The 112660-nt window shown below is 57.0% G+C and carries 115 protein-coding genes, 2 tRNA genes and 1 riboswitch (1 of these 118 cut by a window edge); of the genes, 61 read left to right on the top strand and 56 right to left on the bottom strand.

The window, feature by feature from the left end; all coding sequences use genetic code 11:
• Together AC2FEB_RS07130 and AC2FEB_RS07125 are read right to left on the bottom strand one after the other, a co-directional pair.
• Positions 1-864, bottom strand: the 5' portion of a protein-coding gene (locus AC2FEB_RS07130) for a polysaccharide biosynthesis/export family protein (protein WP_117869413.1). It extends 270 nt beyond the left edge of the window; the window shows 864 of its 1134 coding nt (coding positions 1-864); the start codon lies at positions 862-864; its stop codon lies beyond the left edge, outside the window.
• A gap of 80 nt (positions 865-944) precedes the next feature.
• Positions 945-2243: a capsule polysaccharide biogenesis protein gene (locus tag AC2FEB_RS07125; protein WP_496674970.1), complete on the bottom strand. Its 1299-nt coding sequence runs from the start codon at positions 2241-2243 to the stop codon at positions 945-947.
• A gap of 140 nt (positions 2244-2383) precedes the next feature.
• Here AC2FEB_RS07125 and AC2FEB_RS07120 point away from each other — a divergent pair, with 140 nt between their 5' ends.
• The 5 genes from AC2FEB_RS07120 to AC2FEB_RS07100 all read left to right on the top strand — a co-directional run bounded on the left by AC2FEB_RS07120 (position 2384) and on the right by AC2FEB_RS07100 (position 5590).
• Positions 2384-2971, top strand: a complete 588-nt coding sequence (locus AC2FEB_RS07120) for a riboflavin synthase (RefSeq protein WP_496674972.1) — start codon at positions 2384-2386, stop codon at positions 2969-2971.
• 99 nt (positions 2972-3070) lie between these two features.
• The gene (ribB, locus tag AC2FEB_RS07115) at positions 3071-4192 is read left to right on the top strand and encodes a 3,4-dihydroxy-2-butanone-4-phosphate synthase (RefSeq protein WP_117869410.1); all 1122 of its coding nucleotides are present in this window, start codon (positions 3071-3073) and stop codon (positions 4190-4192) included.
• A 2-nt stretch (positions 4193-4194) separates the two neighbouring features.
• Positions 4195-4746 carry a 6,7-dimethyl-8-ribityllumazine synthase gene (locus tag AC2FEB_RS07110; protein WP_299636648.1) on the top strand — a complete coding sequence of 184 codons (552 nt, stop codon included), beginning with the start codon at positions 4195-4197 and terminating at the stop codon, positions 4744-4746.
• Positions 4743-5225 carry a transcription antitermination factor NusB gene (nusB, locus tag AC2FEB_RS07105; protein WP_117869408.1) on the top strand — a complete coding sequence of 161 codons (483 nt, stop codon included), beginning with the start codon at positions 4743-4745 and terminating at the stop codon, positions 5223-5225. Before AC2FEB_RS07110 ends, nusB begins: the two co-directional genes overlap by 4 nt.
• 59 nt (positions 5226-5284) lie before the next feature.
• Positions 5285-5590 (top strand): hypothetical protein, encoded by a 306-nt coding sequence (locus tag AC2FEB_RS07100; protein ID WP_496674975.1) that lies wholly within the window; start codon positions 5285-5287, stop codon positions 5588-5590.
• A 214-nt stretch (positions 5591-5804) separates the two neighbouring features.
• Here AC2FEB_RS07100 and AC2FEB_RS07095 read toward each other — a convergent pair whose 3' ends face one another.
• Positions 5805-6230 carry an SRPBCC family protein gene (locus AC2FEB_RS07095; protein WP_496674977.1) on the bottom strand — a complete coding sequence of 142 codons (426 nt, stop codon included), beginning with the start codon at positions 6228-6230 and terminating at the stop codon, positions 5805-5807.
• Entirely contained in the window at positions 6223-6546 is a 324-nt protein-coding gene (locus tag AC2FEB_RS07090) for an ArsR/SmtB family transcription factor (protein ID WP_117869405.1), read from the bottom strand. Before AC2FEB_RS07090 ends, AC2FEB_RS07095 begins: the two co-directional genes overlap by 8 nt.
• A gap of 114 nt (positions 6547-6660) precedes the next feature.
• Here AC2FEB_RS07090 and AC2FEB_RS07085 point away from each other — a divergent pair, with 114 nt between their 5' ends.
• On the top strand, positions 6661-7092 hold the full coding sequence (locus AC2FEB_RS07085) for an MmcB family DNA repair protein (RefSeq protein ID WP_496674979.1): 432 nt from the start codon (positions 6661-6663) through the stop codon (positions 7090-7092).
• Positions 7093-7094: 2 nt separating this feature from the next.
• On the opposite strand, the gene AC2FEB_RS07080 is transcribed toward AC2FEB_RS07085, so the two are convergent.
• A complete protein-coding gene (locus tag AC2FEB_RS07080) occupies positions 7095-7283 on the bottom strand; it encodes a DUF6324 family protein (protein ID WP_117869403.1) in 189 nt (62 codons plus the stop codon).
• Positions 7284-7360: 77 nt separating this feature from the next.
• Here AC2FEB_RS07080 and AC2FEB_RS07075 point away from each other — a divergent pair, with 77 nt between their 5' ends.
• Positions 7361-7843: a GNAT family N-acetyltransferase gene (locus AC2FEB_RS07075; protein WP_496674981.1), complete on the top strand. Its 483-nt coding sequence runs from the start codon at positions 7361-7363 to the stop codon at positions 7841-7843.
• 47 nt (positions 7844-7890) lie between these two features.
• Positions 7891-7967: transfer RNA gene (locus AC2FEB_RS07070), tRNA-His, on the top strand.
• Positions 7968-8060: 93 nt separating this feature from the next.
• On the opposite strand, the gene AC2FEB_RS07065 is transcribed toward AC2FEB_RS07070, so the two are convergent.
• From AC2FEB_RS07065 to secG, 12 genes are all read right to left on the bottom strand, one after another.
• A complete protein-coding gene (locus AC2FEB_RS07065) occupies positions 8061-8867 on the bottom strand; it encodes an ABC transporter permease (protein WP_496674983.1) in 807 nt (268 codons plus the stop codon).
• The gene (locus AC2FEB_RS07060; protein WP_496674985.1) at positions 8864-9751 is read right to left on the bottom strand and encodes an ABC transporter permease; all 888 of its coding nucleotides are present in this window, start codon (positions 9749-9751) and stop codon (positions 8864-8866) included. The genes AC2FEB_RS07065 and AC2FEB_RS07060 overlap by 4 nt, the downstream gene beginning before the upstream one ends.
• Before the next feature lie 82 nt (positions 9752-9833).
• Positions 9834-10583 (bottom strand): transporter substrate-binding domain-containing protein, encoded by a 750-nt coding sequence (locus AC2FEB_RS07055; RefSeq protein ID WP_496674987.1) that lies wholly within the window; start codon positions 10581-10583, stop codon positions 9834-9836.
• Between the two features lie 32 nt (positions 10584-10615).
• Complete coding sequence (locus tag AC2FEB_RS07050) at positions 10616-11392, bottom strand: ABC transporter ATP-binding protein (RefSeq protein ID WP_117869398.1); 777 nt, start codon at positions 11390-11392, stop codon at positions 10616-10618.
• A 109-nt stretch (positions 11393-11501) separates the two neighbouring features.
• A complete protein-coding gene (locus tag AC2FEB_RS07045) occupies positions 11502-12260 on the bottom strand; it encodes a phosphate/phosphite/phosphonate ABC transporter substrate-binding protein (RefSeq protein WP_496675107.1) in 759 nt (252 codons plus the stop codon).
• A 5-nt stretch (positions 12261-12265) separates the two neighbouring features.
• Positions 12266-12703 (bottom strand): tellurite resistance TerB family protein, encoded by a 438-nt coding sequence (locus AC2FEB_RS07040; protein ID WP_117869396.1) that lies wholly within the window; start codon positions 12701-12703, stop codon positions 12266-12268.
• 20 nt (positions 12704-12723) lie between these two features.
• Positions 12724-13173, bottom strand: a complete 450-nt coding sequence (locus AC2FEB_RS07035) for a tellurite resistance TerB family protein (protein WP_117869395.1) — start codon at positions 13171-13173, stop codon at positions 12724-12726.
• Between the two features lie 42 nt (positions 13174-13215).
• Positions 13216-13509, bottom strand: coding sequence for a DUF1330 domain-containing protein (locus AC2FEB_RS07030; RefSeq protein WP_496675109.1), 294 nt, complete (start codon positions 13507-13509; stop codon positions 13216-13218).
• A gap of 78 nt (positions 13510-13587) precedes the next feature.
• Positions 13588-14364 carry an isocitrate lyase/PEP mutase family protein gene (locus tag AC2FEB_RS07025; RefSeq protein ID WP_496674990.1) on the bottom strand — a complete coding sequence of 259 codons (777 nt, stop codon included), beginning with the start codon at positions 14362-14364 and terminating at the stop codon, positions 13588-13590.
• Between the two features lie 167 nt (positions 14365-14531).
• A complete protein-coding gene (locus tag AC2FEB_RS07020; protein ID WP_117869392.1) occupies positions 14532-15014 on the bottom strand; it encodes a bacterioferritin in 483 nt (160 codons plus the stop codon).
• 122 nt (positions 15015-15136) lie between these two features.
• A complete protein-coding gene (gene pyrG, locus AC2FEB_RS07015; protein WP_299895979.1) occupies positions 15137-16780 on the bottom strand; it encodes a CTP synthase in 1644 nt (547 codons plus the stop codon).
• Between the two features lie 160 nt (positions 16781-16940).
• Positions 16941-17306 (bottom strand): preprotein translocase subunit SecG, encoded by a 366-nt coding sequence (gene secG, locus AC2FEB_RS07010; protein ID WP_117869391.1) that lies wholly within the window; start codon positions 17304-17306, stop codon positions 16941-16943.
• 151 nt (positions 17307-17457) lie between these two features.
• Here secG and nthA point away from each other — a divergent pair, with 151 nt between their 5' ends.
• From nthA to AC2FEB_RS06985, 5 genes are all read left to right on the top strand, one after another.
• The gene (gene nthA / locus AC2FEB_RS07005) at positions 17458-18072 is read left to right on the top strand and encodes a nitrile hydratase subunit alpha (protein WP_117869390.1); all 615 of its coding nucleotides are present in this window, start codon (positions 17458-17460) and stop codon (positions 18070-18072) included.
• Complete coding sequence (nthB, locus tag AC2FEB_RS07000) at positions 18069-18746, top strand: nitrile hydratase subunit beta (RefSeq protein ID WP_496674992.1); 678 nt, start codon at positions 18069-18071, stop codon at positions 18744-18746. Before nthA ends, nthB begins: the two co-directional genes overlap by 4 nt.
• Positions 18743-19072 (top strand): nitrile hydratase accessory protein, encoded by a 330-nt coding sequence (locus AC2FEB_RS06995; RefSeq protein WP_496674994.1) that lies wholly within the window; start codon positions 18743-18745, stop codon positions 19070-19072. Before nthB ends, AC2FEB_RS06995 begins: the two co-directional genes overlap by 4 nt.
• A 223-nt stretch (positions 19073-19295) precedes the next feature.
• Positions 19296-20591 (top strand): adenylosuccinate synthase, encoded by a 1296-nt coding sequence (locus tag AC2FEB_RS06990; protein ID WP_117869387.1) that lies wholly within the window; start codon positions 19296-19298, stop codon positions 20589-20591.
• Positions 20591-20827 carry a DUF2842 domain-containing protein gene (locus AC2FEB_RS06985; RefSeq protein WP_299895997.1) on the top strand — a complete coding sequence of 79 codons (237 nt, stop codon included), beginning with the start codon at positions 20591-20593 and terminating at the stop codon, positions 20825-20827. The genes AC2FEB_RS06990 and AC2FEB_RS06985 overlap by 1 nt, the downstream gene beginning before the upstream one ends.
• Here AC2FEB_RS06985 and AC2FEB_RS06980 read toward each other — a convergent pair.
• Positions 20818-21390 (bottom strand): GNAT family N-acetyltransferase, encoded by a 573-nt coding sequence (locus AC2FEB_RS06980; RefSeq protein ID WP_496883926.1) that lies wholly within the window; start codon positions 21388-21390, stop codon positions 20818-20820. The genes AC2FEB_RS06985 and AC2FEB_RS06980 overlap by 10 nt on opposite strands.
• A 190-nt stretch (positions 21391-21580) precedes the next feature.
• Entirely contained in the window at positions 21581-23293 is a 1713-nt protein-coding gene (locus tag AC2FEB_RS06975) for a hypothetical protein (RefSeq protein ID WP_496674998.1), read from the bottom strand.
• 123 nt (positions 23294-23416) lie between these two features.
• Between AC2FEB_RS06975 and AC2FEB_RS06970 the strand changes: the two genes are divergently transcribed.
• Positions 23417-24124 carry a thiamine diphosphokinase gene (locus AC2FEB_RS06970; protein WP_496675000.1) on the top strand — a complete coding sequence of 236 codons (708 nt, stop codon included), beginning with the start codon at positions 23417-23419 and terminating at the stop codon, positions 24122-24124.
• Here the strand turns inward: AC2FEB_RS06970 and AC2FEB_RS06965 are convergent.
• The 4 genes from AC2FEB_RS06965 to AC2FEB_RS06950 are packed head-to-tail and all read right to left on the bottom strand — an operon-like array spanning position 24069 to position 27545.
• A complete protein-coding gene (locus AC2FEB_RS06965; RefSeq protein ID WP_496675001.1) occupies positions 24069-24983 on the bottom strand; it encodes a DMT family transporter in 915 nt (304 codons plus the stop codon). The genes AC2FEB_RS06970 and AC2FEB_RS06965 overlap by 56 nt on opposite strands.
• A gap of 45 nt (positions 24984-25028) precedes the next feature.
• Entirely contained in the window at positions 25029-25445 is a 417-nt protein-coding gene (locus tag AC2FEB_RS06960) for a GFA family protein (RefSeq protein ID WP_496675002.1), read from the bottom strand.
• Between the two features lie 23 nt (positions 25446-25468).
• Positions 25469-26842 (bottom strand): L-serine ammonia-lyase, encoded by a 1374-nt coding sequence (locus tag AC2FEB_RS06955; protein WP_496675003.1) that lies wholly within the window; start codon positions 26840-26842, stop codon positions 25469-25471.
• Position 26843: 1 nt separating this feature from the next.
• Positions 26844-27545, bottom strand: a complete 702-nt coding sequence (locus tag AC2FEB_RS06950) for a glutathione S-transferase family protein (RefSeq protein WP_496675005.1) — start codon at positions 27543-27545, stop codon at positions 26844-26846.
• 167 nt (positions 27546-27712) lie between these two features.
• Here AC2FEB_RS06950 and rpiA point away from each other — a divergent pair, with 167 nt between their 5' ends.
• The 6 genes from rpiA (at position 27713) to AC2FEB_RS06920 (ending at position 33915) form a co-directional block, all read left to right on the top strand.
• Positions 27713-28501 carry a ribose-5-phosphate isomerase RpiA gene (gene rpiA / locus AC2FEB_RS06945; protein WP_496675007.1) on the top strand — a complete coding sequence of 263 codons (789 nt, stop codon included), beginning with the start codon at positions 27713-27715 and terminating at the stop codon, positions 28499-28501.
• 125 nt (positions 28502-28626) lie between these two features.
• Positions 28627-29985 carry a glutathione-disulfide reductase gene (gene gor, locus AC2FEB_RS06940; RefSeq protein WP_496675009.1) on the top strand — a complete coding sequence of 453 codons (1359 nt, stop codon included), beginning with the start codon at positions 28627-28629 and terminating at the stop codon, positions 29983-29985.
• Positions 29986-30057: 72 nt separating this feature from the next.
• Positions 30058-31200, top strand: a complete 1143-nt coding sequence (hflK, locus tag AC2FEB_RS06935; RefSeq protein WP_117869376.1) for an FtsH protease activity modulator HflK — start codon at positions 30058-30060, stop codon at positions 31198-31200.
• Positions 31200-32096 carry a protease modulator HflC gene (hflC, locus tag AC2FEB_RS06930; RefSeq protein WP_117869375.1) on the top strand — a complete coding sequence of 299 codons (897 nt, stop codon included), beginning with the start codon at positions 31200-31202 and terminating at the stop codon, positions 32094-32096. Before hflK ends, hflC begins: the two co-directional genes overlap by 1 nt.
• On the top strand, positions 32096-32290 hold the full coding sequence (locus AC2FEB_RS06925; protein WP_117869374.1) for a DUF2065 domain-containing protein: 195 nt from the start codon (positions 32096-32098) through the stop codon (positions 32288-32290). Before hflC ends, AC2FEB_RS06925 begins: the two co-directional genes overlap by 1 nt.
• A gap of 110 nt (positions 32291-32400) precedes the next feature.
• Positions 32401-33915: a Do family serine endopeptidase gene (locus AC2FEB_RS06920; protein ID WP_117869373.1), complete on the top strand. Its 1515-nt coding sequence runs from the start codon at positions 32401-32403 to the stop codon at positions 33913-33915.
• 225 nt (positions 33916-34140) lie between these two features.
• Here the strand turns inward: AC2FEB_RS06920 and AC2FEB_RS06915 are convergent, their stop codons facing one another.
• The 5 genes from AC2FEB_RS06915 to AC2FEB_RS06895 all read right to left on the bottom strand — a co-directional run bounded on the left by AC2FEB_RS06915 (position 34141) and on the right by AC2FEB_RS06895 (position 38376).
• On the bottom strand, positions 34141-34809 hold the full coding sequence (locus tag AC2FEB_RS06915; RefSeq protein WP_117872793.1) for a Crp/Fnr family transcriptional regulator: 669 nt from the start codon (positions 34807-34809) through the stop codon (positions 34141-34143).
• Between the two features lie 115 nt (positions 34810-34924).
• Positions 34925-35530 carry an inner membrane-spanning protein YciB gene (locus AC2FEB_RS06910; protein ID WP_496675014.1) on the bottom strand — a complete coding sequence of 202 codons (606 nt, stop codon included), beginning with the start codon at positions 35528-35530 and terminating at the stop codon, positions 34925-34927.
• Between the two features lie 16 nt (positions 35531-35546).
• Positions 35547-36449: an EamA family transporter gene (locus AC2FEB_RS06905; RefSeq protein ID WP_496720284.1), complete on the bottom strand. Its 903-nt coding sequence runs from the start codon at positions 36447-36449 to the stop codon at positions 35547-35549.
• Positions 36450-36539: 90 nt separating this feature from the next.
• Entirely contained in the window at positions 36540-37679 is a 1140-nt protein-coding gene (gene ftsY / locus AC2FEB_RS06900; protein WP_299896020.1) for a signal recognition particle-docking protein FtsY, read from the bottom strand.
• Between the two features lie 58 nt (positions 37680-37737).
• Complete coding sequence (locus AC2FEB_RS06895; RefSeq protein WP_496675018.1) at positions 37738-38376, bottom strand: lysoplasmalogenase; 639 nt, start codon at positions 38374-38376, stop codon at positions 37738-37740.
• Between the two features lie 155 nt (positions 38377-38531).
• On the opposite strand from AC2FEB_RS06895, the gene AC2FEB_RS06890 reads away from it, so the two are divergent.
• Positions 38532-38912 carry a hypothetical protein gene (locus tag AC2FEB_RS06890; RefSeq protein WP_117872792.1) on the top strand — a complete coding sequence of 127 codons (381 nt, stop codon included), beginning with the start codon at positions 38532-38534 and terminating at the stop codon, positions 38910-38912.
• Positions 38913-38974: 62 nt separating this feature from the next.
• On the opposite strand, the gene AC2FEB_RS06885 is transcribed toward AC2FEB_RS06890, so the two are convergent.
• From AC2FEB_RS06885 to xseA, 3 genes are read right to left on the bottom strand one after another with little or no spacing between them, the layout of a single operon-like run.
• Positions 38975-39271 carry a glutathione binding-like protein gene (locus AC2FEB_RS06885; RefSeq protein ID WP_496675020.1) on the bottom strand — a complete coding sequence of 99 codons (297 nt, stop codon included), beginning with the start codon at positions 39269-39271 and terminating at the stop codon, positions 38975-38977.
• 40 nt (positions 39272-39311) lie between these two features.
• Positions 39312-39548, bottom strand: a complete 237-nt coding sequence (locus AC2FEB_RS06880) for a thioredoxin domain-containing protein (protein ID WP_496675022.1) — start codon at positions 39546-39548, stop codon at positions 39312-39314.
• Between the two features lie 3 nt (positions 39549-39551).
• On the bottom strand, positions 39552-41036 hold the full coding sequence (gene xseA / locus AC2FEB_RS06875; protein WP_496675024.1) for an exodeoxyribonuclease VII large subunit: 1485 nt from the start codon (positions 41034-41036) through the stop codon (positions 39552-39554).
• Between the two features lie 75 nt (positions 41037-41111).
• On the opposite strand from xseA, the gene purD reads away from it, so the two are divergent.
• On the top strand, positions 41112-42380 hold the full coding sequence (gene purD / locus AC2FEB_RS06870; RefSeq protein ID WP_496675026.1) for a phosphoribosylamine--glycine ligase: 1269 nt from the start codon (positions 41112-41114) through the stop codon (positions 42378-42380).
• Positions 42381-42486: 106 nt separating this feature from the next.
• Here purD and AC2FEB_RS06865 read toward each other — a convergent pair whose 3' ends face one another.
• Positions 42487-43527: a LacI family DNA-binding transcriptional regulator gene (locus AC2FEB_RS06865; RefSeq protein ID WP_496675028.1), complete on the bottom strand. Its 1041-nt coding sequence runs from the start codon at positions 43525-43527 to the stop codon at positions 42487-42489.
• A gap of 97 nt (positions 43528-43624) precedes the next feature.
• Between AC2FEB_RS06865 and AC2FEB_RS06860 the strand changes: the two genes are divergently transcribed.
• The 8 genes from AC2FEB_RS06860 (at position 43625) to AC2FEB_RS06825 (ending at position 56171) form a co-directional block, all read left to right on the top strand.
• Entirely contained in the window at positions 43625-45136 is a 1512-nt protein-coding gene (locus AC2FEB_RS06860; RefSeq protein WP_496883925.1) for a tripartite tricarboxylate transporter permease, read from the top strand.
• A complete protein-coding gene (locus tag AC2FEB_RS06855) occupies positions 45133-45603 on the top strand; it encodes a tripartite tricarboxylate transporter TctB family protein (protein WP_117869364.1) in 471 nt (156 codons plus the stop codon). The genes AC2FEB_RS06860 and AC2FEB_RS06855 overlap by 4 nt, the downstream gene beginning before the upstream one ends.
• Positions 45604-45650: 47 nt before the next feature.
• Positions 45651-46613: a tripartite tricarboxylate transporter substrate binding protein gene (locus tag AC2FEB_RS06850; RefSeq protein ID WP_117869363.1), complete on the top strand. Its 963-nt coding sequence runs from the start codon at positions 45651-45653 to the stop codon at positions 46611-46613.
• 61 nt (positions 46614-46674) lie between these two features.
• Positions 46675-48078, top strand: a complete 1404-nt coding sequence (sauS, locus tag AC2FEB_RS06845; RefSeq protein WP_496675033.1) for an acylating sulfoacetaldehyde dehydrogenase — start codon at positions 46675-46677, stop codon at positions 48076-48078.
• Positions 48075-49574, top strand: coding sequence for an AMP-binding protein (locus AC2FEB_RS06840; RefSeq protein WP_496675035.1), 1500 nt, complete (start codon positions 48075-48077; stop codon positions 49572-49574). The genes sauS and AC2FEB_RS06840 overlap by 4 nt, the downstream gene beginning before the upstream one ends.
• A 510-nt stretch (positions 49575-50084) precedes the next feature.
• Complete coding sequence (locus AC2FEB_RS06835; protein ID WP_496675037.1) at positions 50085-52019, top strand: DUF3604 domain-containing protein; 1935 nt, start codon at positions 50085-50087, stop codon at positions 52017-52019.
• 464 nt (positions 52020-52483) lie between these two features.
• Positions 52484-54223, top strand: a complete 1740-nt coding sequence (locus AC2FEB_RS06830) for a sigma-54-dependent Fis family transcriptional regulator (RefSeq protein ID WP_371415298.1) — start codon at positions 52484-52486, stop codon at positions 54221-54223.
• 148 nt (positions 54224-54371) lie between these two features.
• Positions 54372-56171 (top strand): NAD(P)-binding domain-containing protein, encoded by a 1800-nt coding sequence (locus tag AC2FEB_RS06825; protein ID WP_496675039.1) that lies wholly within the window; start codon positions 54372-54374, stop codon positions 56169-56171.
• Between the two features lie 204 nt (positions 56172-56375).
• Here AC2FEB_RS06825 and AC2FEB_RS06820 read toward each other — a convergent pair whose 3' ends face one another.
• Both AC2FEB_RS06820 and AC2FEB_RS06815 read right to left on the bottom strand, forming a co-directional pair.
• Complete coding sequence (locus AC2FEB_RS06820; RefSeq protein ID WP_496675041.1) at positions 56376-56717, bottom strand: hypothetical protein; 342 nt, start codon at positions 56715-56717, stop codon at positions 56376-56378.
• Between the two features lie 144 nt (positions 56718-56861).
• Entirely contained in the window at positions 56862-57734 is an 873-nt protein-coding gene (locus tag AC2FEB_RS06815) for a plasmid recombination protein (RefSeq protein ID WP_496675043.1), read from the bottom strand.
• A gap of 23 nt (positions 57735-57757) precedes the next feature.
• On the opposite strand from AC2FEB_RS06815, the gene AC2FEB_RS06810 reads away from it, so the two are divergent.
• Complete coding sequence (locus tag AC2FEB_RS06810; RefSeq protein WP_496675045.1) at positions 57758-58087, top strand: hypothetical protein; 330 nt, start codon at positions 57758-57760, stop codon at positions 58085-58087.
• Positions 58088-58384: 297 nt separating this feature from the next.
• Positions 58385-59302 carry a recombinase family protein gene (locus AC2FEB_RS06805; protein ID WP_496675047.1) on the top strand — a complete coding sequence of 306 codons (918 nt, stop codon included), beginning with the start codon at positions 58385-58387 and terminating at the stop codon, positions 59300-59302.
• Positions 59303-59442: 140 nt separating this feature from the next.
• Here AC2FEB_RS06805 and AC2FEB_RS06800 read toward each other — a convergent pair whose 3' ends face one another.
• Positions 59443-60156 (bottom strand): GntR family transcriptional regulator, encoded by a 714-nt coding sequence (locus tag AC2FEB_RS06800; protein WP_496675048.1) that lies wholly within the window; start codon positions 60154-60156, stop codon positions 59443-59445.
• Between the two features lie 230 nt (positions 60157-60386).
• Here AC2FEB_RS06800 and AC2FEB_RS06795 point away from each other — a divergent pair, with 230 nt between their 5' ends.
• The 6 genes from AC2FEB_RS06795 to AC2FEB_RS06770 all read left to right on the top strand — a co-directional run bounded on the left by AC2FEB_RS06795 (position 60387) and on the right by AC2FEB_RS06770 (position 65719).
• Entirely contained in the window at positions 60387-61574 is a 1188-nt protein-coding gene (locus AC2FEB_RS06795; protein WP_205511943.1) for an ABC transporter substrate-binding protein, read from the top strand.
• 94 nt (positions 61575-61668) lie between these two features.
• Positions 61669-62538 (top strand): branched-chain amino acid ABC transporter permease, encoded by an 870-nt coding sequence (locus tag AC2FEB_RS06790; protein WP_299896066.1) that lies wholly within the window; start codon positions 61669-61671, stop codon positions 62536-62538.
• A gap of 19 nt (positions 62539-62557) precedes the next feature.
• Complete coding sequence (locus AC2FEB_RS06785; RefSeq protein WP_496883991.1) at positions 62558-63529, top strand: branched-chain amino acid ABC transporter permease; 972 nt, start codon at positions 62558-62560, stop codon at positions 63527-63529.
• The gene (locus AC2FEB_RS06780; RefSeq protein ID WP_496675051.1) at positions 63526-64308 is read left to right on the top strand and encodes an ABC transporter ATP-binding protein; all 783 of its coding nucleotides are present in this window, start codon (positions 63526-63528) and stop codon (positions 64306-64308) included. Before AC2FEB_RS06785 ends, AC2FEB_RS06780 begins: the two co-directional genes overlap by 4 nt.
• Positions 64309-64311: 3 nt before the next feature.
• Positions 64312-65034 carry an ABC transporter ATP-binding protein gene (locus AC2FEB_RS06775; RefSeq protein WP_117869351.1) on the top strand — a complete coding sequence of 241 codons (723 nt, stop codon included), beginning with the start codon at positions 64312-64314 and terminating at the stop codon, positions 65032-65034.
• Positions 65035-65041: 7 nt separating this feature from the next.
• Positions 65042-65719: an aspartate/glutamate racemase family protein gene (locus tag AC2FEB_RS06770; protein ID WP_496675053.1), complete on the top strand. Its 678-nt coding sequence runs from the start codon at positions 65042-65044 to the stop codon at positions 65717-65719.
• A 763-nt stretch (positions 65720-66482) separates the two neighbouring features.
• Here AC2FEB_RS06770 and AC2FEB_RS06765 read toward each other — a convergent pair.
• Positions 66483-67061: an FG-GAP repeat domain-containing protein gene (locus tag AC2FEB_RS06765; protein ID WP_496883924.1), complete on the bottom strand. Its 579-nt coding sequence runs from the start codon at positions 67059-67061 to the stop codon at positions 66483-66485.
• 164 nt (positions 67062-67225) lie between these two features.
• Positions 67226-67549: a 2Fe-2S iron-sulfur cluster-binding protein gene (locus AC2FEB_RS06760; protein WP_117869348.1), complete on the bottom strand. Its 324-nt coding sequence runs from the start codon at positions 67547-67549 to the stop codon at positions 67226-67228.
• 127 nt (positions 67550-67676) lie between these two features.
• Here AC2FEB_RS06760 and AC2FEB_RS06755 point away from each other — a divergent pair, with 127 nt between their 5' ends.
• Positions 67677-68048: an OB-fold nucleic acid binding domain-containing protein gene (locus AC2FEB_RS06755; RefSeq protein WP_496675057.1), complete on the top strand. Its 372-nt coding sequence runs from the start codon at positions 67677-67679 to the stop codon at positions 68046-68048.
• An 804-nt stretch (positions 68049-68852) separates the two neighbouring features.
• Here AC2FEB_RS06755 and AC2FEB_RS06750 read toward each other — a convergent pair.
• Positions 68853-69551 carry a glutathione S-transferase N-terminal domain-containing protein gene (locus AC2FEB_RS06750; protein ID WP_496883923.1) on the bottom strand — a complete coding sequence of 233 codons (699 nt, stop codon included), beginning with the start codon at positions 69549-69551 and terminating at the stop codon, positions 68853-68855.
• Positions 69552-69672: 121 nt separating this feature from the next.
• Positions 69673-69750, top strand: a riboswitch (SAM riboswitch).
• Positions 69751-69811: 61 nt separating this feature from the next.
• On the opposite strand from AC2FEB_RS06750, the gene metZ reads away from it, so the two are divergent.
• Positions 69812-71017, top strand: coding sequence for an O-succinylhomoserine sulfhydrylase (gene metZ, locus AC2FEB_RS06745; RefSeq protein WP_496675059.1), 1206 nt, complete (start codon positions 69812-69814; stop codon positions 71015-71017).
• A gap of 231 nt (positions 71018-71248) precedes the next feature.
• On the top strand, positions 71249-72352 hold the full coding sequence (gene folE2 / locus AC2FEB_RS06740) for a GTP cyclohydrolase FolE2 (protein WP_496675061.1): 1104 nt from the start codon (positions 71249-71251) through the stop codon (positions 72350-72352).
• A 340-nt stretch (positions 72353-72692) separates the two neighbouring features.
• On the opposite strand, the gene AC2FEB_RS06735 is transcribed toward folE2, so the two are convergent.
• Positions 72693-73448, bottom strand: coding sequence for a hypothetical protein (locus AC2FEB_RS06735; RefSeq protein ID WP_496675063.1), 756 nt, complete (start codon positions 73446-73448; stop codon positions 72693-72695).
• An 11-nt stretch (positions 73449-73459) separates the two neighbouring features.
• On the opposite strand from AC2FEB_RS06735, the gene AC2FEB_RS06730 reads away from it, so the two are divergent.
• Together AC2FEB_RS06730 and AC2FEB_RS06725 are read left to right on the top strand one after the other, a co-directional pair.
• Positions 73460-74908 carry a TrkH family potassium uptake protein gene (locus AC2FEB_RS06730; RefSeq protein ID WP_299644524.1) on the top strand — a complete coding sequence of 483 codons (1449 nt, stop codon included), beginning with the start codon at positions 73460-73462 and terminating at the stop codon, positions 74906-74908.
• Positions 74908-76482 (top strand): 5-guanidino-2-oxopentanoate decarboxylase, encoded by a 1575-nt coding sequence (locus AC2FEB_RS06725; protein WP_496675066.1) that lies wholly within the window; start codon positions 74908-74910, stop codon positions 76480-76482. Before AC2FEB_RS06730 ends, AC2FEB_RS06725 begins: the two co-directional genes overlap by 1 nt.
• Before the next feature lie 51 nt (positions 76483-76533).
• Here AC2FEB_RS06725 and AC2FEB_RS06720 read toward each other — a convergent pair whose 3' ends face one another.
• The gene (locus AC2FEB_RS06720; protein WP_496883922.1) at positions 76534-78273 is read right to left on the bottom strand and encodes a serine protease; all 1740 of its coding nucleotides are present in this window, start codon (positions 78271-78273) and stop codon (positions 76534-76536) included.
• A 206-nt stretch (positions 78274-78479) separates the two neighbouring features.
• Between AC2FEB_RS06720 and AC2FEB_RS06715 the strand changes: the two genes are divergently transcribed.
• A complete protein-coding gene (locus AC2FEB_RS06715; RefSeq protein WP_117869338.1) occupies positions 78480-79409 on the top strand; it encodes a glycine--tRNA ligase subunit alpha in 930 nt (309 codons plus the stop codon).
• An 8-nt stretch (positions 79410-79417) separates the two neighbouring features.
• Here AC2FEB_RS06715 and AC2FEB_RS06710 read toward each other — a convergent pair whose 3' ends face one another.
• Positions 79418-80050, bottom strand: a complete 633-nt coding sequence (locus tag AC2FEB_RS06710; RefSeq protein ID WP_496675070.1) for a MarC family protein — start codon at positions 80048-80050, stop codon at positions 79418-79420.
• Between the two features lie 78 nt (positions 80051-80128).
• Here AC2FEB_RS06710 and AC2FEB_RS06705 point away from each other — a divergent pair, with 78 nt between their 5' ends.
• From AC2FEB_RS06705 to glmM, 9 genes are all read left to right on the top strand, one after another.
• Positions 80129-80650 carry a DUF6446 family protein gene (locus AC2FEB_RS06705; protein ID WP_299896108.1) on the top strand — a complete coding sequence of 174 codons (522 nt, stop codon included), beginning with the start codon at positions 80129-80131 and terminating at the stop codon, positions 80648-80650.
• 8 nt (positions 80651-80658) lie between these two features.
• A complete protein-coding gene (gene gltS, locus AC2FEB_RS06700) occupies positions 80659-81867 on the top strand; it encodes a sodium/glutamate symporter (RefSeq protein ID WP_496883921.1) in 1209 nt (402 codons plus the stop codon).
• 9 nt (positions 81868-81876) lie between these two features.
• Entirely contained in the window at positions 81877-84096 is a 2220-nt protein-coding gene (glyS, locus tag AC2FEB_RS06695; protein ID WP_496675074.1) for a glycine--tRNA ligase subunit beta, read from the top strand.
• A gap of 89 nt (positions 84097-84185) precedes the next feature.
• Positions 84186-86726, top strand: a complete 2541-nt coding sequence (locus AC2FEB_RS06690) for a putative PEP-binding protein (protein WP_496883920.1) — start codon at positions 84186-84188, stop codon at positions 86724-86726.
• Between the two features lie 154 nt (positions 86727-86880).
• Entirely contained in the window at positions 86881-87555 is a 675-nt protein-coding gene (locus AC2FEB_RS06685) for a cell wall hydrolase (protein ID WP_299896120.1), read from the top strand.
• 74 nt (positions 87556-87629) lie between these two features.
• Positions 87630-89003, top strand: a complete 1374-nt coding sequence (locus AC2FEB_RS06680; RefSeq protein ID WP_496883919.1) for a multicopper oxidase family protein — start codon at positions 87630-87632, stop codon at positions 89001-89003.
• A gap of 101 nt (positions 89004-89104) precedes the next feature.
• Positions 89105-90025, top strand: coding sequence for a dihydroneopterin aldolase (locus AC2FEB_RS06675; protein WP_299638497.1), 921 nt, complete (start codon positions 89105-89107; stop codon positions 90023-90025).
• On the top strand, positions 90022-91020 hold the full coding sequence (gene folP / locus AC2FEB_RS06670; RefSeq protein WP_496675079.1) for a dihydropteroate synthase: 999 nt from the start codon (positions 90022-90024) through the stop codon (positions 91018-91020). The genes AC2FEB_RS06675 and folP overlap by 4 nt, the downstream gene beginning before the upstream one ends.
• A 33-nt stretch (positions 91021-91053) precedes the next feature.
• Entirely contained in the window at positions 91054-92397 is a 1344-nt protein-coding gene (gene glmM / locus AC2FEB_RS06665) for a phosphoglucosamine mutase (RefSeq protein ID WP_117869329.1), read from the top strand.
• Here glmM and AC2FEB_RS06660 read toward each other — a convergent pair.
• Positions 92394-93296 (bottom strand): DMT family transporter, encoded by a 903-nt coding sequence (locus AC2FEB_RS06660; protein ID WP_299896131.1) that lies wholly within the window; start codon positions 93294-93296, stop codon positions 92394-92396. The two genes, glmM and AC2FEB_RS06660, sit on opposite strands and share 4 nt — an antisense overlap.
• Before the next feature lie 134 nt (positions 93297-93430).
• Entirely contained in the window at positions 93431-94453 is a 1023-nt protein-coding gene (gene ilvC, locus AC2FEB_RS06655; protein ID WP_117869327.1) for a ketol-acid reductoisomerase, read from the bottom strand.
• A gap of 131 nt (positions 94454-94584) precedes the next feature.
• Between ilvC and AC2FEB_RS06650 the strand changes: the two genes are divergently transcribed.
• Positions 94585-95040: an Lrp/AsnC family transcriptional regulator gene (locus AC2FEB_RS06650; protein WP_117869326.1), complete on the top strand. Its 456-nt coding sequence runs from the start codon at positions 94585-94587 to the stop codon at positions 95038-95040.
• The gene (locus AC2FEB_RS06645; protein ID WP_117869325.1) at positions 95037-95495 is read left to right on the top strand and encodes an Lrp/AsnC family transcriptional regulator; all 459 of its coding nucleotides are present in this window, start codon (positions 95037-95039) and stop codon (positions 95493-95495) included. The genes AC2FEB_RS06650 and AC2FEB_RS06645 overlap by 4 nt, the downstream gene beginning before the upstream one ends.
• 6 nt (positions 95496-95501) lie before the next feature.
• Here the strand turns inward: AC2FEB_RS06645 and hutC are convergent, their stop codons facing one another.
• Complete coding sequence (hutC, locus tag AC2FEB_RS06640) at positions 95502-96203, bottom strand: histidine utilization transcriptional repressor HutC (protein ID WP_254683811.1); 702 nt, start codon at positions 96201-96203, stop codon at positions 95502-95504.
• A gap of 231 nt (positions 96204-96434) precedes the next feature.
• Between hutC and AC2FEB_RS06635 the strand changes: the two genes are divergently transcribed.
• Positions 96435-97562, top strand: coding sequence for an aminotransferase class V-fold PLP-dependent enzyme (locus AC2FEB_RS06635; RefSeq protein WP_496675083.1), 1128 nt, complete (start codon positions 96435-96437; stop codon positions 97560-97562).
• A 12-nt stretch (positions 97563-97574) separates the two neighbouring features.
• Here AC2FEB_RS06635 and AC2FEB_RS06630 read toward each other — a convergent pair whose 3' ends face one another.
• From AC2FEB_RS06630 to AC2FEB_RS06620, 3 genes are all read right to left on the bottom strand, one after another.
• A complete protein-coding gene (locus AC2FEB_RS06630; RefSeq protein WP_496675084.1) occupies positions 97575-98771 on the bottom strand; it encodes a UbiH/UbiF family hydroxylase in 1197 nt (398 codons plus the stop codon).
• Positions 98772-98845: 74 nt separating this feature from the next.
• On the bottom strand, positions 98846-99094 hold the full coding sequence (locus tag AC2FEB_RS06625) for a hypothetical protein (protein WP_117869322.1): 249 nt from the start codon (positions 99092-99094) through the stop codon (positions 98846-98848).
• An 85-nt stretch (positions 99095-99179) separates the two neighbouring features.
• Positions 99180-99824 carry a pyrimidine 5'-nucleotidase gene (locus AC2FEB_RS06620; protein WP_496675086.1) on the bottom strand — a complete coding sequence of 215 codons (645 nt, stop codon included), beginning with the start codon at positions 99822-99824 and terminating at the stop codon, positions 99180-99182.
• A 100-nt stretch (positions 99825-99924) separates the two neighbouring features.
• Between AC2FEB_RS06620 and AC2FEB_RS06615 the strand changes: the two genes are divergently transcribed.
• A complete protein-coding gene (locus AC2FEB_RS06615) occupies positions 99925-100572 on the top strand; it encodes a GntR family transcriptional regulator (RefSeq protein ID WP_117869320.1) in 648 nt (215 codons plus the stop codon).
• Between the two features lie 3 nt (positions 100573-100575).
• On the opposite strand, the gene AC2FEB_RS06610 is transcribed toward AC2FEB_RS06615, so the two are convergent.
• Positions 100576-102453 carry a glycosyltransferase gene (locus AC2FEB_RS06610; RefSeq protein WP_496675088.1) on the bottom strand — a complete coding sequence of 626 codons (1878 nt, stop codon included), beginning with the start codon at positions 102451-102453 and terminating at the stop codon, positions 100576-100578.
• An 81-nt stretch (positions 102454-102534) separates the two neighbouring features.
• Positions 102535-103701: a glutamine-hydrolyzing carbamoyl-phosphate synthase small subunit gene (gene carA, locus AC2FEB_RS06605; protein WP_496675090.1), complete on the bottom strand. Its 1167-nt coding sequence runs from the start codon at positions 103699-103701 to the stop codon at positions 102535-102537.
• A 183-nt stretch (positions 103702-103884) separates the two neighbouring features.
• On the opposite strand from carA, the gene AC2FEB_RS06600 reads away from it, so the two are divergent.
• Positions 103885-104370 (top strand): GatB/YqeY domain-containing protein, encoded by a 486-nt coding sequence (locus tag AC2FEB_RS06600; protein WP_117869317.1) that lies wholly within the window; start codon positions 103885-103887, stop codon positions 104368-104370.
• 21 nt (positions 104371-104391) lie between these two features.
• Here the strand turns inward: AC2FEB_RS06600 and AC2FEB_RS06595 are convergent, their stop codons facing one another.
• The 3 genes from AC2FEB_RS06595 to ctaD all read right to left on the bottom strand — a co-directional run bounded on the left by AC2FEB_RS06595 (position 104392) and on the right by ctaD (position 107308).
• Positions 104392-104883 (bottom strand): DUF2244 domain-containing protein, encoded by a 492-nt coding sequence (locus AC2FEB_RS06595; RefSeq protein WP_496675092.1) that lies wholly within the window; start codon positions 104881-104883, stop codon positions 104392-104394.
• Between the two features lie 44 nt (positions 104884-104927).
• Positions 104928-105527 (bottom strand): 2-hydroxychromene-2-carboxylate isomerase, encoded by a 600-nt coding sequence (locus AC2FEB_RS06590; RefSeq protein ID WP_117869315.1) that lies wholly within the window; start codon positions 105525-105527, stop codon positions 104928-104930.
• A 122-nt stretch (positions 105528-105649) separates the two neighbouring features.
• Positions 105650-107308, bottom strand: coding sequence for a cytochrome c oxidase subunit I (gene ctaD / locus AC2FEB_RS06585; protein WP_117869314.1), 1659 nt, complete (start codon positions 107306-107308; stop codon positions 105650-105652).
• Between the two features lie 305 nt (positions 107309-107613).
• Here ctaD and AC2FEB_RS06580 point away from each other — a divergent pair, with 305 nt between their 5' ends.
• Positions 107614-108033: an HIT family protein gene (locus tag AC2FEB_RS06580; protein WP_496675096.1), complete on the top strand. Its 420-nt coding sequence runs from the start codon at positions 107614-107616 to the stop codon at positions 108031-108033.
• Here the strand turns inward: AC2FEB_RS06580 and AC2FEB_RS06575 are convergent, their stop codons facing one another.
• Entirely contained in the window at positions 108034-108456 is a 423-nt protein-coding gene (locus AC2FEB_RS06575; RefSeq protein WP_496675098.1) for a MerR family transcriptional regulator, read from the bottom strand.
• An 82-nt stretch (positions 108457-108538) separates the two neighbouring features.
• On the opposite strand from AC2FEB_RS06575, the gene AC2FEB_RS06570 reads away from it, so the two are divergent.
• Positions 108539-109480 (top strand): cation diffusion facilitator family transporter, encoded by a 942-nt coding sequence (locus tag AC2FEB_RS06570; protein WP_496675099.1) that lies wholly within the window; start codon positions 108539-108541, stop codon positions 109478-109480.
• 315 nt (positions 109481-109795) lie between these two features.
• Here AC2FEB_RS06570 and lipB read toward each other — a convergent pair whose 3' ends face one another.
• Positions 109796-110452, bottom strand: coding sequence for a lipoyl(octanoyl) transferase LipB (lipB, locus tag AC2FEB_RS06565; protein WP_496675101.1), 657 nt, complete (start codon positions 110450-110452; stop codon positions 109796-109798).
• 39 nt (positions 110453-110491) lie between these two features.
• Entirely contained in the window at positions 110492-111151 is a 660-nt protein-coding gene (locus tag AC2FEB_RS06560) for a DsbA family oxidoreductase (RefSeq protein ID WP_496675103.1), read from the bottom strand.
• Between the two features lie 141 nt (positions 111152-111292).
• On the opposite strand from AC2FEB_RS06560, the gene AC2FEB_RS06555 reads away from it, so the two are divergent.
• Positions 111293-111379, top strand: a tRNA-Leu gene (locus AC2FEB_RS06555).
• A gap of 359 nt (positions 111380-111738) precedes the next feature.
• On the opposite strand, the gene AC2FEB_RS06550 is transcribed toward AC2FEB_RS06555, so the two are convergent.
• Entirely contained in the window at positions 111739-112491 is a 753-nt protein-coding gene (locus tag AC2FEB_RS06550; protein ID WP_496675105.1) for a TylF/MycF/NovP-related O-methyltransferase, read from the bottom strand.
• Positions 112492-112660: the final 169 nt, after the last annotated feature.

Here is a 112660-nt window from a genome sequence, read left to right as displayed (position 1 = left end):
ATCAGAGGACAGCGTCAGTAAACCACCGACCTGGGCCAATGCTTCAAGCGCAGAAAGATCCTGGCTTTCAAAGGCGACGCGCGATTGGCCACCTGTGGCACCTAGAGCGATGTATGATCTGCTATCTTCTTCCACCAAAATGCGGTCTCCGCCACGCAATGCGACGTCCAGTTTTGGATTGCGGAACAGGTCTTCGTACCAGACGGTGCCCTTTTGACCCCCTCGGATCAGAGTCACCAGCGCGATATCTGACGCTACAGAAACCCCGCCCGCCTGAGACAGCATGCCAAGCAGCGAACGGGTTGGGCGTTCGATCGGATAGATGCCGGGAGATGCGACAGTTCCCGTCAGCGAGACGGTGGATCCGTCACCAGCAACACGCCGCACTTCGATCTGTGGGTCGGGTGTCTGTTCACGCAGCTTGTTCGTGATCAAAACGCGAAGCTGTTCCGGCGTGTTCCCTGCGGCCCGAATCCGACCTGCATAAGGGACAAAAATAAAACCGTCGCTGTCGACCTGAACTTCATCCAGGGCGGTTGCCGTACCGGTTTCGCCGGACAGCAAACCGTCGTCCACGTTTTCCCATATGGTCAGGCCCAGCACGTCTCCGGGCCGTACAGTGTCGGCGGTCAAGGCCTGGGCGCTGCTGAACGAGGAAGAAAAGCCAAACTGAGGCACGGCGGATGTGAGGCGTGTCACGCGATCATCGACTTCGACGACAAACGCGTTGCCGCCATTCTGAACTGCGCCAGCCAGAATTTCGGTCTTGTTTGGCCCGGATTTCGGAAGTTGGCAGGCCGCCAGCAAGCCGATTGTGGCCACAAGGGAAACCCCCCGCATCCATCGCTTAGGAGAGAATTGCACTGCCGGATATCCTCAGTCTTTTGTTGTTGCCGGAAGATTACCCGGTAAATCGCTCAACTTCCAGTCACAGAGCATCCGGTCTACTCGACGATTTTCAACTGTGGCGTCTGCGCCTCGTTCTTGTTCAGAATGGCCTGATAGGGGTCGCTGCTGCTTAGCATCATGTCCACGGCGCGGCGCAACAATTGCCGACGTCCGCGCCGGGAATAAAAGCCGCCCGGAACCTGGCTGGTTTCCAGCAGGAATTGCCGATAGCTGCGATATGCTTCGACATCAGGCGCGTCAGGGTCAGCAAAAAACGCGGCGATCGACTGCTGCGATACGAAGTCGGTCTTGTCATAAACCGAACGCCCGAAAGTCCGCAGCGGAATACCCCGCCACAAGACCTGCTGCCCCGCAGTGGAGTTCACGGTGACGGCCGAATTTGCCTCATCCAGCAAACTTGCCAGTTTGCCGCCGGGGACATAGTGAACACGGTTATGTACTCCGTGTTTCCTGGCTATCTCCATGGCACGCAGGTGCAATGGTTCACGGTGGTTTTCCAGAGGGTGCTCTTTCACGATCAGTCTGTGGTGCGTCGGTGCGCCTTGCGCGAATCCGGCAATGACCAGCTCCAGAAAATCGGACATACAGGAGAAACGGGAATGGGCCTGAACCGAACTGTCATGCCCGAGTTGCAGCAGCACGAGGTGATATGGGAAGCCCCCCCATCTGACACGCGCCGTCGCAACGCTGCGTTGCAGGCGATGAACAGGCATCAACATCAGACGTTTGAAATACAATCTGAACTCCTGCGAAACCGACAGATCACGATGGCGCCTGAAATTGCGGTATCTCCTGTTCAGAAACATCACGAACCAATGATAGAGGGCGCCGTAGAAAATATGTTGCCGCATATCCCCCCAATGTGACGGAGGCGGAGGTACCTTGCTGTCCGACTGGGCCAGAGCCTGCCGCATCTGGTCCACATCCAATGACATGAGACGCGAGTGCCCGTTTGATCCATCCCGCTCGTACGTGACCCACCAAGGCCGCAGATAACCTTCTTCGAAAACGTGAATGGTAAGCCCGTGCGACTTGGCGATCTCAACCGCCCGGGCATGGACAGGTCTTGTGTCGCCATAAAGAACGATATCCGTGACGGCCTTGTCGGCAATCAATCTGTTCAGTGTTTTGGGCCAATCGCCGGGCTGGTTCTGAAATGCGATGAAACATGCCTTGTCAAACCAGAAGGCCTGATCGCCCGCATTGAACCCAACCCGCCAGACTTGCGCCCCCGTGGCGCGTAACATCTGCCCGAGCGCCGAGAAAAACGGTCCATGAGGCCCCTGAAGGAACAGGAAGACCCGATCATCTGAGCCTGAAGGCGTTTGCGGCATCTGGACTGCTCTTTTGGTTTTGTTGCTGAAACTATGCCTGTTTGGGCCTTGTACGGCAAGGTGGGGCTTGCCCGGGACGCCCATTGGGCTTACCTCGACGGTGAAAGTCAGACACAGGGTAGGAACTGAGGGTTAACGGAATGTTCACAGGGATCGTCACCGACATCGGAACTGTCACCGAGCTGGAACAGCAAGGAGATCTGCGCGCCCGGATCAGGACAGCCTATGACACGGCCAGTATCGATATCGGTGCCTCGATCGCCAGTGATGGCGTGTGCCTGACAGTGATCGCGCTGGGCGACGATTGGTATGATGTTCAGATCAGCGCCGAGACGGTTTCGAAGACCAACCTTGATACATGGGCCGTCGGCAAGCGTGTCAATCTGGAGCGAGCGCTGAAAGTGGGTGATGAACTGGGCGGTCACATTGTTTCGGGCCATGTGGATGGCGTGGCCAAAGTGGTCGCGGTCGAGGATGAAGGCGACAGCACACGTGTCACCTTGCGCGCACCGAAGGAACTGACCCGGTTCATAGCGCCCAAAGGGTCGGTTGCGCTGAACGGGACATCGCTGACGGTCAATGACGTGAGTGAATGCGAGTTTGGCATCAATTTCATCCCTCACACCAAAGAAGTCACAACCTGGGGCGATGTCGGCGTGGGCGATCACGTCAATCTTGAGATCGATACGCTGGCCCGGTACGTCGCGCGTCTGGCCGAGATGTCCTGATACGTCGCGTCGGAAAGCACCTGCGCCGTTTGTGGACTGGTCTTCGCGCCCTCAGTGGTCTATTCCGCCGAGCAAACCTGCCATGTGAAAGGCTGCCCCATGAGCTTTGAAACCCCCGGACCGGTCGAGGCCCAGTTGCGCGACGCGATCAGCCCGATCGAAGATATCATCGAAGAGGCGCGTGCAGGCCGGATGTACATTCTGGTCGATCATGAAGATCGTGAGAACGAGGGCGATCTGGTGATCCCCGCCGAGTTTGCAGATGCCGAGGCGATCAACTTCATGGCTACCCACGGGCGCGGTCTGATCTGTTTGCCGATGACGGCGGAACGGATAGATGCGCTGGGACTGCCGATGATGGCCGTGAACAACTCGTCCCGGCACGAGACCGCCTTTACGGTATCGATTGAGGCGCGCGAAGGTGTCAGCACCGGGATTTCAGCCGCCGACCGGGCGCTGACCGTGGCGACCGCAATCAACGAACAGAACACGATGGCGCATATCGCCACCCCGGGGCATGTCTTCCCGTTGCGGGCAAAGCGGGGCGGGGTGCTGGTGCGCGCTGGCCATACTGAGGCAGCCGTGGATATCTCGCGCCTTGCCGGTCTTAACCCGTCAGGAGTGATCTGCGAGATCATGAATGCAGACGGAACCATGGCGCGCCTGCCGGATCTGGTCGAGATCGCCAAAGAGCACAATATGAAAATCGGCACGATCAGCGATCTGATCAGCTACCGGTCGCGCAACGACAATCTGGTTGTCGAGACCTCGCGTGAAACAGTCACCTCGGAATACGGTGGTGAGTGGGAAATGCGGATTTTCACCGATCAGACCCACGGCATTGAACATGTTGTCATGATCAAGGGTGACATCACCACGCCAGAGCCAGTTCTGACGCGTACACACGCCCTGCACGAAGCACCTGACATCCTGGGTCTTGGTCCGAAGTCTTCCCGCGAGTTGCCGCGCGCGATGGAAAAAATCGCCGAGGAGGGACGTGGTGTGGTCTGCCTGTTTCGCCAGCCGCGCAATTCACTGTATGCGGTCGAGGATGAAGGCCCGCGCACCATAAAGCAAACCGGTCTCGGGGCGCAGATCCTGTCCAAGATGGGTATTCAGGAACTGGTGCTTCTGACCGACTCTCCTGAAACGGTGTATCTGGGGCTCGACGCGTTTGGCTTGTCCATCGTCGGCACCCGCTCGATTCTGAAGGAAGACTGAACATGGCTGAACAAGACAAACACGGGATTCTGCCGACACCCAGTTTCGACAAACCGGTGAAACTATTGATCGTGGCGGCCCCGTTCTACCGCTCGATTGCCGACAACCTGATCGCGGGAGCCACGGCTGAAATCGAAGCGGCTGGCGGGACCTGTGAAGTGGTCGAAGTTCCCGGCGCGCTGGAAATTCCCACAGCCATCGCCATGGCCGACCGACAGTGTAATTTTGACGGCTATGTCGCGTTGGGCTGCGTCATTCGCGGTGAGACCACGCATTACGAAACCGTCTGCAACGATTCCAGCCGGGCCATTCAATTGATGGGCCTGCAGGGGTTGTGCATCGGCAATGGCATATTGACTGTCGAGAATGACGAACAGGCCGAAGTGCGCGCCAACCCCGAAAAGATGAATAAAGGGGGCGGCGCGGCCGCTGCGGCCTTGCATCTGATTGCGCTCAGCCGTAAGTGGGGCTCTTCCAAAAAGGGCGTCGGCTTCAAGCCGCCGTCCGAGTCCATCCTAGTGGCGGGCGACAACAACGGACCCACGACAGCATGACCAAGACAGACGCGCCTAAACCGGCCAACCAGAAACGCCTTAAGAAATCCGCCGCCCGGCTTTATGCCGTGCAGGCGCTGTTCCAGATGGAGCAGTCCGGGCAGACGACTGAAGCCGTCGTAAACGAGTTTCTGGATCATCGGTTTGGCGCGGTCTACGAGGGCGACGAGATGCTTGAGGGCGACAGCGCGCTGTTCCGCAAGCTGGTGGATGACGCCGTGAACTATCAGGCCCCAATCGACCAGATGACCGACCGTGCGCTGGTGGCCAAGTGGCCGATTTCGCGCATCGACCCGACCCTGCGCGCGCTGTTCCGCGCGGCGGGTGCGGAACTGACCCAAAGCGACACACCGCCCAAGGTGGTGATCACCGAGTTTGTCGATGTGGCGCGTGCCTTTTTCCCTGAAGGTAAAGAACCTAAATTCGTCAATGCCGTGCTGGATCACATGGCACGCGAGGCTCAGCCCGAGGCGTTCTGACACGTTTACCTGAACCAGACATGCGCTAAAATGAATGTCACAGCGCAAGGAGGTTCGCCATGCCCAAACTGATCCGCCTGTATATCACGCAAGTCGCTTGGGGTTTTGTCATTTCTGCCGTGTTTGTCGGGGCGCTATTGGCGCTGAACGTCGCGAACCTTCGGCATCTGATCACCGGTTCGGAAATCGGCCTGATTGCGCTGGTACTGATCTGGTTCATGAACGGTATCGTTTTTGCGGGTGTTCAGTTCGCTTACAAGATCATGAGCATGGCCGAAAAGCCGCAGGGGCCACGTCGGGGAACGCCGGTCGTGCACAGCTTTGAACCTGCAGCGGTCAAGCAGGAAGTTCGCGCAGGGCGCTGATAAATCGGGTAAAGTGCGGCGGGACCACCAATCAACCGTGCGGTTTGATTCCCGAGGACCTGTATGTACAGGTGGGCGCCAGGTAATCAGGCCAGGACCTGAACAGAGCCAGCCCCCTCGGAATTGCTTAAGGCCACCAGAATGCTACCTGTCACAAGAAGGGCAGAACCCGCCAAGCGCTTAAGTAGGGCGTCTGACGGGTTCACACAAGGGGTCATGCATCAACAGTTTCGTGCAATGCAACACGCATCTTGCCGAAATGTTCATCCCAGCCTTTATCCAGGGCTAGGATCAGGCCAAATGCGTCGGCACCTTGTGGCAGACCTTCATGCAGCAGATCCAGGCGTGTTCCACCTGCCACAGGTTCCAAAGTCCACTTCACCGTGCTTATGGCGTCGCCCATGGGTTTCACTGTGAAAGTGTATTCCAAATACCTGGGAGGATTGGCGACACGGACCTCTCCCCAGATCAACAAGTCGCCGCTTGTTGTGCCGAACATCTCAAGCTTCTGACTTTCCGTCAGCGTTTTTTCAGGTTTGTGGAACCATTCTGCAAGGTGGTCAGGTTCCGTCAGATAAGCCCAAACGGTTTCCGGTTCCGCCCTCAGGAAAATCGATTTCTTCAGTACGGCATCAGTCATTTTGTTTCCTTTCAATAGCTTCTTTTAGTGAGTTCAGGCGATCGTCCCAGAACCGGTCGAAGTATCTGAGCCAGTCGAGCACGGGGGCCATCCCCTGTGGTTCAAGTCGATTGATGCGTTCCCGCCCGCGCACTTCGACAGTGATCAGTCCGCCGTCGGACAACACGGTGAGGTGCTTTTTGACTGCAGCCCGGGTCATATCGAACCGATCGGTCAACTGCCCGATCGTCATGTCCCGAGACGAAAGCAGTTGTATGATGTCCCGGCGGGTGGGGTCGGCCAGGGCACGAAACGCGTTTTGAGTTTGGTTTTCCATTAGCAACCTCGCAAGGGATACCATTTGGTATTACATTATTGCGATACCGAAAGGTATCATGTCAAGGAGCAATGTCACTTTACTTTTGTTCACTTATTGTTCACATTTTCATACATGACTTTGGATCTGCAACCTGGACAGAAACTGGCGCGCGGTGTCGCGCGGCATCTTGCGGCGCATGGGTTTGTTTCCGTGGAGGAATTTGTCCCGACACGTGGCCTGCGCGTCGATGTGATGGGGTTGGGTCCCAAGGGTGAGCTGTGGCTGATCGAGTGCAAATCCAGCCGTGCCGATTATCAGTCGGATGCGAAATGGCAGGGCTATTTGGAATGGTGTGACCGATTCTTCTGGGCCGTCGACACAGAGTTTCCAACCGATCTGTTGCCTGACGAAACAGGCCTGATCATCGCTGACGCGTATGATGCGGAAATCGTACGTATGGCGCCCGAGGACAAAGTTGCCCCGGCGCGGCGCAAGAAGATGATCCAGAAGTTTGCAACGGATGCCGCGCGACGCCTGCATGCGCTACGGGATCCCAGACTGTAAGATCAGCCTTTGACGGCGAGGGCGGCTTGTATCGCGGCGCGAATTTCGTCGGCGATTTCTTCTGCTTCTTCCGGGTCAAAATCCATCGGTATTTCGATGCCGTCAGCTTCGATGAACAGGCGGACCATACCCTGATCGGTCGGACCGATTTGCAGGTTTGCCTGAATGTCGCGTTCGGTATTGATGCCCATCTGTGCCTCCGAGACTGAGCGTTCCTGCTAGCGCGCACGGGGTTGAGAATCAAGTCACCTTTGCGGTCAGATGAGACATGGAAGCCGCCGTTCTCAGATCCTTTCGCCCCGATGACGCCGCGTGGCTGGTTGAACAGCACGGTCTGCTTTATGCCCGGGACGAAGGGTTTGATGACAGCTTTGCCCCCTTGGTGGCCAGCATCCTTGATGATTTCATCGAAAATAGTGACCCTGAGCTTGAAAGAGGCTGGATCGCGGAACGGGAAGGGCAGCGTCTGGGAAGTGTTTTCTGCGTTGCTGTTGACCGAAGTATCGCCAAGCTGCGCTTGTTCCTACTTGTCCCGGAAGCACGAGGGCTAGGACTGGGAAAGCGGCTCTTACATACGTGTACTGCTTTCGCACGCGAGGCAGGATACCGGGAAATGGTCCTGTGGACACACGAAAGCCATACCGCCGCATGCGCTCTTTACAAGGCGTCTGGCTGGGAGTTGATGGACAGCAAAGCGGTGCATTCCTTTGGTGTCGATCTTGTCGAACAAAGCTGGAAATTTCGGTTTTAATCCTCTTGCATTCCGCGGGCGTGTTCGGTACATCGCCCCTCACGAGTGCCGCCTTAGCTCAGTTGGTTAGAGCGCTGGATTGTGGATCCAGAGGTCCCCTGTTCAAGCCAGGGAGGCGGTACCACTTCCCTCCTGAATGTGCTGAAAAAAGCGTGCGGGTGCGCGTTGACTGTCGTTGATTTGGCTTTGCTTCCGGACGTGGTCGGCGCGCCGGGAATTAGCGCGCCAGATTCAGTTTGAACCGCATCTTGGCCTGCCTTGCGACCGGCAGGTGCCGGTTCAAGCGCTTGTTGATCAGGCCAAAGACCCCGACGATCACCAGTGTCAGCAGGATGAAATAGAACGCCAGAATCGGGTATGGGATGAACGGGTTGAACGTCTTGTCGGCAAAATAACTGGCGTAGTACAAGGCGTCTCCACGTTGCTGCCAAGCTGGGAAAGCTGAAAAGAAGACCAGCGTTGTTGCGTGGAAGAGAAAGATTGCTTCGTTTGTGTAAGCAGGCCATGCAAGCCGCAACATGGTGGGCCAGACGATCCGGCGGAAACGCGCCCAACCGGACATGCCATAGGCATCCGCAGCTTCAATATCGCCTTTGGGAATGGATCGCAGCGCGCCATAGAAAATCTCGCCCGTATAAGCCGCGGTGTTCAGGAACAGAACGATCAGCGCGCCCAGCCAGGCCGCGGTAAAGGCGTCGAACATCGGGTTAGATTTCTTCAGCGACAGGAACAGGAAATAGGCGAAAAAAAACTGGATAAACAAAGGCGAACCGCGGAACAGGAAGATAAACCATTCCGAAGGTTTGCGGAGCCATTTGTTGCTGGATGCCTTACCTACTGCGAGGGCGGTGGCCAGGAAGAACCCGGTCGCCAGAGCCATGATCCCGAAATAGACATTCCAGATCATGCCCGACCCGATCAGTGTGAATTGCTCACACAGGGTGAAGTCAGTCTTGGGCAGCAGACGCTCGCCAATACCGAGGGACCGCAGGCCATAATCTTGGATTGTCTGCAAGCAGCTCATGCCGTGGTCTCCTTGCGCAGAAGCTCGCCGCCTGATGTGGCCTGTCCGTGGGACAGCCTCCGCATCAGCTTCTCCAGCCCAAGTTCAGACACACGTGTCATGCCGAGGTAGAAGACAAGCAGGAACAGGAAGTACCACATGCGCCAGTCGCCATGCGGATACTGGGTAAATTTGGAGGTCTTGGTGCCACCTAGCTCGCGGGCCCAATAGACGATGTCTTCAATACCCAGCAGGAACAGCAGCGGTGTGGCTTTGATAAGGACCATCCAAAGGTTCGACAAGCCAGGCAGGGCGTAGACCCACATCTGCGGCACAAGGATGCGCCAGAACGTCTGGCGACGGGACATGCCATAGGCCTCGGCGGTTTCAAGCTGTGCGTGGGGAACCGCGCGCATTCCACCAAAAAGAACGTTTGCGGCAAACGCACCGAAAACGATTGAGAAAGTAATAACAGCCAGGAAAAAACCATAGGTTTCATGCATCCATTCCGGTGCGGTCCCCAATGGCAGCTTGGCCGCCTGACAGACGATAAAATCATTTCCCTGACGGATGGGGTCGGTCCATTCAGGGCACAGGATCTTATGCCGCGTCCATTCGAACGCCTGGTCCAAGGCTATCACGAAAAACAGGAAGAAGGCGATATCCGGAACACCGCGCACAATGGCAATATATCCATTACCCAGCCAGCTCAAGGGTAGGAAATGTGATCGGGCGGCCATTGCGCCCATAAAGCCAAACGCCAACGCGACCGGCGCGGTCACCGCCAGCAATCCCAGGACCTTTAGGAATGACAGGTAGAAGGACCAGTGAACACCGTTGGTCAGGTAGCAAGAGAACCAACGGAATGTTCCGAGCGTGTCAGGGTCAGCGCAATAGGAAAACATGAAGCGTCTTTCGAACGTCGTACCCGGTTATTCCACCAGGCAGGGTTCGGCGCGATGGACGCGCCGAACCGCTTGATACGGATTAGTTTGTAACGACCGAACCGTCAGCGTTGTAGGTCGGAACGCCTTCGCCGAACCACTTGGTGATCAGTTCGTTCAACGACCCGTCCGCTTTCATCGAAGTGATCGCCTCGTCGAACTTACCGCGCAGTTCGCCATCCGATTCACGGATGCCCAGTCCGATGCCACCGCCCAGCGGGACGTCATCGCCAACGAAGACCAGCTCTCCGGCGGATTCTTCTACGATCGGCACCAGGAAATCCTTGTCGGCAAACACGGCATCGGCTTCGCCGTTACGGACGGCAGCGATGGTTTCTTCCGGAGTTGCAAACTCGACCAGAGTCGCGCCCGATTCAGCCACGTGGCCAGCCTGAATGGTCGCAGTCTGTGCGGCAACGACGCCGGTGGTGACATCAACACCGTCCGATGCACCGACATAGGCCGAAGCCGCAGGTGGGAAATAGTTCTGGGTGAAGTCGATGACTTCGTCACGCTCGTCGGTGATCGACATGCCCGCGATGATGGTGTCGTAGTTGCCCGAGACCAGGTTCGGAATGATCGAATCCCAGTCGTTCTTGACCCACTCGCATTCCAGGTTCGCGCGCTTGCACAGTTCGTCGCCGACTTCACGCTCGAAACCGTCGATTTCGCCGGCATCGTTGATGAAGTTGTACGGAGGGTAGGCGCCCTCGGTCCCCATGCGGACCGTGTCGGCCATGGTGATACCGGCGGTCAGTGCCAGTGCGGCAGTGGACAGAATCAGGTTTTTCATTGGTTACTCCCCAGTTTGGTTCTGTTTTGAAGTTAAGCCGCCTGAGTGGCGGAGAGAAAGCCCCGAAGCCTTTCGGATTCGGGTGACGTAAAGATATCTTCCGGCGTGCCTTCTTCTTCGATCAGGCCTTGGTGCAGGAACACCACGTGGCTTGAGATGTCGGCGGCCATTTTCATGTCATGTGTCACGATGATCATGGTGCGCCCTTCAGCAGCCAAGTCTTTGATTACCTTAATGACTTCCTGTTCCAGCTCGGGATCCAGTGCCGATGTGGGCTCATCGAACAACAGGGCCTCGGGTTCCATGCACAGGCCGCGGGCGATGGCGGCACGTTGTTGTTGTCCGCCGGATAGCTGAGCGGGGTAGACATCGCATTTGTCGCCGATGCCTACTTTCTCAAGGTATTTGCGGGCGCTGTCTTCAACCTCGGCCTTGTCACGCCCCAGAACAGTGACCGGAGCTTCCATCACATTTTGGAGAATGGTTAAATGAGCCCAAAGGTTGAACTGCTGGAACACCATTGACAGGTTCGTGCGGATACGCAGAACCTGCTTGGGATCTGCTGGGCGGCGCCCATGGCTTTGCCCGGTCCACTTGACCGGCTCACCCTTGAAAAGGATTTCGCCCTGTTGGCTGTCTTCCAGAAGGTTGCAGCACCGCAGAAGTGTCGACTTCCCCGAGCCGGACGACCCGATCAGCGAAACCACGTCACCGCGATGTGCCGTGATATCCACCCCCTTCAACACCTCTAGATTTCCGAAGCTTTTGTGAAGGTCTTTGATTTCGATGACGGGATCAGTTTCTGTCACGGGCAGTCCAGTGGTTGGTGGTGTTGGTCCGGTACTAGGGCCGAAAAAAAAGGTCAATGCAATGCGCAAATGACAGAATCAAGCGGAGAAACACCCAAATTGGTCAAAATCAGTCAACAATTTGGGCAGTCGTTGATCTGCCATCTTTGGGGGAAGGCGGAGTGGGAACAGCAAGATAGTGGGCTGCGGGAATGTCGATCAACCCGCGAATATGCAGCAATCGTTGATCATCGTCACAAAGCTGGTCAATTGCGGCCCGAACAGCGCCTGCAATGACCCGCGGATTCCGACCCATCGATGTGATGTAGGGAAGAGTCGGAGTCGGTGACGTCCTTGCCAGTTCGCGCAGTTTGGTCCCCAGATTGGTGTGCTGTTGCAGCATCAGCCACGTCAGTATGTCCAGCGCGGCAAAGTCGGCTTTGCCGTCTTCGACGGCTTGGGCGGACAGTGCATGCCCACCGGTTTCCAAAAGTTCGGCGGGGCTCAGGTTTGCATGGGACATGTGTGTAATCGGGGCCGCCCAGCCGGATTGGGACAAGCCTTCATTATACGCGAACACGCCGGTGCTCAGACCCGCCAGATCCCGGGCGTCGTCATGCCGGGCCACAAAGACCGAGCAATAGTATCCGGGGGGACACCCGGGCAGGCCATAATCCGGGGTGCCAACCAGTTGGACATCGCCATGCAATTGGGTTCGGTACGGCATGCCACAGGTTTGGGCCAGAACCAGGTTCGGGTCTCGCCAGACCTCCCACACATCTTTGTCGCGGGTAAGGTGTTCGGGGCCTGATTCCAGTTGGGCGCGAATCATTCCCCAGAACCGGTCATTGGCTGCTTGCAGCGCGGGCATGTCATACATGCCCAGCATTGCACTCACGACTTAGCAGCCTTTTGACGTGCCAAAGCGGAGTCCACATCACTGACGCCCAGAAGACTGACAACCAGACGCAGCAGCGAATCTTCCTCGCTTGTGCGGTGCCCATCGGCCAGAGCCACGGACCACAGCGCCTGAACGACCGCCAAGCGGTCTTCATAGGCAACCGCCTCTTTGATGGCTCGGGTAAAGCGGACGGTGTCCGGGGCTTCCGCCTCCAGATTTTCGGCACGTGCGCGCAGGGCAGCACTTTCGAACGGAGACAGGCCGAAACGTTGCGCCGAGATTCGGTCTATCCGAGCCATTTCGGTATCGGAATAGTCATTGTCGGACCGCGCCAGACGCACCAGCAGGGCCGTCAGGGCGAGGCGGGCGTCATCATCGACAAGCGGATCGGGCTGAGGCTGCGTGAGCCTGGAAAGAAATTCACTGAACATGTGTTAGATATAGCGAGCGCCTAACTCACATCCAAGCGACTTTGAACGCGTTCACGTGCGGCCTTACTGTCGTTGAAGCTCAACCCCATGGCGACGCGGGCTTCTTCGACAATTTTCATTTCACCTTCGTCGGACGTTCCGTCGGCCAGAACGACTTCCCAAAGTGCATCCAGCGCGGCCAGACGCTCTTTCAAGTCCGTTGTTTCCCGGATCAGTTTACCGAATGTATCGGTTTCAGGCGCAGCCGCATGGAGCTTTTCGCACGTGGCGCGAACCTTGGCCGCTTCGATTGCATTATGCTGGTAGAGACGGGCCAGGATTTTGTCGATCAGGCTGATCTCTTCCAGCTTGTAATCCCGATCGGCCTGCGCCACACGCACCATGAGCGCGCCCAGAGCAAGTTCGGCATCCGGGTCCGGTAGATGTTCATGCTGAGGCGGTCTGAACGCCTGAAAGAACTTTTTCAACATGGTTACAAGTTATTCCATATTTTGTGGCAGGCCAAGCGAAGACTACTCGTCATAGCCCTGAATGATCACAAGATCGCCCATCGACACCGGGGCGCGCAGAGCTTTGGCTTTCTGGTATGCTTCGCTTTCGTAACAGGCAAGCGCATCTTCATAGCTGGGAAATTCTATTACAACGGTTCGCGCGCGCGCCGCTCCTTCATTCACTTCACGTTTTCCACCCCGCGTCAGAAAGCGTGCACCATATGCTGCAAAGGGTTCCGCATTTGCAGCGATGTATGACTTGTATGTGTCCACGTCGTTCACATCGACATGTGCGACCCAATAGCCTTTCATCAGGCTTGCCTCCTGTTCAGTTTCGAAGGCAGGGTGATGAGAAGAAATGCCATCAATTGCAATCCTGCGGCCTCAGGATGATCAGGTGCGGTAGTGGATAGCGGTGTGCGCCTGATCTGTTAACCATTTGATCATCTGGCGATAAGGAACCGGACCATAGCTGACGCGCGCAACCCCCAGTTCAGCCAGGCGTGGTGTGCCGGGGGTGCCGGGCAGGGCGATGATGTTTACGGGCAAATTTGACCTCTTGCACAGATGGCCGATCATTATCTCGTCTTTCAACCCCGGAGCAAAAAAACCGCTGGCCCCCGCTGCTTCATAGGCCGAAGCACGTGCAATGGCGTCGTTCAGCATGGCCTCATCATGTGTTTCTGCCGGAGCCTTCAGGAAAGTATCGGTTCTCGCGTTGACATAGGCAGCTATACCCGCGCTTTCGCAGGCCTCTCGCATGGCCTCGACGCGCTTGGCCTGAACCGCTGTATCGTACAGCCCGTCACTGCCGATGATCTGATCTTCGAAATTGAAACCAACCACGCCGCAATCCAGCGCACGCTTGACGTTTTGCGCGATACCTTGCGGGTCTTCGGCATACGCCCCTTCGAAATCCAGTGTCACCGGAAGATCAACCGCTGCAACGATGCGGCGCGCATTGTCCAAAGCGACCTCTAGCGGGATGTTCTGCCCATCGCCAAAACCTTGTGCCATGGCAACAGGTGCGCTGCCGGTAGCAATGGCTTGCGCGCCTGCATCCCGCACCGCGCTGGCACTTCCAGCATCCCAGATGTTGAACAGAATGACGGGGTCGCCCTTTTTGTGAAGGCTGGTAAAGGTCTTCGCGCTTTGGGATTGATCGCTCATCGGGGCTCTCCTGTCGTGGTGTGATCAACAGTTAACCCCATGGGGGCAGACCGAGTAGAGGTTTTTTGCACTGGAACGTCACATTGAAGTGACGGAAACCGCATCGCTCAGACCATGATAAGATGGTTTGAGCGATGCTGGCGTTTGGGCAAGCGATCGTAGGTGCTTCAAGCGTCGTTTGCTACACCGGATACGAATTTTGCGCTGAAGTTGGCTTCACCCAGGCGTTTCAGCAGGTTCAACTGTGTATCCAACCAGTCTTTGTGACCTTCTTCTTCCAACAAGATGCGTTCGAACAGGGTCCTTGATCCTACATCCCCGACCTCGGCGGCCTGCAACGCGGCGTTGGTATAGAAGTCGACCGCCTCGGTTTCATCCTTCAGGTCCGCAGCGAACATGTCTTCCAGAGAAGCCGCGGCTGCCGGGCTTTTCTGGAACGCAAGTTCGGGTACGCCACCAAGGAACAGGATACGCTCAATGAACGCGTCGGAGTGGCCCAGTTCTTCCTGCATTTCAGCGCGCATTTTTTCCGCAAGGATATCAAGGCCCCAGTCCTCCAGCACATGGGCATGCAGCTGATACTGGTGCGCCGCCGTCAGCTCCATGTGAAGCGCTTGTTGAAGGTTGGTAATCGTTGTTGCGTTGCTCATCGGAAATCTCCTGAAACTCTGAACGGCATCGAACGTGTGAAGCAGAAAATCTGCTTACACACACAGTTAAGAGATCAGTCCACACAAAACAACGCGGGGTGACAGTCCGACACAGCCCGGTGTCAGACCAGGCGCGAAGTGTCTTTCGCAGCGCGTACAAAATCGCGGAAGAGGGGATGCGGGTCGAACGGTTTGGATTTCAATTCCGGATGGTACTGCACGCCGATGAACCATGGGTGATCCGACCATTCCACGATCTCTGGCAAGCGACCGTCCGGCGACATGCCCGAGAAATTGAGCCCCGCCTTTTCAAGCTGCTCACGGTACTTGATGTCCACCTCATAACGGTGGCGGTGGCGCTCCTCGATCTGTGTGCCGCCATAAACCTCAGCGACTTTCGATCCCTCCGCCAGCACCGCGTTGTAGGCGCCCAGGCGCATGGTGCCGCCCTTGTCGTCGCCGACCTTGCGTTCGACCTTGTGGTTGCCCTGCACCCATTCCTTCAGATGGTACACGACAGGCTCAAAACGCTTCTTGCCGGCTTCGTGGTCGAATTCCTCTGAACCCGCTTCCTTGATACCAGCGGCATTCCGGGCGGCTTCGATCACGGCCATCTGCATACCCAGGCAGATGCCCAGATAGGGGACCTGGTGTTCGCGCGCATATTGGGCTGCCTTGATTTTTCCTTCTGTGCCGCGCTCACCAAAGCCTCCGGGGACGAGGATGGCGTGGAAACCTTCAAGATATGGTGCGACGTCTTCGTTATCGAACACCTCGGCGTCGACCCACTCGACCTTGACCTTGACCCTGTTTGCCATGCCGCCATGAGTCAACGCTTCGGCAATCGACTTATAGGCATCTTCAAGCTGAGTATACTTGCCCACGATGGCAACTTTCACCTCGCCCTCGGCGTTGTGTATGCGGTCGCTGACATCTTCCCATTTGGCCAGATCGGGTTTGGGTGCAGGGCTGATCTGGAACGCGTCCAAAACGGCCTGATCCAGACCTTCGCGGTGATAGGCCAGAGGGGCGTCATAGATGGTGCTCAGATCCTGCGCTGCGATCACACTGTCGGGGCGCACGTTACAGAATAGGGCAAGTTTTTCGCGTTCCTTGGTCGGGATCGGCCCTTCCGAGCGGCAGACAAGAATGTCTGGTGCCAGACCGATCGAGCGCAGTTCCTTCACCGAGTGCTGTGTCGGCTTGGTTTTCAGCTCACCGGAAGCCTTGATATAGGGCAGCAGTGTCAGGTGCATGAAAATGCACTGACCGCGCGGCTTGTCCTGACTGAACTGACGGATGGCTTCGAAGAACGGCAGGCCCTCGATATCGCCCACGGTGCCGCCGATCTCACACAGCATGAAATCGACCTCGTCCTCGCCGATGGCGATGAAATCCTTGATCTCGTTGGTGACGTGCGGGATCACCTGGATGGTCTTGCCCAAGTAGTCGCCGCGGCGTTCCTTTTCGAGCACGTTGGAATAGATCCGGCCCGAACTGACCGAGTCGGTCTTGCGCGCGGCCACGCCGGTGAAACGTTCGTAATGGCCCAGATCCAGATCGGTTTCGGCCCCGTCGTCGGTGACGAAAACTTCACCATGTTCGAACGGCGACATCGTGCCGGGATCGACGTTCAGATAGGGGTCCAGCTTGCGCAGGCGTACCGAGTATCCCCGGGCCTGCAACAAGGCGCCCAACGCCGCCGAAGCCAGTCCTTTGCCCAAAGACGAAACCACACCACCGGTGATGAAAATAAAACGCGCCATGTTTTTCGGCTGCTCCCGTGAGACGTCAAAATCAGCTGCCCGACGGTTTACGAAAAACCGCTGCATCACGGGACTTCACGTATAAAGGATTCGCGCCCAAAGCGCAAGAGAACCGCAAGATGCTGTTGCAGTTCTCTTTTGAGTTTCTAAGTGTAGTGGCTTAGTCCGCTTGCGGGATCAGCGGTGCATTGTCGTCCTGTGCAGGCGGCAGAAGGTCATCCGCCGCCGGAACCGCCGGCGTGCTTTCCTCAGTCGAAGCCGGAGCCGGAACGCCCAAACGGTCGATCACTGAGCTGCCCGAAGACTTCTGAGCCGCCAGAATGGTCAACGTTATCGAGGTTACGATAAAGCAAGCGGCGAGGATCCAGGTCAGTTTGCCCAAAGCGGTCGCTGCTGCACGGCCTGTCATGGCACCACCGCCACCACCACCCATGCCAAGGCCACCGCCTTCGGACCGCTGCAACAGAACAACGGCAATCAGGCCCAGAGCCAAAAGAAGGTGGATAATGAGAACGACGTTTTCCATGGTGGTCCTGTACAGCGTGGCGTGTATCGCGTGGTACTTATGCAAGTTTGCCAGCGGGGGCAAGTCAGGAGTTCGCATCACCGCACGTGATGCATGATATCACGGTAAAGGGGCTGGACAGAACGCCGATGCGTGACGCAGGCTGCGGCCTATGCCACATGACGACCACGACCACCCGCACGCCCTTTTGCCGCCTGAACCCGCATTGCGTGTCAAAGCGCTTGAAACGATTCTGACCCGCAAAGGTCTGATCGATCCAGCGGCTCTGGATGAAATCATCGACACCTATCAGAACAAGATTGGCCCGCAGAACGGCGCGCGGGTTGTTGCCAAAGCCTGGAGCGACCCAGCTTTCAAGGCCGCTCTGTTGGAAGACGCCACCCCGGTGGTCGCGGATCTCGGCTATTATGGTCGCCAGGGCGAACACATGGTTGTTGTCGAAAACACGCCGGCCCGGCACAACATGGTCGTCTGCACCTTGTGCAGTTGCTATCCTTGGCCTTTGCTGGGTATCCCGCCGGGCTGGTACAAATCTGATGCCTATCGAGCTCGTGCGGTGCGTGAGCCCCGCAAAGTACTGGCTGAATTCGGTGTCACCTTGGACGAGGGAACTTCCGTACGGGTCTGGGATTCGACGGCCGAGGTTCGCTACCTCGTTCTGCCGATGCGTCCCGAAGGCACAGATGGGATGAGTGAGGAGGAACTTGCTGCGCTTGTGACACGCGACAGTATGATCGGCACGGGCCTGCCGAAGGTCCTTTCATGACCCGCGTTCATGACATGGGAGGTCGGTTCGGAGATGGTCCGATAAGTCCCGAAGCCGAGAATGCACCGGTTTTTGCCGAAGACTGGAACGCACGGGCACTGGCAGTGACACTTGCATCCGGCTTTCTGGGGCAGTGGAACATCGACATATCTCGCCACGCACGCGAACGGCTGTCCTCGAAAGACTACACGCGGTTTTCGTACTATGAGAAGTGGATATCGGGCCTGGCTGACCTGCTGGTAGAACGCGGCGTTCTTACCTTGGCCGACCTGCGGGGCGATGGGAATGACGTACCGAGTCCACTGGCAGACAGGAGGCTGAAAGCGGAAGCTGTTTCTGCTGCTTTGGCCAAAGGTGGGCCGGCGGACAGGCCCTCGACGGTGTCGGTGCGGTTTTCTGTCGGGCAACAGGTTGTCACAAATCGCCCCGCAGCAAATCGGCTTGTAGATGGCGGCCATACGCGCCTGCCGATCTATGCGTCTGGTGCCAAGGGCCGAGTCCTGCGCCTGCACGGAACCCATGTCCTGCCCGATTCCAACGCTCACGGGCTGGGCGAAGCGCCTGAACCGATTTATGCCGTGGCATTCCCGGCATCGGAGCTTTGGGCCAACCCTGAACACCCCGATGACGAAGTCGTATTGGACCTCTGGCAAAGCTACTTGGAGCCGGCATGAGCGATTGCATCACCCACAGCGCACCCGATCCCGTCTTTGCCGAACCTTGGCACGCTCAGGTATTCGCTGTCACCGTGGCGTTGAACGAGGCCGGACGGTTCGAATGGCCCGACTGGGCCACCCGGTTTTCGAATACGTTGAAGCGCCACGGACTCTCTCGAGAACTGGATGGAGGTGACGATTACTTCAAAGCATGGCTGGAAACGCTTGAGGGGTTGTTGGCCGAGCAGGGCACTGCGCCGCAGCAGGATGTAAAAGAGTTATGTCAATTCTGGGAAGAAGCATATCTGACGACACCTCATGGGCAACCGGTGCATTTGCGTTGATGTCGGGTAGGGGGCTCTGCCCCGCCGCCCGTTCCGAGAGACTCCCCTGGGATATTTTTTACCAGATGAAGCCGGGGATTCGCTTTTCATCTGGCTATAAATATCCCCGCCTGAGGCATCGCGCGTTCGCGCGATTTTCATCTGCGGCGAAATATCGGTTTCCCTGCCGTTTGCGCCCCGCTATATGAGCCGGGTTTGATAACTCAGCGCAAAAGGACCGGATATGGCCAACGTGGTTGTTGTCGGCGCCCAGTGGGGTGACGAAGGAAAAGGCAAGATCGTCGACTGGCTCAGCGAACGGGCGGACGTGATCGCGCGTTTTCAGGGCGGACATAACGCCGGTCACACGCTGGTGATCGATGGAGAAGTCTACAAACTGCATGCGCTGCCTTCCGGTGTCGTGCGCGGTGGCAAGCTGAGCGTCATCGGCAACGGCGTCGTGCTGGATCCCTGGCACTTGCTTAAGGAAATTGCGACCATCCGGGCGCAGGGTGTGGAGATCACCCCCGATACGTTGATGATTGCCGAGAACACCCCGCTGATTCTGCCGATTCACGGTGAGCTGGATCGGGCGCGTGAAGAAGCGGCAAGCAAAGGCACCAAAATCGGCACTACAGGTCGTGGGATTGGACCGGCTTATGAAGACAAGGTCGGGCGCCGTTCCGTGCGTGTCGCCGATCTGGCGGATGAAGCCACGCTCGAGGCACGGGTGGACCGCGCTTTGCAGCACCATGACCCGCTGCGCAAAGGTCTGGGAATCGAACTGGTCGACCGCGACGCGCTGATTGCCCAATTGAAAGAGATCGCGCAGAGCATTCTGCCTTTTGCTGCTCCGGTCTGGAAAGTTCTGAACGAAAAGCGCAAAGCCGGAAAACGCATCCTGTTCGAAGGGGCGCAAGGGGCGCTGCTGGACATCGATTTCGGCACCTATCCATTCGTGACCTCGTCCAACGTGATCGCAGGTCAGGCCGCGACAGGGGTGGGGATTGGACCGGGATCGATCGATTTTGTGCTGGGGATTGTAAAAGCCTACACCACCCGTGTCGGCGAAGGCCCATTCCCGACAGAACTTGAGGATGCGGATGGTCAGCGCCTGGGTGAACGTGGGCATGAATTCGGGACAACAACAGGTCGCAAACGCCGTTGCGGATGGTTCGACGCGTGCCTGGTCCGTCAGACCTGTGCGACCAGTGGCGTGAACGGTATCTCTTTGACAAAACTGGACGTTCTGGATGGGTTCGAAACTCTGAAGATCTGTACAGGGTATGAGCTAGACGGTGAACGCATGGACTATCTGCCGACAGCGGCTGACCAGCAGGCACGTTGCACACCGATCTACGAAGAAATGCCGGGTTGGAGCGAATCGACCGAAGGCGCGCGCAGCTGGGCTGATTTGCCGGCCAATGCGATCAAGTATGTGCGCCGGGTCGAAGAGCTGATCGAATGCCCTGTGGCCCTTCTGTCCACCAGCCCGGAGCGGGACGACACCATTCTGGTGACCGACCCGTTTGCTGATTGATGAAGAAAGAGCAGAAAACAGGTCTGAGTTACAAGGCGCGCCGGCGCTGGTCGTTGGTTATTCTTGTGATCGGCCTGCCACTTTACATTGTGGCGGTGGTGACGGTTTTGAACTGGCTGGAGCGCCCCCCGATATGGGTGGAACTTCTGGTCTATATCGTTCTGGGCATTCTTTGGGCCCTGCCGTTCAAGTTCGTTTTTCGCGGGGTTGGCAAAGAAGACCCGGATCAATCCTGAGCCTCGTTTGATGTGTGCACATGGTTGGGCCAGTTGAGCACTGCGCGTGCAAACGCGTGGTACTCGCCTGTGATTTCTTTGGCCATACTAAACGGTGTCGGCCACGGAGTGGTCAGGGTAGCCTCGACCTGACCCGGTACAAGGGTCAGCTTGGCGTTGTGCTTGGCGGCCAAGCGCCGCATTTTTTGGTTTGCCGCAAGGCAAAGCATGTGAACTTCTCTGATCCCTCGATTTTGGGCGACCGTAATGAGGCGTGACAGCAATGCATCGCCGATGCCCCGATCCTGCCAGGCCTTCTCTACGGTAAAGGCTACTTCGGCAACGTGGTGTTTGTGGTCAGGTATCAGGCGCAATTCTCCTAGACCACGCAGGGAAGGATCCGGGAATGCTCCGAAAACGAATGCTGCATCAGCAAACATGTTGGAAAGGTAGTCTTGCAATCCCTGCGGCTGAACAGGCACTCCAAAGCGCGACAACAATATCTCTTCATCCAACTTGTTGAAATGGTGTTTAATTAAGGCCTGATCGCACTTCCGAAGTCGGCGGATTATGACGTCTTGCATAGCGCTGCCCATGTCTGAACGGATATCATGACGAAATTACTATCGTATGATCATACCATATTTCTGCACCGCAGCGTCACCCGTTGGGTGGTATTATTGAAAAAATTACTCAGTTTCGGTATTTTTGGTTGTCGGCAAAAGAAAAAGGGCCGGTGGGGCAGCCGGCCCTGTTTGTCAACTGGTATGGCAGTTAGCCTACTGCGCGCTTATCATCAGGACGGAAACCGATCAGGTTGGACGCAGCAAAACGGCCACCACCAGCTTTCTCGATTTTTCCGTCGCGCAACAGCTGTCCGAACGAACGCAGGCTTTCTTCGCGATTGAACTCATCCTGCTTCAAAGAGCGGACCTTGTTCATCAGTTGCGGGCGCGAGAATTGCTGCTGTCCTTCGATAAAGGACAGGTAGGCCGCAGCTGCTTCCAGCAGATCCTGAAGCGACTGTGCGCCCTGATCCTGTGCGAATTGCGCAAAACCGCCTTCTTCCGACTCGGTTTCTTCTGTCTGAGTGGTGACGCGACGCGGCATCACGGGGCCATTGGATTCGCTTTGATCGTCCACGCGCTGCTCGGCAACCAGCTTCAACGGGGCCGGAGTATCTGCTTCAGGGCGTATACTGGTCACGTTTACCTCGGGGCGGCGCGGGCTGACCGCTGACGCCAGGTCAACACGGTACTCATCGACAGGCGAGGCGTCCGGAGTCGTTTGGTCATCACGGTCGGCCTCGGTTGCGGCAACGGCAGTACGAAGATGCGAATAAGTTTCTCGCGCGTCGCTGCTGGAGGGATCCTCCATGTGTTCACCGGTTTTGGCCATCAGTCGCGAGATATCCTGATCAGGATCGGCGTCATCAGTCAGTTTCTGGCTGGAACGACCTGCCATGTCTTTTTCGATTTCCGAAATCTCGGACAGCAGTCGATTTTCGTCTTCTTCCGACAATACACCCTGCACACCCTGCGCCTGATTGTCCTGCGGCTCTTCACCTGGTTCTTCTTCGGACTCGATCGCCACGTCTTCAACGTTGAGGATGTTTGGAACATCTTCTTCGTCGAATTCCTCTTCGCTATCGTCTTCAAGATCCGAGAACAGGGGCTCTGCAGGAAGCTGTGCGGTTTCCGTTGTTTCTTCGAAATTCTCGTCCTGCAGGTGCTCGGGGGTCAGTGGCACTTGCTGTTCGGAAACGTTCTCGATACCCGATTCTGCGGCTTCGATGTCCTGCTTTTCAGCTGTCGCGGGCGCTTCATCGGCCTGTACGTCTTTTACATCGAGCGCTTGCAGATCCTCGATTTCCGCGGCCTCGGGCTCGGCAGGTTCTTCAAAGTCTTCCGAACTGAGAGCACCGGCTTCGAAAGCAGCTGCTACGGCGTCCACCGGCGGGGCGGTGTTGGCCAGCAACGAAGACTCCTCGTCTTCGGAATAGGCAGTAGGGGGGACGTCCGAATGGGAAACAACGGCTCGGATACGCTGCAGTTTCGCTGCGATGCTGTCGGCTGCCGGAGAAGGGGTGTCTTCGACGGTTTCCGCGTCCGCGAAAGAGGTCTGTGCCGGGCTTGGTTGAGTATATTCGGGACCGGGGGTTTTCATGATATCAATATCAGCCGTGTGCGGGGCCGGTGCGTCAGAAGCGATCGGTGCCGGGGCTTCGGTGCCTGATGAAGCACGCAGCAAAAGCCCGGATTCGTTTTGACTGGCTTCAACGCGTTGCGATGCATCGCGGCGTGCAATGCGGGTCAGCATTTCGGCGTCTGGTTGCGGAGGCTCCGAGCCGAAGTAACGATCATCCGCAGCGAGATCGCGGAAATATTCGGCAATGGCCTTCATCGTTTCAAAGGAATCGTCGAATCCTTCCAAAGTGCAGGAGAAGGTTCCATATGAAACGGTTAATACCTTGTTATTCTGTACCATCAGACGCACGTCCTTTACAAACTACAAGAGCCCACTTACCCGGAATCGGGAGCACACGGAGGCTCTGAACTTTATGCATGAACCTATCATTTTGTGGTCTTAATGTGTCCAAATCCGGGAAAAATGGCCAATCTTAGGAAAAATGAACCAATTGTACGCTCTGCTGATCCAATCGGGTTGTTTGGGGGCGGTTATGTTGGTTTCGACGACCTGAATTTGGTGCTGAACCGCGTCACTTCAGTCGTTGCAGCGGATGGTGGGGCGGCAGTTCTGACAGAATCAGGTCGGATTCCGGACGCGGTCATCGGGGATTTCGATTCGCTGGACAACGCGTCGAAAGCGAAAATCCCGTCTGACCGGCTTTTTGCCATTCGCGAGCAGGACAGCACCGATTTCGACAAGGCCTTGCGCAATGTGCAGGCTCCGCTGGTTTTGGGGGCCGGTTTTCTTGGCGGACGACTTGATCATCAGCTTGCAGTTCTGAGCATACTTGTCAGACGTCAGGACCAGGCTTGCATTTTGTTGGGCGAGCATGAGGTGGTTTTTCACGCGCCTCCCCGAATCCGGATGCCGGTTGCGCCCGGAGATGTGGTTTCCCTCTTTCCAATGCGCCCGGTGACGGGGCGCAGCACCGGGCTGGAATGGCCCATCGACGGCCTGCGGTTTCATCCGGACGGGCAGGTGGGTACTTCCAATCGCGCGCTTTCGGATGTTGAATTGCAGATGGATGGACCAGGCCTTTTGGTCATGGCTCCCCGCACTGCACTCGATCCGCTCATGCAGGTGTTTCTGTCGGGACAGTGCGAGCGGTGGCCCGTTCGCGAAGAATAACGTACAAACCGGCGGCGACTGTGATCATGATGCCAACCGCTGCCGGCCCGTCCGGCAGGTCGCTGAAAATTACCCAGCCAATCAGGGTTGCCACCGGGATTTCCAGGTATTGCATCGGGGCCAGCGTGGCCGAAGGTGCATAGCGCAGTGACCATGTCATCAGCAGATGCGCGACGGTCCCCAGAACTCCAATCGCGATCAGCAACCAATACATGTCGGGGGCGGGCAAGGTGGCTGACAGGTCCCAGATACCAAGCGGTGTTCCGATCACAAGGACAGGAACCAGCACCACAGTTGCCAGGACGCCAGACACCGCCTGCAAGGAAATCGGATCAGTTTCCTTGGCGATCTGGCGCGTGACCAGCATGAACAACGCAAAAACCACGGCAACGATCAAAGGCAGCAGAGCAGGTGCGCCGACCTCGGAAAAGCTGGGCTGGATGACCAGAAGTGTGCCGATGAAACCGACGATGCAAGCCACAAGGCGCCGCGCGCCGACCTCTTCGCCCAGAACGTATCTGCCCAGCAGCAACATGATGAAAGGCATGACAAAGGCAATGGCGATGGCGTCAGCCAAAGGCAGGAACTGCAGCGCGCTGAACATCGCAGTTATGCCGATGATGTGCAGCAGCGTGCGGATGACTGTCAGGCGCAGAATCCGCCCGCGCATCCGCCAGGGCCGACCCGTCATCACCACAAGGGGGATGAGAATCAACGCTTGCACTGCGAAGCGGACAGCAACCAGCAGACCCAACGGAGTCGTCTCACCCAACAGCTTTGCCATCGCATCTCCCAAGGGTGCGAGCACGCAAAAACCTAACATCAAAAAGATGCCGAAGACGGGACGATCCTGAGTCATGAGCGCGACGCTATCTGCTTCGCGGCGCAGTGGAAAGGTCGAATGTCAGGCGTCCGGCAGGGGTTGAATTTTTGTGTAATCCGGCCCGGTGCAAGTGGGCAGACCGTCATCCAGGTGCAGCCAGCTCAGCTTTTCCTCATGAGACACGTGCAACGTGGGCTGTAACGCCTCTGGGGTCTCTAAAGTGGCTACATACAGGTGCATCACATCCGACATCTTGGCTGAACGGAATGAGATTGGGGTGCCGCAATGCGGGCAAAAACTGCGCTCGACACCGGGAGAAGAGTTGAAGCGTTTCGGCTCTTCTCCGATCCAGCGCCACTTTCCGTCACGAACTGCGAAATAGGTGGTCATCGGTGCAGCGCATTGGCGTCGGCAGCTGTCGCAATGACAGGTGACACAGGACAGGGCAGGAGGGTCAATCTCGTACTTGATGCTGCCGCACAGGCAATGTCCACGCATATCGACCCTCTCCTGTTGCGGTCTCAGCAGTTTGGCACGTTCACGGCCAACCCGCCAAGTGAGGTTTCTTTGTACCTTTCGTGCATGTCATGACCGGTCTGACGCATGGTTTCGATCACTGCGTCCAGCGGCACGAAATGCTCACCGTCGCCGCGCAGGGCCAGCGATGCAGCAGACACCGCCTTGATGGCACCCAGTCCGTTCCGCTCGATACAGGGCACCTGAACCAGACCGGCGACGGGATCGCAGGTCATGCCCAGATGATGCTCCAATGCAATCTCGGCGGCGTTTTCAACCTGCTCAGGCGTGCCGCCCATAACGGCGCAAAGCCCGGCTGCCGCCATGGCAGATGCGCTGCCGACCTCGGCCTGACATCCCGCTTCGGCCCCCGAGATCGAGGCGTTGTATTTGACCAGCCCTCCAATCGCGGCCGCGGTCAGCAGGAAGTCCTCGATATGGCTTTCCGAGGCCCCGGGCACGTGGTCCAGGTAATAGCGCAGCACCGCAGGCAGAACGCCCGCCGCCCCGTTGGTGGGCGCTGTAACAACTTGCCCACCGGCGGCGTTTTCTTCGTTGACCGCCATGGCGTAGACGCTCATCCAGTCGTTGATCGTGTGCGGCGCGGTCAGGTTCATGCCGCGTTCGGCCATCAGCGCGTCATAGATACCCTTTGCCCTGCGGCGCACCTTCAGCCCGCCCGGCAGGATGCCGTCAGTCGTCAAACCGCGTTCGATACAGGCATTCATGACGTCCCACAGGCGGGCAGAGCCTTTGGCAAAACTGTCAGCACAGCCGCGCGCTATCTCATTGGCGCGCTTCATCTCGGCGATGCTGTTTCCACTGGATTTGGCCATATCCAGCATCTCCGCGGCAGACTTGAACGGGAACGGTACAGGCGCGCCTTCGTCGGTTGCCTTGCCCTCGGCCAGCTCTTCTTCGGTCAGGACAAAACCGCCACCGATGGAATAGAACACCTGACGCAGGATCACGTCCCCCTGCGCGTCTGTGGCCATCAGGATCATCCCGTTGGCGTGCCCCGGCAGGTTGGTGTCATAGTCGAAAACCAAGTCTGCTTTTGGGTCGAATTGAAGTGTCGGCAGGCCTTCGGGGGTAACCGTGTGTGTCTTGGCGATGTCCGCCAATAGGGCCTCGGCCTTGTCGTTGTCGTAGGTGTCCGGAACAAAGCCGGCCAATCCCAGAATGGTCGCCCGGTCGGTTGCATGGCCAACGCCGGTAAAGGCGAGCGAGCCATGCAGCGAGCCCTTCAGACCTGCAAATTCAAATGGTGATGCACGCATCATGTCCAGAAAGCGAGCCGCCGCCACCATGGGGCCCATGGTGTGCGAGGAGGACGGGCCGATGCCCACTTTGAACATATCGAAGACAGAGAGGAACATGTCAGGTAGCTGAGCCTTCTAAGGGGGTGGCGTAAATAGGAGAGGTGTACGGTTTGGGTCCCAGACCCTCGGCCGCGATGGCTGCGAGGGTGGCAGGGCGCGTCTCAAGCTGTGCCAGGATGGTTTGCAGGGCCGGGGTGTCAGTCAGTTGATACCAACTGCGATCTGCCTTGGCCGGGTACAAGGCCATCCAACGCATCATGCATGCGACGTAATAGGTCAGAACCGACGGACATTCTGCGCTGAACCAGATCGGCGCGTGTTTTGCCAACGCGTCCAGCAGTTGCAGGTGTTGCTTTAAACGGGGTCGGATACCTGCACGCAACGTATCGGCCCGTGGGGGATCGATGTATTTCTCGGCGTAAAACAGAATGCGCAGATCGGCGTGCAGGGTATTGGACGCAAAGAACAGCCATTTCAAAAACTCGGCGCGTTCGGGGGCTTCTGCCGCCGGGGCCAGTTGACCGTGGCGCTCGGACAGCCACAGCAGGATTGCCGCCGTTTCAAAGATCGGCCCTTGCGGAGTTTCAAGCACAGGGATCAGCCCGTTGGGGTTCAACGCCCGATACGCTACGCTGTCTTGTTCGTTTCGACGGCGATCGACCAGCACGGTTTCATGGGGCGCACCCATTTCTTCCAGCACCAGCCGGACCACCAGCGAGGCGTTATCAGGGGCATAATGCAGGCGGTATCGGGTCATCATGCGGGCAATCTATATGACAAAGATTCCTGCGGAAGACATGATTGCGACGTTTCCGATAGGAAACGCGCAGTTTTGAGACATCTTTGAACTTGCCGGACCGCAAATTGTGGTCGCAGTTGTGTGGTGCATTCCCTATAACACCGGCAGGCCAAACTGGGAAAGCTGCCATGACCGGAGAATTGTCGCCCATCGACACCGCGAAATTTGTGGCTGCATGCCGTGCCGCCGAGATGGTCGAGGACGGTATGCGCGTAGGTCTTGGAACGGGGTCTACAGCGGCCTGGCTGGTCCGCCGTTTGGGTGAACGGGTGCAGGACGAAGGCATGCGGATCAAAGGTGTTCCCACGTCCACCCGCACCGCGCAGCTGGCACGCCAAGTCGGGATCGAAGTCATTTCTCTGGATCAGGCCGGGTGGCTGGACATGACCATCGATGGCGCGGACGAATTCGATGGTGACCTGAACCTGATCAAGGGCGGTGGCGGCGCGCATTTGCAGGAAAAAATCGTTGCCACAGCCAGCGATCAGATGATCGTCATCGCCGATGCCGGGAAAGAGGTGGAAACGCTGGGTGCTTTTCCTTTGCCGGTCGAGGTTGTCCCCTTTGGCTGGCAAACCACACGGACACTGATCGAAGAAGCGCTGGATGCGATGGATGTGCTGGGAACCTCGGCGGCGCTGCGTATGAATGGCGAGGCCCCGTTCGTGACAGATGAAGGCAACCACATTCTTGACCTGCACCTGCAGCGCATCGGCAATCCCCGTCAGATGGCCTTGGTCCTCAATCAGGTTCCCGGCGTGGTGGAAAACGGCCTGTTTATCGATATCTGTGACAAGGTCGTCATCGGCCATGGAGACGGGCGGGTCGAACTACGGGATATCAACGCGGGCACCCTTGAACTGGATCAACTGTTGCGTGACTCTCGGGAAAACCTGTTTTCCGATCAAACGGACTGAGTTTCATGCAAGCCATTCGGACAAGCGTCGGTAAAAGGTCGAATAATCCGCGCCCGGGGGTTGGCACCGCGGTTTTCGCGCCCAGATATCCAGAAGAATTTGCAAGTTGAACGAAGGAAACCAGCATGAGCTTTGACTATGATCTTTTCGTCATCGGCGGAGGCTCGGGCGGGGTCCGAGCGGCACGTGTGGCGGCGGGTGAAACCGGTGCAAAGGTCGCGCTGGCTGAAGAAGACCGATATGGCGGCACCTGTGTGATCCGGGGCTGCGTGCCAAAGAAACTGATGGTCTTTGCCAGCGAATACTCGGGCATGGTCGAAGATGCAAAAGCCTATGGTTGGGACGTTCAGCCCGGCGCGTTTGACTGGGACACGTTTCACGGCAAACTCGTTGCCGAACTGGACCGGCTGGAAGGAATTTATCGCAGCATCCTGAAAAACAACGGCGTTGAAAGCTTTGATCAGCGCGCGCGCTTGGTGGATGCGCACACGGTCGAGCTGACTGATGGCAGCCGGAAAACCGCCAAACACATCCTGATTGCAACAGGCGGTCGCCCGGTTGTGCCAGAGTTCCCGGGATCGGATCTTGCGATCACGTCGAACGAGGTTTTCCATCTGGACAAGCTGCCAAAGAGTATTCTGATCGTCGGTGGTGGCTATATCGCCAGCGAATTCGCCGGGATCATGAACGGTCTTGGCGTCGAGACCACGCAATTCTACCGCGGTGCACAAATCCTGCGTGGTTTTGATGAAGAAGCGCGCGGGCTGATCTGCGAAGAAATGCGTCAGAACGGTATCGACGTTCGTCTGGGCACCAATGTGCTGGAAATGACTAGGGATGGTGAACAGATCCGCGTCAAGGCAACTGACGGCACCGAGGATCGTTTTGACGTGGTCATGTACGCCACGGGCCGTGCGCCGAATGCCGACAATCTCGGGCTGGAAGATCTGGGCGTCGAGCGTGGTCGCAAGGGTGAGATCGTCGTGGATGAATACAGCCAGACCGCTGTTCCGTCGATCTATGCCATTGGCGATGTGACCGACCGGGTCAACCTGACACCCGTGGCTATTCGTGAAGGGATGGCTTTTGTAGAAACTGTTTTCAAAGGCAACCCGACACCTGTAGATCACGAGCTGATCCCAACCGCCATTTTCACGCAACCTGAATTCGGCACAGTAGGCCTGAGCGAGGAGGAAGCCTCGGCACAGGAACCGATCGAGGTCTATGCGACGTCGTTCAAGCCTATGCAGAAGGCGTTTGCCGGTGGAACGCAGCGGGTTTTGATGAAACTGATCGTTTCTCAGGCTACCCGCAAAGTACTAGGCTGCCACATTGTGGCTCCGGGTGCCGGTGAGATGATCCAGCTGGCCGGAATTGCCGTAAAGATGGGCGCGACAAAGGAAGATTTCGATCGCACGGTTGCAGTTCATCCGGTGATGGCCGAAGAACTGGTAACAATGCGGCAACCTGTACGCACGGCTTGATTTGCAAGCGCGCGCACACACGTTACAAGGGAACCCGTGATCACACGGTCCAATACAAGGGAAAAGATACATATGGCGGGCAACAGCGGCGGCCCCTGGGGGGGCGGAGGCTCATCCGGTGGCGGAGGAAATCGGGGTAACAACGGGGACGGGCGCAAGCCGCCCGAAGGCGACGGCCCGCAGATCCCCGAGATCGACGAGCTGATGAAAAAAGGCCAGGAGCAGCTTCGCGTCCTTATGGGCGGTCGCGGCGGCGGTGGTCGTGGTGGCAGCGGTGGTCAGGGCGGCGGTGGCCCGGCCTTTACAAAGGGCACAATTGCGATCGGTCTGGTGGCGGCTGCAGTTTTGTGGGGCCTTGCAAGTTTTTACACCGTCAAACCCGAAGAACAGTCAGTCGAACTGTTTCTGGGCGAGTTTTCGGCTGTTGGAAATCCGGGTCTGAACTTTGCGCCATGGCCGTTTGTCACCGCCGAAGTCATTCCGGTTACCCGCGAACAAAACGAAGACATGGGCGGAGCACGCGGCAGTGACGATGGCCTGATGTTGACCGGTGATGAGAACGTGGTCGACATCGACTACCAGGTCGTCTGGAACATCAATGACCCGGCCAAGTTCCTGTTCAACCTGCGCGATCCGCGACAGACAATCCGTGCTGTATCGGAATCGGCCATGCGCGAGATTATTGCGCAAAGTGAGCTTGCTCCGATTCTGAACAGGGATCGCGGTGTCATCGCCGACCGCCTTCAGGAGCTGATTCAGTCCACGATGGACAGTTACGATTCCGGCGTGAATATTGTTCGCGTTAACTTTGACAAGGCCGACCCGCCGCAGGACGTGATTGCCGCGTTCCGCGATGTTCAGGCTGCTGCGCAGGAGCGTGACCGTCTGCAAAACGTGGCCGACGCCTATGCCAATCGGGTTCTTGCCGAGGCGCGCGGTGAAGCTGCGCAGATTCTTGAAGAGGCCGAAGGGTACCGTGCTCAACAGATCAACAGTGCTCAGGGTGAGGCCAGTCGCTTTAGCGCGGTTCTGGAAGAGTATTCCAAGGCACCGGACGTGACACGCAAGCGTTTGTATCTGGAACGGATGGAACAGATTTTGGGTGACGTCGATAAGATCATTCTAGACCCGAGCTCGAGTGGGCAAGGGCAGGGCGTTGTGCCCTATCTGCCGCTCAACGAGCTGCGCCGAAGCCCTGCAGGGGAGAGCAACTGATGCGTAAGACGACATTTATATTGCCGATCGTTTTTATCGCGATAGTCGGCGTGCTGTCCTCGATCTTCATCGTGGACGAGCGCGAGCGTGCTCTGGTTCTGCAATTTGGCCGAGTTGTCGCTGTGAAGGAAGAGCCAGGTCTGGCGTTCAAAATTCCGCTTATTCAGGAAGTGGTGCGCTATGACGACCGCATCTTGTCCATCGACGTGCAGCCGCTGGAGGTCACACCTCTGGATGATCGTCGCCTCGTGGTTGACGCTTTTGCACGTTACCGTATTTCGGATCTGAACCAGTTCCGCCAGGCGGTTGGTGTTGGCGGTATCCCGGTTGCCGAAGATCGACTGGATCGCATTTTGCGCGCCGAAACCCGCGAAGTTTTGGGTTCGGTGTCCTCGCGCGATATCCTGAGTTCCGACCGCGCCGCGCTGATGCTGCGTATCCGCAACAGTGCTATTGCCGAGGCACGTGCGCTGGGCGTCACCGTGATCGACGTACGCCTGAAAGCGACTGACCTGCCGCAAGCCAACCTTGAGGCAACGTTCGACCGGATGAAGGCCGAGCGGGAACGTGAAGCAACCGACGAACGCGCGCGTGGTAACGAGGCCGCGCAGCGGGTTCGTGCGCAGGCCGACCGAACTGTGGTTGAACTAGTTTCGGATGCGCGTCGTGAGGCTGAAATCACCCGCGGTGAGGCCGACGCCGAACGCAACGCGATCTTTGCTGAAGCCTATGGTGCCGATCCGGAGTTCTTTGAGTTTTACCGCTCACTGACGGCCTATGAGAATGCGCTGCAAGGCGGCAACAGCTCGCTGGTGTTGAGCCCGGATTCAGAGTTTTTCAATTACCTTGGATCTCCTACAGGGCGGCCTGTTCCAGCGGCTCCGGCCTCTGAATAATGGGCATGATCCTTCTGGCCTTTGGGCTGGTATTGATCGTCGAGGGGCTGGCGTATGCGCTGGCCCCTTCGCTTATCGAACGGATGCTTGAAGCCTTGCGGGACATGCCCGAGCAAGCCCGTCGTCTCGCCGGATTGTTGTGTGTGATCAGTGGGCTGATCCTGCTATGGGGGGCGCAACAGCTGGGCTTTTGATGCGGCGGTTTCACTTGCTGGTGATTTCGTTGCGATCCCGAGTTGCTCGCCGGGTCAAACTGACTACATTGGTTGGTAAGAAAGGCCGTGTACACGCGGTTTTAGCGAGAATGTCGACAAGGAGAGCTCAAGTGCAGGCGAAAGCGCGCAGTGTATCCGTCCGGTGGGACGAAGTGAGTGTTTGGTTGCGGCTGATGTGGCTGGCTTTTGCCGGTTCACTGCTTTTGCTGGCCCAATCGGCCGCGGCTCAGGCCCGAGGCGAAAGCCTGGCGCCGCTGGCAGATAAAATCAGCCCGGCGGTGGTGAACATCACAACCAGCACCCTGATCGAGGGCCAGACTGGCCCGCAGGGCATAGTGCCCGAAGGGTCCCCGTTCGAGGATTTCTTCCGCGAATTTCAGGACCGCAACGGCGGAGATGACGACAACGCGCCGAGACGCAGTAACGCGCTGGGATCGGGGTTCGTGATCTCGGAAGATGGCTTTATCGTCACAAACAACCATGTGATTGCCGAAGCTGATGAAATCCTTGTGGAATTCTTCCCCGGCGATGGTCAGCCCAAGAAAGAGCTGGCGGCCAAAGTCATCGGAACTGATGAGAAGACCGATATCGCTCTGCTCAAGGTCGAGGCTTCGGGCCCGCTAAAATACGTGAAGTTCGGCGACAGCGACGTGGCGCGCGTCGGAGACTGGGTCATTGCGATGGGCAACCCGCTAGGGCAGGGGTTCTCGGTGTCTGCCGGGATTGTGTCGGCCCGTAACCGAGCGCTGAGTGGAACCTACGACGATTACATTCAAACGGATGCGGCGATCAACCGGGGCAACTCGGGCGGGCCCTTGTTCAACATGGACGGCGAAGTGATCGGTGTGAACACTGCAATCCTGTCACCCAATGGCGGTTCGATCGGCATAGGCTTCTCGATGGCGTCGAATGTCGTCGTGAAGGTTGTCGATCAACTGCGTGAATACGGCGAGACCCGTCGCGGTTGGCTAGGGGTCCGTATTCAGGACGTAACCGAAGACATGGCCGAGGCCATGGGGTTGGAAAAACCGGGCGGAGCGCTGATCAGCGATGTGCCGGACGGCCCCGCCAAGGAAGCCGGGTTGAAGGCGGGTGACGTGATCCTCAGCTTTGACGGCGTTGAGGTGGAAGACACGCGAGCTTTGGTACGTCAGGTTGGTGAAGCAGAAGTCGGCAAGTCCGTCAGAGTGATCGTGCATCGCGATGGCGGAACGCAGACCGTACTTGTGACGCTGGGACGCCGTGAGGATGCTGAACGCGCTGACAGTGGCGAGGAGGAACCGCAGGAAGCACCGGTTGACGAAAACGCGGATATTCTTGGCCTTACGATATCCCCTCTGACTGACACCCTGCGTGCAGATCTGGGCCTGGATGCTGATGCAGACGGCCTTGTGATTACGGATGTCGATGAAGCATCTGAGGCCTATGCCAAGGGAATGCGGGCCGGTGATCTGATCACAGAAGCAGGCCAGCAAAAGGTGGAAACCATCGGAGATCTCGAAGCTCGTATGGAAGAATCGCGCGAAGCCGGTCGCAAATCTCTGCTGCTGTTGGTGCGCAGGGGCGGCGATCCGCGTTTTGTGGCGCTGAGCCTCGAGGACTAACGGAATAGGCCGAGAAAACCTCCCGGCCTTTTTCTTGGTCGCAGACCAAACCGGGCATCACCGATGCACCACAAAAAAATGAGCCATACGCAGATATTGCGTATGGCTCAGATACAGGGAGAGGTCAGTGGACAGATATCGGGGATGATTCTCTGACCTCCTACGGTAACAAACTCACCTTAGGTCAACGTGGGATCGATGTTCTGTGAACCAGATCACACCTGATCAAATAAGATCTGAATCAGCCAACTCTCGCAGGGCTTCAAAATCCTGGATCAGCAAACCCCCACGAGACGCTTCGACCATGTTGTCGCGTTTCCAGGTTGAGATGGTTTTGGATACGGCTTCGCGCGTGGCTCCGACAAATTCGGCCAACTCGCTCTGCGACAGGGTGATGCGCGCGGACGGGTCGTCCTGCAAACCCGATAGGTGCAGCAGCTTGCGAGCCAGTCGAATAGGCATGGGCAGAAAGACCTGTTCGTTCAATTGCGATCCCATCCATCGCATTCGCAATCCGGCCAGACGGATCATATCTACTGCAAGATCAGGCTGTTGCCTTATCTGATTCATAACGTCGTTGCGGCGTACGCGCAGTACACGTGACTGTTCGGCAGCCGCGATGGTCGCCGTCCGCGGTCCATTGTCGAACAATGCGATTTCACCAAAGACTTCGCCGGGGCGCATTAGGGTAAGCGTCAATTTGCGGCCGCTCATGGCCAGAAAGGAAACCTCTAACGTGCCTTCCAGAATGGCGTAGAGAGAGTCGCCCTCGTCGCCTTGTTCAAAAAGTATTTCACCTGGGGACAGAGAGATTTCGGTCGCCTGCGCCGAAAGCATTTTTCTGAGCCCGTCGGAAGCTTCGGCAAGGAAGCCGCTGGTGGGAAAGGCCGTCATGTATGCACCGATCTTGGGCAAAGTATGAGAGTGGGTGGTGGCACAACTTCCCATAGCTGAGCGCTCAAGCCAAGAATTTTGTTTGTTTTCGCTGGTCTGGCGGAAGTAAGGGCAGCTATTTTTGCTCTGGATCTTCCATATAGCGCTGAAGAATGCTGAATTGCAGCATCAGGAAGGCCATCAGCGCGATGGGAAAGCCGAAGGTCTCGATCTTGACCCACAGGTCCGTGGACATGGTGCGCCAGACGAACTCGTTTGCTGCGGCCAGAGCGGCGAAACACGCGCACAGCCGGCGCGTGAGTATCATCCAGCCTTCGTGCTTCATCGGCAGCATTTCGTCCAGAACATAGGCCAGGTAGGATTTCTTTTGCATCAGACCGATGCCGAGAATCAGGGCGAACAGTCCATAGACAAGTGTGGTTTTCATCTTGAAGAACCGCTCGTCGTTGAACCAGGCAGTTAGGCCACCAAAGAAAATCACCATGAAGGCTGTGAATATCTGCATCCGGCTGAGCTTGCCGGTCAGATACCAAAGGATACCCATTGCCCCCAGCATCAGCGGGACGAAGATTATCGTGGCGATGATAAACCCGGAATATTCGATGCCGCCGATCAGAAAGCTGTCGTCGCGCAGGCGCAGGTAGATGAAGAAGAAGGCCAGCGGGGGGCCAAGTTCCAGAACCTGTTTCAGAAACGGATTGATGTCTTTTTTGCCTGTCATCTGTACTTCCTGCTGCTTACCCGCCCATTTCAACTATTACGGCGCCAAGTGCAATCAATGCCATCAAGGCAATGCGTCTTGGACCAACGGTTTCCTTTAGCACAAGCCAGCCGATCAGCGCCGCAAAGACTGTTGAGGTTTCGCGCAGAACGGCTGCTTCACCGACCTTGTCCAGCCGGGTGGCCAGCATGATTGCCCCGAAGGACAAAGGGGCGATGATACCGCCAGCGAAGCCGCGTAACATCAGCGGACCAGGCGCAGGTCTGTGCGCCATCGCGCGCCACCTGAGAAATGCGTAGATCGGCATGGCCGCGCCGTCGATCATGAAGAACCAGGCCAGAAAGGTGAACGGATCGGTGGTAGCGCGAATGCCATAGGCGTCATAAGTGGTATACAGGGCCACAAACAGACCTGTGATGATCGCCAGTGTTAGTGCGATCCCCAGCGTATCCCTGTTGGTTTCAAGGAACCTTAAATTGTAGGCGGCCAACCCGAATATCCCTGCCAGCAACGTAGCTACGCCCAGCCATTGAACAGCCGAGAATGCTTCACCGAACAAAAGATAGGCGCCGATGACAGTGAACAGCGGACCCGTCCCGCGCACCACCGGATAGACGACGGTGTAAGAGCCTTTGGTGTATGCCATGGCCTGCAGGGTCTTGTAGGCAATGTGGATCAGCCAGACGAGTGCGAAGATCGGCCACATATGAGGTTCGGGCCATGGGACCACGAAAAAGGCGAAAGGGGCTGCCATAAGGCAATAGCAGGCGTCGATTGCACCTCGGGACAGCCACGGGTCATGCCTGCCTTTTTGCAATGCACCGAAGACCGCGTGCAGGAACGCCGCCATCAAAGCCAGCGCCAATGCCAGCTGGTGTCCGGCCTCGGTGCCTTCGAGAGAGATCAGCCAGTCGCTCAAATTCGCGGACCTTTTTCGGAGCGGAGAAGTTGGGGGGCTGTCTGCCCCCCACACCCCCCGAGGATATTTTGGGCCAGATGAAGCCTCGGATCAGCTTTTGTCGAGACCGGTGAGGGCGGCGGCGAATTCTTCCGGGTCGAAAGGGGCAAGGTCATCGATCTGTTCGCCGACGCCGATCGCGTGGATGGGCAACCCGAATTTGTCTGCCAGCGCAACAAGAACACCGCCTTTTGCCGTGCCGTCCAGCTTGGTCATGACCAGACCAGAAACGTCCGCCAGATTACGGAACGTTTCCACCTGGCTCAGCGCGTTCTGACCGGTGGTGGCGTCGAGTACGAGCAAAGTATTGTGTGGAGCGGTGTCATCAACCTTGCGGATGACGCGAACGATTTTGGCCAGTTCCTCCATCAGGTCGGTGCGGTTTTGCAGGCGGCCTGCAGTATCAATCATCAGCAGATCGGCGCCCTCTGCCTGTGCACGGGTCAGCGCATCAAAGGCAAGGCTAGCGGGATCCGAGCCTTCGGGTGCAGTCAGAACCGGAACTCCGGCGCGATCACCCCAGACCTGCAACTGTTCTACGGCCGCAGCGCGGAAGGTGTCGCCGGCGGCGATGATGACCTTTTTGCCGGCCTCTTTGAACTGGCTTGCCAGTTTTCCAATTGTCGTGGTCTTGCCTGAGCCGTTGACGCCGACGACCAGCACCACTTGTGGCCGTTTGGGATAGATCGGCAGAGGTTTGGCCACAGGCTCCATCACGCGGGCGACTTCCTGGGACAGAAGTTGCTTGATCTCTGTGGTCGACAGTTTGCGGCCAAAGCGGCCTTCAGCCATGTTCGACGTGACACGTAAGGCCGTGTCGACGCCCATGTCCGAGGCGATCAACAGCTCCTCCAGCTGCTCCAGCATGTCATCATCCAGTGTGCGGCGCATTTCCGTGACGGCGCCTCGATTGAACAGGCGGTTCAGGATACCTTTGGATTCAGGGATTTCCGGAGGTGGAGCGACGGGGGTGGGGTCAGCCGGGATCGGCGTGGGCGGTTCAACTGGTTGCGGGGCCGGGGCTGGGTCCGGTACTTCAGGGACTGGTTGCGGTTCGGGTTGTGGTTCAGGGATCAGCGGGTCGGGAGCCGTAGTTTCCTCGCCACCATCCTCGACGATGGCTTCCAGCCCCTCTTCAAGACGAGATGAGGATTTGAACAGCTTGTCCTTTAGCTTTGAGAAAAACGCCATACTTGGTCTCCACAGGTGTTCCCTTCACCTAATGCGGATTTGCGGCAGTTGCAAAGGGTCACGCGAACGCAAGGACAAAGCCGAATTGCGCGCCCCAGTAGAGGGGCCACACCAGATAAGGCGTTACCTTGAGGGCAGGGTGGTTCGGCGGCAGCAGAAACTTCTCGGTTGCGAGGATCAGATCTGAGGCGATGAAGCCCATGGCAGCGGGAAAGGCCCACCGCAGCGGGCCAATATCCGGCAGTGCCAGCACAGTGATCCCCATTCCAAGAATGATCGGGATATAGGCCAGAACGGGCCCTTTCAGGTCTCCGGCGCGGGGCGCAAGCATTGTGGCCATGATGATGCCAAGAATGATCAACGACCATACAATCGCTGGTGCGTTCCAAATCAGCGCAACGGAACTGGTCGGATGAGACAGGAACAGAGCGATATAGGCCAGATGCCCGGCGGCAAAAGCGGCGATGCCCGCCATGAACGTGGCATCTGTTTCGCGTGACAGGATTGCGTCGCCGAACGCGCACAGAGCGAGCGCAAGAACCAACAGCCAAGGCCCACCGTGCAAGACGGCTATGACCGCCAACAGGACGACTGAAGCGGTTTTCAGCACGGTGCGCAAAGATCCGGCAGGTCGGGAGGTCAGTGGCAGATAACCAAGGGCGCAGCCAAAGGCGATCCAGAACAGTATGGTTGTCATGTCTTCTCCTCGCCGGTTCAGAATAATCTGATCTTGGACGTGGCGTGAAATCAACCGCTTACGTTGAGTTAAGCGCCTTGTGATGACCCCGATCCAACAGGCGAATGGCGTGACCGGACCGCTTCTGACAAAATGGAGACATGTTCAGATCCATGATGATTCTCGCAACCTTTGCCGCACAATCCGTGGCGGCACAAACGCCTTTGTCGGGCCCGGAATTCGACAAGTATACGCGGGGAAAAACTCTTTTTTACGGGTTCGACGGGCAGGTTTACGGGGTTGAACGGTACCTTCCGAACCGTCGTGTGATCTGGTCTTTTCTCGACGGGAATTGCAAGGAAGGTATCTGGTACCAGCGGGATGAGCAGATTTGTTTCCTCTACGAAGACAGGCTGGATCCGCAATGTTGGGTCTTTACCCAATCAGGTGGCGGACTGATCGCGCAGTTCGAGGGTAATCCGCAAGCGACCGAACTGTATGAGGCAGAGGATCTTGGGGAGGAAATGGTATGCTACGGGCCCGACGTTGGTGTTTGATCAGCTTCGGCGCAGCTCCTCGTAGCTGATCATGACATGGGTCTGGTAAGCTGGCCCTTCGGTCAGCCATAGTAACGGCGCAAATTGGGCAGTGATGTACGTGATATTTCGATGTCATAGTAGCGGTAGAGAACGTGTCCCAACTGGAGATCGGCCAAAGTCAGACAAGAGCCGCACAGGAACGCCTGTTCAGGCAGTTGCGCATTGGCGATTACCAGCGTGCTTTCAAGCGCTGTCACGGCTTTTTTGATTGCATGGTGGTCGCGCTCTGCCTCCGGTGTCCGCACGATCCGCCAGAAAACAGGTGCCGTGAATGCCATCGCGACGTTGATCTTGGCCCATTCCGCCCACTTGTCCACTTCGGCTTGCCGGGTCGGGTCGCGTGGCCAGAAATCACCCTCACCCTACGCGGAGGCCAGATACCGCAGGATTGGCCCGTCTCCCAAAGCGGGGGCGTTCGCTATCCTGTATCATCGGGATGGTGCCGTTTGGGTTCAGTTTGCGAAAGCCATTCGTGTTCAGCCCGCCGAACCTGTGCCCCACATCGTGGCATTGAAAACCTAGCGCCAGCTCACCCACGCACCACATCAGCGCCTGTGCATTCGATGATGTTTTTCGGCCACAGATGGTCTGCATGGCCTAGAACAGCGATCCTTGATCCGGGGCGTCCGGTTTGGGTTTCTTCGAAGACGGTTTCGCGGCCGCGCCGGTGCTGAGAATGCCATCGGCGAATTCGATCTCAAGCGCCGTTTGTTTGGCGGCCTGAGCTTTGGTGGTGATCACATTCCCCTCGGCCCGGACGACCGCGTATCCGCGGTCCAAAGTGGCCTTGTAACTCAACGTCTCGCGCAGGCGATCCGTCGCTTCGAGTTGCTGTTTGAGGCGGTCCAGTCGCGTGGTTTGGGCCGTATGCATTCGATCGCCAAAACGATTGAGGTTTTGCCGCTGCTGGCCGATTTCCTTTTGGATTGGTCGCAGGGACAGGCGCGAGGACAGGTTGTACAGTGATTCCCGTCGTGCAGATACCAGACTGCGCAGGGTTGAGGGGCGCAGATGGGCAGACAGTTCCACCACTTGAAGGCGACGGTTCTGCACCCCGCGTATCAAGGCGGGTGTGAGGCGATCTGCAATCAAATCAAGACGTTGTCTCGGAGAGTTCAACAGACTGTCCGGGCGCGGAAGCGCGCGGGACAGATCGCGCAGCCTTTGCGTTCGGCGTTGGACTGCGTCAGTTGCGGCCCGTGACAAGCGTGCGCCTTGCTCGCCAGTCCAGGCGAGCAACTCCATGCGGACGGGGACGGCCAGTTCGGCGGCTGCGGTGGGCGTTGGAGCGCGCTGGTCCGAGACGAAATCTATCAGGGTGGTATCGGTCTCGTGCCCAACGGCCGAGATCAACGGTATGTCCGACGCGGCGGCGGCGCGCGCGACGATCTCTTCATTGAAACCCCAGAGATCTTCGATTGATCCGCCGCCGCGGGCCACGATGATTAGATCGGGCCGGGGCAACGCGCCGCCGGGTGTCAATTGGTTGAAGCCTTCGATGGCGCGGGCAACCTCAGAAGCGCAGTTTGCTCCTTGTACGGCCACGGGCCAGATCAGCACCTTGCGTGGGAACCTGTCCCTGAGTCGATGCAGAATGTCGCGGATTACTGCGCCTGAGGGGGATGTGACCACGCCAATAACCTGTGGCAGGTACGGCAGGGGTTTTTTGCGTTCGGGCGCGAATAATCCTTCGACCTCAAGCTGCTTCTTGCGCTTTTCCAGCAACGCCATCAGCGCGCCCTGACCAGCGACGGAAACCTCGTCGACGTTCAGGTTGTATTTGGATTGTGCCCCAAAAGCGGTAAGGCGACCGGTGACGACGACCTCCAACCCTTCTTCCGGCACAACGGACAGACCTGCAACCTGCCCTTTCCAGGTGGTGCAGGCCAAAACGTTCCGGTCATCCTTGATGTCATAATAAAGGTGCCCGGATCGCGCCTTGAACACGCGCCCAACCTCACCCCGGACGCGGATTCGCCCGAACGAACCTTCGAGCGTCCGTTTCACCTCACCGGAAATTTCGGACACTGTGTATTCAGGGGTGTTTTGGCCCGGAATCAGGTCATCAAGCAGGTCGGACATTTCAGCGCCTTGTTTCAAATGCTCACCCAGCTTAGAACGCCGCGCAGGCAAGGCCAAGCAGATCGGAGAGCTTTCATGAATATCCTCATTCTCGGCAGCGGAGGGCGCGAACACAGCCTGGCATGGGCAATGCTGCAAAACCCCAAATGTGACCGCCTGATCGTTGCGCCGGGGAATGCGGGGATCGCTCAGATCGCTGACTGTGCCACTCTTGATATTGAAAACGGCGGTGCTGTTGTCAGCTTTGCCGAAGAAAACGCGATTGATTTCGTGATTGTCGGGCCCGAGGCGCCTTTGGCGACCGGTGTGGCTGATCGCTTGCGCGAAGCCGGAGTTCTGGTTTTTGGGCCCTCAGCCGAGGCAGCGAAGCTGGAAGCGTCGAAAAGCTTCACCAAAGAAATCTGTGACGCGGCCAAAGCCCCCACTGCAGCCTATGCCCGTTTCACCGAGGCAGAGCCTGCCAAAGCTTATATCCGCGAACAGGGCGCGCCAATTGTGGTCAAGGCCGATGGGCTGGCCGCAGGCAAGGGCGTGATCGTTGCGATGGACGAAAAGACCGCACTGGACGCCATTGACGACATGTTCGGCGGTGCTTTCGGCGGTGCGGGCGCGGAAGTCGTGATTGAAGAGTTCATGGATGGCGAAGAAGCCTCGCTGTTCGTTCTGTGCGATGGAGAGAACATTCTCTCTGTCGGCACGGCCCAGGATCACAAACGGGTAGGTGAAGGCGATACTGGCCTGAACACCGGCGGAATGGGGGCGTATTCTCCGGCGCCGGTTCTAAGTGAACAAGTAGAAGCGCGCGCGATGGAAGAGATCGTGCGCCCTACGATCGCCGAGATGAAGCGCCGGGGAACACCGTTTCAGGGGGTTCTTTATGCAGGGTTGATGATCAAGGATGGGCAGCCAAGGCTGGTTGAATACAACGTCCGCTTCGGTGACCCGGAATGTCAGGTGTTGATGATGCGTATGGGCGCGCAAGCGATGGACCTGATGCACGCCGCTGCCGAAGGCAGGTTGGATGAGGTGCGGGTGAATTGGGCGGATGACCATGCCATCACGGTCGTGATGGCGGCGAATGGCTACCCTGGCGCTTTTGAGAAAGGCACTGCGATCAAAGGGTTGAATGCGCTGCCTGAAGACAGCCGAAACATGGTATTCCACGCGGGAACGAAGACTGTGGAAGGGCAGGTTGTGGCCTCGGGCGGGCGTGTCCTGAACGTGACCGCGCGTGGAAACACGCTGAAGGAGGCGCGCGACCGGGCCTATGAAATGGTTGAAGGTGTGGATTGGCCTGAAGGGTTTTATCGGCGCGATATCGGATGGCGTGCATTGGATGGTTGACGGGATAGGGGGCGCTGCCAAGCCGTCGATTGCACTTTTGTATGGCACTACCTCGCACTTGACAGCTTGGGCCAAAGCTGTGTTCGCCAAGATGTCCGGGACCGTTTCAGGTGTTTGCCATTCCAGATGGAGTCGCGGTGGAATCCCGAACTAATACACTGAGTTCGTAATTTGTCGCCGTTGTACCCGCGCTTTTTCCAGTAACGGCGTCCGCTATTTGCTTTGCGGCCAAAGCTCCAATTCGTTTGGCCGGAATGCGGATGGTGGAGAGTGACGGTTCGATCTCTCCCGATCCTTTGAAATCGCCGATCCCCATTATTGAAAGTTCTCCAGGCACAGCAATGCCCAAGTGTTTCGCGGCATAAAGCACGCCTTGAGCAATAATGTCATTCCCGCACAAAATGGCACTGGGGCGCGGAGACTTCCCCAACAATGACAGGCTAGCGCGTTTTGAGTCCGCAATGCTGTAGGGGGCCTGCAGTTGCCACTCTTCCGGCACCTTGATCTTTTTCCGCCGCAGCTCTGAAAGAGCTCCGTGCAACCGATCGTGAGCTCGGTCGTTTCCAGCAAGGTCGGGAAAGACAAGGCCGATGTCGCGGTGGCCGAGATCCAACAGGTGACACGCGGCCAAGCGGCCAGCCTCTGAATTTTGAACCCCTACGCAAGACAATCGTGCGTTGTCGGCATAGTTCCAGATTGCAACAGTTGGCACCCCCTGCTGTTCGATTAGTTGATGGGTGGCGTCCGAGTGTTCCAACCCGATAAGCGCCAGCCCATCGACACGGTGTTCCATCAGTTTGCGCAGCATTTTGTATTCGCGATCCAAATCGAAACCGTGAGATGCAATAAGCATCGTGAAACCGTACTGATCCAGCCCATCAGAGAAGGACTGGATCAATTCGGCAAAGATAGCGTTGTCAATTGTTGGCACGACCAGTCCGATGGTGCCACTGCGCCGCCCATGCATCACCTGCGCCGCGCGATTGCGAATATAGCCCAGTTTCTGCACCGCTCGATCAATCTTCTTGCGAGTCGCCGGTTTGAGAAGATCAGGGTGATTGAAGCTTCGCGAGACCGTCGAGATGGAAACCCCTGCCGCTTTCGCAACAGCGACGATATCAGGTTTATCTTTTTGTTTTCGGGCCATTATTCACACTTCTTCGGCTAAAAAATGAAAACATTTGCAAAACTATTTTCATCTCTTAGCCTGTGATGTCAACGTGAGAAAACCATCAGGTGGAACTTTGGAATTCCTATATTACTTCGGAGATGTCTTCACACCGATCTCTTTTGGCTTGTTGCTTTTGGGGACGATTGGTGGGCTGATTTTGGGGGCAACCCCCGGACTATCACCGACAATGGCAGTGGCCCTTTTAATCCCCTTCACCTTCCACCTGGCACCCGTTCAGGGACTGATCCTTTTGGGAGCGGCCTATACATCCACAGTGGCAGGTGGCGCGGTCAGCGCCATCCTTCTTAAAATTCCCGGTGCACCTGCAAACATCGCAACGACGTTGGACGGTCACACCATGGCCAAGCAAGGCAAAGGGGCGCAAGCGTTGCAGCTCAGCTTCCTAGCTTCGGCAGTCGGGGGCGTGATTGGTGTTCTGCTGTTGATCTTCCTGACACCCGTACTGGCGCAATGGGCGCTGGCATTCGGTCCCAGTCACCTGTTCTGGCTCGCCATCCTTGGCGTCACTGTAATCGGTTCGCTGGACAGCGCTTCGGTGGTGAAGGGCCTTCTGTCCGGTTGCATCGGCCTCTGGCTTGCGACCATCGGATTTGACGACATCATGGGCGCGCAGCGGTTTATTTTTCACCCAGCATTGGGTGGCGGTATCAACATCATTGCGGCGCTCATCGGGTTGTTTGCCATTCCTCAAGTACTGACCATGTTCGCAAAAGGCCGCAAAGCAGCAAATGCTGAAGTGATCGAGGTCGAGAAACATTCGATCATGGATGCGGTGCGCGAGCTTCTGCGCCGCCCTCGCGCCCTTAGCATTGGTACCATCACAGGTTCGGTCATTGGGCTTATCCCAGGCGTCGGAGGTCAAATCGCAGGTCTTGTCGCCTATGACCAAACCAAAAAGTTCAGCCCGGAACGCGATAAATTTGGCAAGGGCCACAGTGAAGGTGTGATCGCAGCAGAAAGCGCGAACAACGCCATGGTCGGCCCAAGCCTTGTGCCACTTCTGACGCTGTCGATCCCTGGTTCGCCCACGGCAGCAGTGCTGCTGGGTGGTCTGCTGATCCACGGAATTTTTCCGGGCACCGATCTCTTTGACAATCATCCGGATGTGGCGTGGACCTTTACCAACTCGATGCTGATCGGTCAGGTGCTCATGTGCATCTTCGGCCTTTATGTGGCTGGCCTTGCCGCCCGGGTTGCACAGGTGCCGCAAAGCGTCATGGCGGCCGTTGTTCTGGGGCTCGCCGTCTTCGGCAGCTACTCGGTCCAGTCCAGCATGGGCGACGTTTACGTCATGGCCGCATTGGGCGTTATGATGTACTTCCTTGAACGCTTCGGCTTCTCGCCCGCGCCGCTGGTGCTTGGCCTGATCCTTGGCCCGATTGCCGAAGCAAATTTCATCCAAGGGTCAATGATTGCCGGAGCCACTGACGGGATGGCGAGCTATTTCCTGACTGGCACGCTGAACATCGTCCTAATTGCCATCGTGATTGCATCAATTGCTTATTCAGTCTGGATGGAACTTCGCAGCCGTCGCTACACCTCTAAAGAGGAGATCATGGGATGAGCCAAATCAGTCTTCCACGCGTTCAACACATTGTGGCGTCCGGCATTATTGCGGCGGTCGGGATGTGGGTGGCATGGGTAAGCTATACGCAACAGCCTGCCGAAGCCTTCCTGTTTCCGCGTTTGATTTCGACCGTCTTCGTCGTCTTGGCATTGTGGACATTCGTCAAAGCGATCCTTGGTTGGACAAAGGTGGGAAATGGCGTTTCGCGCAAAGATTTCGTGTGGCTTCTGCCAGGCCTGACCATCGCGCTTGTCTACATTTTCTGGGCCGCCAAGGCGTTGGGTTTCTACACCGCGGGTACGATCACGTTTTTCTTGCTTCTCAGCTTCTACGACCCGGCGCCACATGATGAAGCCAAGACCTGGGTCAAGCGCGTGATCATCACCGCAGGGTTTCTGGCGGTGATGTACGGGCTCTTTGCCCTGCTGCTCAAAGTCTACACACCGCGAGAGATATTTTTCTGAAAAAGACCGCGCAAAGCGGCGATCAAAAATCCAAGGGAGGATCTAACATGAAACATTTACTGGCAGGCGCCGCGTTGGCGCTAATGTCCCTGACCGGTGGCATGGCCATCGCCGAGGATTACCCGGAACGCCCCATCATGATGATGGTCAGCTATGGTGCTGGCGGGGCCACTGACTTCCAGGCCCGCATTGTCACCATGACGGCAGGCAATGAAGATGCGCTTGGTATGCCCATTGCGATCATCAACAAACCCGGCGCTGGTGGGCGGGTTGGCTGGAACTGGTTTGCAACCCAGGCCGAGGCTGATGGCTATACGCTCGGGGCATACAACATTCCGCATTTCATTGCGCAGTCGATTAAGGGCGGTGTCGAATACTCGGCGGACAGCTTTGAACCGATCGCCAACTGGGGCGCTGACCCCGCGGTATTTGTGGTGGCCAAGGACAGCCCGTTCAACTCCATGGAGGACGTGGTCACCTACGCCAAGGAAAACCCCGGGAAACTGACGTTCTCTGGGGCAGGTCTGTTTGTTGGACACCACATTGCCGCCTTGCAACTTGAGAAAGAAGCAGGTGTTAAAATGGCATATATCCCGACCAAAGGCGGCGGTGCGGCAGCAATGAAAGCTGTGATAGCGGGTGACGTCATGGGCGGCGTGAATAATCTGTCAGACGCATTCCGTGCACAGGAAGCGGGCAACGTCAAAATCCTTGGCGTGTTTGATCTGGAACGCAATGAGTTCTTGCCTGACGTCCCGACGTTAAAAGAGCAGGGCTTTGACATCGACAACGCCAGCGTGAACTTCCGCGGTGTCATGGTGCCCAAAGGAACGCCGCCAGAGGTCATCGACAAACTGGCCGCAACCGTACCCGAGATGTTCAAGAACTCGCGTGTGGCGGGCAAAATGAAAGCAGGCGGTTCGCCCATGCACATTATGACCCGTGAAGAGGTTCAGGAAATGTGGGCTGCGCGTCAGGAAACACTGAAAGAGCTTCTGGCAGGTCTTTAACGAGTGGCAGAGTAATGGATAGGGCGACCCGCGCCCTATCCTCTTCCATAGGAATTTCGCGATGAATGCACATGATGATATTGCTCAATTGAGCACAGTTGTGGCTCGAGCGCGCGCCGCTCAGAAAGCTTACGAGACGGGTGCTAACCAAAGGCGCTATGACCGCGCAGCCGAAGCTGCCGCTTGGGCGATTATGGAGCCTTCTCGCAATCGGGCTTTGGCCGAACTTGCGGTCGCGACAACCGGGCTTGGCAATGTGCCCGACAAGATCATCAAGAACCATCGCAAGACACTTGGCTTGATGCGCGACATCAAGGGCGTGAAAACGCACGGGATTATCAGCAACGACGCCTCCACCGGCATCACCGAAATCGCGCGCCCCATCGGGGTGGTGGGCGCTGTGGTGCCCTCGACCAACCCTGCAGCCACGCCTGCCAACAACATCATTAACGCATTGAAGTGTGGCAACGCGGTGGTTGTTGCCCCTTCGCCCAAAGGTGTGGCCAGCTGCGAGTTGCTTTTGTCCAACGTTCATGCCGAATTTGACAAGCTGGGGCTGAATCATGATCTGGTTCAGATGGTCCCAGCGCCCGGCTCCAAGGTCAAAACTCAGGCCATGATGGAGCTGTGCGACCGGGTGATTTGCACAGGCAGCCAGAACAATGTCCATCGCGCCCAGACCTGCGGTACACCCGCTGTAGCCGTGGGCGCAGGCAACGTTACGGTTATCGTTGACGAGACCGCCGACCTGGAGGCTGCTGCTCAGAAAATTACCGCTTCCAAGACGTTCGACAACGCAACTTCTTGTTCGTCTGAAAACTCGATGATCGTTGTGGACGCGATCTATGAGGATTTCATTGCGGCGCTCGCCAATGAAGGTGGGGCGCTGGTGGAAGACGAAGCTCAGATTGTTTCGAAGCTTTGGCCCGACGGCCATCTGAACCGGGAAGTCATCGCGCAGGATGCCGACAAGATGATTGCGGCGTTAGGTCTGACTGATCAGGTGCCCGAAGACACAAAGTTCCTTGCGGTCGAAACCAAAGGCATCGGCCCGGATCATCCGCTGTCCGGCGAAAAGCTAAGCCGCGTTGCCGCGCTTTACCGCGCGAAGGACTACGAGGACGCGCGAGCTATCGCGGCGCGCATTCTGGACTATCAAGGGGCAGGACATTCCATCGGCATTCACACCGCAGATGACGCGCGCGCGGTGGCATTGGGTGCCTTGATGCCAACCTGCCGTGTCATCGTCAATCAGGCGCACACTTTCGCGACCGGTGGCTCATTCAACAACGGCATGCCCTTCTCGCTTTCGATGGGATGCGGCAGTTGGGGGGGCAATGCGATTGATGAGAACCTGCATTGGAAGCACTTCATTCAAACCACCAAGATCGTTCGGGAAATTCCACCTATCGAACCCACCGTCGAAGACATCTTCGCAGATTACTGGGCGGATGCAGGGGAATGAAGGTGGATGATCATACGCCGCCAAACGGCACCGTCCGCGACTGGCTAGATGACCGGGCAAGCACCGACGGTGATCGCGACGCCTATTTGTTTTTTGACGGCGAACCTGCGCTGACCTGGTCGGATTTGCAGAGCAAAGCAAAACAACTTGCGGAACAATTGACGGCGTTGGGACTGAATAAAGGGACGAGCGTCGCAATCCTGCAGCCAAACGGTCGCAAGGCAATCGAATGCCTTTACGGAGTGCTTTACGGCGGGTTCCGTGCGACGGTGATCAACCTCGTCGCGGGAGACGAGGCTATAGGATATGCGCTGGATCACTGTGAAGCGCGCATTGCACTTGTCGGCGAGGCCCAGGTCAATTTGTTCGAAAGGGTAAGCCCGACGAGAATGTCTCGGCTCACAGAAGCCGGTGACAACAAAGCCCCGGTATTACACCGGCTTGAGCCTGCAGACGACGCACTGCTAATGTACACATCGGGGACAACCGGACGCCCCAAAGGTGTCGTGCACAGCCACGCGAGCTTGTTGGCAGGCGGTTGGACACCAACCGTGGCCCACAGGTTGACGCCAAGCGATCGCGGTCTCTGCGTATTGCCAATTTACCACATCAACGGCTTGTGCGTAACGGTCATAAGCGCATTGGTCTCTGGCGGATCATTGGCGGTGGCCGAGAAGTTTTCAACCAGCAAGTTTTGGGACCAGTGCGAAGAGGCGAAGGCGACATGGTTCTCTGTCGTGCCGACAATCATCTCGCACCTGCTCCACTCTGACATAACCCCGTCATCCAACACCCGGGATCGGTTACGCTTCGGCCGTTCAGCGTCATCCCCGCTTGCACCCGATGTGCAAACTGCATTCGAAGCCCGTTTCGAAGTGCCGATTGTTGAAACCATGGGCCTGACCGAAACCGCCGCCCAGATACTATCGAACCCATTGCCGCCGGGCATTCGCAAAATTGGCTCACCGGGCAAGGCGTTTGGCAATGAGGCATGCATCCTGTCGCCTGATCTGATTCCCCTACCACCTCATCTGCAAGGCGAGATCGCTGTGCGTGGACCAAATGTCATGCGCGAGTATCTCAAGAACCCCGACGCAACCGGCGAAACCTTCACCTCGGACGGGTGGCTTCGAACAGGTGACTTGGGCCATATCGACAACGACGGGTATTTCTTTGTCACCGGTCGACTGAAGGAACTGATTATCAAGGGTGGGGAAAACATTGCCCCTCGTGAAATCGACGAAGCACTGTATTCGCATCCTGACGTAATTGAAGCCGCCGCTTTTGCTCGCCCGTGCAAAACTTATGGTGAACGTGTGGAGGCGGCCGTTAAATTGTGTGATGGCTCCACGTTGTCGTCCGAACAACTTGTCGAGATTTGTGTCCAAAAGCTCGGCGCGTTCAAATCTCCAGACACGGTTTATTTACTGGAAGAATTGCCGAAAGGCCCATCCGGTAAGATCCAAAGGATCAAACTGCCTGAGATGACGCGGTGAGGGTTGAATTCTCGACATAAGTAAGCATCGAGTAGAACGAGTTGTGATGAGGCGCGCACAACTCATTTCAACCTGCCGCCGTTCGGGACTATGAGGGCGGTCTGCGAAAGTTAGCTGACATTCAGACAGACAATGCGAATATCAGCTTCGTCCGCAAAGTAGACGTTCAAGCAAGTTGCAGCGAACGACCGCATTGAGCCCGAAGCAGACGATTTCTTCGCAATGATCGCCAGAGTTAATCTAGCTTTCAGTTTTTAGTTGAACGGACCCCGCCCGGTCCGGAAACACCTCGCGGCTTTCAGTCGACATTAGATGAGCTAGCCAACGATATTCACTGTCTCACAATCCTCTTTATGACCGCATCGCTGGTCTAAAACAGACCCAGCGTGCTTGCAACGTAGCTGCTGATCCATCATCCTCACATAAGAAACGTTGGTGTTTGCGTTGTCAGCTTTTGGTCCGGTGTGGCGAATGCAAATCCAAAACGAATTGCAACGCGGAGGACGATCTATGCCGATTTCAAAAAAACCTTGGACGCGGCGAATAGGTGCGTTCGCAGTACTGACCTTTGCAACTGGAATTGGTCACAGCTCAACTGCTCAGGTGCAAGATGTGCTTCCCGCAAAAGAAGATGTGACGGCCAATTTCGAAACCGACCACTTTTCACCTTATGCAGGACGGAATTTCCCGACTCGGGTATTGTGGGGTGACACGCACTTGCACACGGAAGTTTCGGTGGACGCTGGAACAATGACCCGTATGAGCCAAGAGGAGGCGTTCAGGTTTGCTCGCGGTGAAGAGGTCACTACAACTCATGGACTTAAAGCAAAGCTAGGACGCCCGCTGGATTGGCTGGTAATAGCGGATCACGCTGAAATGTATGGGCTGATGCCTCAGCTTCTCTCTGGTGACCCGGACTTGCTATCACAACCACAAGCCAAGGCATGGTATGATGAATTGGTCACAAATGACCCTGATCGGATCTTCGCAACGGCTATGGAGATCGTTGCGTCTCTTTCTCAACCGACTCCACCTTTCGAAGGCACTAAGGCCGTAAAAAACGCTTGGAGAAAGTACACAGCATTGGCGGAGCGCTACAATGAACCGGGCGTTTTTTCGGCTCTCATTGGATATGAGTGGACCTCACAGGGAGGCGATAACATTCATCGCAACGTGATATTCCGCGATGGTGCCGACATGGCAAACGCTGTTGTCCCTTACTCCCAGTTTGACAGTCAGAATCCTGAGGACTTATGGGCGCATTTGGCTGAGTACGAAAATCGCACCGGCGGTGATGTGCTCGCCATTCCACATAACGGCAACCTCAGCAACGGCCGCTTGTTTAGCGTTTCAAACTTTGATGGAACGCCTCTCACAGCGGAAATGGCCACCTTACGTGCACGGTTTGAACCGGTCATTGAGACTACACAAATCAAAGGCGACAGCGAGGCCCACCCATTTCTATCTCCCGACGACGAGTTCGCGGATTTCGACACGTGGGATGCGTCAAATCTCAACGGTACGCAAGCCAAGACACTAGATATGTTGCAGTATGAATACTCCCGTGAGGCCTATAAAACCGGTCTAATGTTGGAAGATACAATTGGTATTAACCCCTACAAGGTTGGCCAAATTGGATCCACCGACGCGCATACCGGTATGGCTGCGGTCGAAGAAGAGAACTTTTTTGGCAAACACTCTGGTGTAGAGCCAGAGCCAAATAGGTGGGAGCACGTGGTCATCGAAGCCCCAAACCCGGAGTTTACTATTTATGGGTGGCAACAAGCTTCGGGTGGATATGCCGCTGTCTGGGCAACCGAAAATACGCGTGAGGCGATTTTTGACGCCTTGGAAAGACGTGAAGTATACGGAACCACCGGATCGCGAATAATGTTGCGCTTTTTCGGTGGATGGAACTTCGAGGAAGAAGACGCAAACTCGCGCCTTCCCGCTGATATCGGTTATGCGAAAGGTGTACCAATGGGCGCCGATTTGCCCAAGCGTTCAGACAACGGCGTGCCAAACTTCCTCGTTGCTGCGCTGAAAGATCCTTTCAGCGGCAACCTTGATCGTGTGCAGATTGTGAAAGGCTGGTTAAATGATGACGGGACGCGTGGCGAAAAGGTCTACGATGTGGCCTGGAGCGACGACCGACAACTTGGCGCTGACGGTAAGCTGCCGTTAGTTGGCAACACAGTAGACGTAGCAAATGCAACTTGGACCAATACCATTGGATCGCCTGAGTTGCTTGGCTTCTGGCAAGACCCTGATTTTGACCCAAGCCGAAGAGCTTTTTACTATGTTAGGGTGTTAGAAATACCAACTCCACGATGGACCGCGTATGAAGCAAAACGCTTTGAAGTTCAGATGACAAACGACGTGCCTATGGTTACAACCGAACGGGCTTATTCCTCACCGATTTGGTATACTCCGGGCGGTCAATAAACGCAGCGAACCTTCTCCAATGCGCAGCTGGCTGCTGTTTAATCAAATGTTTGCGCGATCCGATAGATGCGTTTTAAGAGCTGTATTCCAATGGCTGCTTTGTCCCGCATGCGAGACGTTGCACAGAGACGCAGAGATTGTCCGGATTGGATTTCGGCCGATTTGAGTGATTTGAACGTCCGCTTTCGAGAAATCGCGCTGTAGTGCCGCTACTCGTTCCAACTTTTGGTGGGCTCGCGACCACCAAACTCGCCGCATGAGCAAAAGGCGGCTTCGTCCGCAATGCGGACATTGGGAGGAATTCACCCAACGTCAGCTTCGAGCCGAAAGGGTCCAATGCTGCGCGATTAACGAAGGTCAGCTTGACGAGGCAAAGCGCCAAACGTTTGCCAGTCGAATATTGAACATAGGCGCGCAGCTATACTCATGCTATTTTTAGGAAGGATTTGTAGGACGGGAAGCTGTTGGACCGCCAGCACTCAAAAGAGATTGACCGTGTCTTAAGCGGGTTCGATACAGGGCGAGACCGACTTGTCGCGGATAGCTGGCAGCGCTGTGTTGAAACCTATGGAATGGATCCCTCACGACAGGAACCAGCGCACATCCTCCCGGACACCAAATTCCGTGAACATCTGGAACAATCCGAACGTCTGATCGCAACGGCGCGTTCGGGGCTGCAATCCCTGTTTGCGCAGGTGGCAGGGCAGAACTACGTCCTGCTGCTTGCGGATGCAGATGGTGTCTGCGTCGATTTCTTTGGCGACCGAAACTTCGAGGACGAGCTCAGAACAGCGGGTCTTCATCTAGGATTCAAGTGGACGGAAGAGTTGGCAGGAACGAACGGGGTGGGGTCGTGTATCGTTACAGGTCAGCCGGTTACGATTCATCAAGGCGATCATTTTTCAATCACGCATACGCCGCTGTCTTGTACGGCAGCACCTATTTTTGACACCAAAGGTGGACTTGCGGCTGTTCTGGATGTGTCTTTGTTGCGTGGACCCTCGCCTAAGGCATCGCAGAATCTGGCCATGACATTGGTGACGAATTCCGCACGTCGCGTCGAGATGGCAAACCTGATGGCATCGACCCGGCGCGATTGGGTCCTGCGCTTTTCTGCCAGCCCCGAATTTCTTGAGGTCGATCCTGAAGCGGCGGTTGCAGTGGACGGAGGCGGCAAGATCATCGGTATGACTTCGGGGGCCCGATGTGCACTGGACCCGGACGGTTCGGGCCACCTGATCGGGTCGCAATTGCAGGACTGGCTTGAAATCAGTGTTGATGACATGCCCGAATTCATGCGCGGTAGACCGTCCGAAGACCGCGTTCTACACCTCAAGGATGGGCGCGCGCTCTATGGTCATGCCGTTGCGCCACAGACGCCGCAGATGACGGCAGCCCTGCGCAAACGCGAACAGGTTCTGCCTGGTGCCCTTGGCAGCTTTGCGGGGCCGGATGTGGGCCTTCAGCAACTTTTGAACAAGGCTGCCCGACTTGCGCCGACAAATCTGCCGCTTTTACTGACCGGTGAAAGCGGGACGGGCAAAACCAAGCTGGCGCGCGCGATCCATATGGCCGATCCCGCGACACAGGATTTCCACACCGTGATCTGCTGCGACACTCCGACATTCAGCTTCTGCCATGCTATCGAACCTGGCACACTGTTCCTGCGCGGCGTTGAAGACCTAAGCGAGCCTGCGCAGGCCTCTCTTTTGGCAGTGCTTGAGCGGCGCGCTGATCTGAGGATCATCGCCTCATGCCGGCAGCCCCCGGCAGGATTGCAGGGCGGTCTGCGTGAAGATCTGCTTCACCGGATTGCGGGGGCCACATTGTCTCTGCCGCCTTTGCGCCACCGTGCGGATTTGGATTGGCTAATTGATCGTCTGCTCCGACGGTTTGCCAGCCATGATATTCGCCTGTCGACCGCTGCCCGCGCCGATTTGAAATCACGGTTGTGGCGCGGAAATATTCGTGAACTGGAACATCTACTGCAAAGTTCGGTCGCCCTGTGTGGGGACAACATCATCGACTTAACGGATTTGCCCGCCCCGGCGCTCGCCCCTACGCAAAAGCAGGAATCAGATGATCTGGAAACACTTTTGCGTGCTTGCGATTGGAACATGTCTCAACTGGCAAGGCGCCTTGGTGTGAACCGATCGACGATCCTGCGCCGTATGCGAAAAGCCGGGCTTAAACCGCCCGCTTAAACGAACACGTACCCGTGTTGCGCCCTTGTTGCGCGCGCAACAAGCTATGGCGTTTTTGGACCGCACCAAGTGTTGATTCACCAAATCCGCTTGCCCGAAGGGTCACGGATTTGCCAGCCTTCTGCTCCGTGGAGATAGGGAGGATCACATGCTCGACACAACACTCTCGGATCAGGTGCAGGGGTTTCTGGATGACTTCGGTGCGGCTTTATCCAAAGGCGATATCAGTGCCGCGTGCGATATGTTCCAAGACGATTGCTATTGGCGCGATCTGGTCAGCTTTACCTGGAATATCAAAACGGTCGAAGGCAAGGCGCAGGTGGCAGATATGCTTTCGCATCAGCTGGTCACAACCAAACCGAGCGGTTGGAAAGTATCCGAAGGTGAGGTGCCCACCGAAGACGGCGGAATAACCACCTCATGGATCGAGTTCGAAACCGGATTGGCACGCGGCTACGGGTTGCTGCGCCTCAAGGATGGCAAGATATGGACCTTGCTGACCACGATGGTCGAGCTGAAAGGTCATGAAGAGCCCAAAGGGTTCAACCGCCCACTTGGGGCCAAGCATGGTGCGGGCAAACACAGGTCCACATGGGCCGAAGAACGGGCGCAGGAAGAGGCTGAACTGGGCTACAAAACACAGCCCTACTGCGTCATCATCGGCGGTGGTCAAGGTGGGATCGCCATGGGTGCGCGGCTGCGTCAGCTGGGTGTTCCGACGATCATCGTTGAACGGAATGACCGGCCCGGCGACAGTTGGCGCAATCGCTACAAATCCCTCTGCCTGCATGACCCGGTCTGGTACGACCATCTGCCCTATATCAAGTTCCCGGAAAACTGGCCCGTGTTCTCGCCCAAGGACAAGATCGGTGACTGGCTTGAGATGTACACCAAGGTGATGGAGCTGAACTATTGGACGCGCACGACGGCCAAATCCGCCACGTTCAATGAAGACAAGGGCGAATGGACCATCACTGTGGACCGGGACGGCGAAGAAGTTGTGCTGCGGCCCAAACATCTGATCATGGCGACGGGGATGTCCGGCAAGAAACGCATGCCTGATTTTCCGGGTATGGATGTTTTCAAAGGCGAACAGGTGCATTCGTCGGAACATGAAGGTCCCGACAAATGGGCCGGTAAGAAGGTCGTTGTGGTGGGGTCCAACAACTCGGCCCACGATATCTGCGCGGCGCTTTGGGAAAACGATGCTGACGTGACAATGGTGCAGCGGTCCTCAACCCATATTGTCCGCTCGGACACCCTCATGGAAATCGGACTGGGCGATCTCTATTCTGAACGTGCGGTGCGGTCAGGCATGACGACCGAAAAAGCCGATCTGATCTTTGCGTCGCTGCCCTATCGCATTCTGCACGAATTCCAGATTCCGGCTTATGCCGCGATGAAAGAGCAGGACAAAGAGTTTTATGACGGCCTTGAAAAGGCGGGATTCTGGCTGGATTGGGGCGATGATGACAGCGGCCTGTTCATGAAATACCTGCGTCGCGGATCGGGCTATTACATTGATATCGGGGCCAGCCAGTTGATCATTGATGGCGAGATCAAACTGAAACGCGGTCAGGTCACTGCGCTTGATGAAACCGGAGTTATCCTTGATGACGGAACGCATCTGGATGCCGATCTGGTGGTCTATGCGACCGGGTATAATTCGATGAACGGTTGGGTCGCGGACCTGATGGGCCAGGATATGGCAGATCGCCTTGGGAAATGTTGGGGTCTAGGCTCTGACACAACCAAGGACCCGGGGCCTTGGGAAGGCGAGCAACGCAATATGTGGAAGCCGACACAGGTTCCAAACCTTTGGATGCATGGTGGAAACCTGCATCAGTCCCGGCATTATTCACAGTTCCTGGCGCTTCAAATAAAGGCCCGGATGGAGGGTATCCCGACGCCGGTCTACGGCTTTCAAGAAGTGCATCACCTCAGTTAAAGCATGCGCTACAATCAATAAGCGGACTTTCATTTTTTTTCGTTTGAAAGTCCGCTTTGTCCGCATTGCCGACTCTGGAGGAGGGCGACGTGAAGGTCCGCTTTAGACACTGCGAGTACCCTGAACAGCCAAAGCTGCAAAAAAAACACATTGAAGAAGGGCACGGTTTGATCCGCGCCCTTTTTCTGTTCGTTTTGGGTGCCTTTAGCCGCTTACCCCTTGGGTTCCGGATCTGGTCTTGCCATCACCTTCGGCTTGCTCTTTTTTAACCCCCCGCAGTTTCTCGACTTCTTGGTCGATGCCTGCTGGGCGCAGCGGATGACGCTGTATCTTTTTTTCGGCGCCGATTTTGGCAACGGCTTCAAAGAGCACGAAGACTTTGCGCCCGAAGGCATCGTCTTCCGTCGTGGCTTCAAGGAATGCAGGCAGCGTATCCGCAAAGGCCTCCATGATTTTTGCGGTGTCCTCGGCTTGCGCTTTGCCGATGTCTGCAATGATTCCGAGCGCGCGAAATTGCGTCGAGGAGAGGTTTGTCAGTAGATTCATGAGAAGTCCCTCTTGTTTAACATAGTTTTTTGAGAGCACTTGCTCCCTGTGAAAGCCGGTGGGGGCTTCTCGCCGCCACCGACACTCATAACGTATGTTCGTTGGTCTTTAGCGAGAAAAAAGTTTGAGGGGAGTTTGACACCTTTAAACCTCGGGATCCTTGTTTTGCCCTGGTTTGTGCCATTTATTGATCGCGCGCTGGAGTGTCGTGATGCGCCCCACCAGTGACCGACGCGCTTTGATGATCTCTTTCTTCGCGCGGTCCGGAAGGGATGCCGACGCTGCGACAATCGCGTTATCCGCCGCTTTGATCTCTTCAAAATCCGCCTGCACCTCAGCTTGGGCTTCCTGCCATGCCTCCTCGCGGGCTTTTATGCGCAATGCAAGAAATGCTCTTCCAAACAAGCGCGCGGCGAAGGATTTGCCATTAGGCTGCGTCATCTCCGCCAGCGTTTTGGGGTCGCCCTCCGCGACGGCCTTTGCGGTCTGTATCACGGTCGCGGCTTGTTTCTCGCGTTTGCCTACGTGGGCTTCACGCTCTGTCAGTTGCCATTCTTTCTCTTCCCGCCATTTGCGCGGGCTAACGTGCTCCACATACTCCGGAAAGCTCGCGAGTCCCTCGTTCTCATTGGCGCTTGATGTCTGATCATTGCGATGCTGATGCACCGCGTCTCGCAATGCCTGCTTGCGCCGCTCTCCGCGCTTCAATCCAAGCTCTGCAAACCAATCTCCAACGCTGTCCTGCGCCTTCTCATAATCCTTGATCAGCGGATGCACCGATGGCTGCAGCATCTTGCGCCCGTCTTTGGTTTGTGAGCGCGGCAACACAACCGCGTGGATATGATAGGTGGTCTCATCAAGATCAGCCCGTGCGAGAATGACATCATCTCCAAAGCTGTCTTTGAGCCACGCCACAGCCGCTTGCTCAAATTGGTCCTGGCGACTCTCACCAAACAGGTGATCTATGTTGTCGTGATCAAACGCTGCAAAGCAGTCCTTGTGGGCTGTGATGATCACCTCACGCAGAGGACCATGACGCGTTGCACGTCATACAAAGTGCCAATGCCGCGCGCCGTCTTGCGGTGCGGATAGCCCAGGAGAAGATTTTCTCTGCGCGAGACCTTGATGCGTTGGAGTGTGTGCTGATGGGGCTGATCGAAGTTGTCGATACTCGACGGCGCACCGAGTTTATCTCGGATGAGAACCACGTGCGCGGCGGCTACCATATCGAAAAGCTGGAGCCGAAGGCGCGGGATCTGGAGAGCAAGATCCAGCCCCTGATCTCGTTGCGCACAACCCTGCAAACACTTGGCCGACTGCGTCGATCCGAGCAAATCGTGCTGACGCTGCGCGGCCAAGATATGACCTGACCAGCAACGATCCGGAAGCGCAATGGCGCTTTCGGATCAAAGCATCCAAACTGTTTTTTCAAAAATACCTTCGGTCCCAAGTTCCGACTGCCACTCTCGGCAGACACCAACACAGGGACCCGACATGGGCCGTTCACCCCTTCAGTTCACCGCCCAGGCCGCCAACGCGCCGCAGGGTGCAAGCACCCAAACACAGATCGCCCTGCGCGGTCTGCTCAAGCTGTTGGCGCGCGCCTAAGTGCAAGCCATCGCGTCGCAACCCGGCGCCAATTTGAACCACCCCATCAAGGATACGCCATGACTCTCCGCGCCGTCGTTTATGCTCGCCATAGCTCAGACTTCCAGAAAGCCACCTCGATCGAAGATCAAATTGCCATGGCGGAACGCTTCTGCGGGCGTCAGGGCTGGACGATTGTTGATATCTTTGAGGGCCGAGAGAAGTCAGGCAAAGACATGCGTCGTCCGGGCTTCCAGGCGATGAAGGCGGCAGCGGCAGCTCAGTCTTTTGATGTGGTTGTGGTAGAAGCTATCGACCGTCTCACACGCAAAGTCAAAGATGCGTTGAGCACGTACGACTTCTTCATGCTCCAGAATATCAAGCTGCATTCGATCCAGGAAGGTGAGCAGGACTTCATGAAGGTGCTCTTTGCGGGCTTTGGCGCGCAGATGTTCAGCCAGAAGATCTCGGATCATACCCGCTGCGGCATGCAGGGCGCGCTCACGCGGCAGCGCTTGCACACCCGTGCGTTCGGCTACCGAAAGCGTGAGGTAGAAACCGGCACCAACCGGGAGATCAATCCCGATCAGGCGCATATTGTGCGCCGTATCTTCGAAGAGTTTGCAACCGGTCATTCGGCGCAGTCGATTGCCGAAGGCCTCAACAAGGACCGTATCCCGGCGCCCAAGGGTGGCTCGTGGGATGGCTCCACGATCCGTGGCAATCCGTCTCGAGGAAGCGCAGGGATATCTGGCGATGCTCATCGACAAGATCACGCTGATGCCGGAAAAGGGAGCGCAAAACGGGTTGCAAGCCGAGATGCATCTCAGAAGCGGGGCATTGTTGGGTGGCAGCTCCGAGGACGAACCCGTTGTTGTCCCCTGTTGAGAGTGAGGGCGAGGAAACGGGCGGGAAGAAGACATTCGCTGCTGACGCATAAATCGCCAGGCACTGAGTTAGAAGCGGACATTCAAGTTATCAAACGTTCGATCAGTTGAAAGTGGGGCACGGCCAATTTAGAGCTATACGATGATCTTGTGCAATGAAGCGCCCTGAAGGTTACGAGATGATTGAATGCCGCAGATTGTGTGCCCACGAGCGACGCCAAAAAATCCTGCGGCACGACCCCAAATGCGAGTTACATTCGCCCGCTTAATATCTTCGCCAAATCAGGTTCTGTCTTTTGGGTTTGTTCGAGGTCCAGCGAATTCTGAACATGAAGAATATGGTGACGTATGGCGTCTTCGGCCGCTTGCGGCTGGCCATCTGCAATCGCGTCAATGATCGAAGTATGTTCGTCATCCGGGCAGGTGGCATTGCGGTTTGATCCGAACAGGGCAACGATCAGTGAAGTGCGGGTGACCAACTCTCGCAGAACGCGGGTCAGAACCGAGTTCTTGTGACATCGCGCCAGTTCGACGTGAAAGGCACCTGAAAGACGGATCATTTCAGTCCTGTCATCATCATTTCGTGCAATCTCTTCTTTCTCGACATGCGCACGTAGGGCTTGAACACCCTCATCACTGATGCCACGCGCCAGTTCTCGCACGATACCAGTTTCAATCATCAGACGGGCAACAAAGACCTCGCGGGCCTCATCGGCGCTGGGGCAGGCAACATACGCACCACGATTGGAACGCAGATCGACGATCCCCTGGCTACTTAGCAGCAACAGCGCGCGGCGCACGCGCATTCGGCCGACGCCGAAGGTCTCACACAATGCCAGTTCGCTCAGCTTGGTTCTGGGAGCCAGTTTCTGCTCCATCACCGCAGAATAGATCCGATCAACGATCATTTGTTCATCAGGATCGGTTCGCAGGGTGCTTAGCTTGTCTTCAGATTCGTCCGTCATCTCGTTTCATTCCAGTGGGGTAGGCCTGAAATTTGTTAATAGCTGTAAGGCTTTCTTCTTACAATATATCGGAGTTTTGTTGACAATATCAATATTGCGCACAACAAAAAGTGTTGACAGAAATTGTTAACAATGCAGAACTTGACGCGTTCACCGGGATTCGACCGATGAAACAGTCTATTTTTGCAAGCGCCCGAAAGAGGCGCCGATACCTCAGTAGGGAGGAAATAATGAAACGCAGAACTCTGATGAAATCATCGGCTGCTTTGGCGCTGGCCGCATCCGTGCTTGGATCGGCCGCCTGGGCCGAGAACCCGGTCCTTAAGATAGGCTTTGTTGGCGTGACCTCTGGTCCGGCGGCGGCCTGGGGCATTTCCAATCAGCGCTCGATGGAAGCGCGAGCTGAATGGATCAATGAGGCTGGTGGTTACAAAATTGGTGACACCACCTACGATATCGAAATCGTCTCGTTTGACGATCAGAAAGACCCCAAGCGCGCCATCGCCGGTATGGAAAAGATGGCGCAAGAAGGTATCCACTATGTGGTCGGCCCCAACGTGGATGACGGTGCCGCAGCGGTGCGTCCGGTCGCCGAAGCGCAAGGGATAATGTATTTCCCCTATGCCTTCCCGAAAGAGCTGTACTCGGCCCCCGCATCGAATGCCGTTCTAGGTATGGTTGCCAATTATCAGTCCGGTCCCGCGATCTATAAATACCTCAAGGATGAAAAGGGCGTGAAGTCTGTTGCTTTCGTCGCCGCGAACGAGTCCGATCCGCTGAGCCAGCGGGATGGCGGTATCGAAGCGGCCAAGGCGTTGGGGCTTGAGGTTGTTTCCGACAACGTGACTTATCAGGTGGACACCACCGATTTCACGCCGGTGTTGACCCCGGTTATGCGCACGCAGCCGGACTTGCTGGTTCTGTCCGGCGTTTCCCCGGCCAATGCGCCGCAGCTGATCCGTTCAGCGCGCGAGCTCGGGTTCCAGGGTATCATCTCAACCGAAACCGCGCAGGATGCGACGGTTCTGCGTGAAGGGGCAGGCGATCTGGCCAATGGGTTCATTTCGGTTGGCGGCGCGTCAACGCCCGAGATCGCATCGGATGACATGAAGGAATTCGTCAAACGCTATACTGATATGTTCGGCGAATATAACGACGAGTCCAACACCAAAGTCTATGCGCTGGAATACATTCTGGCGACATTGAATGCGAACCCGGCTGGTATCGAGGATGTCGCGGCGTTCCAAGCCACGATGGACACGTTCGAGGCCCCCAATCCGTTCATGAAGGGCGACGCCAAGATGCGCTATGTGGGCACGACGTCGTTCGGACAAAAGCGTCAGATTGCCGTTCCACTGGTCGTCAATGTCTATCAGGACGGTGCGTTTGAAACGCTCTTTGTCGCTGAAGTCGACTGAGGCAATACTCCCAACCAAGGCAAAAGCCTACCGAGCCACTGACCTCCCGGGCTGATCTCCAGCCTGGGATACCCGAACCTTACGCGGGATACTCATGGAACAGATACTAGCAAATGGCATCTATCTGGGCGCGCAATATGCGATGATCGCCCTTGGATTGACGCTGATTTTCGCCCTGATGAACGTGCTGAATTTTGCCCATGGGCAGATGTATGTTCTTGGCGGTTTTGTCACCTATACGTTTTACGGACAGCTGGGCTGGCCGTTTGTGCTGGCGCTTTTGGCGTCCTGTATCACACTTGCAGTGCTTGGCGCATTGATTGAGCGTTTTCTGTTTGCGCCGGTCATACGTCGATCTTCCCGCGAGGAGAGCACAATGCTTCTGGCGGCAGGTTTGGCGTTCTTTTTCGATGCGATCATCTTGCTGGTCTTTGGCGAGAAGCAACGCGGTGTTCCCAAAATCGTCGACGGTGTTTTCAATTGGGATTTCCGATTGATCATGCCCTATGATCGCATCCTGATCTGCGTTTTGGCCATCCTGTCGATCATCTCGTTTATCTTGTTCATGCAGTATTCCAAAACTGGCCGAGCGCTGCGCGCGCTGGCGCAAGATCGGACGGCGGCGCAGTTGATGGGGGTCAACGTCGCCCGGTATTCGATGATCGGTTTCGCCCTGGGTGCCATGCTGGCCGGTCTGGTTGGTGGATTGCTGGTGACGATCACCGGCGTTAATCTTGGCATGGGCGGACCGACCTCGATCAAAGCCTTCATGATGGTGATGATCGGAGGTGCGGGTGTGATCTCAGGCGCGATTGCGGGCGGGATTATCCTTGGCTTTCTCGAAGCCATTGGTCTGGCCGTCCTCTCGCAGTATGGCGATATCACCTATCTGCTGATTTTCGTCTCGCTGATGATTTTCCTGGCCATCCGTCCGCAGGGGCTGATGGGCAAACCGTGGGGATAACACAGTGCCGAAACTCAACATGATCCAATGGGTCGGCTTGGCTATCTTCCTGCTGACCGTCTTCATCGCAATACCTGGTTTTATCACGGCATCGGGGCGGTCCGACCTGTATTATACTCTGACCTCGGTGGCGCTCTTGTCTATAGCCAGCGCAGGAGTTTGGCTAACTTTCTATATCGGGCGCATCAATATCGGTCAGGGGGCATTTGCCCTGATCGGGGCCTATGTTTCAGCCGTTTTGGTGACCAAGGCCGGTATGTCCTTTTGGCTGTCGCTGCCGCTGGCGGGGCTGTTCGCCGCCGCTGTGGCGGTTGTGATCGGGGTTCCGATCCTGCGCCTGCGCGGTGTCTACTTTGCCATGATTTCACTGGTGCTGACGCAGGTGGTCACCCTGACCGCGCTGGCGTTGCCAATTACGAATGGGGCCAAGGGTATCACCTCGATCCCGCTGCCCGGAGGGGTGTCGGTTCTGGGCCTGACCCTGATCCCGGATTTCGCGACGCTGGAAAACCCAAGGCTTGCCTTCTACTACGCCGCCAGCGTGCTGATGGTGCTGACCTTTGCCGCCATGTATCGGCTGGCGAATTCGCGGCTTGGCCATCTGTGTCGGTCGATGCAGCAGAACGAGGAGTTGGCCAGTTCTATCGGCGTCAACATCTCGTACATCCGGGTCATCGTGTTCGCGATCTCGTCCTTTCTGGGCGGTATTGGCGGGGCGATGTTCGGCTCAATCGCACAGTCGGTTTACCCTTCCAGCTTTCAGGTCGCCGACAGCGTGAACTTCATGCTGAATTGTTTCCTGGGCGGTTTGGGATATGTCTTTGGCCCAATGCTGGGCACGCTGGTTCTGTATTTCGGTTGGGACCTGCTGTTTGAATTGGGTCGCTTCCAATTGTTGGCCTATTCCAGCTTGCTGATCATCCTGATGTTGGTGCTGCCAAACGGCCTGCTGAGCCTTCGCCTTCCCGGTAAGAAGGGGGCCGACAAATGAGTCATCTATTGGAAGTCCGCCATGTCACCAAGAAGTTCGGCGGTTTGACAGCCAACAGCGATATCTCCTTCAATGTCAACGAAAATGAGATCCTGTCGGTGATCGGGCCAAACGGGGCTGGTAAAAGCACGCTGTTCAAGATGATCTCGTCCTTTTTGCCTACAACAACGGGGGAGGTGCTGTTCAAGGGCGAAAGGATTTCGAACCTGAAGCCGCATGTGGTGGCGCGTAAAGGGGTCGTTCGCACGTTTCAGGAAACGACTATCTTCAAGTCGATGACCGTGCGCGAAAGCATCATCGTCGCGCAGCATTTGCGGGCCCGCGCCTCATTGGCGGGGTATTTCTGGGGCACCAGGATGGCGCATGAGGATGTCGACAGCTTTGGCCAATATGCCGACGATCTGATCGAATTCCTTGGCATGACCGAGATCGCCAATGAGCAGGCCTCGAACCTGCCACAAGGGAACTTGCGGGCGCTGGGAATTGCCATTGGATTGGCCACTGATCCCAAGGTCCTGCTGTTGGATGAACCCTTTGCCGGGATGAACCATGACGAAACCATGAAAATGGTCAATCTGGTGCGCAAAGTGCGCGATGACCGGGGTGTTACGGTGCTGTTGGTGGAACACGACATGCCTGCGGTGATGAATATATCTGACCGGATTGTGGTTCTAAACTTTGGCGAAATGATCGCCGAAGGGACGCCTGGGGAAATCCAGAACAACGAAAAGGTCATCGAAGCCTATCTGGGCAGCGCGGATGACGAGATCGGGATCTGAGCCATGACAAAGATGTTGGAATTCAAGGATGTCGAGCTCTACTACGACCATGTCTATGCGCTGAAAGGTGTGTCGATCGATCTGGAGCAGGGAGAAACCGTTGCGCTGATCGGCGCCAACGGTGCGGGCAAAAGCTCGATCCTGCGGGCGATCACAGGGTTGGCTCAGGTCAAGGCCGGCTCGGTTTCTTTTGAGGGTGAACAGATTGACGGTGCCAATCCGGCAGACATCGTATCCAAAGGTATTGCAATGGTGCCCGAAGGACGCCGTGTCTTTCCCTATATGACTGTGAAAGACAACCTGCTGATGGGGGCGTTCACCCGGTCGAACAAAGCAGGCATCCAGCAAACGCTGGATTCGGTCCTGGAACGGTTCCCACGGCTGAAAGAGCGCTATTCCCAATCGGCCGGCACCCTGTCGGGTGGCGAACAGCAGATGATGGTCATCGGACGTGCGTTGATGGCAAAACCGCGCCTTTTGTTGCTGGACGAGCCGTCGCTGGGCATCGCGCCCAAACTAGTGCAGGATATCGCCCGTTCGATCGTGGCCATCAATCGCGATGAGGGTGTTTCTGTGCTGCTGGTCGAACAAAACTCGCGCATGGCGCTGTCGATTTCGCACCGGGCCTACGCGCTGACCACCGGTAATGTCGTTATTTCTGGAAAATCCAAGGAACTTCTGACCGATCCCCGGATCAAAGCCGCCTATCTTGGCGGAGAAGTGTGAGGATGTTGTGAAACTGCTTGTCGTCAATCCCAACACCACCAGTTCCATGACCCGAAAGATTGAGGCGGCGGCCCGGGCTGTTGCGGATCCGGAAACTGAGATCATTGCCACGAACTCGCAAGATGGTCCGGCTAGTATCCAAGGCTATCTGGATGTATCCACTTGCGTGCCTGGATTGTTGGACGTTGTTAAAGAGCATCCGGATGCTGATGCCATTGTTGTCGCTTGTTTTGATGATACCGGTGTTGATGCGGTGCGCTGTGTCACATCGGCTCCGGTTATCGGTGTGGGCGAGGCCGCATATCACGCGGCGTCGATGATCAGTCCAAAGTTCAGCGTCATCACGACATTGTCCCGCTCCCTTGCAGGATTGGAATCGAACCTTTTGCGCTATGGTTTAGACCGCCGTTGCGTTCGTGTTCGCGCATCAGACGTACCGGTTCTAAAACTTGAGGAAAACGACCCGAACACCGTCGACAAAATCAGGGCCGAGATTCGGGCCGCGATTGATGAAGACAGGGCTGAGGCCATTGTTTTGGGTTGTGCTGGGATGACAGACTTGATGTCGCATTTGTCCGAGGAATTTGGTTTGCCGGTTGTTGATGGCGTTGTATGTGCTGTCACCTTCGCGGAGGCGTTGGTCAAAGCCAAACTAACAACGTCGAAGCTCTGTTCTTATGCCTGATCATCACAATCGGGAACTTGCGTTGTGTCGCAAATTATCGAAGTGCGGAAAATACCCGCCCGCCAGACACAGATTTCCCACAACACCAGCAATTTGGAAAAATCCAGGGATCCAAGGTATATCGAATTGCTTCATTCGGATCATGTTCGCAACCTCGATCGTATCTAACTTAGCTTTTGCATGCCCGAAGGATGTGTTTCAGTACATGTGCCAAACAAGCTGATTAGCAAACCGGCGAGCTTGTTCGATCAGGATTTCAAAAATTTCAACCTGACTTCCTGTACATCGGCTGGCCATCCGAACCGCTTCAGGATCTTGTTTACTTTTCAAATATCGGTTCTGCAAAGTTCAGAGCGACCAAGATGTGCGTCTTTGTATTGGCGCGCTTCGGAACGGGTAGGGAGGCACGCTAAGATGCAAAGCAAGCGCTTCTTTGGGGTATGTCCTTCAGCTTTTGGTCTGGGTTTTGGTGACGCGCGAATGGCTGCTTTCGGGAAGCCGCATTGCAGCGAACGAATACTTCTTGGACAGCTGCAAAGGCCCGATTTTGACGTTCGCGCTTGGGCAATGCCCGATAGATCACAATCAGGGTGACAACTTCTCGACCACAACTGAAAGTACAACTAACGAACGGGCTAAGGGCGCTGCCCCCTTGGTTTTGCGGTCTCCCGGCGCTGTGCGCGTTCGCGGTCGAAATCGTCCACTGGACGATTTCCTTTCAACCGCCCCCCCCAGGGTGTTTTTGGCCAGATGAAGAGGCGGATCAGCAGTTCAGGGCTTGGGCTAGGCTTTTGTGGCCTTTGAACGGGCCCAGGTCAGATTTGATCCAGCCGTTGTCATAGGAGACGCTGACGATCCGCGACCAGTCGGCGCTGGCTGCGATCAGTTCAGGGCGGTCGCCGCAGGTGCGCAGGCCGCCGGAAATGAAATCTTCACCGATCCTGTGGTTGGTCAATCCGGGCAGAGCGGCGACTTCTGCCAACCCGCCGTCTTTGAAGCGCCAGATACGCAATGTTTTGGCCAGGTGAGGGAGGTCGATGTAAGCGATCTCGATATGCCCGTCGCCGTCCAGGTCGGCGGCCCCAATCGGGGCGAGCCAGCGGAAGCGGGTTCCGATATGAGGCGTGGCTGCGATCTTTTCTCCGGCGGCGTCGTAGATCGCTAGTTGAGCCCCTGATTTGTTGTGGGATTCAACGACAATTGCTTCGCGTGCACCATCTCGGTTGACGTCTGCCAAGCGCGGAGCGATGTCTTCGAACACGCGATCCTGTGGCAGGCGAACAGTTACGACCGTATTGCCGGTCGTGAATTCCAGCGCGCCATATTCGATAGTGTCACCCAAGACGCCATGGGCGTAACGAGTGGTTGGTTCTGTGAAGCGGGCGTCGTTAATGGTATCTGCTGTGCCAGCTAGTGGCAGCGTGAGCCAAAGTCCAAAAGGTAAGAAAGCGCCGCGCGCCCGTTTTTGCCAAAAGCAGCGGGGCAGCCACGGCGCCTTGTTGTACATCAGATTTGTTTTTCGGGCATCTGAACGACCAGCCCGTCTAGCGCATCCGTGACTTTGATCTGGCAGGTCAGGCGCGAGCGGGCCGGATCGGGCTCGAACGCAAAGTCCAGCATGTCTTCTTCCATGTCATCCTTTGCCGGAATTTTTTCGATCCAGTCAGGATGGACGTAAACATGGCAGGTCGAGCAGGCGCAGGCGCCGCCGCAATCGGCCTCGATGCCGGGAATGTTGTTGTCACGGGCCCCTTCCATGACGGTCAGTCCGTTGGCGACCTCGACTGTATGTTCGGTACCGCCGTGCTCGACATAGGTGATCTTTGCCATTGCGTGCGTCTTCCTTTTGCGATGTTCGATTTCTTCCTTAGTGAAGGCATTTAGGTCTTTCCAGCCTCATTTGCGACTCAGTGCGCCGTGTCTGGACTTTCTTGCTATTTGTTCTATTTTTGTTCTCATGCTTGTTACACCCATTCGCCTTGTGGCTTCAAACCGTGATTGGCCGCGCCCGCCGTCTTGTCTGCCTTCCAACCAACTGGATTCCCCGTCCGAGGGTGCGCGCGTGGCTGTGGCCGGGCTGGTGATCCTGCGGCAGAGGCCGGGGACGGCCAAGGGCGTGATCTTTCTGACGCTTGAAGATGAGACCGGGATCGTGAATGTGGTGGTCTGGCGCAAAATCTACGAACAGTTCCGCCGTGCGGTGATTTCGGGGCGGTTGCTGAAAGTGACAGGCCGTATGCAGCGGGCGCATTCAGTGACCCATGTGATTGCGGAAGAGATCGAGGATATTTCGGGGATGTTGGATGTGCTGGTGCGGGGCGAGGGGTAGGCCAGCTTTCACGGGCAAAAGCCGACGTCTGCGTTGCCGCCTTGCGCGCACCAAGACCTGTGCTCGCCTGGTTGCCCACTGATGCACCGGCGGAACAGAGGCGATTTTTTGCCACTTTGGCGCTGGTTGGTCGACTCTTTGATGCCGCGTGAGTAATGGCAGGCAAATCTATGCGTCGCCTGTGTCAGAATGCAGGCGCGATTGCACGCTACTCACATCATCTCAGAGTCGGTTCAGATGCCCAACGTAACACAACATGGATCTTTCGAAAAAAACGTCCAGCTGGATGAGAGCCAGATAACCAGTCGCCTCGGGGAGCTCTTGGCGCTTACACGCTCAAAGGGATATGTGCATACCGCCAGAATGATCGAAGAAGCATTGAGTGCCCATTCTTTCGAGCACAGACATCTTGGGAACACCCAAAAATACCTCTCGGAATTGCAACATCTAAAGCGCAATGAGATGACACGTTTGGTGGAAGAAACCGGTGAAAAAATGCACTCGGTTCCCAACTTTCGTTCGGCGCGCTCGAAGGTGCCGGGTGGCCTTTCTTTCGATACGAATGAGCGACCCGCAGAACCAGTTGGGACAAACGCGGTAAGGAAAACGCAAGCGGCTTTTGTCCTGACGCCCCGGATGCGCGTTGACCACAGAAATACTGCCGCGTTGCGCAGTGGGGTTTGGAGGAATAGACTGATGTCTTTCCCTGCGGAACCCGAATTCAAGTTTCGCTAGCCGATCCTGCCGCGGCCAAGGCAGCCAGGGTCGATGATCAGCGTCAATCCAAACGGGTTTTCAACGCAGTCATCGTTTGAACAAGACCTCCTGCGCCTGCTTGTCGCGATTGTCTCCACGTAGATCTGCGTGCAGAGCGCGCCCGGCCTGAACGCCGGGGCGGGCGCCGACGGCCTTCAGCCAGCGCGCAAAGTGGGGTTTGTCCTCCAGCACTTGCTGCTGCCCTTCCCACAGGCTGGCCCAGCCCCAGATCGACATGTCGGCAATCGAATAGAAGTCTCCTGCAACGTATTCGTTCTCGGCCAGCCGTCTGTCGAGTACCCCGTAAAGACGACCGACCTCGGCCCGGTAACGGTCTTTGGCGTAGGGCAGGTCCTGTGGGGGGCTCAGCCGAGGGGCGTATTTCAGGAAGTGATGCGCCTGACCGGCCATCGGACCAACGCCGCCCATCTGCCACATCAGCCATTCTTCGACGGCGATCCGATCACGCTCGGTCTTTCCATAGAACCGCCCGGTCTTGCGGGCCAGATACATCAGGATTGCGCCGCTTTCAAAAACCGAGATCGGTGCACCATCTGGCCCGTCTGGATCCACGATTGCTGGCATCCGGTTGTTCGGGGTGATCTTCAGGAATCGGGGGTCGAACTGATCACCCTTTCCGATATCGATCAGATGAGTGTTGTAGGGCAGCTCCATCTCTTCCAGAGCGATGGACACTTTCCAGCCGTTCGGTGTGGGCCAGAAATACAGATCAATCGGGTCAGCCATGTGTTCTCCAGGTGTTGGGGGGATCATGCGGGTTTCTGCCGGCTCGGCAAGTGCCGCTTACGAAAGCGTGACCGAATGCAAGCCGGGCTTGACCGCAAACCGCCCGAGGCGTATTGCCATCCCAGAGCTACGTGGCGATTTGTTACCGGATTGCGGGCCACGCTAAACAACACCGCTAAAAGGTCAGGATGAAAGACCCCTTTCGCTTGGCCGCGTCTGGGGTTTTTTGTTTGCCTCCGCCAGAGGCTGAAAGGAATGAGATGAGCGAGAACTGGAACAAGCGCACACAAGCCGTCCATGGCGGTATCCGCCGCAGTCAGTACAATGAGGTGAGCGAGGCGATTTTCCTGACGCAGGGCTTTGTCTACGAAAGCGCCGAACAGGCCGAAGCCCGGTTTCTGGAATGCGGCCCCGATGAGTTCATCTATGCCCGCTATGGCAATCCGACCGTATCTATGTTCGAACAGCGTATAGCGGCACTTGAAGGTGGCGAGGATGCGTTCGCGACGGCCTCGGGCATGGCGGCGGTCAACGGTGCGCTGACCTCGATGTTGAAGACCGGGGACCATGTTGTTTCAGCAAAGGCTCTGTTCGGGTCCTGCCTGTACATTCTTGAGAACATCCTGACCCGTTTTGGCGTCGAAGTGACCTTTGTGGACGGCACCGATCTGGAGCAATGGCAGGCAGCGATCCGCCCGGACACCAAGGCGGTCTTCTTCGAGTCCATGTCGAACCCAACTCTTGAAGTGATCGACATCGCATCCGTGTCCGAGCTGGCCCATGCAGTCGGCGCCATTGTGGTGGTGGACAATGTGTTCTCGACGCCCGTCTTCTCGCGCGCGATAGAACAGGGCGCGGATGTGGTCGTTTATTCGGCAACCAAGCACATTGACGGGCAGGGCCGTGCGCTGGGCGGCGTCATCATCGGCACTAGGGACTTCATCCGCGGAACCGTTGAGCCGTATCTGAAGCATACCGGCGGCGCGCTCAGCCCGTTCAACGCCTGGGTCATGCTCAAAGGTCTAGAAACCATGGCGCTGCGCGTCAATGCGCAGGCCGACAGCGCGCAAAGGATCGCGGAGGCGCTTGAAGGGCATACCGCGCTGTTGCGTACCCTTTACCCTGGTTTGAAGACCCACGCGCAAAATGCTCTGGTTCAATCGCAACTTGGCGGAAAGGGCGGAACCGTGTTGTCTCTGGATATTAAGGGTGGCAAGGACGCGGCTTTTGCTTTCCTGAATGCGATGACCATTCCTGTGATCTCCAACAACCTGGGCGATGCCAAGTCGATCGCGACGCACCCGGCGACCACCACCCACCAGCGTCTGAGTGATGCACAAAAAGATGAGCTGGGCATAACGCCGGGCCTGATCCGTTTTTCAGTTGGCCTGGAAGACGCCGGGGACTTGCTGGCGGACATCCAGCAGGCATTGGAGGCTTCGCAGAAACAAACTGGAGCACAGTGAAAAGCCTCTTACCGCTTTGGGCGTCGCGTTGTCTGTGAACGCGGCGTCTTTTCGGGTGGTATTCACGGTTGAGGCCTGACCTTTGCGTCTGCGAAAGGCGTAATTCGTTGCAAAATGACGGTTTTGCGCCGGTTTTTTCAATCCGGACTGCTATTTCCTGCGTAATGGGTTAAACTGGTAAGTGACCTGCAGCCGTATATATTCTGCCGACCATTCGAGGAACCGCAGCCGATGAACGTTCACCCGCGCGACATTGATGATACTCCGGATCAGGAAAAAGCTGCCGAGGCTCTGAAGGTTCTGCGGCAATGGGCGGAATCTGCGACGGCATCCGAGATCAGCCAACTGGATCCGGCTATTGCGCGGCTGGTGCCCAGCATGACTGCGGTGAACTATCCTTCGCTCTCGCGCGAGTACCCGGATGGTTTCTCAGTTGACGCGGATTACCGCGCGACATTGCCTGATTTGCAAAACGGTCCGTCCAGCCTGATCCGCGGTGCCAAGCAGCAGATCCAGCATGTCGGCATCTCGAATTTCCGCCTGCCGATCCGATTTCATCGGAAAGAGGGTGAAGACCTGACGCTTGAGACGTCAATCACCGGTACCGTCAGCCTTGAGGCCGAGAAAAAGGGCATCAACATGTCCCGGATCATGCGGTCATTCTACAAACATGCTGAGCGCACATTCAGTTTCGAAGTGATGGAGGCGGCGCTTGACGACTACATGACCGATCTGGACAGTTTCGATGCCCGTATCCAAATGCGGTTTTCCTACCCGGACAAGATCAAGAGTCTGAGATCGGGTCTGGAAGGGTACCAGTATTACGACATCGCTCTGGAACTGGTGGAATCCAACGGTGTGCGCCAGAAGATCATGCATCTGGACTATGTCTATTCCTCAACCTGCCCGTGCTCTTTGGAACTGAGTGAACATGCCCGTTCCACGCGGGGACAATTGGCGACACCGCATTCGCAACGTTCTGTCGCGCGGATTTCCGTGGTCGTCGATTGCGACGCCGATTGTCTGTGGTTTGAAGACCTGATCGAGCTATGCCGACGCGCGGTTCCGACCGAAACGCAGGTCATGGTCAAACGTGAAGATGAACAGGCTTTTGCCGAGCTAAACGCCGCCAATCCGATTTTTGTCGAAGATGCGGCGCGCTTGTTCTGCGCTGAATTGCTGGCAGATCATCACGTCGGTGATTTCCGGGTTGTCGCCAGCCATCAGGAAAGCCTGCACAGCCACGACGCCGTGTCGATTCTGACCGAAGGAGCAACCTTTGCGGCATCCAGCTTGGATCCAAGACTGTTCACCACCCTGTTTCACGTTGGGTGAATACACCTGCGTAAGCGGTTAGAATTTAATCAGAGATTTCATCTGTAGGCGCTCCTTTGCCGCAATGCAGCAAAAATGCTGCATCTGCGCGGTTTTTTGTTGTATGTCCATAGGGAATGCAGCAGCCGTTGTATGCCAATTGAATGGTGAACGGCCCTGAAAGGAGGCCGAGACGTGAGACGCCTTGGACTGCAAGACCGAAACCGTCGCTCGAGAAATCGAAGCGGACAAGGCACTTTAGTCACAAATCTCGGGCTGCATCGTTTTTACAGGAGAAACATGTAATGAATCCGATTACCCAACCGCTGGAGTTTCAAGCTGCGGCAATTCGCATGGCAGGCTATGCAATGGTCAACCAGATAAAGATCATGCAAATTGTGGCTCGTTCTGCGTTTGAACTGCCCATGGCACCTGTGCAAGCACTGCACTCGGCTGCATCAGCTCCTGCAAAACCGGTTAAAAAGACGACGGTCAAGGCCAATGCTACCGCACCGCGCGTGTCAAATTCAGCGGCCCAAAAGACCGCTGTTGCGAAGAAACCGGTAAAGAAGGTTGTTGCGGTTACACCGAAACCCGAACCCAAACCCAAACCTGCAGAGTTTTCCGCGAAGCCACGCGCCGCCGCCACCCCTAGGGTTGAAACTGCAGTGAAAGCCAAACCAGCACCAAAACCGGCACCGCAGCCAAAAACAGAAACGAAACCGGCTGTATCTGGTGCCAATAACGTTAAGCCGGTTGCACGGAACTCGACCCCCGCCGCGTCTTCCTCGGGTGCAGCAGCCCCGGTGAAAAAACCTCGGGCCCGACCTGCGGATTCCGCGACCAAGGCGCCCTCCGCACGGTCCAAAGCTGCTAAGACGCTTGAAAAAACCGAATCGACCCGAGCAAAACCCGCGCCCCGTACGCCCAAGGCAACATCTCCGAAGCAAGCGCCTTCTGCTACGCAGCCAAAACCCGCGGCAGCGGTAGAGCAATCAAAACCGCAGGCGCGCAAAACCCGGTCGCCGTCGAATCCACCCGCGATGCCGGGGGCAGATACCAAAACAGACGCGTAATCCGGGATCATCTGCTTGACACGGTCGGGCTGGCGCGCCAACGCTGCGCGTTATGATGGATCTTCGCCCGGTCGGATATGTGATTGGCTTGCTGGTCGCCATTCTTGGGGCGACCATGCTGTTTCCTATGCTTGCGGACATCATCGAGGGTCGCGGCGAATGGAATGTCTTCCTGGAAAGCGCGATCATCACGATGCTGACCGGATCCGTTCTGGCGATGAGTTGTTCGAATGGCGTGGGCGAGGGGTTGACCATTCGGCAAACCTTTCTGTTGACAACAGGGGTCTGGGTTGCGCTGCCCGTCTTCGGTGCAATTCCGTTTCTGTTCGGTGAAACCGAGCTGCGCTTTGTCGATGCGTATTTCGAGGCGATGTCAGGACTGACGACGACAGGTTCGACCGTGATATCAGGGTTGGACACGCTGCCGCAGGGGCTTTTGTTGTGGCGGGGTATCCTGCAATGGCTGGGGGGTATCGGTATCATCGTTGTCGCCATGGTGTTCCTGCCGGAATTGCGGGTTGGTGGCATGCAAATCTTCCGATCGGAAGGATTTGAAACCATGGGAAAAATCCTGCCACGCGCGCAAGAGATTGCGGGACAGATTTCCCTGATCTACGTCTTTCTGACTCTTGTATGCGTGCTGGTCTATGCCGGGTTAGGGATGAGTTTTTTTGACGCGTTGGTGCACGCGTTCACGACGATGTCTACCGGCGGTTTTTCGAACTATGATGCCTCGTTTGGAACATTTTCAGGCCCGGCCGAATATGCTGCATCCGTCTTCATGATTTTGGCGGCTCTTCCCTTTGTGCGCTATGTCCAATTGGCCAATGGTCATACGGCGTCCTTATGGAAAGACAGTCAAATACGGGCATTTCTGGCGACCATTCTGGTTCTGGTTGTCATCATGTCAGTCTTTCTGACCTCGGTCTTTCCCCACCACTGGGAACAGGCGTTCCGCGAGTCGTTGTTCAATATCACCTCGATCATCTCGGGGACAGGATATGCCAGTGTCGATTACATGGGGTGGGGCAGCTTTCCGATCATGTTGTTTTTCCTGATCGGATTGATCGGTGGATGCGCGGGGTCGACGGCGTGTTCGATCAAGGTTTTCCGGTATCAGTTGCTGTTTGCCTCGATCAAAAGCCAGATCAAACGGATCAGGTCCCCTCATGGCGTGTTCATGCCGCTCTATGATGGAAGGCCGGTCGGACGGGACGTTCTGACCTCGGTGATGAGTTTTTTCATGTTCTTCGTTCTGTCGATGGGCGTGTTGTCCTGGGCGTTGGCACTGACAGGTCTGGACTTCATTACTTCCGTGTCCGGGGCCGCGACAGCGCTGGCCAACGTTGGCCCGGGTCTTGGCGATCAGATCGGACCTGCGGGTAATTTTGCAGGTCTCAACGATACGGCCAAATGGCTGCTGACAACCGGAATGCTGGTCGGGCGGCTCGAGCTTTTGGCCGTATACGCGATCTTCACCGTTCAATTCTGGAGAGGCTGATGAAAAGACCCCTTGGCGCGCAAATCTCGCATATGCTCAAGGATCGTGGTGTGGATGTGATTTTCGGCATTCCCGGTGTCCACAATCAGGAAATGTATCGCGGTATCGAAGAGGCCGGAATCACGCATGTTCTGGCCCGGCACGAGCAGGGGGCTGGCTTTATGGCTGACGGTTACGCGCGTGCGACCGGCCAGCCCGGCGTCGCCTATGTGATCACCGGTCCCGGTTTGTGCAACATCATGACCCCGATCGGACAGGCCTACAGCGACTCGGTTCCGATGCTGATTCTGTCCTCCTGTCTGAATGAAACACAGGCCGTCCGGGGCCAGTTGCACCAGATGAAAGATCAACGTGCCGCGGCCAGTACGGTTGCGGATTGGTCTCTACAGGCCGATTCCGCCGAAGCTGCCTATGGGCTGATAGAACGGGCGTTTGAAGAATTCGAGCTTTTGCGCCCGCGACCCAAGCACATTCAGGTGCCCATCGCACAGTTGGAGGCCGAGGCCGACCCGGCGCCGTTCCCCAACCAGCCCGCGCTGCGCACCAAAGCGTTGCCGCCTGACGTGTCATCGGTTGTGTCCATGTTGAACCTGGCCCGCAGGCCGCTGTTCATTCTGGGTGGGGGCTGCAAATCCAATGAATGGCGGCAGATTCTGACGCAGCTGGGGGCGGCGTGCTTTACCACCTATGCCGGACGTGGGCTGTCGGGCGCAAATTATCCGCTGGATTTCGGGTCCATGTTGCCGCGTCCTAGCAGTGCCGAGGTGATAGCATCGGCTGATCTGGTGATCGCGGTAGGGGCCGAGCTGGGCGAGGTCGATTTGTGGCGGCATGAGTTGGGGCACAAGGCGACCTTGATACGCGTTGATCTCGACCCCGAGGTTCTGTCTGATCGTCGCCGCGCCGCCATCAAGCTGCAAGTCGACAGCCAGAGCTTTGCCCGCGCCCTGTGGCACGCAACCCAGGACATGAAACCAGCAACGGGCTGGTCAGCCGAGGAAGTGGCCGACATGCGCGCCCGCTGGCGTGCTGAGGTGGATGCCGAGCGGCCGGGAATCGTGCCGATTGCAGACGCCCTGCGCGCGGCCATGCCGGCCGACACCATGATCTATTCGGACATGACGCAATTTGCTTACGTAGCAAAAGAGGTATGGGACATGGCCTATCCTCATCACTGGCATCATCCGACGGGGTTTGGCACTCTTGGCTATGGGTTGCCCGCCGGTATTGGCGGGGCGGTTGCCCGACGCCGCAAACCCACGGCCGTTATCGCCGGGGATTACGGGTTCCATTACACGATGCAGGAACTGGGCGTGGCGGTTGAACTGGGTTTGTCGCTGCCGATCATTCTATGGGACAACGGCAAACTGAAAGAAATCGAGGACAGTATGGTGCGCAGTCAGATCGCCCCCAATGCGGTCATGGCCCACAATCCTGATTTCTGCAAACTCGCCCAAGCCTTCGGTGCGCGCTCTTCAGCACCTTCGAATGTGGCAGAGATGCAAAGTGCAGTCCGAGCCGCATTCGATGCGCCTGTGCCAACCTTGATCCACGTGACACCTGACATTCTGTAACGAAAAAGCGCCGCACTTTCCTGCGGCGCTTTTTGTTGATGTGCTGTCGGATCAATCCCAGCAGCGAACCAGAACCGTCATCCCGGTTGCGCGCCGGTTCAACTCATTGGGCGAGATCCGTGTGGTTTCCTCGCTCGACTGACCGGCCACTCCGGCCTCTGCCAGAATTTCAGTCAACCGATCAACGGTGGCCGCAAGGCTGACCGAAGCGGGCAGGGTGCGCCCTTCGGACGGTGTGGGCAACAGCATTCCGACGACGTTGCCGCTGTCATTGAAAACGGGGCCGCCTGCGTCGCCGGGTTGGGCGTTCAACGCCAGACGCTTGACGCCCGCCTCACCTTTCAGCCCACGAACGTCAGCGACCTGCCCGAAGGTCAGAGAAGGGCCGCCTAATGCGCCCTCATAGGAATAGCCGGACACGGCCACCTCCGACTTGATACGCGGAATGGCGGCACTGAATGCGGCGACGCTCATGGGGGCGAGTGTCTTTGCAGGACGCAGGACTGAAACGCCAAGTTCAGGGTCTGTCAGGGCCAGTTGAACCTCCTGATCACCATCCAGCGTGATCCGCGTGCACCTGTCTGCGGCCTCAGAAACCGTCAGTACTGTCCCATTCTCATCCGCGAAGAAACCAGAACGTGTCAGTCGGGGCTTGCGGACCTGAAGGCCCGACACCAGATCAATGCGCTGTTCTGCGGATGCACCGGCGGCGGCATCCAGAACCGCATCCGTTGTGCTGAAGCTGGACTTCATCGCTGACAGAACTCGCAGGCGACGTGCCTCGTCTCCTTCGGGCCAGACAAGGGTGAAACCCTTGATTTTTCCATCCGCCAATTGCGCTTGCGTAAAGGACACTATGCCGTTGCCGCGCCCTACAAGGGTAAACCGGTCGCGGCCCAGCTCACGAGGGCCATTCAGCGGAACGATCTCAAGCGATTGCATCACCTCGTAAAGGGCGCGGAGCGTGTTCTTGTCTCCCTCCTGGCTGATCAGGAGCGCCTTGGCGTTCAGGTCAGAGATGCTTTTGAAATGTGCGAACGGGGCTTCATAACGATCAAGGCTCAGAGCGCCCAGAGGCATGTCGAGCACAATCCCGACCTTGTTGTCGGAATACCGCTCCATTCCGACAGAGATTAGCGGCGCGTTGTATTCATCCATCAGGGCCTTGCGCTGCAAAGTGGTCAGCACCCCCGTTGCATCAAACCCGTTATAGCGCTGCCAATCGCTCATCGAGCGGCGGGTGCCTTGCCCGAACGCACCATCAATGGTCGAGTTGTAAAACCCGGCCGCGCGCAGAGCCGTTTGCAGATCTTTGCGTTCCTGCGCGGTCAGCAGACGTTCGGACTGAAGCGCCTGTGCGCGGTTTTCATCCGAATTCTGAGGCGTGACCACTGCCGGGGCTTCTTCCAGTTGCGCCGCCGGTTCAATTGGTGCCGCGACGGTGCCACGGTTCAGTACATTTGCTCCGACGGGCCAGAACTGTTGTCCCATCGCACTGGAAAATGTGATGTAGCTGTCGCGCGGGATCTGGCCCTCGGTCTGATAAACGCGCAATACCTGTTCGGCGTCAGTGCGTGCATAAGGGCCGATCACGATTGCATACCAGCCGCTGTTCAGACGAAATCCGTTCACGTCCGGTAACGCGCCGGCATAGGCCTGTGCCCGCTCTTGTGCTTTGCTCAGCGAGGGCTGAGCCTCGATCTGGACCCAGACGCCGGGATCTTGTTGCGCGGTTGCGGCGCGCAGGCCGACCAGAAGAAACAATAGGATTATTGAAATTACGCGTGTCATAGTCTGCCCGTTTTATGCAGTGTTCGTGCTTTGGCACAGAATACGCGAATTCACTTGCGAAACGCCATGCCATGAATGCGGGGAATTTGCTGTGTGGCCCTGCAGATACAGGCTTGGCCCCAAGCCCCGTTGACGCCCCTTGGCCCCTTGCATAGGAAGGGCAAAACCGACCGGAACCGGGCGTAAAGGCGCCCAGAGGGAATGTCATGACCGAACCGACCAGCGCACCGCGTTCATTTCAGGAGATCATCCTGCGGCTTCAGACCTATTGGGCGTCAAAAGGCTGTGCGATTCTGCAGCCCTATGACATGGAAGTTGGGGCCGGAACGTTCCATCCCGCGACGACCCTGCGCGCGCTGGGGTCCAAGGCTTGGGCCGCGGCTTACGTTCAACCGTCGCGCCGCCCGACGGATGGGCGTTACGGTGAGAACCCGAACCGGTTGCAGCACTACTATCAGTATCAGGTACTGATCAAACCCAGCCCACCGGATTTGCAGGAACTGTATCTGGGGAGCCTGCAAGCCATCGGTATCGATATGGATCTGCATGACATCCGGTTCGTCGAAGATGACTGGGAAAGCCCAACACTCGGCGCGTGGGGCCTGGGTTGGGAAGTCTGGTGTGACGGAATGGAAGTAAGCCAGTTCACCTATTTTCAACAGGTCGGCGGACATGACTGCGCACCGGTATCAGGCGAACTGACCTATGGGCTTGAGCGTCTGGCCATGTATGTTCTGGGCATTGATCACGTGATGGACATGCCGTTCAACGATCCCCAGTCGCCCAGCCCTTTGACATACGGCGATATCTTCAAGCAGACTGAAGAGGAATACGCCCGCTGGAACTTCGATGTCGCGAACACCGAGGTCCTGCTGCGCCACTTCGAAGAGGCCGAAGTCGAGTGCGCCGCCATTCTGGCGCAGGAGGATGTGGACCCCAAGACTGGCAAACGCATCATCATGGCGCATCCCGCCTATGATCAATGCATCAAGGCGAGTCACATCTTCAACCTGCTGGACGCGCGCGGGGTAATCTCAGTGACAGAACGGCAGGCCTATATCGGGCGAGTTCGGGCGCTGGCCAAACAATGTGCGGATGCATTCGTGCAGACCGAGGCCGCCGGGTTTCAGGCCTGATGAGGCAATCAGGCCAATCCGGGCAAAAGTGCTTTGAGTCCGTCTGCGATCATGCTGACGGCAATGGCGGCAAGGATCATGCCCATGAAGCGGCTCATGATCACGCGCGCGTTGCTGGACAATCGTTCAGCCAGCCACGCGGCGTTCCAGAACGTGATCAGAAGCAGGCCAACTATGGTGAGGAATACTCCTGCATAAACAAAGGCTTCGACCGGAGTTTGGACCTGATGTGCATACAGGATCAGGGTGGTTATCGTGCCGGGGCCCACCAGGATAGGAAAGGCCAGCGGGTAAAAGGCCACAGTGTCTGGTTCGGGGTAAGCCTCCTTCTCTCCCTTCGTTCCGTGGTGAGAGGTGCTTTCGTTTCCGTTCAGCATGTTGAGGCCGATCATCATGACGACCAGGCCACCGGCGACGCGCAGGTGATTGACGCTGATGCCAAAAAGGCCAAGTGCTTGACTTCCAACCAGCGCAAAGGCACCACCAAGGATCAGGCAATAGATAACCGTCTTCACCGCAATCTTGCGCTGGTCGGCGGCAGGCAGGTCCTGAGTGACGCTCAGAAACACCGGCAGGTTGGTAACCGGGTTCATGATCGCAAACAATGCGCCGAAAAAACCGACAGCAAGCGTGGAATCCATGGTGTTGACCTCATTAATGCCTGTACTCGGATGAAACCTGTCCTATTTTACAAGAACTTGAAAGAGGCGGTTTAAGAGATGACGGGAAAACTGCTGGCAATTGTCCTGTTGCTGTCGGCCCTGGTCGCCGGGGCCGGAATGTATTATTTGCAGATCTACGGTTTCTACTATGAGGTCGAAGCGCAACCCGGTCAGGACGTGGTCCTGATGACGGAAGAAGGCGATACGCCCGTCCCGATCCCCTATTCAGAGTTTCAGGCGATCGACGCAGACAGTTCTCCGATCCGCTACCGCGGCTGTTTTGAAACGGATCTAAAACCGGATCAGATGGCCGGATTTATTCCTGTCGAAAACCCCGAACCATTGACCGCGCCGGGTTGGTTTGACTGTTACGACGCCGTGTCGCTAGGCGATGCGCTGAAATCAGGTCAGGCTCAGGCGTTCTTGGGTGTGAAAAACATCCATTTCGGCGTCGACCGGATTGTGGCGGTTGCCAAGGACGGCAAGGGGTATGTCTGGCACGCGTTGAACAATTGCGGTGAAAAAGCCTATGACGGTACGGTAGTGGGTGAGGAGTGCCCAAAACAGCCTGATAACTGAGGAAAACCATGGCCGACGCCGTTTTGATCCCGGACTTCATTACTGCAACTCTGGGATTTGCGGTGTATTTGATGGGTGCCCGGATTAACAGCAAAGTCGCGGTTCTTAGACAGTTCAACATTCCTGAACCGGTCACAGGCGGCCTTTTGGCCTCGCTCGTGGTCTTGCTTCTCTATCTCGTTGCCAATGTTGAGCTGTCATTCGAGTTGCAGACCAGGGACGCTCTGCTGGTTCTGTTCTTTGCCGGAATCGGATTGAACGCGCGGCTTTCTGACTTGATTGCCGGTGGTAAGCCTTTGGTGATTCTGCTGATTTTGACGCTTTTTACGATCGTTGCGCAGAACGTTATAGGCGCGGCGGGGGCTTCCTTGTTTGGCTATCCGGTGCAAGCTGGCGTTCTGTTCGGTTCGGCCGCATTGATTGGTGGACACGGAACCGCAATCGCATGGGCACCCGAAGTGGCCGGCGCAACGGGTCTGGACGGTGCAACCGAACTTGGCGTTGCTGTGGCAACGCTTGGTCTGGTGCTTGCAGCGCTGGTGGGTGGCCCCATCGCCCGTCTTCTGGTGGAAACACGAGGCCTGTCGCCGGACCGCCCTGACGAAGAACATACGGTCGGACTGCCGGAAAAAACGACCGCGGCCACCGAAATTGACCACATGACCATTATGCGCGTGCTGCTGCATCTGAACCTTGCGATTATTCTGGGCTATGCGCTGGGCGAGGCGATTTCGGCAGCGGGGCTGAAACTGCCGCTGTTTGTGCCCTGTCTGATCATGGGCATCGTGATCTCCAATGTCCGAGCGGCCATCGCTCCGTCGGCGCCGCCGGTTGCGCGTACACCGTCACTGGCATTGCTGTCTGAATTCGCTCTTGGTGCTTTTCTGGCAATGTCATTGATGAGCCTGCAGTTGTGGACCATCGCAGAATTGGGCATGGCAATTGCCGTGATCATGTCGGCGCAAACTCTGTTCACGGTCGTTTTCGTGATTTGGGTTCTGTTTCCCTTGATGGGCTCGAACTATCGGGGGGCGGTGCTGGCAGCGGGCTTCGGGGGATTTGCCCTGGGCGCCACACCCACGGCGATTGCAAATATGACCGCGGTAACCAAGCGATATGGGCCTTCGCCTATTGCCTTTATCGTGCTGCCCCTTGTATCCGCCTTCTTTGTGGATATCGCAAATGCCATCGTCATTCAGACGATCGTAAATTTCTAAGGACCGACAATGCCCGACTTGCTGATCGAACTGTTTTCCGAAGAGATTCCTGCGCGGATGCAAGCGCGAGCAGGTGAGGATCTGAAAAAGCGGATTGCCGATGGTCTGGTCGAGGCTGGCTTGACTTATTCAAGCGCTGCCACCCTGACGACACCCCGCCGTCTGACATTGGCGGTGGAAGGTCTGCTGGCGCAAAGCCCGACAATCCGGGAAGAGCGCAAAGGACCCAAGGTCGGCGCGCCGGACAAAGCGATTGAGGGTTTCCTGCGGGGCGCGGGCATGACCCGCGACCAATTGGAAGAGCGCGAGACTCCCAAGGGCGCCGTTTATTTCGCCACCATCGAGAAGGCGGGTCGTCCGGCCGCCGAGATCATTGCCGAAGTGCTGGAGGCCACCATTCGCAATTTCCCATGGCCCAAATCCATGCGTTGGGGCAGTGGCAGTCTGCGGTGGGTCCGTCCGTTGCATTCCATTCTGTGCATCCTGACCGATGACGCCGGGGCGCAGGTCGTTCCGATGGAGGTCGATGGCATCCGTTCCGGTGACACCACAGCCGGTCATCGTTTCATGGCCCCCAACCGGTTCCCGGTTACGTCTTTCGAGGACTATGCCGCCAAGCTGAAACGCGCATTCGTGATTCTGTCACCGGATGAACGCGCCGAGCACATCTGGAATGATGCGCAGAACATGGCTTTTGCCGCCGGTCTGGAAATTGTAGAAGACAAGGGACTGTTGGCAGAAGTGGCCGGTCTGGTCGAATGGCCCGTGGTTTTGATGGGCCAGATCGATGACGAGTTTCTGGAACTGCCGCCCGAAGTGTTACAGACCTCGATGAAAGAGCACCAGAAATTCTTCTCGGTGCGCAACACCAAGACAGGTCGGATCGAACGGTTCATCACCGTCGCCAACCGCGAAACCGCTGACAATGGCGCGACCATACTGGCGGGGAACCAAAAGGTGTTGTCGGCACGTCTGGCCGATGCCAAGTTCTTCTGGGAGAACGACCTGCGCATTGCCAAGTCGGACATCACCCAATGGACCCGTGCGCTGGAGAACGTGACCTTCCACAACAAGCTGGGCACCCAGGCCCAACGGATTGATCGCATCGCGGCGCTGGCCCGTGAACTCGCGCCGGTGACGGGCGCCGACCCGGATCAGGCCGAGAAAGCCGCGCGTCTGGCCAAGGCCGATCTGAGTTCCGAGATGGTCTATGAATTCCCCGAACTTCAGGGGCTCATGGGGCGTTACTATGTCGAAGCGGCAGGCGAAGACGCTGCCGTGGCTGCTGTGGCGCAGGAACACTATTCACCGCTGGGCCCATCGGATGACGTGCCAACCGCGCCGCTGTCGGTGACCGTGGCACTGGCGGACAAGCTGGATACGCTGACCGGGTTCTGGGCGATTGATGAGAAACCTACCGGGTCGAAAGACCCGTTCGCGCTGCGTCGAGCGGCGTTGGGTATTATTCGCCTGGTGTTGAATAACAACCTGCGTCTGAAGCTGGATCGATATTTTGACAGCCAACTGGTGCGCGCAGAAAGTGCCGCGAATGATGCGCTGGCGACCGATGATATCAATGCGTTGTTGGGTGAAATCGCGGACCATGGCGTCTTTGGTGCGGCTTTCCAGGCGGTCAAGGAAAAGCTGGCTAAGATGCCGAACGGCGACTTCCTGAGATTGGAGAAAAAGGTTCCCGATACGTCCGATGACCTTTTGTCCTTCTTCCACGACCGGCTCAAGGTCTTCCTCCGAGATGAGGGCATCCGCCACGACATCATCGACGCCTGTATTGCGAAGGATGGCAATGACGACCTCAATCTGCTGGTCAAACGAGCGCGCGCGCTGAATGCCGTGATCGCGACCGAGGATGGGGAAAACCTCGTGCAGGGGTTCAAACGTGCCAACAACATCCTGACCCAGGCCGAGGAAAAGGACGGAGTGGAATACTCCTACGGAGCAGATGTGAAATTCGCCGAGACCGACAGCGAGAAGGCGGTTTTTGCGGCTTTGGATAGGGCTCAGTCGCAGATCGATGTGGCTCTGAAGTCCGAAGACTTCCCAGCCGCTGTGGCCGCCATGGCTGCGCTGCGCGGACCTGTGGATGGGTTTTTTGAGGACGTTCAGGTCAACACCGACAATGACGTTGTCCGCCGCAACCGACTAAACCTGCTCAGTCAGATTCGGCAGGTTTGTTCCAGCGTGGCCGATCTGTCGCGGATCGAAGGCTAAAACCTCGGGCACGCAGCGATGCGTGCCCACAACGCCCTTGCACGAAGGGCGCAAGCGCTTATGCTGCACGCAAATCAAAAGGTGCTGCAGTGCAGAATAATCCGCATACCACGCTCATTACACCCGATGCTCCGGTCACGGCTCATACGCATGGCGGGCGGGCCAAATGTCTGCAACGACTGGTTCGACTGGACCTGCCGGTGCCCCGGACCGTCGCGTTGTCGTTTGATGCAGTCCACCAGATTGCGGAAGGCGATGTTCCGAACCTTGACGCGATCCTTGAGCAATTCGATCCGGCGACATTGCTGTGCGTCCGACCAAGTTCCGAAGATCCCGACTGGGGTGGGCCCGGTGCGGTTCTGAATATTGGTATGAATGATGCACGCTACGTGGACCTGTCCGATACCATGGGGGCAGAGGCCGCCGCAGCGCTGTATCGCAGGTTTGTTCAAAGCTATGCGATCCACGTGGCGCGGCTAGACGCGGACGTGTTCGATGACATCGACATGGATGGCAGCGAAGGTCTGCGCCATTCCTTGCGCGCATACGAAGATGAAACGGACGAAGCCTTCCCGCAGGACCGCGGTGAGCAGTTGATCGGGGTTTTGCGCTCGATGGCCCGCGCATGGGACGGGACATCCGCACGGCTGTTGCGGCAGGCCAAAGGCGCCCCCGCAGATGCTGGTCTTGGGCTTGTCATTCAAGAGATGATCCCAGGGGTCGGACAAGGTGAGTGCGGGTCAGGTGTGCTTCAACTGGTCGACTCCACCACCGGAATGCCGCAGATCACAGGGCGTTACCTGAGCCAGAGCCAGGGCCGGGATGCGCTGGGCGAAGATGTGGCAGCACTATTTCTTGAAAAAGACCCGCGTGGACCGTCGCTTGAAGAAGTCGCACCCAAAGCGTTTGCCGAGTTGAAGGAACAAGCCGCGTTGATGCGCAAAAAACTGCGCGAAGAAATGCAGGTCGAGTTCGTCATTCAAAACGGCAAAGTGCATATTCTGGATGGCGTCCGGGTTCAGAGAACTTCGCGCGCGGCGATGCGAATTGCCGTTCGTCTGGCTGAAGACGGGATCATACCGCCGCAGGAGGCGGTGATGCGTGTCGACCCCCACGCGTTGAATGAACTATTGCACCGGCAGGTCCATCCGGAAGCGCGGCGTGATGTGCTGACGACGGCCATCGGTGCCAGCCCGGGCGCTTCAACGGGAAAGATCGTGTTTACATCTGCAGAAGCGCAGGCCAGTGCCGCGCGCGGGGAGGCCTGTGTCTTGGTTCGCCGCGAAACCTCGCCCGAGGATGTGCGCGGGATGCATGCTGCCGTTGCGGTTCTGACTGAAAAAGGCGGGATGACCAGCCATGCCGCCGTGATTGGTCGTGGGCTTGGCCTGCCCTGTATCGTTGGCGCTTCTGACATCCGGTTCCAGACAAAACAGAAGATGCTAACTGCGCCCGATGGTCGTGTCTTCAAAACTGGCGATGTTCTGACCATCGATGGCAGCTCTGGACAGGTGCTGGCGGGGCAGCCTGCCATGCTTGAAGCCGCGCTGGATGATTGTTTTCAGACATTGATGGCGTGGGCCGATGCCGAGCGTGATATTGACATCCGCGCCAATGCCGACACACCGGCCGATGCGCAAACGGCGCGCAATTTTCAGGCGCAGGGGATCGGCTTGTGCCGGACAGAGCATATGTTCTTTGAGCCCGGCCGCCTGATCGTGATGCGCGAGATGATTTTTGCACAAACGTCGTCGGGCAGGGCGGCTGTGCTGGAACGTTTGCTTCCGATGCAGCGTGAGGACTTTGTTCAGCTGTTCAGAATCATGGAAGGGCAGCCCGTCTGCATTCGCCTGTTCGACCCTCCATTGCACGAGTTCCTGCCAACCACGCGCAGCGGTCAACGGGAATTGGCCGAGGCGCTGGATTTGCCGGTTTCCGATGTCGAGCGTCGGGTTGATGCGATGACCGAATACAATCCGATGCTGGGCCTGCGCGGTGTTCGTCTGGGTGTGACCGTGCCTGAAATCTATGACATGCAAGCGCGCGCGATCTTTGAAGCCACGCTGGATGCCAGAAAGAATGGTGCCCCCGTCGTGCCCGAAGTGATGATACCGCTGGTATCCGCTAAACGAGAGGTCGAACTGGTCAAGTCCCGCATTGATACCGTGGCGGCGGCGGTAGCGTCGGAACGAGGGCAGGAGTTTGAATATCGGCTGGGTGTGATGGTCGAAACCCCGCGCGCCTGTCTGCGCGCAGAAGAGATTGCCCCGCAGACCGCGTTCATGAGTTTCGGAACAAATGACCTGACGCAGATGACCTATGGTCTGTCCCGCGACGACGCTGGGCGCTTTATGTCGGCGTATGTTCTGCAGGGAGTGTTTCGGGAAGATCCGTTCCACGTTCTTGATCCGGATGGGGTAGGGGAACTGCTTAAGCTTGGAGCTGAGCGGGGACGAGCTGCGAAACCGGATGTGACCCTGTCTGTTTGCGGAGAACACGGCGGAAACCCCGAATCAATCGCCATCTGTCGCGATCTGGGGTTCGACTATGTGTCATGCTCTCCGTTCCGGGTTCCGGTCGCTCGGCTGGCTGCCGCTCAACTGGCGATTTCCTCCAGACTTGGGGGTTGACAGGGCCTGAAAACCCAAGGATTAGTGGGTTATCTGGACACTCGTAGGCGAAATTTATCTTCGCTACGGGCAAGATTCCACTTGCATTTTTTGAAAGACTGGACCTTTTCGCTAGATTGCGTTAGATGCCTCGTCGCGCCCGCCGGGGGAGGGTATGGCGCGTGAAGTGCCTGTGCGAGGTTATCTGATGCTACGTTACATAATGGCTGTTGCCACAATGGCGGCAACCGTGCTGCCGAGTGCGTCCTTCGCCGAGAGGGAAGCGATTGATACTGCAAAGAAAGAACTTGTCGCCCGCAGCGAATTGCCGGCGCAAAGCTTTCGTGACTATTTCAAACTGTTCCAGCCCCGTAAGGCGGCTAAACCTGTTGAAATAACATACTCCAAGGACTGGCTTGACCAACGGCCCAAGGCGACCGGTGACGAAAACTGGAAGTGCCTGTCCGAGGCGTTGTACTTCGAAGCCCGTGGCGAAAGCGTGCGCGGTCAGTTTGCAGTGGCCGAGGTTATTCTGAACCGGGTCAAGAGCAGCCGCTTTCCGAGTTCGTTGTGTGGTGTAATCCGCCAGGGGACCGGTAAGAAATACCAGTGCCAGTTCACTTACACTTGCGACGGCCGCAAAGAAGTCATTCATGAGAAGAAGGCCTATGAGCGCGTATCCAAAGTCGCTCGTGCAGCTATTGATGGTGTTGGCAAAGAGCTGACCGAAGGGGCGACGCACTACCACACGACAGCGGTCCGTCCATCTTGGTCGCGTGTCTATAAGCAGACTGCGCGGATTGGTGTGCATATTTTCTACCGCCACAACTATCGGACAGCGAGCAACTGATTGACGCACCCGCGCTGGAAGCTTGATGGCGCGATGCGGGTTGCAGTCTATATTGCGGGCTCAGGAGGCCCGTAATGCTTTTCACCCGACGACACATTCTTAAAACAGCCGTCGCAGCCACAATTCTGCCGGTCGCGGCCCGGGCCGGTTATCCGCCGCTCAAGGCGCATGTGACCCGCCAACGCGTTGCACCTCAAGGGTTTCCTGACACAACAGTCTGGAGTTACGGTGACACAGTCCCCGGAACGGCCATAAGGGTCGATCAGGGCGCACGCGTTCAGCGCAAACTGGTGAATGACCTTCCGCAAGCAACATCGGTCCACTGGCACGGGATCCGCATAGACAACGCCATGGACGGTGTGCCCGGTTTGACTCAGGATGCCGTCGTACCGGGCAGTTCTTTTGACTATGACTTCGTCGTTCCCGACGCGGGCACCTATTGGTACCACGCGCATAACCGGTCGATGGAACAGGTGGCCCGCGGGCTTTACGGGCCGCTGATCGTTGCAGAGGCCACGGCACCGGATGTCGATCAGGATCTGGTGCTGATGTTGGATGATTGGCGGTTGAACCCTGAGACCGCACAGATAATGGATGATTTCGACAATGGCCATGATCTGAGCCATGCAGGTAGGCTTGGGAACATCCTTACCGTCAACGGATCATTCGATCCTGTGTATGCGGTGCGAAGAAACGAGCGGCTGCGACTGCGACTGGTCAACGCGTCCAATGCCCGGATCCTGGATCTGGATCTGGATGGTCTTGTGGGGTGGATCGTCGCGTTGGATGGAATGCCTTTGGAAAAGCCACTAGAACTATCCAGCTCTTTCCCGCTGGCGCCGGCGCAGCGCGCGGATCTGATTGTCGATGTCACCGCCGAAGGAGATACGGCAAGCTTGGTCAGTGTCGAAAGGGATGGATCCTTTGGTCTGGCGCGGTTCGAAGTCAGTGGTAGTGCTGCGAAGGCGCACAGGCAGGGTGTGTCAGCGTTGCCGTCTAATCCCTTGCCTGAGATCGGAAATCTTCAAGAAGCACAAACGCACCAGATGCGTCTGCAAGGTGGTGCAATGCGCTGGCTGGAAAGTGCCCGGCTGGGCGAAGCTGAATTGTCGGGCCGCGAGTTGGCGCAGTTGGGCAAGTTCTGGGCGCTGAATGGTTACGCCGAGCGCCCCGAAGAGCCGTTTCTGGATGCTGCTGTCGGTAGTTTGCACAGGATTGAGTTTGTGAATGAATCCGCCTTTCCGCATGCGATGCATCTGCACGGACATCACTTCCGACTGATCCTTGGTGATGGTTCTCTTGGTCCCTGGCGCGACACTATTCTGGTCGGGCGAGGACAGGCTCGCCAAATCGCATTGATCGCGGACAATCCGGGGAACTGGTTGCTGCATTGCCATATGCTGGGGCACGCCGCGTCCGGGATGATGAGCTGGTTTCGGGTCTTCTGACGACGCATTCGGCGGTTGGAATGGCGCTTGTTTGAATGCTATAGGCCCTCGCAACGCCTATAGTAGGCGAACTTTGAAACGAGCCCGAAAAGGCCTGACCCATGAGTTCTGAAATCCGTCTGGCATTCGCACACCCGTCCGAACGGTCCGAGGCGACGTCCCCCCGGGGGCCGTTGGATCGTATCTCGTTGCGCGACCATATTGTCGAAGTCGAAATCGGTGCCTTCCAGGCCGAGCGGGGAACAACCCAGCGGATCTGCTTCAACATCGTGGTCGAAGTCCGGCCTCTGACAGACCCGATTGATGATGATGTGGATCGCATCCTGTCTTATGACAGGGTAACGGAATCCATCGCCTATGAGCTGGCGGCCGAGCGCCTGAATCTGCTTGAGACATTGGCAGAGCGTGTTGCGGAACGCATACTGCTTGAGCCTCAGGCTGTAAGAGTCTTTGTTCGCATCGAAAAATTGGATCGGGGTCCGGGCGCATTGGGGGTTGAGATCGTGCGCGGAAAAGACTCGGTCCACCACGAAGTGGCCGAAGAAGAACGCCCGCACCCCCGCCTTGTGTTCCTGTCGAATGACGCCATTGCCTCGGATAATCTGACGGGTTGGATTGATCAGTTGGAGAACCGTCGGCGTCCACTGATCCTGTGTGTCGGGGCGTCGGAACTGGCCGCTCCACAAACGGGACATGCGATGACGCAGCGCCGGATTGACCTATTGGCCATCGAACAGAATGCGTGGGTTCTGGCGGCACGAGATCATCGCTGTGTGGTGGTCTCGACGCGGACCGAATTGGATTGGGCGATGAAGAACGGCCAAATCTGCGTTTGGGCGCCATCCAAGATCGTATTGGACGCCGTTGACGGCCCGTCCGCTGCCCCGTCGGATGCCGTAGCGTTGGCTGCATGGTTTGCCGCGACCTTTGAGGCGAGCGAAATGATGGTGATAGGCGGCGCTTTGCCGACGGAACCCAAAACGCCATTGCGCGCTGTTGCGGTGGATCAGGCCCAGCTGTGAGCGCCTATTTCAGACCACTGGTCCAGCATGGAGCGACTCGTCCCACAGACGCTGTGCCGCTGGTCGGCCAACCGCTCTGGTTCACCCATGTCGAGGCCCTGCGGCGCGGGTCCGAACCCGAAATCGTCGCGGCCTCGGACGTTCCGTCGGATCACCTGAGCCGTTTGAGCCAACCGCGGGCTGACGTCGCAGGTCTCGACATGCACGTGCCTCATATCATGGGGATTCTGAATGCCACGCCGGACAGTTTCTCGGATGGCGGTGTTCACAGCTCGGCGAACGCGGCCCGTGCGGCTGCAGTCGAGATGGTGGCACATGGGGCAACAATTCTGGATGTCGGTGGAGAATCCACCCGCCCGGGTGCTGATTTTGTTCCGGTGGAGGAAGAGATTGCACGAACCCGCCCGTTGATCGAAGCGATCCGGTCAGAAACAGGCGCTTTGATTTCCATCGATACACGCAAGGCCGACGTCGCCAAGGCCGCCTGTGACGCCGGGGCGGGGTTGGTCAACGATGTCTCGGGCTTCACCTTCGATCCGGAATTGGCACCGTTATGTGCCAAGCAAGGTGCGCCTGTCTGTGTCATGCACATGCAAGGTGATCCGGCGACGATGCAGGACGATCCCCAATACGACAATGTTCTGCTGGATGTTTACGACTTTCTCGAAAGCCAGATTGCGATGCTGGAAGGCTTGGGCCTGAGCCGCGATCTGATCGTCGTGGATCCCGGGATCGGGTTTGGGAAGACAGAGGATCACAATTTGACCCTTCTGCGCAATCTCAGCCTGTTCCACGGGTTGGGCTGCCCGATCCTACTGGGCGTGTCGCGCAAGGGCTTCATTGGGTCCATCGGAAATGAACCTCGCAAGACTGCCCGCGCACCGGGATCAATTGCAGTGGCTCTGGCAGGATTGTCTCAGGGCGTGCAGATCATTCGCGTTCATGACGTGGCCGAGACCTCTCAGGCCTTGCGCCTATGGGCTGCTGTCCGGTAATCCGGTCGCACGACAAATCACGGAGTGACACTTATGCGCAAGCTGTTCGGAACCGACGGGGTGCGGGGCACCGCCAACACGCATCCGATGACGGCAGAGATGGCGCTGCGCATCGGGGCAGCGGTCGGGCGGTACTTTCGACGCGACGCGACAGGTGTGCACCGGGTTGTCATCGGTAAGGATACACGCCTGTCCGGCTATATGTTGGAAAACGCGCTGACGGCCGGATTGACGTCCACAGGAATGAATGTGTTGCTGCTGGGACCCGTTCCGACCCCCGCCGTTGGTCTCATGACCCGGTCCATGCGAGCCGATTTGGGCGTCATGATCTCGGCCAGCCATAACCCTGCCGAAGACAACGGGATCAAGTTCTTTGGCCCGGACGGCTATAAACTGTCCGATCAGGCCGAGGTCGAAATCGAAAGGCTGATCGACGATGGCGTCAGGCCAGCCCAGGCGCAGAATATCGGTCGAGCGCGCCGGGTTGACGATGCACGGTTTCGCTATGGCGAGCGTGTGAAATCGTCGTTGCCGCGGAACGTGAGCCTGGATGGTTTGAAAGTGGTGATCGATTGTGCAAACGGCGCAGCCCACCGCACCGCGCCGGAAGTTCTGTGGGAGCTGGGTGCAGATGTGATTCCCGTGGGAATTGCGCCCAACGGCAAGAACATCAACCTCAACTGCGGATCGACCAAGCCACATCTGGCCGCTGAAACCGTTGTCGCGCATGGTGCCGACGTGGGCATTTGTCTGGATGGCGACGCGGATAGGGTGGTTGTGGTCGATGAAACCGGTCAGGTGGCTGATGGTGATCAGCTTATGGCTTTGCTGGCGACGGCGTGGAAGAAATCGGGCCAGTTGAAGGGCGATGCCCTGGTCGCGACTGTCATGTCCAACTTGGGTCTGGAACGCCACCTGACAGCGCAGGGTTTGCGTCTGGAGCGAACGGCTGTCGGCGATCGCTACGTGGTCGAACGGATGCGTGAAGGTGGGTTCAACCTTGGCGGGGAACAGTCCGGCCATATCGTGATGAGCGATTATGCCACCACCGGTGACGGCTTGATGGCAGGCCTGCATTTCCTGGCGGAAATGGTTCTGTCGGGGCGCAAGGCGTCGGATCTGTCCAAACAGTTCGAAACCGTGCCGCAGTTGCTGAAGAATGTACGTTATTCCAGCGATCAAACCCCGTTGGAGGTGCAAAGTGTACAGGCGGCCATTGCCGATGCCGAGGCACGGTTGAATGGGCAGGGCCGGTTGTTGATCCGCAAATCCGGGACCGAACCGTTGATCCGCGTGATGGCTGAATGCGAAGACGATGGGTTGCTGACCCAAGTAGTTGACAGCATCGTCGCCGAGGTTGAGGCCGCCACAAGCTAGTGCCCGAACAGAACCTTGCGCAGGCTGAACCATTGACTGATGGCCATGCCTGTCAGGATCAACGCAAGGGCGATGAAAAAGCGCAGGGGCAGGGCCTCGGACAGAACCCACGCGCCGAATACCATTGACCAGATGGGCACCTGGTAGTTCACCAGTGTCAGAAACACGGAACCTGCGCTGCGGGTAATGGACACGCGCAGCAGGGTGGCGAATGCCGTCGGCACCAAGCCCAGCACGATCAGAGCAAGTGTGGGGCGCGTGCCTTGCCATCTGGGCAAGCCTTCGGTCATCAGCATGATTGGCACCAACAACGCAGCCCCAACCAGCAGGGTCAGCGCAGCAAGCGCCAACGGGTCGACAGGCGGACAGCGACGGGTCAAAATCGACGAAGACGCATAGCACAATGCGGCAGTGATACAGGCCAATTGGGCCAGAGGTTCGGCTCCCTGGCCAAGCTGTGCCAGACCGGGGCCGATCAATACCAAAGCTCCCGAGAAGCCCAGACACACGCCCAGCAAGCGACGTAGATTAAGCGGCTCGTCAGAAAAGAAATGCGCAAGCGGCAATACCATCAGTGGAATGGCGGCCATGGACAACCCAGCAAAGGCGGATGGTACGAATTGTTGCCCCCAGCTGAGCAGCATGAAGGGTACGGCTGTGGATAGAACACCAATCAGAAGTATCGAACTCCCAAGGGCAGGCGTCAGAACAGGCATTTTGCGCCCGGTTACCCACATCAGCAACAGAAGCGTTACGGCACCCAGGGTGGTTCTGGACGTGGCGACCGTGATCGGCCCATAGCCTTCCAGCGCCATCGCAACGACCATGAACGTTGCGCCCCAGATCAGGCCCAGCGTAAAGACGCCGCTCCAGTCCTGTTTTGTCGGCTGTTGCACCATTGATTTGTCCTGTCGGGCAGCGCAAGTTCGCGAAATAGATCAGTCTGATCGGGAGTTTTTGTGCCGCGCCACTCTTTTGTGCAAACGAAAAAGGGCGACCGCTGTGGCCGCCCTTATGCTGACTAAGGTCAGGCTCAGTTCTTTTCTTTGTCGACCATTTTGCCGGCCGAGATCCACGGCATCATGCCGCGCAGCTTGGCGCCGGTTTCTTCGATCTGATGCTCGTCATTGGCACGGCGCGCCGCTTTGATGGTCGGCTGGCCAACGGCGTTTTCCAGCATGAAGTCACGAACGAATTTACCCTGCTGGATGTCGTTCAGGACCTCTTTCATACGCGCTTTGGTCTCGTCGTATTTCAGGATACGCGGCCCGGTGACGTACTGGCCGTACTCGGCGGTGTTCGAGATCGAATAATCCATGTTGGCGATGCCGCCTTCGTAGATCAGATCGACGATCAGTTTCACTTCGTGCAGACACTCGAAATAGGCCATTTCAGGGGCGTAACCGGCTTCGACCAAAGTCTCAAACCCGCAACGGATCAGTTCGACCAGACCGCCGCACAGAACAGCCTGTTCGCCGAACAGGTCGGTCTCACACTCTTCACGGAAGTTGGTTTCGATGATGCCCGAGCGGCCGCCACCAATGGCCGAGCAGTAGGACAAGCCGATTTCCAGCGCCTTGCCGGTTGCGTCGTTGTGAACCGCGACCAAGCAGGGAACGCCGCCGCCCTTGGTGTATTCGCCGCGCACTGTATGGCCGGGGCCCTTGGGGGCCATCATGATGACGTCGACGCCTTCTTTCGGCTCGATCAGGCCGAAGTGAACATTCAGGCCGTGCGCAAACGCGATGGCCGCACCGGGCTTGATGTTGTCGTGGACGTATTTTTTGTAGGTCTCGGCCTGTAGCTCGTCGGGCATGGTGAACATGATGACGTCGCACCAGGCCGCCGCTTCGGCGATGCCCATGACTTGCAAACCTTCGGCTTCGGCTTTTTTGGCCGAAGGCGATCCTTCGCGCAGGGCGACAACCAGGTTCTTTGCACCGGAGTCGCGCAGGTTCAGCGCGTGAGCGTGACCTTGCGAGCCATAGCCGAGGATGGCCACTTTCTTGTCTTTGATCAGGTTGATGTCGCAATCGCGATCGTAATAGACGCGCATTTCGCCGGTCCTTTCTGGTTAGGTTGCGGCGGTTGTATCTGCCTGTTCGCGCAATGGCGATAGGGTTGGGCTTGAGTATTTGCAAAAAAGATGAAGAATAATTCGCGATAGCAGGAGAAAATATAAAAATCATGCTTGATGATATTGATCGACGCATTCTGCGCCACTTTCAAGCAGACCCGAGCCTGACAACAGCGGAACTGGCCGATCTTTGCCGGATCAGCGCGGGTGTCTGCTGGCGGCGGATCGAAAAGATGCAGGCCGCAGGGATCATCGAAGGGCAGGAGGCCGTGATAGACTGGGCCGCGATGGGATATGCAGTCGAGGTCTCGCTTCGGATCACGCTTGACAAGACACAAGCCCGTGCGTTCGACGAATTCACGCAGGCGGCGCGTGATGTGGCAGAGGTAATCGAGATCCAGACCTTTCTGGGTCGTGTCGACGTTCGTCTTTCCGTCATTGCAAGAGATATGAAGCACTATCAGCAGCTCTATCGCGACCGGATTCTGACCCTGCCTCATATCGCCGATATCGAGGCCCTGATGCATATCGCGAGGGTCAAGCGGGACGAGGTACTGCCGGTATGATTGAGCTGGATGAGATCGATCGCGGTCTTCTTCGCGCACTGCAACAGGACGCGACGCAAAGTGCCGGAGCGTTGGGGCGCAGGTTCGGGTTATCTCAACCCGCCACGTGGCGTCGTATCCGCAGGCTGGAAGAAACCGGGGTAATCAAGGGCCGACGGCTGCGCCTGAATGCCGAGGCGCTTGGGTTTGGTGTTACCGTCTTTCTGGGTATCAAACTCGGGCGAAAAGGCCAGATCAGCCTTGAAGATTTTGAGCGCGCCGTCAGTGCCGTTCCCGAGGTGCAGACAGTCGAGCATGTGCTTGGACTGTATGACTATCGACTGCGTGTCGTGGCCCGAGACTTGGCCGATTTCGAGCGTGTATTGCGGCGCCGGATCATGACATTGCCGGGCGCGGGCGATGTCGAGGCAAACGTGCTGCTTAGCGAAGAACGCCTACCTGGGCCGATCGGTTGAATACGCTCAGTATTTGGTACGAATACAATAACCCGGATGGTGTGTCATACGCGCAAAGGTGAGTGGTTTGTCTTCTTTCCACGTTGTGCGTTCCATCTGAATCATGGATGTCCCTGCCGTGGTGCCCATGAATTCTGCCAACCGCGCATCCGCAGAAATGGCGCAGAAAGCAACCTCGGCGTCGGTAAAGGGCGCAGCCGTCAACAGCCACTCATGTGGCCCCTGTTCGATCAGGTCCGCGTCCTCTACATCTGGAACAGCCTCAATGTTGATCCACCGTTCTTCCATCTGAAAAGGCCGATTATTTGCATAATGCATGCAGACAATATGCAGAACGCGCACATCCGGTGCCACGTTGATTTGTGACGAAAGCCATCCGGGGCTGGTGACTACGTTCCGTTCAACAAGCGCGTAGCGATAGGTTGCATTCTGGCTTTCGACCACTTGCCGCGCCAGTGAAAATTCGAGTTTGGCGTGTTTGCTGGGCTCTTTCTTGACACGTGTTCCGCTCTTGCGTTTGCGCTCGACAAAGCCCTGATCCGCCAGTTCCCTCATGGCTCTGTTCACAGTGGCCCGGGCGCAATTGAATTCCTCAGCCAGCTGAGTCTCTGTCGGCAAAAGCGATCCTTGTGGCCAGACACGGCTTTCAATGCGTCGTTTTACTTCGTCTCGAACGAACTGGAAGCTGATCCGCTTTTGTATCGTCACGGGTAAATATGTCCCTTCAAGTATAAAGTGTGCGCATCTGTTCAGAATCAAGCAGAAGTGTAAAGGGGAAGTGACACTACTTGGCGTCATTTCTCGTGTTTTCAGGGGCGTAGGCGGAAAAAAGTTACTGTTTCCGCTACTTTACATGGGGTCAAACTTTTGTCGCGAATGGGCTTTACCCGCACGGGCAAAGGGGACAAAACTTCGAAAACGCTTTGGAAAGGACGCCTCATGCCTGCCTTGTTGGATACCGTTGACCCGAACGGGCTTGAAGAATTCTCGGTCGTGTTTACCGACCGCTCGTTGAACCATATGTCGCAGAAGTTTCAGCAGGTGATGCGCGACATTTCGGACATGCTGAAAGACGTGTACAACGCGGAAGGTGTCGCAGTTATTCCGGGCGGTGGAACCTATGCCATGGAAGCGGTCGCCCGACAGTTTGCCCGCGGCGCGGATGTGCTGGTGGTTCGCAACGGATGGTTCTCGTACCGGTGGAGCCAGATCATTGAGAGCGGTTCCCTGACAAACTCGACCACGGTCATGAAAGCGCGGGAGACTGGCAATGCCAGCCCATCGCCTTTTGCGCCTGCTCCGATCGAAGAGGTCGTCGCCGCGATTCGCGAACAAAAGCCCGGTGTTGTTTTTGCTCCGCATGTCGAAACCTCGGCGGGGGTCATTCTGCCGGATGATTATGTGACCGCGCTGGCAAGCGCGGCGCACGAGGTGGGTGCATTGATGGTGTTGGATTGCATTGCGTCGGGTTGCGCCTGGGTGGACATGAAAACCACCGGTGTCGATGTTCTGATCTCTGCGCCTCAGAAGGGGTGGAGCGCGTCGCCATGTGCCGGTCTGGTCATGCTGTCTGAACGGGGCGAGGCACGGCTGGAGCAGACCAGTTCTGACAGTTTCGCCATTGATTTGAAGAAATGGCGGCAGATCATGCAAGCCTATGAAAACGGCGGCCACGCCTATCACGCCACGATGCCGACCGATGCTTTGCTGGCTTTCCGCGACACCATGGCAGAGACTCGAGATTATGGGTTCGAAAAACTGCGTGCGGCGCAGTGGGCGTTGGGCGACGGTGTGCGGTCGATGCTGAAGGACAAGGGCGTTGTTTCGGTTGCCGCCGACGGTTTCGGCGCGCCCGGAGTTGTGGTCAGCTACACCTCGGATCCCGAAATTCAGAACGGCAGGAAATTTGCGGCACTGGGTATGCAGATTGCCGCTGGTGTCCCGTTGCAATGCGATGAGCCCGAAGGGTTCAGCACTTTTCGGTTGGGCCTGTTCGGGCTCGACAAGCTGTACGACGTGGACGGCACCATCGCGCGTTTGAAGCGGGTGCTGGATCATGTTCTGTAAGCGGACCGGGCCTTAGCGAACGCCAAGGCCCATCTGCATCAACGTCTTGCGCACGCTTGGCAGAGAATAGAGCGCGCTCAGACCCATCGCCCGTGCATCCCGCAGCGGACGTGCCTCGATCATCGAGGCGCGGTTCAGCAGATCAATGCCCTTGACGCGCATCTCGACCTCGGTGTGACGGGCCTTGTGATAGGCGTCCAGCATCTGTGCGTCTCCCAGACCTTCGGGCCGGGCTTGCGCCAAATCCAGCAGGCACCGCAGATCGCCCAACGACATGTTCAATCCCTGTGCTCCGATGGGTGGCACCACATGCGCGGCCTCAGCCATCAGGGCAATGCGTTCCCCCGCCAGCCGTTCTGCGGATTGGCTGATGATCGGCCAGATCGTTCTGCGGGAGGCCAAATTCAGCGGGCCGAACAAACCGCAAGAACGAGCGGTCATAGCGGCTTCGAATGCCTCGGGCTCAAGGTTCAGGAGTTCAACGGCCTTCGGTCCGCGTTCCATCCAGACAATGGCGGACGAGGGCTGCCCTTTCCAGTCAGGCAGAGGCACCATCGTGAACGGTCCCCCGGATCTGTGAATCTCGGTCGAGACATTCTCGTGTGGAATTGGGTGTGTCACCGCAAAGGCCAGCGCCTTCTGCCCATATCGTGTCGTGTGAACTTTGATCCCGGCGGCTTCGCGCATAGGTGAGTTGCGACCATCGGCGGCAAGCACCAGTTTACACCGGACGCGGTTTCCATCGCTCAGGCCCACGCGGGCCTCGGCGGTTCGGGTGAACAAGCTGGTGGTTCCGGTGCCAGGGCGGAAATCGACATTGGGCAATTCAGCCAGTCGCGCCACCATTTCTCGGCGCAGCAACCAGTTGGGCAAGTTCCAACCGAAAGGGTGTTCAGAAATGTCGGCTGCGTTGAAGTCGCGGACAACGCGCGGCTCGGGCACGTCGCCGCCCGCGTCAACGATCCGCATGATTTGCAGCGGAGCCGCGTGAGTATCCAGCCTTGCCCACAGACCGCATTGTTCCAGCAGGCCGCGCGCAGGCTGCAAAAAAGCTGTGGTGCGCAGGTCTGACCCGTCCACATCCCGCTCGGTGATCGGAGGGCTCGGATCAACGCAGATCACTTCAAATCCTGCCGTTCCGAATACCGCCGCAGCGGTCAGACCGGCGATCCCACCACCGGAAATCAGGATGTCACAGCTGTCGGTCATGGCGCCTCTCATCATTCCGGGCAGAACCTAATTCGGATCTGCCCCGAGTGCCAAGTGACATCCTGTCCCGTATTTCAGCCGCGCGAAATCAGGACGAGGATCAGAAACATCACCGGCACCATCATAAGGGCGGGGATGTAGAGACCGGGAAGGCCGAACAGCATTATGGAACAGCCCCACATGCTGAAAATGGCAGCGACAGTATAGTACAGATCTTCTGGCTTAGCGTTAGCCGCGTCGCGCGCCAGCCACCCCATAACCGGAATTGCAAAGAAAAGACGTTGCCAAATCGGCAGGCGTCCGGGCATCTCGATCGCGCTCATCGGGGTCTCCATCTGTTCGTCGCTGCTGCGCATATAGGGACGCAGATGCAGGTGCGGAACGTGCAGATCGTCGCACTGTGACAGGCTATCGCAGGCGGGCCAAAAACGCGGTCAGATCGTCCGTGTGGTGGTGGATGTGATCGGCTTCATGCCGGTCAGGAGAAACATGAACCGTACGCATTCCCATCTCGTGCGGGGCCGCAAGATTGCGAGGGTCGTCTTCGAACATCGCCGCCATTTCGGCCTGAAGGCCGTCCTTTTCAAAGATCGCTTCGAACGCAGCTTTTTCGGGCTTTGGTCGATACCCTGCGTGTTCGACACCATATATCGCGTCGAACAAGCCTGTCAGGCCGCGTGCTTCCAATACACGTTCCGCGTAGGGCGCGCTGCCGTTGGTGTAGACGATCCGCCGACCTGGAAGGGCGCGTATATGGTCGGCCAGCTCCGCATCCGGGTCCATGTGGCTCATGTCAACCTGATGTACCGCGTGCAGATAAGGGTCGGGGTCCAGATCATATTCGGCCATCAATCCGGCCAGCGTTGTCCCGTATTCGCGCCAGTAATGCGCGCGTAGCCTGTCGGCCTCGGCCCGTTCCACACCGATGGCTTGCACCACATAGTCCGTCATCAGAACTTCGATCTGATCGAACAGCCGCATCTGCGGCGGATACAGGGTGTTATCCAGATCGAACACCCATTGGGTGACATGACTAAACGAAGGTTTGACCATGGCTTGGGTTTAGGGCGCAGTCGGGCGGTTTTCAATGCTGTACTTGATCGCCGCCCCCTGACACGGCTAGACATGTCCGAACGAGGAGACAAATGATCCCATGAGCCAAACCCGATCCCCGACCAAGGACGCCTACAGCCTTATTCTCGAAGCCATCGATGTGGGGGTCTACAAGCCCGGTGATCGATTGGTCGAAAGCGAATTGGCTGAACGGTTCGGCGTGTCGCGCACTCCGATCCGTGAAGCGCTGCAACGCTTGGAAACCCAATCCTTGCTGGAACGGGACGGGAGGTCATTGATCGTGGCGTCTCTGGACCACAACCAGATGGCCGAGCTTTACATTGTGCGCCGGGAACTTGAAGGGCTTGCCGCACGGCTGGCCGCAAAACACGCTACTGAAGAAGAGATCAAGGTTCTTCAGGATATGGTTGTTGAAGACGACAAACTTATCGATGACCCAACGGCTTTGTCGCGCGCCAACCGACGGTTTCACGAACAGATTCATCTGGCGTCACACAACCGCTATCTGGTTCAGCAGCTCGATCTGGTCCACCGGACGATGGCCCTGATGGCGACCACTTCTCTGGCAGTTCAGGGGCGTGGTGAGATTGCACAAAGTGAGCATAAGGGAATTGTAGAAGCCATCGCCGCCCGCGACGAGGAAGCCGCGGGGCGGGCGCTGAAGGAGCATATCTCAATCGCTTTCATGACTCGTCTGAAACAGGATGCCAGTCGTCGCGATAAATGAACGTCAGGCCAGCGGAATGTTTTCGCTGGCCTGACCATGTTGGGTTTTGTCCCAAAAAAACGGATTTGTCGCCAGCTCCCACAGCGCTTTGTAACCGGCAACCGCACCTAGTGGAAAATACAGAAACATCGTCGGGACCCAAGGCAGCAAGAAACGGCGTTCACGCGCGGATACAGCGATGATCCCGGCGCAGATATTCAGGGCCTCGGTCGCCAGAAACAGCCAGACCAACACTGTTGCCATCTGGTGTGACAGGATTTGCTCCATCGGATTGGTTATGCCCATGGCGTATAGCCAGAAAATCCAGAGAACAGGGGCCAACAGGAATTGACCCAGCGTGCCCAGAAAGAACGCCTGTAGGCCAAAAAACTTCACCGCACCCAGGTCCGCACACAGTTTCCGTGGGTTACGCATGTGCACAAGATAGGTAACCATGAAACCCTTGAGCCAACGTGAGCGTTGCTTCACCCACGGCCAGGCCCGAAAATTTGCCTCTTCGAGTGTCGTGGTATCCACCATCTCGGTCCGATAACCGGCCCGGCAAAGCCGCACGCCCAAATCGGCATCTTCGGTAACATTGTGGGCGTCCCAGCCGCCCAGTTCCAACAGCTTCTCACGGCGGAAAAAGAACGTCGTTCCCCCAAGCGGGACGACCAGGCCCATTCGTGCGATGCCCGGCAGGATCACACGAAACCAGCTGTTGTACTCAATGGTAAAACAGCGTGACCGCCAGTTTGTGCGAGGGTTGTAGTAATCCAGAACACCTTGCAGGCAAACCACCTCGGGCGAAGCTTGAGTGAAATGCGCCACCACACGTTCGATCTGATCTGGCTGAGGTGCGTCTTCGGCATCCCAAACGCCAACGATGTCACCACGGCAAAAGTCCAGCGCGTAATTCATGGCGCGCGGTTTGGTGGTCAGCCCGTTCAATTCCGGGACGACAACAACACGCATCCAACTGGGCAGAGCCGCCTGCGCAAGGGCGTCGCGCGTCACGTCATCCGTTTCCTCAAGCACGAGGATGACGTCCAGAAGCGCTTTGGGGTAGGTCAGCCTTTGGAGCCGCTGCACCAGAGCATTCGCGATTTCTCGTTCCTTGTACAACGGCACCATGATGGACACACAGGGGTGCCGAAGCGCGATTGCCGCCTCTGGTGGTTCGGTCGGCTTTTTCATGTGGTCGCCGAGGTAGGCAAGGGTGCCAATTGTCCGAAATGCTGCAAAAAGAACCAAAGTCCCCACGGCCGCGCCCAACAAAACCATCAATCCAAACGCGGGGAATAGGGCGAAAAGAAACAACACACTCACCGCTGTTGCGGATGTTACAAGCCGGGATCCGGCGGTCCAGTTGCGGCAGCTTTGTGCGGCGTTTACACGGGTTTCGGCAGCATTTGCGAGTGTCTGCGAGAAGTGCAGTGCAATGACACGGTCGATCTGATGAGAATCCGCAAGAACCGGCAGGATGGCATGGTCGCAATCCTGCATCTCGGTAACAACGGTCGCAAAACGATCAGGCCGGGCGGTGGCGACCAAAAGCAGCGGGCCTATGCGCATCCAGGGAATAACATTGTGTTCAAGCCAGAAATCTACTGGCTTCAGTTCGCACAATCCGCGCATTGGTGGGATCTGTTCAAGGTCCGCGATTTGCCACTCGAACTGCGTGGATAGGGCCGTCAGAACGTCTTGCCTGTTGGCATATCCTTCGCCAACCAAAATCTCGCCAAGGGGCGCTTTCTGTCTGGCCTGCAGGCTCAATGCGTGGTCCAGTTGCGAGCGGGTGATGACCTCGTTCTCCAACAGGCAAGTGCCCAGCGGTTTGCGAAAACCGGGCGCCGGGAACGGGGCGGCGGTTGTAAAATCCTGGAGGTTAAGCTCAACCATAATAAAACCCTGGCACAGTTACCTGCGCTCAGGGTTGTTCAAACAAGGTTAACGTGCCGTTAATTCTGGTAAGTTCCGGCGTTATGCCTGCTCTTTTTTCTTTTCCATCGCATCGGCGAAACGTTCGAACAGATAGAAACTGTCCTGAGGCCCGGGCGATGCTTCGGGGTGATATTGCACCGAGTATACAGGTCTGTCAGTCATGCGGATACCGCAGTTCGAGCCATCAAACAGCGACCTGTGGGTCTCGACAACACCTTCCGGCAGAGACTGCGCGTCCACGGCAAAACCGTGATTCATCGAGGTGATTTCGACCTTGCCGGTGTCCAGATCCTTGACCGGGTGGTTCGCGCCGTGATGACCATGGTTCATCTTGACTGTCTGACCGCCCAAAGCCAGTGCCAGCATCTGGTGGCCAAGGCAGATACCGAAGACGGGCAGATCGGTTGTGTCTAGGATTTCCTTGATCATCGGCACAGCATAGGCACCAGTTGCGGCCGGGTCGCCGGGACCGTTCGACAGGAAAACGCCGTCTGGCTGATGGGCTAGCACTTCGGCTGCGGTCGCTGTCGCTGGCAATACGGTGACATCGCATCCAGCCGAGGCGAGGCAGCGCAGAATGTTGCGCTTGGCACCGTAATCCACAGCCACGACTTTGTGGGCAGGGGCCTCTTGTCGCCTGTACCCGTCAGGCCACGCCCACCGCATTTCACCCCAGCGATAGCTTTGGGCACAGGTGACTTCCTTGGCCAAGTCCATACCTTCCAGCCCGGCAAAGCCGCGGGCCGCAGCAACCAGGGCTTCGATGTCGAAATTGCCCTCGGGGTCATGAGCCAGCGCCACATGCGGCGCACCTTGCTGGCGGATGGCGCGTGTGAGGCGACGGGTATCAACGCCGCCGATGGCGATACGGCCACGGCGGGCAAGCCAGCCTTTCAGCTCCTCGGCCGAGCGCCAGTTGGACGGCTCGGTCGGATCCCATTTGACAACCATGCCAGCGGCTACCGGATCGCCGGTTTCGTCATCTTCCGGGTTCACGCCGACATTGCCGATATGGGGGAAGGTAAAGGTTACGATCTGCCCGGCATAGGATGGATCGGTCATGATTTCCTGATATCCGGTCATGGCTGTGTTGAAGCAGAGTTCAGCCACGGTCTGTCCGGTTGCACCGAAGCCGAGGCCGAAAAACAGTGTTCCGTCGGCCAAAGCCAGACATGCGGTGGGCTTGGACGGGACGTTCTGGGCCATGGCGCGACTCTCCTGCAAGGTAAACCGGCGCATACCTAAGGGGGTTGGGCGCTTGGGTCAAGTCCGTTCATTTTTTAGGCTATCGTTATTTTTCAATAGGTTAATACTGATCGCCCCCGGTTGTAACACGCTTTTTGTTTAGATATGTTCGGGGTTCCGTTGTCATGGGGATGGACAAGCCAAATGGACATGCGATCACGGGTGAATGCCGCCCTGAAGCAAGCAATGAAAGACAAGGCAGCCGAGCGTCTATCGACGCTGCGGTTGATCAACGCGGCCATCAAGGACCGTGACATCGCCGCGCGCGCCTCGGACAACGAAGAGGTCAAAGGCTGCGGTGATGCAGAGGTTCTTGAAATACTTGGTAAAATGACCAAGCAACGCAAGGAAAGCGCGCGCGCCTATGAAGAGGGTGGACGCCTGGATTTGGCCGAGCGCGAGATGCAGGAAGTTGCCGTCATTGAAGAGTTTCTGCCCAAGCAGCTGGATGATGATGAAGTGTCAAAAGCGATTCAGGCCGCGATTACTTCAACCGGAGCCGGTTCCATTCGTGACATGGGAAAGGTCATGGGCGAGCTGAAGACCCGCTATACCGGTCAGATGGATTTCGGCAAGGTCGGGCCGATGGTCAAGGACCACCTCTGCGCCGCGTCAAACGGAAACTGCTGAGTCATCCGATGCTCAAGGCAATTACTGCGCGATTGGTTCGCGCAGTTTTTTGACCAATTCGTCATAGAGCGTGATGCGCTCATCCTCAGACAGGAACGCTCCTATTTCGACCTCGCGCCCGTCCCCAATAAGGGTGACGTAATGAGGGACAGGGCCGCCTTGCTCGTGCATTTCAGGTCGCGCCCAGTATCGGTTACAGGACCATTCCTGCGACCCGTTGCCTGGAGTATGGTGGACGAGGTGGGCCTCGGTACCAGTTAGCGTCAATACCTCGGAAACGCTGCGCGCCCGATAGTTCGCCTGAAGGGCAAACCACAGGCCCAACACCGAAATCAGCAGAAACGGTAACAGTCCCCACAGTACCACTGATCCGAGCACGGCCAGCAGCGGGATCAGGCCGAACAGAAACACTGACAGGACAGTGATCATTGCCCCGCGTCGCGGCAGAGAGTTATGCGGCCAGAGGCGCAGTTCCTGTTCGGTTTCGGATGTCTGATTCCATTTGTACGGCATACCGGAAACATAACGCGGTGCTGCGTCAAGTCGACGGGTTTTGATCAGACGACGTGGCCGACACGCGCCCAAGACAAGGCGTCATCCAAACGGTCGTCGCCCCAGAACACTTCTTGCCTCACGACAAAGCTGGGAGCACCGAAAACACCCAGTTTCACGGCAATATCCGTTTCAGCTTCCAGTGCCGCGACGATATCCGGGCTGCGCGCACGTGCCAGTGTCAGACGGGGATCTTGCTGGCAGCGCAGCAAAGCTTCGGACAGAGCGATTTCGCTGCCTGCGTCGACGCCTTCCTCAAACCAGATACGGTACAGGTTTTGGGTAAAAGATTTGCCCCATCCATCCATCATGCCAAGGACAGCGATCTGATTGGCCAAGGCCAGGTCAGAAATCGGATAGGGTGCCGGCAGGCTGGCGTGGATGTGATACTTGGCACAGCGACGTTCGATGTCGCGCCACATATATGTGGATTTTTCCGGTTTACCGGCGAACGGGATATTCTGCTGTGCTGACATGATCGTGCGCACATTGAAGGGCCGCCAGTTAACAGTGGCGTCATGTTCAACGCGCCAATCGTCCAGACGCATCACGGTAAGGAAGCTGTATGTGCTGCCGATTGAATACCAAAAGTCGATTTCCGGCATTGCCGATCCTCCGACTGTTCTGCGGGGGTATCATAGCGGATTTTGGTGCAATTGGCGAACCGGCTGCGAAGGCAATGAAAAACCCCGCCACTTGGGCGGGGTTTCTTTGGATCAGATCGGGATCAATGCGCGTGGCCCTTGTCCCAGTCTTCCTGCTTGGGCAGCTGCTCGAACGTGTGTTCGGGCGGCGGCGTGGGCAGGGTCCATTCCAGCGTGTCCGCGTATTCGTTCCACGGGTTTGGACGCGTTTCTTTTGCACCACGGAACAGGGCGTAGAACACGATGCCAAAGAACAGCAGGAACGAGGCGAACGAGATGAACGCACCGATCGACGAAACGAAGTTCCACTGGGCGAAAGCCTCTGGGTAGTCGATATAGCGGCGCGGCATACCCTGACGACCCAGGAAGTGCTGCGGGAAGAAGGTCAGGTTGGCGCCGATGAAGAACATCCAGAAGTGAACCTTGCCCCAGAACTCTGAGTACTGACGGCCGGTCATTTTGCTGAAGTAGAAGTACACCCCGGCAAAGATCGCGAATACGGCGCCCAGCGACATCACGTAGTGGAAGTGCGCGACCACGTAGTAGGTGTCGTGATAGGCGCGGTCCACGCCAGCCTGCGACAGAACCACACCGGTCACACCGCCGACGGTGAACAGGAACAGGAAGCCGAAGGCGAACAGCATCGGTGTCTTGAACTCGATGGAACCGCCCCACATCGTCGCAATCCACGAGAAGACTTTAACCCCTGTCGGAACCGCGATGACCATCGTGGCCAGCATGAAATAGGCCTGCTGACGCAGCGACATGCCAACGGTGTACATGTGGTGCGCCCACACGACGAAGCCCAGAACACCAATCGCGATGATCGCCCAAACCATCGGCAGATAACCGAAGATCGGTTTGCGCGAGAAGGTCGCGATGACATGGCTGATGATGCCGAATCCGGGCAGGATCACGATGTACACTTCCGGGTGGCCGAAGAACCACAGGATGTGCTGATACAAGATCGGATCGCCGCCGCCGGCCGGATCAAAGAAGGTGAAGCCAAAGTTGCGGTCCATCAGCAGCATGGTGATCGCGCCCGCCAGAACCGGCAGAGCCAGCAGAATCAGCCACGCGGTGACAAAGATCGACCAGCTGAACAGCGGCACCTTGAACAGGGTCATGCCCGGGGCACGCATGTTCAGGAAGGTTGTGATCATGTTGATCGCGCCGAGGATCGAGGAGGCGCCCGATACGTGCACGGCAAAGATCGCAAGATCCATGGACATGCCGCCCTCGGTCGTCGACAGCGGCGGGTACAAAACCCAGCCGACGCCCGAACCAAGCTGATCGTTACCCCCGGGGCTGAGCAGCGAGGCCACACCCAGCGAGGTACCAGCGACATACAGCCAGAAGGACAGGTTGTTCATCCGCGGGAACGCCATATCCGGTGCGCCGATCTGCAACGGCATGAAATAGTTGCCAAATCCGCCGAACAGGGCAGGGATGACGACAAAGAACATCATCAGAACACCGTGGTAGGTGATCATGACGTTCCACAGATGCCCGTTGGGTGTACATGGGTCGGCCATGAAGCCTTCCAAGCACATGTACTGAACGCCCGGGTGCATCAGCTCGAGCCGCATGTAGACGGTCATCAGAACCGAGATCAGACCGGCAAGCGCCGAAACGACCAGGTACAGAATCCCGATGTCCTTGTGGTTGGTCGACATGAACCAGCGCTGGAAAAAGCTGCGCTCGTCTTCATGGTCGTGGCCATGAATGGCTGCGTCTGCCATTATAGGTGCCTCCTGTTGCAACTGCACCGCGCAGTCGGACCTCTCCAACGCGCGGGATTCCTGCTGGTTTTAGAATGTGGAGAGGGCACCTTCAATGGCCGAGTTTGATCTGGATCAAGATTAATTGTCGCGGGCAGGCGGGTGCCGCGCGGTTTTCCGGCCTTCAACATGGGGTATCTGGGCGTGGCGGACGAGAATTCAAGCCCGGCCTGTCGATGCGGCAAGGGTGTTGGCAGAGTTCCGCCTTGACCGTTGCCTGCGCGCGTCTCAGAACGGTGCCAACACCCGCAATCCAGAGGTTTGAGATGGCTGATTACGACCCCGACAATATTTTTGCGAAAATCCTGCGCGGAGAAATCCCGTGCACGCGCGTGTACGAGGATGACGAAACGCTGGCTTTCATGGATATCATGCCACGCACGGACGGGCATCTACTGGTGATCCCCAAAACGCCCTGCCGCAACGTACTGGACGCTACGCCCGAGCAACTGACGGCAGTTATGAGAACAGTGCAGAAAATGGCCCGGGCCGTTAAGTCCGCATTTGACGCGGACGGGGTGACAATTCAGCAATTCAGTGAGGCGGCAGGCGGGCAGGAAGTCTTCCACCTGCATTTTCACATCTTGCCGCGCTACGAAGGCGTTTCCATGCGCCCACCGGGCAAGATGGGGGATTTCGAGCTTATCGGGGACCACGCGAAAAAGATCAGCGCCGCACTCGCCTGATCATTCGGCGCCATGTGGCCCCATACATTCGCCATGATCTTGAAACGCGTGCAGCACGGCACAGACGTGGTCGTGCTGCCCGTCGCAGGCCGCTGAAATTCGGGTCAGTTCCGCCTCGAGGTTTTGAAGGCGGGCAATACGATCCCGGAGGTCGGCCAGTTGCTTTTCGGCAATTTCGTGCGCCCGGTTAAGGTCGCTGCCAGACGCGCCCTCAAGGGACAGCAAGCCCACGACGTCGGCCAGTGGCAATCCCACATCACGACAATGGCGAATGAAGATCAGCTGCTTTAACGCGGTATCGTCATACCGGCGTTGATTGCCCGCCGTTCGCTCTGGCTTGGGCAAAAGGCCTTTGTCTTCATAAAACCGGATTGTGGGAATTTTCACTCCGGTTCGGCGCGATAAGTCCCCGATTGAGTACATTTTTCCGTTGCGGCCTCTTGAACCTCTAGTGGCTAGAGGAACTACATGCTCTGGGAAGCCGTAACAAGGGACAGGAAACGACATGGCACACCAGCATTCCCACACCGGACATGGTCATCATCATAGTCACATCGATCCCGACGCAGGTGATGCGCGCGTCGCCTGGGCGATTGGGGTGAACATGTTCCTGACTGTGGCTCAGGTCATCGGTGGCATCATTTCGGGCTCTCTGGCGTTGATTGCCGATGCGCTGCACAACTTTTCGGACGCCGTCGCGCTGATAATCGCGTTTTTCGCCCGAAAGATAGCCCGGCGCCCCGCCGATGCCCGTATGAGCTTTGGCTATGGCCGGGCCGAAGTCGTCGCCGCATTGGTCAATTACACCACGTTGATCGTGCTGTCTGTCTATCTGTTCTACGAAGGAGTGATACGGTTTTTTGAACCCGAGCCGATCAACGGGAGGATTATGGTTTGGATCGCCGCGCTGGCATTGGTGGTCGATCTCGTAACCGCTGCGCTGACGTATGCTCTGGCCAAGGAGAGCATGAATATCCGGGCCGCATTCATTCATAATGTTGCTGACGCATTGGGATCAGTCGCCGTGATCGTGGCGGGAACCGCAGTGATCCTGTTCGGCTGGACATGGGTGGACCCGGTGGTGACAATCCTGATCTCGGTCTACATCATGTGGCATGTCAAAAGTGAGATAGGTGAGACGATCCGCATTCTGATGCTGGGCGCACCGCTCGACCTGGAACCAGAGCAAGTTGCGGCGGCTATTGAAGAAACAGAAGGGGTGGCCGAAGTGCATCACATGCATTTGTGGAGCATGCAGGAACGGCAGCCCGCGCTGACGGCTCATCTGGTCATCGATACAGACGCCTGGCAAACGGCCGAAGAGGTGCGGAACAGTGTCAGGCTAACCCTTCTGGATCGTTTTGGGGTAGGCCATGCGACGCTCGAACTGGAACAGGCCGACCGCGCCTGCGTCGGTTCGTCCCGATTTGGGCACCAGGAAGAATAGCGGTGCCTAAAAGAGAATTGCCGTTCCGATTTGGGGTCGGAACGGCAGACTCGTAACCAAACACTTCTCGGATTTCGAGGGCGAGCCCTGGATCACCGGTTAACATACCACTCACTCTTGATTGGCAGTTCCACATTACTCGTTAACGGGGCCTTTGTATCTACCTGAGTTATAAAATGCTTAAAGACTTCCCTAAATCCACCGAATTCAGGGTTAATTGCCTTACGCATGGGAAACAGAGCCACCCGGTCACAAGGATTGTTGTTTGCTACAGTAGAGCGCAGCGATTCGCTGCGCAGCGATTGGCAGTTGAGTTCAGGAATCAGCAGATCCAAAAACGTCTGCGAATGTCTTTTCCAGAGCTGCATCAATATCCGCCATTGTCACCGGCAGCCCCAGATCGACCAATGACGTCACGCCGTATTCGCTTATCCCGCATGGGACGATGCCCGAAAAATGTTCCAGATCCGGTTCGACATTCACTGAGATACCGTGAAAACTGACCCATTTGCGCAGGCGCAAACCAATGGCGGCGATTTTATCTTCCGCCGGTTTGCCGGTCGCCGTCAAAGGCTTGTCGTCACGCCGAACCCAAACCCCCACGCGCCCGCCACGAATCTCACCTTGTACATTGAACTCCGCCAGCGCTGAAATCACCCAGGTTTCAAGCTGCTTCACAAAACGGCGCACATCGCGTCCCCGTTTGTTCAGATCCAGCATGACATAAGCCACACGCTGACCGGGCCCGTGATAGGTGTATTCGCCCCCGCGTTTGCTTTCATAAACCGGAAACCGATCAGGGTCGGTCAGATCCTCGTTCTTGGCTGAGGTTCCCGCAGTATAAAGCGGCGGGTGTTCCAACAGCCAGACACATTCCTCGGCGTCGCCACTTGCGATTGCGGCGACCCGCGCCTCCATAAAGGCAACGGCGTCGTCATAGCTGGTCAGACCATCGGTGATTTTCCATTCCATGTCGGCCTCATAACCGTCCAGATCGGTCAGGGAAAGGGGTCAGGCGGCCTCAGACAGGCAACGTTGCAACACCTGTGCATAGGTTTCAGATCCTTGCGCGCCGGTCAGCAGATATTTTCCGCCAAATACCATGGATGGCACACCTGAAATGCCCCGGCTGGTCCAGAACTGCTGCTTTTCACGTACGGGGGCTATGTGTTTTCCGCTTTCAAGCGCTTGTCGCGCTTTATCCGCGTCCAGCCCGATGGACCGAACAGCTTCCAGCAGAACATCAATATCGGAAACATTCCTCTGATGTGTGAAATACGCGTCAAACAGAGCCAGTTTCAATGGATGCTGCCGACCAAACCCTTCCGTCCAATCCAGCAACTGATGCGCCGCGAGTGTATTCACCATTCTGCTGTCTTCGTCGAAGTTGAAGGTAAAGCCGAGCTCAGCGCCGATCGAGGTAAGCCTGTCCCGGGCCTGCTGGCTTTGGTCACCGGTCGTGCCGTATTTCTCCATGATATGCTCGCGCAAATTCTGGCCCTCGGGCGGCATGTTCGGGTTCAACTCGAACGGATGCCAGCGAAGCCGGGCAAGGACACCCTGTTGCTGCAGCGCTTCCTCAAGCTGCCGAAACCCGACAACACACCAGGGGCACACAACATCCGAGACGATATCGATCTGAACGATTGGGCGGTTATCGGGCGGGGTCATCTGCGGCTCCTGTCAGATCATTAGCGTGTTGTCCGGTAGCATAGATAAGGTCGCGGTGAAGGTTTTTGAACCGGAGTGTTTTTGCCTCTTCACATCGCGCACACCAACGTCTATACGCCGCTTTACCAAGTCATTGGCAGTGCGGTCGTGGCGGAATTGGTAGACGCGCAGCGTTGAGGTCGCTGTGGGGTAACACCCGTGGAAGTTCGAGTCTTCTCGACCGCACCAACTCTCAGTGAAAAAATTAGAAATTGATGAAGGGTGCGAAGATTGCATCCGCTCTTTTGTCCACTGAGCGAGGTCCGAAAGGGCTGTCGAAGACAGCTATACCAAGTGAAATAGACGCTTTCAGAACTTGAATCAGTTCCACATTGTGGACGTTCATCGGGATGTTGAGGATGCTGTCCGGTAGTGCCCCCGGGGGTGTTTGCTTGGTCGGCCATTCTGAAACACGAATAGGCCACAGCCTTGGTGAGCCTGACGTTTCAGGTGTTCAGGTGACGGGCCCCGACGCCAGCAGCGCCCGCAAGTTGTAGGCCCAACTTGACCCGTGACCTGAACTCCAAGTCTGTTCCAGCGGGTTCTCTCTACACCTTCTGGAAATAGACACCCACACCATCGATTTCATTGATCGCGGGTGGCTGATAACCCACTTCGTCAAGATAATCATGCACGGCAGCTTTGGCTGCGGGAACCACATGATAGTCGTCCACGATGATCCATCCACCTTTCGAGACTTTGCCGAAAAGGTGCCGCAAAGGATCTATGGTTGATTCATACATGTCACCGTCAAGACGCAGCACGGCGATCTGCTCGCTGGGTACCAGTGGCATGGTGTCTTTGAAGAAGCCTTCAATGAACACAACCTGATCATCCAGAAGCCCAAACTTTTCAAAATTTGCCCTTACTGTATCAGCTGACACGGCCAGGGCGTCGTACTTGTGAAAGTCAGACCCTTTGTCCTCTGGGTAAAGCTCTTCATTTGGCTCGGGCAGGCCCTGAAACGAGTCGCATAGAACGACACGTCGGTCATTCTGGCCGTACGCAAAGAGAACCGCCTTCGCAAAGATGCTGGCACCGCCACGCCATACTCCGGTTTCGACAAAATCGCCGGGAACCTGGTTGCCAATGACGGATTCTACCATGGCGCGAACATTGGCCAATCGCTTGCTGCCCACCATCGTGAACGCAACAGACGGCCAATCCCAGCCGTATTCACGGTTTTTGGAGTCATAATCCGGTTTGGTGTCTCCAAACAGAATTGGTGGGTCTTCATAAATCGTGCCATCCAGGGCACGGGCAACCGTGGTCAGATATTGTTCCCGAAGTTCCGCGAGCATAAATTATAACCTTGCATAGATGTCTGGCTGGTTCTGACCTCTCTGCTGTAAAGTTTCAATAAGATTCGCGGGAAATCGCCAGGAGGGTTGGTTAGGTTCTGGACCTATTAATTTGGTTGTCGCCATCCCGCCTGCGTGATTCATACCCGCGAGCTTCAGGGGTATAACA

The sequence above is a fragment of the Ruegeria sp. YTSC106 genome (genome assembly GCF_059609765.1).
Note: the sequence above shows the minus strand (reverse complement) of the source record. Positions and strands in the feature narration are given on the sequence as shown.

Coding starts and splice junctions, on each gene's coding strand:
- AC2FEB_RS07125 (WP_496674970.1), bottom strand. CDS start 2,243: ATGCCGCAAACGCCTTCAGGCTCAGATGATCGGGTCTTCCTGTTCCTT.
- AC2FEB_RS07120 (WP_496674972.1), top strand. CDS start 2,384: ATGTTCACAGGGATCGTCACCGACATCGGAACTGTCACCGAGCTGGAA.
- ribB (WP_117869410.1), top strand. CDS start 3,071: ATGAGCTTTGAAACCCCCGGACCGGTCGAGGCCCAGTTGCGCGACGCG.
- AC2FEB_RS07110 (WP_299636648.1), top strand. CDS start 4,195: ATGGCTGAACAAGACAAACACGGGATTCTGCCGACACCCAGTTTCGAC.
- nusB (WP_117869408.1), top strand. CDS start 4,743: ATGACCAAGACAGACGCGCCTAAACCGGCCAACCAGAAACGCCTTAAG.
- AC2FEB_RS07100 (WP_496674975.1), top strand. CDS start 5,285: ATGCCCAAACTGATCCGCCTGTATATCACGCAAGTCGCTTGGGGTTTT.
- AC2FEB_RS07095 (WP_496674977.1), bottom strand. CDS start 6,230: ATGACTGATGCCGTACTGAAGAAATCGATTTTCCTGAGGGCGGAACCG.
- AC2FEB_RS07090 (WP_117869405.1), bottom strand. CDS start 6,546: ATGGAAAACCAAACTCAAAACGCGTTTCGTGCCCTGGCCGACCCCACC.
- AC2FEB_RS07085 (WP_496674979.1), top strand. CDS start 6,661: ATGACTTTGGATCTGCAACCTGGACAGAAACTGGCGCGCGGTGTCGCG.
- AC2FEB_RS07080 (WP_117869403.1), bottom strand. CDS start 7,283: ATGGGCATCAATACCGAACGCGACATTCAGGCAAACCTGCAAATCGGT.
- AC2FEB_RS07075 (WP_496674981.1), top strand. CDS start 7,361: ATGGAAGCCGCCGTTCTCAGATCCTTTCGCCCCGATGACGCCGCGTGG.
- AC2FEB_RS07065 (WP_496674983.1), bottom strand. CDS start 8,867: ATGAGCTGCTTGCAGACAATCCAAGATTATGGCCTGCGGTCCCTCGGT.
- AC2FEB_RS07060 (WP_496674985.1), bottom strand. CDS start 9,751: ATGTTTTCCTATTGCGCTGACCCTGACACGCTCGGAACATTCCGTTGG.
- AC2FEB_RS07055 (WP_496674987.1), bottom strand. CDS start 10,583: ATGAAAAACCTGATTCTGTCCACTGCCGCACTGGCACTGACCGCCGGT.
- AC2FEB_RS07045 (WP_496675107.1), bottom strand. CDS start 12,260: ATGCTGGGCATGTATGACATGCCCGCGCTGCAAGCAGCCAATGACCGG.
- AC2FEB_RS07040 (WP_117869396.1), bottom strand. CDS start 12,703: ATGTTCAGTGAATTTCTTTCCAGGCTCACGCAGCCTCAGCCCGATCCG.
- AC2FEB_RS07035 (WP_117869395.1), bottom strand. CDS start 13,173: ATGTTGAAAAAGTTCTTTCAGGCGTTCAGACCGCCTCAGCATGAACAT.
- AC2FEB_RS07025 (WP_496674990.1), bottom strand. CDS start 14,364: ATGAGCGATCAATCCCAAAGCGCGAAGACCTTTACCAGCCTTCACAAA.
- AC2FEB_RS07020 (WP_117869392.1), bottom strand. CDS start 15,014: ATGAGCAACGCAACAACGATTACCAACCTTCAACAAGCGCTTCACATG.
- pyrG (WP_299895979.1), bottom strand. CDS start 16,780: ATGGCGCGTTTTATTTTCATCACCGGTGGTGTGGTTTCGTCTTTGGGC.
- secG (WP_117869391.1), bottom strand. CDS start 17,306: ATGGAAAACGTCGTTCTCATTATCCACCTTCTTTTGGCTCTGGGCCTG.
- nthA (WP_117869390.1), top strand. CDS start 17,458: ATGCCACATGACGACCACGACCACCCGCACGCCCTTTTGCCGCCTGAA.
- nthB (WP_496674992.1), top strand. CDS start 18,069: ATGACCCGCGTTCATGACATGGGAGGTCGGTTCGGAGATGGTCCGATA.
- AC2FEB_RS06995 (WP_496674994.1), top strand. CDS start 18,743: ATGAGCGATTGCATCACCCACAGCGCACCCGATCCCGTCTTTGCCGAA.
- AC2FEB_RS06990 (WP_117869387.1), top strand. CDS start 19,296: ATGGCCAACGTGGTTGTTGTCGGCGCCCAGTGGGGTGACGAAGGAAAA.
- AC2FEB_RS06985 (WP_299895997.1), top strand. CDS start 20,591: ATGAAGAAAGAGCAGAAAACAGGTCTGAGTTACAAGGCGCGCCGGCGC.
- AC2FEB_RS06980 (WP_496883926.1), bottom strand. CDS start 21,390: ATGCAAGACGTCATAATCCGCCGACTTCGGAAGTGCGATCAGGCCTTA.
- AC2FEB_RS06975 (WP_496674998.1), bottom strand. CDS start 23,293: ATGGTACAGAATAACAAGGTATTAACCGTTTCATATGGAACCTTCTCC.
- AC2FEB_RS06970 (WP_496675000.1), top strand. CDS start 23,417: ATGGCCAATCTTAGGAAAAATGAACCAATTGTACGCTCTGCTGATCCA.
- AC2FEB_RS06965 (WP_496675001.1), bottom strand. CDS start 24,983: ATGACTCAGGATCGTCCCGTCTTCGGCATCTTTTTGATGTTAGGTTTT.
- AC2FEB_RS06960 (WP_496675002.1), bottom strand. CDS start 25,445: ATGCGTGGACATTGCCTGTGCGGCAGCATCAAGTACGAGATTGACCCT.
- AC2FEB_RS06955 (WP_496675003.1), bottom strand. CDS start 26,842: ATGTTCCTCTCTGTCTTCGATATGTTCAAAGTGGGCATCGGCCCGTCC.
- AC2FEB_RS06950 (WP_496675005.1), bottom strand. CDS start 27,545: ATGATGACCCGATACCGCCTGCATTATGCCCCTGATAACGCCTCGCTG.
- rpiA (WP_496675007.1), top strand. CDS start 27,713: ATGACCGGAGAATTGTCGCCCATCGACACCGCGAAATTTGTGGCTGCA.
- gor (WP_496675009.1), top strand. CDS start 28,627: ATGAGCTTTGACTATGATCTTTTCGTCATCGGCGGAGGCTCGGGCGGG.
- hflK (WP_117869376.1), top strand. CDS start 30,058: ATGGCGGGCAACAGCGGCGGCCCCTGGGGGGGCGGAGGCTCATCCGGT.
- hflC (WP_117869375.1), top strand. CDS start 31,200: ATGCGTAAGACGACATTTATATTGCCGATCGTTTTTATCGCGATAGTC.
- AC2FEB_RS06925 (WP_117869374.1), top strand. CDS start 32,096: ATGGGCATGATCCTTCTGGCCTTTGGGCTGGTATTGATCGTCGAGGGG.
- AC2FEB_RS06920 (WP_117869373.1), top strand. CDS start 32,401: ATGTCGACAAGGAGAGCTCAAGTGCAGGCGAAAGCGCGCAGTGTATCC.
- AC2FEB_RS06915 (WP_117872793.1), bottom strand. CDS start 34,809: ATGACGGCCTTTCCCACCAGCGGCTTCCTTGCCGAAGCTTCCGACGGG.
- AC2FEB_RS06910 (WP_496675014.1), bottom strand. CDS start 35,530: ATGACAGGCAAAAAAGACATCAATCCGTTTCTGAAACAGGTTCTGGAA.
- ftsY (WP_299896020.1), bottom strand. CDS start 37,679: ATGGCGTTTTTCTCAAAGCTAAAGGACAAGCTGTTCAAATCCTCATCT.
- AC2FEB_RS06895 (WP_496675018.1), bottom strand. CDS start 38,376: ATGACAACCATACTGTTCTGGATCGCCTTTGGCTGCGCCCTTGGTTAT.
- AC2FEB_RS06890 (WP_117872792.1), top strand. CDS start 38,532: ATGATTCTCGCAACCTTTGCCGCACAATCCGTGGCGGCACAAACGCCT.
- AC2FEB_RS06880 (WP_496675022.1), bottom strand. CDS start 39,548: ATGCAGACCATCTGTGGCCGAAAAACATCATCGAATGCACAGGCGCTG.
- xseA (WP_496675024.1), bottom strand. CDS start 41,036: ATGTCCGACCTGCTTGATGACCTGATTCCGGGCCAAAACACCCCTGAA.
- purD (WP_496675026.1), top strand. CDS start 41,112: ATGAATATCCTCATTCTCGGCAGCGGAGGGCGCGAACACAGCCTGGCA.
- AC2FEB_RS06865 (WP_496675028.1), bottom strand. CDS start 43,527: ATGGCCCGAAAACAAAAAGATAAACCTGATATCGTCGCTGTTGCGAAA.
- AC2FEB_RS06855 (WP_117869364.1), top strand. CDS start 45,133: ATGAGCCAAATCAGTCTTCCACGCGTTCAACACATTGTGGCGTCCGGC.
- AC2FEB_RS06850 (WP_117869363.1), top strand. CDS start 45,651: ATGAAACATTTACTGGCAGGCGCCGCGTTGGCGCTAATGTCCCTGACC.
- sauS (WP_496675033.1), top strand. CDS start 46,675: ATGAATGCACATGATGATATTGCTCAATTGAGCACAGTTGTGGCTCGA.
- AC2FEB_RS06840 (WP_496675035.1), top strand. CDS start 48,075: ATGAAGGTGGATGATCATACGCCGCCAAACGGCACCGTCCGCGACTGG.
- AC2FEB_RS06835 (WP_496675037.1), top strand. CDS start 50,085: ATGCCGATTTCAAAAAAACCTTGGACGCGGCGAATAGGTGCGTTCGCA.
- AC2FEB_RS06825 (WP_496675039.1), top strand. CDS start 54,372: ATGCTCGACACAACACTCTCGGATCAGGTGCAGGGGTTTCTGGATGAC.
- AC2FEB_RS06820 (WP_496675041.1), bottom strand. CDS start 56,717: ATGAATCTACTGACAAACCTCTCCTCGACGCAATTTCGCGCGCTCGGA.
- AC2FEB_RS06805 (WP_496675047.1), top strand. CDS start 58,385: ATGACTCTCCGCGCCGTCGTTTATGCTCGCCATAGCTCAGACTTCCAG.
- AC2FEB_RS06800 (WP_496675048.1), bottom strand. CDS start 60,156: ATGACGGACGAATCTGAAGACAAGCTAAGCACCCTGCGAACCGATCCT.
- AC2FEB_RS06795 (WP_205511943.1), top strand. CDS start 60,387: ATGAAACGCAGAACTCTGATGAAATCATCGGCTGCTTTGGCGCTGGCC.
- AC2FEB_RS06790 (WP_299896066.1), top strand. CDS start 61,669: ATGGAACAGATACTAGCAAATGGCATCTATCTGGGCGCGCAATATGCG.
- AC2FEB_RS06785 (WP_496883991.1), top strand. CDS start 62,558: ATGATCCAATGGGTCGGCTTGGCTATCTTCCTGCTGACCGTCTTCATC.
- AC2FEB_RS06780 (WP_496675051.1), top strand. CDS start 63,526: ATGAGTCATCTATTGGAAGTCCGCCATGTCACCAAGAAGTTCGGCGGT.
- AC2FEB_RS06775 (WP_117869351.1), top strand. CDS start 64,312: ATGACAAAGATGTTGGAATTCAAGGATGTCGAGCTCTACTACGACCAT.
- AC2FEB_RS06760 (WP_117869348.1), bottom strand. CDS start 67,549: ATGGCAAAGATCACCTATGTCGAGCACGGCGGTACCGAACATACAGTC.
- AC2FEB_RS06755 (WP_496675057.1), top strand. CDS start 67,677: ATGCTTGTTACACCCATTCGCCTTGTGGCTTCAAACCGTGATTGGCCG.
- AC2FEB_RS06750 (WP_496883923.1), bottom strand. CDS start 69,551: ATGGCTGACCCGATTGATCTGTATTTCTGGCCCACACCGAACGGCTGG.
- metZ (WP_496675059.1), top strand. CDS start 69,812: ATGAGCGAGAACTGGAACAAGCGCACACAAGCCGTCCATGGCGGTATC.
- folE2 (WP_496675061.1), top strand. CDS start 71,249: ATGAACGTTCACCCGCGCGACATTGATGATACTCCGGATCAGGAAAAA.
- AC2FEB_RS06730 (WP_299644524.1), top strand. CDS start 73,460: ATGATGGATCTTCGCCCGGTCGGATATGTGATTGGCTTGCTGGTCGCC.
- AC2FEB_RS06725 (WP_496675066.1), top strand. CDS start 74,908: ATGAAAAGACCCCTTGGCGCGCAAATCTCGCATATGCTCAAGGATCGT.
- AC2FEB_RS06720 (WP_496883922.1), bottom strand. CDS start 78,273: ATGACACGCGTAATTTCAATAATCCTATTGTTTCTTCTGGTCGGCCTG.
- AC2FEB_RS06715 (WP_117869338.1), top strand. CDS start 78,480: ATGACCGAACCGACCAGCGCACCGCGTTCATTTCAGGAGATCATCCTG.
- AC2FEB_RS06710 (WP_496675070.1), bottom strand. CDS start 80,050: ATGGATTCCACGCTTGCTGTCGGTTTTTTCGGCGCATTGTTTGCGATC.
- AC2FEB_RS06705 (WP_299896108.1), top strand. CDS start 80,129: ATGACGGGAAAACTGCTGGCAATTGTCCTGTTGCTGTCGGCCCTGGTC.
- gltS (WP_496883921.1), top strand. CDS start 80,659: ATGGCCGACGCCGTTTTGATCCCGGACTTCATTACTGCAACTCTGGGA.
- glyS (WP_496675074.1), top strand. CDS start 81,877: ATGCCCGACTTGCTGATCGAACTGTTTTCCGAAGAGATTCCTGCGCGG.
- AC2FEB_RS06685 (WP_299896120.1), top strand. CDS start 86,881: ATGGCGCGTGAAGTGCCTGTGCGAGGTTATCTGATGCTACGTTACATA.
- AC2FEB_RS06680 (WP_496883919.1), top strand. CDS start 87,630: ATGCTTTTCACCCGACGACACATTCTTAAAACAGCCGTCGCAGCCACA.
- AC2FEB_RS06675 (WP_299638497.1), top strand. CDS start 89,105: ATGAGTTCTGAAATCCGTCTGGCATTCGCACACCCGTCCGAACGGTCC.
- glmM (WP_117869329.1), top strand. CDS start 91,054: ATGCGCAAGCTGTTCGGAACCGACGGGGTGCGGGGCACCGCCAACACG.
- AC2FEB_RS06660 (WP_299896131.1), bottom strand. CDS start 93,296: ATGGTGCAACAGCCGACAAAACAGGACTGGAGCGGCGTCTTTACGCTG.
- ilvC (WP_117869327.1), bottom strand. CDS start 94,453: ATGCGCGTCTATTACGATCGCGATTGCGACATCAACCTGATCAAAGAC.
- AC2FEB_RS06650 (WP_117869326.1), top strand. CDS start 94,585: ATGCTTGATGATATTGATCGACGCATTCTGCGCCACTTTCAAGCAGAC.
- AC2FEB_RS06645 (WP_117869325.1), top strand. CDS start 95,037: ATGATTGAGCTGGATGAGATCGATCGCGGTCTTCTTCGCGCACTGCAA.
- AC2FEB_RS06635 (WP_496675083.1), top strand. CDS start 96,435: ATGCCTGCCTTGTTGGATACCGTTGACCCGAACGGGCTTGAAGAATTC.
- AC2FEB_RS06630 (WP_496675084.1), bottom strand. CDS start 98,771: ATGACCGACAGCTGTGACATCCTGATTTCCGGTGGTGGGATCGCCGGT.
- AC2FEB_RS06625 (WP_117869322.1), bottom strand. CDS start 99,094: ATGAGCGCGATCGAGATGCCCGGACGCCTGCCGATTTGGCAACGTCTT.
- AC2FEB_RS06620 (WP_496675086.1), bottom strand. CDS start 99,824: ATGGTCAAACCTTCGTTTAGTCATGTCACCCAATGGGTGTTCGATCTG.
- AC2FEB_RS06615 (WP_117869320.1), top strand. CDS start 99,925: ATGAGCCAAACCCGATCCCCGACCAAGGACGCCTACAGCCTTATTCTC.
- AC2FEB_RS06610 (WP_496675088.1), bottom strand. CDS start 102,453: ATGGTTGAGCTTAACCTCCAGGATTTTACAACCGCCGCCCCGTTCCCG.
- carA (WP_496675090.1), bottom strand. CDS start 103,701: ATGGCCCAGAACGTCCCGTCCAAGCCCACCGCATGTCTGGCTTTGGCC.
- AC2FEB_RS06600 (WP_117869317.1), top strand. CDS start 103,885: ATGGACATGCGATCACGGGTGAATGCCGCCCTGAAGCAAGCAATGAAA.
- AC2FEB_RS06595 (WP_496675092.1), bottom strand. CDS start 104,883: ATGCCGTACAAATGGAATCAGACATCCGAAACCGAACAGGAACTGCGC.
- AC2FEB_RS06590 (WP_117869315.1), bottom strand. CDS start 105,527: ATGCCGGAAATCGACTTTTGGTATTCAATCGGCAGCACATACAGCTTC.
- ctaD (WP_117869314.1), bottom strand. CDS start 107,308: ATGGCAGACGCAGCCATTCATGGCCACGACCATGAAGACGAGCGCAGC.
- AC2FEB_RS06580 (WP_496675096.1), top strand. CDS start 107,614: ATGGCTGATTACGACCCCGACAATATTTTTGCGAAAATCCTGCGCGGA.
- AC2FEB_RS06575 (WP_496675098.1), bottom strand. CDS start 108,456: ATGTACTCAATCGGGGACTTATCGCGCCGAACCGGAGTGAAAATTCCC.
- AC2FEB_RS06570 (WP_496675099.1), top strand. CDS start 108,539: ATGGCACACCAGCATTCCCACACCGGACATGGTCATCATCATAGTCAC.
- lipB (WP_496675101.1), bottom strand. CDS start 110,452: ATGGAATGGAAAATCACCGATGGTCTGACCAGCTATGACGACGCCGTT.
- AC2FEB_RS06560 (WP_496675103.1), bottom strand. CDS start 111,151: ATGACCCCGCCCGATAACCGCCCAATCGTTCAGATCGATATCGTCTCG.
- AC2FEB_RS06550 (WP_496675105.1), bottom strand. CDS start 112,491: ATGCTCGCGGAACTTCGGGAACAATATCTGACCACGGTTGCCCGTGCC.